The following is a 115,343-nucleotide window of genomic DNA, read 5'->3' as shown; positions in this document are numbered from 1 at the left end:
ATATTGGCGATCCAGCGTGATCTGTATAACAGAAATGGTGCAAACTCGACCCAAATTGGTGAAGGATATCTCCATTTTATTCCGGTAGGACTGCTTTTTTGCTTTCTTATCACAGTATTTGGCAGGTCGAGTGAAGGATGTATTAGCTTTGTATATTCAATCTCAAGGTGTGAAAACAAAAGGACTAAAGAAAGATAAGGTAAACATTGTGACATTGGGCTGTTCTAAAAACCTCGTGGACTCCGAGGTGATGCTTACGCAGCTTAAGGGCAATGAAATAGATGCAACCCACGAATCGCAAAAGGATGATTCGAACATTGTCATCATCAATACCTGTGGTTTTATAGATAATGCGAAGCAGGAGTCGATAGATACCATCTTACGATATGCGGATGCAAAAGAGGAGGGGCTCGTAGAGAAGGTTTATGTGACCGGATGTTTGTCTCAGCGTTACCGGGAAGATCTTATGCAGGAAATTCCCCAGGTGGATGCCTGGTTTGGTACGATGGAATTGCCACTATTACTTAAAAAATTCAATGCAGATTATAAAAAGGAATTACTGGGTGAGCGTGTAACGACAACAGATCGCCACTATGCGTATCTGAAGATCTCAGAAGGTTGTGATCGCCCCTGTAGTTTTTGTGCCATTCCATTGATGAGAGGAGGGCACGTATCTAAGCCAATGGATGAGATCATTGCTGAAGCGAGCAATTTGGTAAAAAATGGGACGAAGGAGCTTTTGCTGATTGCGCAGGACTCTACGTACTATGGGCTAGACCTATATGGCAAAAGGAATTTAGCAGAATTGCTGGATCGTCTGTCTGATGTTAATGGACTGGATTGGATCAGACTGCACTATGCGTTTCCTACTGGCTTTCCGGAAGATGTGCTCGATGTCATGGCTGCCAAACCAAATATTTGTAATTATCTGGATATTCCATTGCAGCATGCTTCGGACAATATGCTGAAGATCATGCGAAGAGGTACCACTCGAGCAAAGACTGAGGCCCTACTGGATAAAATCCGAACGAAAGTGCCGGGCATAGCAATAAGGACTACTATGATTGCAGGTCATGCCGGTGAAACTGAGGCAGACTTTGAAGAGATGATGGACTTCGTGGAAAAGTCTCGTTTCGAGCGATTGGGAGTATTTCCATACTCGCATGAAGAAAACACTCACGCATTCAAACTTGAAGATAATGTTCCTGAAGAGGTCAAAGAGGAGCGGGCGCAGCAAATTATGGAGCTGCAGGAAGGAATCTCGGAAGAGCTCAATCAGAATAAAATTGCCAAAAAATTGAAGGTTTTGATTGATCGAATGGAAGGTGGAAAATATATTGGCAGGTCGGAATTCGATTCACCTGAAGTAGATAATGAGGTAATCATTGAAACTGATGATCATTATTTACGTGTAGGTGACTTTGCTGAAGTGATCATTGAAGATGCGACGGCATTCGACCTATATGGAAAACCTGTGATACCGTCATGAAAGCTGAAAAAGTAACCTTTGAAGAAGCTGGTTGTTTTTCTCCATTATTTCTGGATTACATCAATAAAAAGGCTGAGTTAAAACCGTTTTACAATACTTTTCCTGACCCTAAAAAATTTGAGAAACTTATTGCCGACAGGCAGTTTCCCGAGGACAAGCGAGGAACGCTGGTAGAAGTTTTGTTAGACGAATATGGCCCGCTCCGTAAAACAGATGCAGTGGATTTTAATATTCACAGCCTAAGACATCCCAAGACCTTTACTGTTACCACCGGTCATCAGCTAAATATATTCACCGGTCCTCTTTATTTCATTTACAAGATTGTCTCGGTGATCAATACCTGTGTTAGGTTGAAAAAGGCCTATCCGGATTATCATTTTGTGCCTGTTTATTGGATGGCCACTGAGGATCATGACCTGGCAGAGATCAGCTATTTTCATCTTTTTGGAAAAAAATATAGTTGGAATACTGATCAGACCGGCCCTGTTGGTCGTATGAAACCACACACTTTGATTGATGTGATCCATGAACTGGATGACGAGGATGTGTCACTTTTTGAAAAGGCTTACCTGGATTACCATACACTGGCAGATGCGGTAAGACATTATGTAAATAAGCTTTTTGGGGATTATGGACTGGTAGTGGTAGATGGCGATAATGCCCAGCTAAAGGAAATGTTTGCCCCAACCATCAAAGAGGAGATTTTTGAGAATCATTCCAATCGGTTGGTTGAGGAGTCGTCTCAAAAGTTAAAGGATCTTGGATATACTGAACAGGCCTATTCCCGGGAGATCAACTTTTTTTACCTCGACGATAATTTCAGAGAGCGGATCGTTAAGGAGGGAGATCAGTTTAAGGTACTAAACACGGATTTGACTTTCACTGCGGATGAAATGGAAGATCTGATCGAGAGCGAACCGGAGAAATTCAGTCCGAATGTGATCTTACGTCCACTTTATCAGGAGACGATCCTTCCAAACCTTGCTTATGTAGGCGGACCGGCTGAAGTTAGTTACTGGTTGCAGCTTAAGACGGTTTTTGAACATTATGGTGTAGAATTCCCGGTGCTAATGCCAAGAAATTTTGCTTTACTCGTACCTAAGGCTACCCAGAAGAAAATTGAGAAATTGAAGTTGAAAGCTGCGAACCTTTTCAAAGATTCTCATAGCCTGAAAGAGATGATTCTTAACAGGGTTAGCTCAAATGGATTTGAGTTGAAAGAGGAAGAGCAGCAATTTGCGGTGCTATTTGAGAAAATTAAAGCTAAAGCAGAAGAAGTTGATAAATCATTGGGTGGATTTGTAGGGGCAGAAAGTGTGAAAACCTTTAAATCTCTGGAGACTATTGCGAAAAGGCTAAAGAAGGCTGAGGAGCAGAATAACAGCACAGCGATGAATCAAATAGACGCTATCAAGGACAAGCTCTTCCCTGAAGGAAACCTACAGGAACGCCACGACAATTTCTTAACCTTCTATCTCAATAACCCTGACTTCATTCAGGTGTTGCTTAATAAATTTGATCCTTTTAATTTCCATTTCCAGATCATAAGGGATATGTAAATGACGGATGCCAAGGCCAAAGTCAGAAAGGGAACACTTATTAACAGGCGTTTGCTGAGCACACAAGTTTGGGAAGAAAGATGCCTGCAAGTCGAGGCGCACCTTATTCGTTTTGTTCAGGAAAAGGGGATTCATTCCTGTCACATTTTCCTGCCAATAAAACGGAACAATGAATTTGATTCCTGGGACCTGGTCAGGAAACTGGATCAGTCAGGAGTAAAGGTCATGATCTCGGTTTCGGATTTCAGCAATCATACCATGGGGCATTATTACTATTCATCACGCGTGAATTTTGAAAGCAATGCCTTTGATATTCCTGAACCGGTTGATGCCTTGCCAGCAGATATTTCGACTGTTGAAATGGTGTTGATCCCATTATTAGCTGCAGATAAAAAAGGCCATCGGATTGGCTATGGTAAGGGGTTTTATGATCGTTTGTTGTCCGATATGCCCAAAAATGTGTTGAAAATGGGCGTAAACCTTGCCCCTTTGTTTGATGCGTTTAGTTTCGCGGAGGCACACGATGTGCGATTGGATTTTTGTGTAACACCCCAGGAAATTTATCAGTGTCATGATTGATATATTGATTATTGGAGCCGGACCTATTGGGCTGGCATGTGGAATTGAAGCCAAAAAGGTGGGGAAAAGTCATCTGATTATTGACAAGGGCTGTTTGGTGAATTCGATTTACCACTACCCCAAGAACATGACTTTCTTCTCTACTTCAGATCGTTTGGAGATTGGTGGTGTTCCTTTTATATCACATAACCCTAAACCTGTTAGAGCTGAAGCGCTGGAGTACTACCGGCGGGTAGCGTCATCATGGGATTTGAATGTAAATCTTTATGAATCAGTGAGTGAAGTTACACGTGAAGGGGATTTTCACCTGGTGAAAACCAGTAAAGGAACCTATCAGGCCAGAGCTATCATCATCGCCACGGGGTTTTACGATTTAGAGTTTCCACTCAATGTCCCGGGTGAAGACTTACCTAAAGTGAAACACTATTATGATGAACCTCACCCCTACTATGCGATGGATGTTGCCGTGGTCGGTGCTGCCAATTCTGCGGTGGATGTAGCGCTGGAGACTTACAGAAAGGGCGCTAAATCGGTTACTATGATTGTCCGTGAGGAAGAAATTAATCCGAGGGTAAAATATTGGGTCCGTCCGGATATCGAAAACCGAATCAAGGAGGGTGCCATAAAAGCCTATTTTCAGTCCCGGATCACAGAGATTCGTGAGCATCAGATTGAGGTGCAAACCCCTGAAAAGCTTATCACACTTGACAATGATTTTGTTTTGGCGATGACCGGCTATCAGCCCGACTTCTCATTTTTGAAAAAACTAGGGATCAAGATCGGCGATGATGAATTTAGAACCCCACAGTACGATCCTGAGACGATGGAAACCAATGTTCCGAATATTTTTTTGGCAGGAGTCATCTGCGGTGGATTGAAAACCAATATATGGTTTATAGAAAACTCGCGTGTGCATGCAGAGATGATTATGCAGCATCTGCAATCAGTTCTGGTTTAATTTACTGATGAATCAGGGCTTGATTAGAATGAAAATTTTTGTACAAAAAGCCAACCCTTCCTGATTTTTGACGTCTTTGATTTGGGTCATGAATTTTGAAGCTGAAACAATTCCGGCTAAAAAGAATTATTAAGCTCAAAATCCTGAAAGTTTATTCACCGTATGAAGAACCTTATTGCAGTAGCTCTACTTTTTATTGGCTTATCGTCATTTGCACAGGATAAATACACCCTAAGTGGGTATGTCAAAGATGCGTCCAATGGCGAAAGCCTGATTGGAGCAACTGTGCTGATCAAAGAATTAAAAACAGGTAATGTCACCAATTTTTATGGTTTCTATTCTATCACCATGGTGCCAGGTAAATATACGGTGACCTTTAGCTATGTGGGATATGAGTCTAAGGAAATAGCTGTAGACCTTTCAGCCAACAAGAGGTTAGACCTTGAAATGGAATTGGAGAGTGAGCAGCTGCAGGAAGTGGTCATCACCGGTCACGCTGAGAATGCCAACGTATCGGAGATGGAAATGAGCACCAATGAATTGGATATTAAAACCATCAATAAAATACCTGCTTTTCTTGGAGAAGTGGACGTCATCAAGAGTCTTCAGTTGTTGCCGGGGGTAACGACAGTAGGAGAAGGAGCCAGTGGTTTTAATGTGAGAGGAGGAAGCGTTGGACAGAACCTGGTGCTGTTGGATGAGGCACCTGTTTATAATTCTTCTCATATGTTCGGTTTCTTCTCGGTCTTTAACCCGGATGCGGTAAAAGATGTAAAACTTTATAAGGGTGGTACACCCGCAGAGTACGGTGGTCGGCTGTCCTCCATTCTGGATGTTCGGATGAAAGAAGGTAACAATAAGCGGTATGAAGTCAACGGCGGTGTTGGTACAATTTTCAGCCGGATGGCTGTAGAAGGACCGATAGTCAAAGACAAGGCATCATTTATTCTGGCTGGTCGAAGATCTTATATTGATGTGCTGGCGCGACCCTTTCTTAAAAATAATGACCTTGATGGGGTTGGTCTTTATTTTTACGACCTCACCTTTAAGTCTAACTACAACATTAACCCTAAAAATCGTATTTATCTGTCCGGGTACATCGGACGTGATGATTTCAACTTTGACGAGCGACAGGGCTTTGACTGGGGAAACAAAACGGTCACTTTTAGGTGGAACCATCTGTATTCCGACAAAATATTTTCTAATACCACCCTTTTCCTGAGCAACTATGATTATTCGTTTCAGGTGGGTGAGGATGACGATGATGAGTTCAGGTGGAAGTCCCGAATTCTCACCTACGACCTAAAAGAGCAGTTCACCTACTTTATCAATACCAGAAATGAGTTGTCATTTGGTGGTGAAGCTATTCTTTATCGATTCATCCCCGCGAATGTTTATGGTGCCAGTGATGGGGAGGGTCGTGATTTTAGCTTAGAGGAAAGAAAGAGCCTGGAGTATGCGGCCTATGTAGGTAATGAACAAAAGGTCACCGATGCATTCACTGTTGAATATGGTGCCCGGTTGTCCGGATTTTCTTATCTCGGTGATGGCACTGTTTATTACTATCAAGAAGGTGAACCTGGAAAAAGAAAGCCGTTGACCGGTATGTCACAGGCCGGAAATTTCGAGAACATTAAGACGTATTATAATCTGGAACCAAGGGCTTCCATGAAATATGAGTTTGACGAAAGCATGTCTGTTAAGGCTAGCTATCAAAAAATGACCCAGTACATTCATTTGGTTTCAAACACGGCCGCCACACTTCCCACAGATGTATGGACCCCAAGTACCAATAATTTAAAACCTCAGATTGGTCATCAGGTGGCCCTGGGTGTATTTAAAAATTTCTTCAACAATCAATTCGAAACCTCTGTTGAGGGCTACTATAAGCGCAATAAAAATCAGGTGGACTACATTGATGGAGCTGAATTATATATCAATAGTTTCCTGGAAGGTGATCTGCTTTCGGGACGTGGAAGGGCCTATGGATTGGAGTTTTTTGTAAAGAAACCTGCAGGTAGATGGAACGGTTGGATTAGTTATACCCTTGGACGAACGGAGCTTCAGGTAGATGGGGTAAATAGTAATAAGTGGTACCCAACACGGTACGACCAAACACATAATATGAAACTGACTGCCGCATATGATGTGTCCAAAAGGCTATCCATTTCTTCTAATTTCACTTATATCACCGGTACTCCTACAACGCTGCCCTCTTACCGATTTGAAATTCAAGGCATAACCATTCCGGGTGTAGAAGGAAGAAATAATAGCAGGATTCCTGATTATCATAGACTGGATGTATCGGCTAATCTCAAAATGAGATCGTACAAACCAAACGGCAAGAAAAAGAAGCTTGAGGATTATTGGGTGTTTACCGTCTATAACCTTTACGCTCGCGAGAACCCTTTTGCGATTTATTTTGGACAAGGGCAGGAACGACTGGATAATGGAGCACTAGCAGGTACTTCGGCTTATCAGACGGCTATATTGGGAACCATGGTTCCGGCAGTTTCTTACAATTTTAAATTCTGATGCCATGATTACGTTGAGAAATATACTGGTTTTGATATTGGCTGGATTAGGGATTTTAGCCTGCGAGAAGAAAATAGATGTAGATCTGGAGGAATCTGAGGCAATGTTGGTAGTAGATGCCTGGCTTACTAATCAATTCATGGAGCAAGAAATCACACTGGCTTTTACCAGGCATTATTTTGATGAGAGCCAGGCCCCTGAAGTTCTGGGAGCAGATGTGATCGTGGTTAATATTGATCAGGGAGATACATTATTGTTTGAGGATTTGGATGGAGATGGGAGCTATACATGGGATGCCCCAGGAGCAGGAAAGACACTGGGGAGTTTAGGAGATAATTTTTTGCTCAGCATTGATTTTGAAGGAGTTCATTATGAGGCCATGGCGGATCTCTCCGGTTCACCTTCAATTGATAGCATCACTTTTGAATACGAGCCAAAGGATGCCTTTATTAATGAAGATTATTATTACGGAGAGTTTTGGGCAAGGGATCTGGAGGGAGTTGGCGACACCTATTGGATAAAATCCTGGAAGAATGGCGTTTACCTAAATCAGCCCAATGAAATGAATTTGGCCTATGACGCTGCATTTTCCAGAGATGGTGCGGACGCTTTTGATGCGTTGTTTTTCATCCAGCCTATTCGAACGGCCATGAATCCGTTTGATGAGAAGGATGGAGAATTTTTACCGCCTTATAGTAAAACTGACACCGCTTATGTGGAGATACACTCGCTATCCGAGGAGGCGTGGTTCTTCCTGATGAGGGTCATGGAGGAAACCAATGTCAGTGGAGGATTCGGAGCCTTGTTTGCTACGCCGCTGGCTAATGTTCCTACGAATATTTCTTCTTCGAATCCTGAAGTGGGAGTTGTGGGTTTCTTTAATGTGGCTGATGTGACTTCAAAAGAAGAGATCGTGACAGATGCCACCATTCGAGACAACAATCCAGAATAGCTGCATATTTAAAGGAAGGGTTTAGCTTTTATGAGCTCTTACCATCTCCTTTTTTCCCATGGCTCCTGGCAGAATTTCAATTTCAAATCCCGCAGATTTTAAGTTCCTCTTGAATTGGCCTTGTGCACAATAGGTGGTGACGATACCCCCATTATTGAGCAGGGCATAACACTTTTGAAGGTTTTCTAGTGACCAAACTTCTGGTTGCTTGGATGGGGCGAAAGCATCAAAGAAAATCACATCAAAAAGAGTAGGGATATCAACTTGCTCAAGGGTGGTTTGGGACTTCATGAGCTGAAATTCCGGCAGAATTTGGGTTGCAGTTCCCCATTGGGCACTGTGGATGTCCAGGAAGATTTTCTTTCTTTCATCCTGACCTTCACCATAGTTCAACCTTTCATAGACTTCTTTTGGAACCGGAAATGGCTCAATGGTTTGATATTCAACCTTGATTTTTTTTGATCGGGACCAATTAGCAGCAAGTAGAGCGTTTAGACCGGTACCTAATCCTACTTCAAAGACACTCACAGTATTTTTCTGATATTTTTGAACAAAATAGTCCAGGCCCGCTTTTATAAAGACATAGTCCGACTCTCCCATAGCACCGTGAAAAGAATGGTAGGTCTCATTGAGGTCCTCCCGGTGTAAGCTGTGCGACCCATCGGCCGTTGAAATGATCTTAAGTGTAGGATTGGTCATGTATCCTGATTATTTTTAAGTTAATGTGGTGAAAAACCTACTTTATTCAATAATTTGGTAAAAGTCGTAGAGCAATGCTGAATACATTATCATGAGGTCATAAATTACTTTCAAAAATACTGATATGAAAAAAGTCATTAAACTTCTTCCCGCCCTGGTCTTATTGTTTGTTTTGGTTTCGTGTAAGGACGATGAGCCGGAGAAAAACCCGATGTTGGGAACGTGGGTTGTGGATTCATACATTTATACAAACTTGCCGGCAAGTTATAGCATCTGGGAAGAATATGAAGAGGTGTCCTACTACGGTGAAAGCTCCTATAAGTTAACATTTACAGAAACTGCTTATACACGGGATTTGGCTTTTATTGGTAGCCCGACCTATGGTAATTCAACTTTTACTGAGTCGGGAGAATGGTCTATGGCTGAGGGATATCTTACCCTTGATCCTACGGGTCAACCGATAGGTCTGGAGAACAGCTTTAAGATTATCTCTGCTACCGGAAGCGACTTGATCATGAGTTCAGAAGAGTCCACCTTTTTGTACAGTGATATTTATGCAGATACGGTCACTCAGGCTTACTTTGACTACCTGGATGATTTGTTAGATACAGCATCGGCAGCCTACGACACCGTTGAATACATTAATCAATTGAATACAGTTCTTAAACTGGTCAACTTTGAATTAGAACACGATTTTGATCTTCAAGCTGCGGCTCAATAATCATAAGAGGTATTACAAGCAGGATTGAGGAGTATGATAAATAAGTGTCTCGGTATTTTTCTGTTGTTATTTTTTACCCATACGTTGTTATGGGGGCAGGATAATGGAACTATATCAGGCACGGTGTTGGATGAATCCGGTGAACCATTGCCGGGGGTTACCATTCAAATTCTCAATACTACAACCGGTACAATCACTGACCTTGATGGAAATTTTTCACTTCAGGTAAAAAAGGGGGATCAGCTGAATGTGACAATGGTTGGTATGGAACCTCAGACCATCCCAGTCAACAATTTCAGCCGCATAAGTATATCATTAAAGGAGGCCTCCACCGAATTGGAAGAAGTGGTAGTGACGGGCTTCCAGGAAGTGGATCGTAAACTATTTACGGGAGCTTCTGAAAGTCTGAGCATGGAAGATATCAAGGTGGCAGGGGCCTCAGATGTCAGCAGGATGCTTGAGGGTCAGTCTGCCGGGGTTACGGTAGACAATGTATCCGGAACATTCGGAACAAGCCCAAAGATCAGGATAAGAGGAAATGCCTCCATTAATGGAAATAACCAGCCGCTCTTTGTGGTGGATGGGGTAATTCTGGAAGATCTTTCGAACGTCAACACGGATGATCTGATTTCCGGAAATGCCAATACGCTCACCAGCTCCTCCATTGCCAATTTGAACCCGGATGACATAGCGAGTTTTCAAATTTTGAAGGATGCCTCGGCCACTGCTATTTATGGTGCCAGAGCGGCTAATGGAGTAATTGTAATTACTACCAAAAGAGGCCGCAGTGGTGATTTGAGAGTGAGTTATACCGGTAATTTTTCCGCAAAGCTCAGGCCAACTTACAATCAGTTTGATTTACTCAATTCGGCAGAGGAAATGTCGGTTTACAGGGAACTGGTTGATAAGGGGGTATTGGATATCGGTACTTCTGTTCGGGCTCAAAATTATGGGGTGATGGGAAAGCATTTTGCTTTGATAGCCAACCATGAATTGGACTGGGGGCCTGGTGGTTCTCTGAACGAGGCCTTCCTTAATAAATATGAAAATGGCAATACCGACTGGTTTGATCTACTATTCAATGATATCGGATTACAGCAGCAACATTCTCTGAGTTTTACCGCAGGTAATGAAAAATCTAATAGCTATTACTCCATTGGTTACATGGATGATGAGGGTCAAACTATAGCAGATAATGTGCAAAGGATAACCGGGTCAGCGAGGAATACTTACTTTATTTCAGAGAATTTCACTTTTGGGCTAAAGCTAACAGCAAGTTATAGAGATCAGAAGGTTCCTGGGACACGGAATAGCGAGTTTGATCCTATTACGGGTAGGGTCAGCCGAAATTTTGACATTAATCCTTACAGCTATTCCCTTAATACGGCACGTTCTATTCGGCCTTATGAGGACGATGGCTCCTTAGAGTATTTTCGTCGTAACTTTACCGACTTCAATATCCTCGAAGAGTTGAAATTGAACTATATGGACATCACAGTATCAGATGTTTCGGCTCAAACTGATTTCGAGGTGAATCCAACTAAAGAGTTAAAAATCAAAGGAGTATTTCAGGCAAGATATGCCTCCACCAAACAGGATCATACGGTCCATGAAAATTCCAATCAGGCGGAGGCCTACAGAGCGGATGATACACAGTTCATTCAGGATGCCAATAATCTACTGTATCGAGATCCGGATAATCCGGGATTGAATCCGGTTATCGTCCTTCCTGAGGGCGGTTTCAAATATGTTGATCAAACAGATCTATTGAATTTCTTTTCAAGAATTAGCGTTCAGTGGAACAAAAATTTTGGTCCCAGTCATGAGGTGAATGTATTGGCGGGTCAGGAAATTAGGTATACGAATCGTTCTCAGCAGAGCGCGACAGGATTGGGTGTGGTCTACAGCAGTGGAGGTGTGGTGGTCACAGATCCCAATATCATTGAGTTTTTCAACCTTCAAAATATTGATTACTACTCCTTGTCGAGAGAACAAGATCGCTTTTTAGGATCTTTTGTCAATGGAGGATATGCTTATAAGTCAAAATACATTGCCAATTTCACGGTGCGTTATGATGGCTCAAACCAGCTTGGAAAGAGTAAGCAGGCACGCTATTTACCTACATGGAACGTTTCCGGAGCCTGGAATGTGACCAATGAATCCTGGGCCAATCTCCCTTTCCTTAATGAACTTAAGCTTAGAGCTACCTACGGGATATCCGGTAATCTTCCTCCAAATACGAGTGCCTTGTTGAATTTGAAATCGGATGTGACAATCCGACCAACAGATGTGGAGCCTTATTTGTACATCGAAGATTTGACTAACGAACAGCTGACGTGGGAGAAACTCCGTGAGTTTAACGTGGGATTAGACTATTCCATTTACAATGACAAGGTCTCAGGGTCCTTTAACTATTATATCCGTCAGGGTTTTGATTTGATTGGAACTGTCCAGACAAGCGGAATTGGTGGAGAGGCATTGAAGTTCGGAAACTTTGCGAACATGCAGATTGATGGGTATGAAGCATTTGTCACCACCCAAAACATGAAGACTAAGGACTTTACCTGGAGCACCAATTTTAATGCGGGATACACTGTTGATAAAATCACGAAGTTGGACTACGGGCCTTTAAGAGCTGAGGCTATTGGCCAGGGTGGAACAGCGTATTTAGGCAGGCCAAGAAGGAGTTTATTCTCGGCACGTTTTGCCGGGTTGAGCTCACAAGGGATACCCACATTTTATGATGAAAACGGGGAAATTGTAAAGCAATTTGATTTACAGGATCGAAGTGCCCTGGATCAAATCTTAAAGTATGAAGGACCAACCGAACCCAGGGGATCTGGAGGATTAACAAACAATTTCAGGTATAAGGACTTCACTTTTAGCTTTTTGCTGTCGTTCAAGTTTGATTATAAAATCAGGTTAAATGATGCTTACTATAGCAGCTATACCGATTTTGATGCGTTACCGGGCGAGTTGATCAACCGATGGGCGGTGCCCGGAGATGAATTAATAACTGATATTCCAGTCATACTGGATAAAGGAGCGGCGCAGGAGGACCCTGACAATAGTCTGGCCTATGCGCTGTATAATAAGAGCTCGGTACGGGTGGCAGATGGAGGCTATGTGAGATTAAGATCTGTCCAGGTTGGCTATAATGTTCCCAGAAGATTGACAACCAGGCTTGGGATATCCAATGCATCTATATCTGTCGTGGGGCAGAACCTGGCTTTACTATATTCTGATGATAAACTGAACGGACAGGATCCGGAGTTTTTTAGTTCTGGAGGTGTTGCGCTTCCACAGCCTAAAATGATTACCATGTCTTTAAATATTGGCTTTTGAAGATGAAAAGAAGGGTAATACATATCTTCAACAAAGTGGTGATTTTAGCAGGAGCTGTCCTGACATTATCTGCATGCGATAAGTATCTGGATGCGGTACCTGACAACAGGGTAGAACTAAATTCCCTCGACAAAGCTTCCCAATTGCTGACTAATGGGTACTCTATTGCGAGTCCGGCCTTTACCGACTGGATGACAGATGATGTGCAGTTTACCCAAAACACTACCAGATTCACATGGATGGATCAGCTATATCAGTGGGAGGAAGTCACCAATGCCGGTCCGGATCAACAAGATTCACCTGACTTTTTTTGGTATGAAACTTATAACGCCATTGCACATGCTAATGAGGTTTTGAAAGTTTTGGACGAATTACCGGTTGATTCCGAGGAGGAGATTGCTCAAAGAAATGCAATTGAAGCAGAGGCCAAACTTATTAGAGCCTATGGTCATTTCATGTTGGTCAATTTATTTGCGGAGGATTATGATAATTCCACTTCGAATACAGACCTGGGTGTACCGTATATTAAAACTCCTGAAACAACCTTTTATGCACAATATAGTCGGGCAAGGGTCTCCACAGTCTACGACCAAATTGAAGACGACCTTTTGGAGGGGCTTGAATTGATCAGTGATAATTTTTACGCCAATTCAGGCAAATATCATTTTACCAGGAATGCGGCATTGGCCTTCGCCTCCAGGTTTTATTTGTACCAGTTTGACCTTATTCGATGTATGGAATATTGTGATCAATTACTTGGTGCCAATCCGGAGAACTTTATTCGGGACATGACCTCAGATGAGTATCTCGGGGCAAAATCTTCGATCACTGCATACCCCCAGGTGTATACTTCTCCCGATGAACCTGCCAATCTGCTGCTGATGAGAAAGATTTCGCTGGTTCAGCGAACTGATTTTTCCTATGCGGCATCGGTTGATTTCTACAGAGCCCTATTTGCTGAAAATCCATTACCTGGCACTACAGATGAACGTGAGAATCCGGCCCTGGTAAAGGGACGTGATATCACAGGAAATACCAGTGTATTCCCATTGCGCTATCAGAGTCTTTTCGAGCGTAGTAGCCTAAATTCTAATGTTGGTACCCCATACCATATTGCTATTTCTTTACGAGGTGAGGAGGTGCTGTTCAATAGGATTGAATGTTACATTTACCAAAATCAGTTGGACGAGGCTATTAGTGATTTCAATACATTGTTTGCAAGACGATATAGTGGGGGTGATAGTACAACGGTGACCATGCAATCATTAAGAGATTTTATTGACCCGAATGGTTCCTTTGGAATGAATGACCAAAATATACTTTTCAATGTTTTGATACTTGAAAAGCGTAAGGAATTTCTTGCTCAGGGCATGCGATGGTTCGATGCGAAAAGATGGGGACTTTCGATGAGCCATGACCTTGAAAATGGCAGCATCATTACCATTGGGGAGGTTGAAAACGATCCTCAATGGCTATTACAAATACCTAATTCAGCTGTTGAGGTGGGGGGCCTGGAAAAAAATGAGAGGTAGCATGATAATAAGCCATGTGCTATATCAAAAGTATTTGAAGGGAGGCATGTTCATGTTGATGATGTTCATGTTGGCTTCGTGCTATGACAAGGAAACATTGAATGTCCCTCAGAAAGAGAATGAGGATTTGATTGCCAATGAACTGGATGAGTACATAGACCAGAATTTTGTTCAGAAATATGGCATGGCCGTACGGTACAGGTATGTAGATAGTTACTTGTCCCCTGGTCAAAGAGTGACTCCGGTTAAATTGGATGCGGTTCGTCCGATGCTTGATTTCATTGAGGAATATTGGGCTCAGCCTTTTTTAGAAGTGGAAAACGGGGCGGAATTTTTCTACGATCATGTTCCGGCTGAAGTTATTTTGTTTGGTGGCCTGATTTACCAGGGTGGTACCGTTCTATTGGGGGTGGCCGAGGCTGGTGCTCGTATCACGCTACTCAATGTTAACGATGTTGACCCCAATGATCAGGACTGGATATTATTCCAGTTGGGAACGATTTACCATGAGTTCGCGCACGTTGTCCATCAGAGGTATAAGCTTCCTACGGGGTTTGAAAATGTATCTCCGATAGGATACACGGGGCCAGGATCATGGTTTATTCTCACTGACGATGAGGCACTCGAAAGAGGATTTGTTTCACCATATGGTACAAGCTCAGTAAATGAGGATTTTGCAGAAATCGTGGCGTTTTATCTATTTGACCCTGAGTTTCATGAAAGATTTACGATCGATGAGGAATGTACTACGGTAGATTGTGAACGCAGGAATGAAGGGCGAGCGAAACTGAGACAAAAGCTGTCCCTTATCGCGGATCACTATGAAAAAGTAACCGGAATCAATCTGGAGGAACTCCGGGCCGCCACCCAGTCTAAAATTGTAGTGCCATGAGAAGGTGGTTAAAATATGGAACAGCGGGCATGGCCTTATTACTCTTATTAACTGGCTGTAATCAGGATGCAGATAACATCGGATCGGTAGAGGAAAGAAAAGCAATTGCAAAAACGGAACTGAAGAATAAATTGATTGAAGCCTCATCGGGGTGGCGGATCGATTATAAGCCAACTTCAGAAGCCGGGACATTTTTAATTATCCTGAATTTTTATGAGGATGGAACGGTACGAGTTCAGTCTGATGTACCGGCGAATGACGGTGAGTTTTACGATGACACCATTACCTATCGTATCGACAATGATTTGGGTACTGAATTGATTCTGGAGACTTATGGTGTGTTCCATTACTTATTCGAATTAAATCAGAACAGTTTTGGAGCTGAATTCGAATTTCTATACCAGGGAGAGACAGCCGGAAATTTGGTTTTTTCAAGTAAATCTGATGGCACTGAAGATAAAACAATACTCGTTTTCAGACCTGCTGCATCTACCGATGCGGGACTTATTTCGAAAGAAATAGTAGCGCAATTAGCTACTGGAGGCTACCGTTTGGGGGACCTTGCAGGCATAGGAGCGAATGCACTATATCAAATGTATTATCCGGACGACAATGTCTCCGTTTTTGCCAGTTTTGATCTGGGGAACAGACGTGCTAAAATTCATGGAGCGGCCATAGGTTATACGTTTGATGAGGTCAAAAATGCTTCTCTAAAAACCGAAATTCAGACGGTAACAGACATTTCATTTTTATCTGAACAATTGATTTTTGATCAACCTGTCAATTTTACCCTGTCAGGAAAACAATATACGATTAACAGCTTCAGTACCAACAATTTTCAGCAATTGGATACGGTGTATTGTATGGGGCAGGATGACAGTTATTCAACTTTTGATGCCTCATTCGACGGTTTAGGGAATGGGGAGCTCGTGAGCTCTATTTATTCTAATTATTCTACCTTTTTTGAGTCAACAGATAAACTTTACCAGATTTCTCCGTTTTTCATGTACGATGCCGCTGATAGTTCGCTGGCGGATACCATTAATAACAGCTTCGATAACATCATTGTCTTTTTGATGCTTTATGAATCATTCTTCAACTCCTATACCGGGACGGAACCTTTTACAGGTATGGGATGGGTTGGGTTGAACCCAAAAACCAATGATTTGGAATTTTATCTGAGAGAGATGAATGTATTGGAGAGATCGGGCAATTATGTATCCTTTGAGCTTACCGATGGCACTTACATTGATGTGGCCGATAGTTTGGATGAACGTGATGCCCTTTTTGCATTGACCGACTCCATCTTCGCGGGTGGAGTGATCTACGGATCAGAGGTATTGTCATTTGACGAGTTGTACGAAGTGTACAACCCGTGCAATGACTATAAGTTTTTCCTTTTTGAATAAGGGATTATTCGAAATGATAAAGTAGGATTAGCGTAGCTGTGAAAGCGGCTTTTGGGTTGTCTTTAATCTCCATTTTTGCTCCAAACTCAGCCTTCGTGATTCCTCTGAGGTTTGTAAGTTTATCAAGTTTCGCATGAAGTCTTAGTTCACTACCAACTGGTACCGGCGCACCAAATTTCAGGTTGTCTACTCCATAGTTGATCATCATTTTGAGGTTTTTCGCCTCCAGAATCTGACCCCATAGATAAGGAACGAGAGATAATGTCAGGTAACCATGGGCAATGGTAGTACCAAATGGGCCATTCTTGGCCTTTTCTTCATCACAGTGTATCCATTGATGATCTAAAGTCGCCTCGGCAAATTTATTGATTTGCTCTTGAGTAACCTTCAGGTATTCGGATACACCCATATCCTCACCTATGTATTTTTCAAATTCTTCGTAGCTACCTACAACGATCATTTACTTTTAATTTTGTTGAAAACCGCTCGAATTTAACTGAAATATTAATCAAGAGATAACATTATCCAACCGATTCGTAACATACGCCTTCAATTTATCTCGATCTTTAAAATTTTCCCATCTGCGCCTGTAGCTAACCCGTATCCTGAAGGGTGCATTTTTACGCACCAAAAATTTCCTGAATCCAGATTATTCCAGGACTGGCCCCAGTCATGACTGTAGTCTATGCCTTGCGGTCCGGTGGCGATAATGAACGGGTTGTCTTTCCACATAAGGAGATCACTTCCATAGAATGTTCCCTTTGTGATGGTTTGCCTCCCAGGTTCCCACGAGGAACCGCCGTTTTTGGTTATTGCAACGTTATTTAGGTATTCTGAAGGCTTTGATAAGTCTCCCCCGACCACCATTCCAATTTGCTCATTAAGCATACTTATGGAGAAGATCCCCGCCATCTCCCCTGTGGGCAGAGGGCCATCTTTGACCGCCCACGTCGATCCATAGTCATAGGTCGTGAGTATTCTGGAATTTCCTCCCGCTCCAGTGCCGATGAAGGCAATTCCACCGGGCAATGTACTAATGCAGGTTCCACTGGCTGCGAATCCACCTTCTCCCTTACCCGGTTTAGGTAGTGTTTTTGGGTTCATACGATTCCAATGTTCGCCGCCATCTGACGTTTTAAGGATAAACATCCTTTCCTGATAAGAATCTCCAAAGGCCAGGCCCACGGAGTCGTTGTCCCAAAACTCAATCGTATTTAAGAAGCCCTCTTCATCAGCCATAGCATAAGATTCGAGCCAGAGATTTTCATTCACAAAAAAGTGCATGATACGTGAAAGCTTACCCGTGCCCGCACTCATGAGCAGGACATGGTCTTCGCTAAATGCATGGAGGTCACGAAATTGTAGTGTATCTGATGGATGAGTAAACAAATCCCAGGATTCGCCGCCATCTGTTGTCCGGGCGAAAGTAGCCTTATGCCCACTGACCCATATGGTTTTGTTATCTACGTAAGATATGGCTTGTAAGAGCGCGTCAGTTGGTACGTCAACAGATGATTTTGTTATCACAGGAGGAGATGTGCTATTGCAGGACAGAAGGTAGGCAAAGAGTAATATTATGCTTGAAAGATGGAGTCTTTTGATCACCATTTTTTGGTTTTAATAAAGTCTACAGACTCGGTGATCAGCTCTCTTAAAATGTCAATATTGATATCACTTAGTTGGTTGATGTAAAGGCAGGAGACACCAGTCTTATACTTTCCTAGTTGGGCCATCAATGTATCATATTTTCCAAATCCGGCCATGATGTAGAGTACGAGTTTATGTTTTCTTGGAGAGAACCCAACCCAAAACCAATCACCCTCGCGACCAGAGGCATACTTGTAGTGATACGTACCAAACCCAACAATACTTGGACCCCACATCACCGGTTTTTTGCCTGTGATTTTTTTCATGAGCTGCAAAACAGCACGTGCGTCCTTCTTGCGTGTTTCATTAGGAACAGCATCTAAAAATTCTGTAACGCTCTGATTGTTAGGGGTGGTTTTCAAGTCAGACATATTTAAAATTAATGAAACTGTGGGAAACAAATTGCAGCGGTAACTTTGCCGAAATAAAAGGACGGGACATGTGGTTGATTCTTGCGATTGCTTCGGCAGTCTTTCTGGGGTTTTATGATATTTTCAAAAAGATTTCCCTTGACCGGAATGCGGTGATGCCCACTTTGTTTCTGTCTACTGTGGCCGCCTCTATCATCATGATAGGATTTGTGCTGTTATCAGAAATGGGAATAATTCCCCAGGATAGTCTGGCGTATGTTCCACATATCACTTCTGAGGAGCATTGGAAGATTATCTTAAAAACGGTCATCGTTCTTTCGAGTTGGATCTGTACCTACTTTGCATTGAAAAACCTCCCTTTGACGATTTTCGCTCCCATTCGGTCAACAGGCCCTTTGTGGACGACATTGGGTGCTTTTATTATTTTTTCGGAGCGCCTTACTCCTATGCAATTTGTAGGCGGAGGACTGATCTTTTTATTTTTCTACCTGTTCTCGACGGCCGGAAAACTTGAGGGAATTTCTTTTAGATCGAATCCTTATATATGGCTGATGGTTCTCGGAACTCTCATGGGCTCCATAAGCGCACTATACGATCGCTACCTTTTGAGAGATATGAATGTGATGGCCGTTGAAGCCTATTTCACATTCTATCAAACGATACTGTTGATTCCAATATTGGGACTGGTCTGGTATCCCCGTCGGGCTGCGTCTACACCGTTTCAATGGAGGTGGGCTATCCCTTTTATTGGACTGTTTCTTCTTATTGGAGACTATCTCTACTTTTATAGTATATCCTTGCCTGACTCTCTGATTTCCATCATTAGTCTGGTGCGTCGGTCCAACGTTTTGATTGTATTCCTTTTTGGCGCCATTTTGTTCAAAGAAGCAAATACCGGGCGCAAAGGACTTTACCTTATTGGTATTCTAGCCGGTCTTGCGCTTCTGGTTCTGGGCCGATAATTAATTCCCATTTGGATTGATCCATAGATGGCTGAGCCAATGCCAGTTTCCATCTTTGTCAGGAACAGTGATAGTATATAAAGTCCTTCTTCGGGAGGAGATATCTGATTTTGCCCGAATGGAAATTTGGTTGGTCTCCAGGCGTAAAAACTCGCAATCGCTTCCCTGAATAAAACATTGCAATTCATCTAGCCTCAGGTTTTCGGGGTCCAGGGTCAAAGTCAAAGTTGGAGTGGTTTGGTTAGGCGGAAGCATAAAGGAAGTAGGGTTTTCGAAATCAATGAATAAAGGGAGCATATCTGCCTTGGCAGCAAACTTGTCCGGAGCAGCATAATTTTCTGACATTGGAAATCTCGGACATCTGAACAGGTCCGTTTGCGTGGATATGACCCCTGAATTTTGGGCCACGGCCGCCTTAAAACCAGCGCGCCTGACGATGTCCTTCATTTTTGGATCGAACTCACCAAAAGGGTAAGCAAAGGTTACGGGAGTGATACCAAGGTTATTCTTGATGAGCTGCTGACTTTTTTCAATTTCCGACTGGAAGGTATTGTAACGTGAAAATTCTGATTCGTCGAGAAAGTACTTGTGGGAATGGGTATGATTTCCGATTTCAATTTTCTGTGCTGTGGCTGACCTAAGCTCTTCCCAGGTCATATAATCATCACCACCGACCGTTTCAGTATTGATATAAACTGTGGCAGGGAAGCCAAATTTTGAAAGTAGTGGTAGTGCGTTGTCGTAGAAGCTTTTATACCCATCGTCAATCGTGATCACTGCAGTTTTCTTTTTGGGACCGTCAGATTGTAAGTAATCTATCGCGTCAGCAAAGGACAGTACCTGGAATCCATTGTCCTTCAGGTAGCTGAGATGCGCCTTGAAGTCTTTCAATGAAACATTGGTGGATGGATATTGATCATCACCAAAACGGTGATAGACAAAGCAAACAATGGATTTCCCGTTTTCAGCTGACTGATCGGAAGCATTTGCCTCAGTCGTGTCAGAAGTAGTAGTACAACCATAAGAAAGTAAAAGGCAGATTAATGCTAATAAACTGCTTAAGCGTCTATTCATGTCAAGTGTTTTTACTCTGAAACAAAATAGGCCGGATCAATCTGTCGATTGTCGTACTGGTATAGATTATTTTGATCAATGATCTTTTGCAGCTGAGCTACATAGGCCTCTCTTTTCTCCGAATAATATTTAAGGTAGGGCAGTAAATCGGAGGCTTTCGAGGACTTGCTTGCAGCTACTCTTAGGTCGCTATACGCTCTGGAGCGACCTAATGTTTCAAAGTAGTCAGTGATCGACGCTGATATGTTTTTGTAAGTTCTGAGGTAGATACTTCTTTCACCTCGATCATATTTGGCCTCCATACGTGGTTCATTGTTGCTGTACGACCAAATTCCAAAGAGATTATTTCCTTCACGAAAGAAGCGGGAGGACCCCCATCCACTCTCTACCGCAGCTTGAGCCAAAACAAGGCTTGGAGGCAGTGCAATCATCCTTTGTTGCAAATCCTCAATATTGTTGGCATTGAATCGATCTAATTGAGTGAGATAGTAAGAAGAATCCTCATCATCCCATTGTTCTTTATTACTCAACTCATTGATTTTGTTTCTATCTGATTCCATTTCATGCTGGGCCACCAGGATGGCTGGAAGCACTGCGGCGATAAATTTATCCTTGGATTCATCAACCGTCAATTGAGCAAAAGAGGGAATGTTTTCGTACAGAACCGGCCTTACGTGAACAGAGTCAAGAGGAATAATCTCATCCGGACTCTTCACCACCAAACTTTCAGTTTTTAATATTGGCTCCCTGTCCTCGCAGTTTAATAAAAACAGCCCCAGGAGCGCAATAACTAACGTTTTTATCCGTTTCATAACGCCTTTTAAACTGTTTTCAGAAAAAATAGTTCCATAAAAATGTTTAGTACCCTAATCAAAGGGCACAGAAATAAAACCCTCTAACCACTTAGATCAAGGGACAATTCTTGATTGATTGACTGCATAAACACTAGTTGAAAACGCAGGCCTTCAGCAAAAAAATGTCTAAAATTCGGAGATTGTTTTTTCAATAATGTCGCAACACTCGTGTAGTTGATCTTCTGTCATTACGAGCGGAGGCGCGAATCGTATAATATTTCCATGGGTTGGTTTGGCGAGTAGCCCATTGTCTCTAAGCTTGATGCATAGGTCCCATGCGGTAGAGCTATCCTCTGTGTCATTGATGACAATGGCGTTAAGTAAACCTTTGCCCCGAATCAGCGAAACCAGTTCCGTTTTTTCAATGAACTTATTCATACGATCACGAAAGATGGCTCCAAGTTTGGCAGCGTTTTCCGTCAGGCCTTCATTTTTAATTACTTCCAATGCTGCAATAGCCACTTTGGCTCCAAGTGGATTGCCTCCGAAAGTTGAGCCATGAGTGCCTGGAGTAATGACTTCCATGATTTCATTATCTGCAAGTACAGCGGATACTGGGTATGCTCCTCCGGAAAGTGCTTTCCCCAAAATCAGAATATCCGGCTTTACCTCTTCATAATCAGCTGCCAGAAGTTTCCCTGTGCGACCGATACCCGTCTGTATCTCATCATCTATGAAAAGGATATTATTAGCCTTACAGATGTCACTTATTCCTTTGAGGAATCCATCGTCTGGAACATATACTCCTGCTTCTCCCTGGATCGGCTCGACCATTACACCTGCAACGTTTGGAAGCTGGCAGGCTTCTTTAAGTGCATTCAAATCATTATATGGGATGCGTACAAACCCTTCCGGGTAAGGCCCAAAGTTTTTGTAGGATACAGGATCACTGGAGAAAGAAACAATTGTAGTCGTTCGACCGTGGAAGTTGTGGTCGAATACGATGATTTTGGCTTTGTTTTCTTCGATACCCTTTTTTTCATAAGCCCACTTACGGCAGATTTTTATCGCTGTCTCCACTCCCTCGGCACCGGTATTCATTGGAAGGACCTTATCAAAACCGAAATATTCTGTCACATATTTTTCGAACTCACCTAACACGTCATTATAAAAGGCTCTGGAGGTCAACGTCAGTTTTTGCGCCTGATCTATCAGCGCCTGAATAATTTTCGGGTGACCATGGCCCTGATTTAATGCTGAATAGGCCGAAAGGAAGTCGTAGTATTTCTTACCCTCAACATCCCAAACGAATACACCTTCTCCTCTGTCCAAAACCACGGGCAGCGGGTGATAATTATGTGCTCCATATTCGTTCTCGAGATTGATAAACTCTTCAGATGATTTCGTCCCTTCGTAAACAGCCATATTTTCTTTTTTAGTGTTTTAACAAACCTGATCCTTTGAAGTTCAAAGGTAGTAAGTAGAATATAAGGACGAGTTTAAGTAATGAAAAGGTTGATAAACGGTAAATATCTGAGAATGAGAAAAAGAATTAGCCCTCCACTTGTTAATTAATTCATTATTACGATATTTGCAGTCCGTTTCAAAAAATCGGTGAAATCATGTCAAAAGTTTGCGATATATCAGGAAAGAGACCAAGAGTAGGAAACAACGTTTCTCACGCTAATAATAAAGTTAAAAGAAGATTTAACCCAAATCTTCAAACTAAGAAGTTCTACATTCCTGAAGAGGACAAATGGGTTACGTTGAAGGTATCTACTTCAACTTTGAGAACGATCAACAAAAACGGCATCTCAAACGTGCTTAAAAAAGCAAGAGCTAAGGGTACTTCAAGAGTATAATAAATAGATTTAGATTCGAAATAAAAGGAGCCTGATTCGCAAGAGTCAGGCTTTTTTTATTGCCGTTCGTAGAAATAAGCAGTGCTCGGAATTCTTGCTTTCATACCTTAGTGAGTTCAACTCAATCATATGATGAAACAAGCACTATTTTCGGTATTGACTGTCCTCTCCCTGGTATCTTACGGGCAGACAGAATTGTTTTCGAAATCGGGTGAATATACCCGTCAGGATTCCTTGAGAGGTTCGATTACTCCGGAGCGCCAATGGTGGGACCTTCAGTATTATGACCTGTATGTGGCTGTTGATATAGATAAAAAGTTCATCTCAGGGACTAATACAATCACTTACAAGGTGCTGGATAGCCCGGTTGCTATGCAAATTGATCTCCAGTCACCAATGAATATCGATAAGGTCGTTCAGGATGGGAAGGAACTTCAGGTGACTCATGAAGGGAATGCACATTTCATTAGCATGAGTACAGATCAAAAAGCTGGGGATGAGAAAAAGGTGACGATCTATTTTTCCGGAGTTCCACATGAGGCGATCAGAGCTCCATGGGATGGGGGCTGGAGCTGGGCCAAAGATGAAAATGGTCAACATTTTGTGGCCACCTCCAATCAGGGAATAGGGGCTAGTTTATGGTGGCCATGCAAGGATCACATGTACGATGAGCCCGATAACGGAATCACCCTGAGCATTAATGTTCCCAGGAAACTCGTGGCTGTTGGAAACGGAAGACTCAAAGAAGTCATCAAAAAGAAGAATAAGACCAGGACTTATGTCTGGAAGGTGGTCAATCCTATCAATAACTATGGGGTGAATGTGAACATTGGGGACTATGTCAACTTTTCTGAGAAGTATGAAGGAGAAAAGGGACCATTGGACATGGACTACTGGGTACTGAGCTATAACCTGAAGAAGGCTAAGGAGCATTTTGTGGATGCTCGCAGGACCATGGAGGCTTTCGAATATTGGTTTGGACCTTATCCATTTTATGAGGACAGCTATAAGTTGGTAGAAACGCCCTATCTCGGGATGGAGCACCAAAGCTCTGTCACCTATGGAAACGGTTACCAAAAAGGCTATAAAGGCAATGACCTGAGCTATACTGGCTGGGGTCTGAAGTGGGATTATATTATTATTCACGAATCGGGACATGAATGGTTTGCCAACAATATCACCTATAAGGATGTTGCTGATATGTGGGTGCATGAAGGCTTTACCATGTACTCTGAAAGCTTGTTCGTAGAGTACTTCTATGGCAAGGAAGCAGGGTCTGAATATACAAGGGGAGTTCGCATGTTCATTGACAATGAAGAACCGATTATTGGCGATTACGATGTAAATGCTGAAGGCTCTAAGGATATGTATAACAAAGGCAATAACCTGCTACACACCTTAAGGCAATGCGTCAATGATGATGAAAAGTGGCGATCCATCCTCCGCGGGCTCAATGAAGAATTTTATCATTCTGTGGTGACCAGTGAGCAGGTTGAAAATTACATAGCAGAAAAAGCTGGCCTGAATTTGGAAGCCTTTTTTGATCAATATTTGAGAGATTATAGGATTCCAGTGTTGGAATACAGAATTAATGGTCAACGTATGCTCGTGCGATGGACTAATTGCATTGATGGCTTTGATATGCCGGTGAAAATTTTTGTGGCAGATGAAGAGCAGTGGATAAACCCAACAAAGGAGCTTCAAATGGTGGAGCTACCGACAGAAGTAGAAGATATTGTTGTGGATAGCAACTTCTACATTTATAGTTCGAATTCCATGAAATAGAGAAAATAGTTTAGCATGAAGAATAGATTATTAATAGCATGTTTCCTGCTTGCATCCCTGGGGTTACTTGCACAGGATCTTCCGAAAGACTTTCTCACCTCAGACTTTCATAAGGAGAGGAGAGATGTTCTTAGAAAAAAAATGCCTGCTAATTCGGTAGCGGTATTTTTTGCCAATCCCGTACGAAATAGGGCCAATGATGTGGACTACGTCTATCATCAGGATCCAAACTTTTACTATTTGACAGGATACAAAGAGCCGCATGCAGTCCTTTTGATATTTAAGGAAAAACAATCTGCGCCTGCAGGGGGCCCATATAATGAAATTATTTTCATTCAACCCAGGGACGCGATGGCTGAAATGTGGACGGGACGAAGGCTTGGTGTAGAAGGAGTGAAGGAAAAGGTGGCTATCAATCAGGTTTTTAACAACACTGAATTTGAAGACTACAATCTTGATTTTTCAAAGTTTGACAAGGTACTATTCTATGACTTCTTCAATGATGTTAGAAACACCAAAGTAAAGGGAGACCTTTATGATTTGATTGCCTGGTTCAAGCAAAAGGTTAATTATCCCAACGAAACCGATTTGGAACTGGAGCCTCAGGTAAACAATCTCGACATGGAAGCCCTCGATCCAATCATGGATGATATGCGTGGAATAAAGACCAGCGAAGAGCTTGATTTGTTGAAAAAGGCCATTGATATTTCCTGTATTGCTCAGACGGAGGTAATGAAAGCTATGAAGCCTGGGATGTCGGAAATGGAAATCCAGGGGCTGCATGAATTCATTTTCAAGAAGTACCAGTCCGAATATGAAGGATATCCCTCAATTGTAGGAGCAGGTCACAATGGTTGTATCCTTCATTATATTGAAAATTATAAACCGCAGGTAGATAGTGATGAGATGATCCTTATGGATCTGGGAGCGGAATATCATGGCTATACTGCAGATGTTACCAGAACCATTCCGGTGGACGGAGAATTTTCAAAAGAAGAAAGGGCTATTTACGATTTGGTGTACAAGGCACAACAAGCCGCGATAGAGGCATGCAAACCGGGAATGAACCTAAGAAAGGATTTGGATACTGATATCGCAAGACGAATTATCAATGAGGGTCTGGTGGAATTGGGGATCATCAATGATGTCAATGAAAAGCATTTGTACTACCCTCATGGACTTGGTCATCATATAGGGCTGGATGTTCATGATAAAGGAAAGCGTGATGCCCTTCAGGAAAATATGGTTATTACTATTGAGCCCGGGATTTACATTCCAGAGGGATCAGATTGTGCTAAAAAATGGTGGGGAATTGCAGTGAGAATAGAAGATGATATCCTCATTACTAAGGATGGCTATGAATTACTTTCGGATAAAGCACCCCGTAAGAGCGATGAAATCGAGGCAATGATGAAACAACCGAGCATTTTTGATAATTTTAGTTTGCCAAGTTTGGGAACAGAATAAATTATTTTCTACATTTGCACTCCTTTTAAGTAAACGGGCAACAAAATGGCAAAGAAAGGTAATAGAGTACAGGTAATCCTAGAATGCACAGAGCATAAAGAAACTGGCATGCCTGGAACTTCAAGATATATCACTACCAAAAACAGGAAAAACACTACTGAGCGTATTGAGCTTAAGAAGTACAATCCTATTTTGAGAAAACACACTGTTCACAAAGAAATTAAATAACCATGGCTAAGAAAGTAGTTGCGACCCTAAAACAACCAGGTGGAGCCAAATTCGCCAAAGTGATTAGAGCGGTAAAATCTGAATCTGGCTCAATCTCTTTCAAAGAAGAAATGGTTCCTGAAGCACAGGTTAAAGACGTACTTGCTAAAAAGTAAGAACCGAAACAATATTTATTGTAATTTGAAAGTCCCTCTTTGAAGGGACTTTTTTGTTTTCATTCACCGAAATGCAATCGAAATGGGGTTAAAAAGTTTTTTCTCCAAGGAAAAAAAGGAATCTCTTGACAAGGGTCTGGAGAAGTCTAAAGAAAGCCTTTTCAGTAAACTGGGAAAAGCAGTGGTTGGAAAATCTACTGTTGATGATGAAGTACTGGACGAGCTTGAAGAAGTATTGGTGACCTCTGATGTAGGTGTGGAGACCACGGTGAAAATAATTGAGCGGATTGAGGAACGTGTTGCCAGGGATAAATACCTCAACACGAGCGAACTTAACTTGATTTTAAGAGAGGAAATTGCAGGATTACTTTCTGAGAACAATACCCAGGATCTTGTTGATTTTGACCTTCCGAAGGTGGACGGCCCATACGTTTTGCTGGTGGTAGGCGTAAATGGAGTTGGTAAAACCACCACCATAGGAAAATTAGCTGCGCAGTTAAAGGGACTAGGTAAAAATGTCGTGCTGGGTGCTGCTGATACCTTCAGAGCGGCGGCTGTAGATCAGCTGGTAATGTGGGGAGAAAGAGTAGGTGTGCCTGTAATACATAAGGGTATGAATACAGATCCTGCCTCTGTGGCTTTCGAAACGGCTAAATATGGTGTTGATAACGGGGCAGATGTGGTGATCATCGATACTGCGGGCAGGCTACATACTAAGGTTAACCTCATGAATGAGCTCACAAAAATTAAGAAGGTCATTCAAAAATTTATTCCGGAAGCTCCACATGAAGTTTTGTTAGTCTTAGATGGAAGTACCGGACAAAATGCCTTCATTCAGGCCAGGGAATTCACCAAGGCTACGGAAGTGACCTCGCTGGCGATCACCAAGTTGGATGGAACAGCCAAGGGCGGGGTAGTGATTGGTATTTCTGACCAGTTTAAGATTCCGGTAAAATATATTGGTGTTGGAGAGAAAGTCACAGACCTTCAGGTTTTCAACAAAATGGAGTTTGTGGATTCTTTCTTTAAGAAGAACTAACTACTCTTTATTAGCCGTACGGGACTTGATTGTGGCCAAAGTCTCAGGTTTTATTTTGATGTAGAAGGTGGCAAAATCGCGAATCACCTTTACCTCAGTGCAGTAACCATACTCATATTTGTAGATGTTTTCTCCATCGGGAGATCTTAGTCGATAGCGATGGTCGCCAAGATCCTCAAAGGTGAGATAGGTTCCAAAGTACTGCGAATAGCATCTTTTCTCTTCAATAGGCTCTTGATGATAAACTTTTGCCATGGATTCAAAAATGGCCGACTTCTCCCCCATAGCTGTAATTCCATCTATAAGTAGTTCGTAGGATCCATCTTCATTTTTTTGAATGGTCGTTTCTTTTTGCTTCATGTCATTCAGGGTGTTGTATCCCTGACCTGAAACCAGCATTCCTTTTTCGAAAGATTCGGTGAGAGAGTATACTACCCGAAATGAGAAAAGTACCTTAAACTCGACCTGGTTCAGTATTGAGTAAGTCTGAATTTGCCCGTTCCATTTTTCTAATACATCCAATGAACCGATGTGGTTGTCATTTCTGACAATGTCATAATGAAGGTTCTGAGCTGAAACATTTAGCCAGAGAATGACAGAGAATATGGTTAGAGAGCTTTTCAAAGGTTAGCAAATGCATGGAAGGCGATCATACACAATAATGACGTATAAAAATCGTGTTTTTATTATTAAAAAAGAAGGTAAGTATATGCAATAAGAATGTTTACAGATACCGAATTGATGCCTTTCTTAATCAGATGTGATAAAATTTCTTGGATTTATGCATTTACTAGCATCTTTGCAGCATTATTTGAAACTAAACGAATATCCATTGCGCTTTCTTTTTGTAATCTGCTTTACCGCTCTCCTTTCGTTTCAGCTATCAGCCCAAATCGAATTTTCAGAATCGAATTTCGTTGATTTGAGAATGTACATTGATACCAGCTCTTATAGCTGGGAGGAGGACCGGATCAGACACCGGGGTAAAGACTATCTTCCTTTTGAATACCAGGAGGAACAGGAAGTAGCGGAAGTATATCTGTACTTTGACCGTGGTGAGGGCATTCAGGAAATTGAGCTTATGCCATCATCTGATTTCGAAATACAGGACTCCATCTTCATCATTGATGATCATGCTACGATGAAGGTGAAATTTAGGGAGCTGACGAATGCCAACTTTCTAAAATTTTCCTTTAAGGTAAGAAAGAGAGATAGCGCGGTATCTTATGTCAATCTCCCGCTATTCCCATATACCTATACCTACGTCAAGTATTACGCTCCTGATGAGCAACTTTACATTGGTGAGGAAAAGGTGACCGAGATTACGACGAACAGGCCGGATAACATTGTGATTGATAATCGGTGGACGGAGCATCAACCGATCAACTATCAAATGCGAAAGGACGGAAGCAGGATTTTGTTAAACCTCGAGCCGACCCAACTGGGGACTCAGTCAATCCGAGTCCCTATCTCAGTAAAGAAGCCTTATGTGAAGGATGGCGTGGTAAGATATGATTTGCCGTCAATCGAGCAGTCCTTTTCTATCAAGACGGGCAGACTGGCCTTTTTGCAAATGGATGAGCAGGAGATCACTCCGAATGACGATAAAACGGAACCGGTGGTCATTCAAATGGAGTCCAGCAGGCTGCTTCTTATGGGTAAAACCTATCGGGTGGAAAACCAGGAAGAGCCGGGAGGAGCGCTGGTCGCTGAGCTATTCACTAAAAACCGACTCAATAATGACAAGGTGCTTTGTTTGCTCAGACCTTATGCGCATCATCGAAAATCAGATGGATACCTGTACGTCAAAGATGGGGATAGCCCAAGGTTCGTTACTAATGTAGATATCACCCCCAAGTCACAGATCAAAGACATCTATCTCCAAAGAGAGGGTGAGGACTGGGAAAAGTCCAATGTAGTGTACCCGGGTGAAAGCCTGAGTGTGCGTATTGAAGGAGTAGCACTCCATAAGTCCCAATTTAGTTTCCCGGGGATTGAGAATTTGCAGTTGGACTCGCTTATAAGAAATGAGAGCATCGCAGTTTTCAAGATCAAAGTTCCTATTGATATCTCAGCGACTAAAATCGAGATCTTTGATCGGTCGAATAACACAAATAAATACCTTGAGGTGAAGGAGTTCCAAAGACCACGGCCTTTTGATTTTATCAATTTGGAATTGGGACACGAGGAACATACGGTGAGTGAGGTAGATCGTCCCATATACTATGAGGGTAATCTGACAGATCTTGTGATTTCCTTTGATCGAAGTAAAATCGATCAGAACAGAGACATCAATGGTAAGCAGTATATAAATATCAAGGTCAAGGTTTCCAATAAGGATGGCAACCTGATCGAACTCTATGAAATTGATGAGGTGGTGGTCTGCCCTAATGAAAAGTCAATACGATCGGCTCATTATAAGGATCCTAATTGCGTGTCAAATGGCATCAATTTGAATAACTACCTTTCAAAGAAGACATACGACATGGATGAATGGTCGCGTATTGAATTGCAGATCAGCCATGTCAAGGATAAATACCAGGAAAAAACGGAGAGTAAAAAGATTCAGATCTACCTAAAGCGGAAATACAATTTTGATATAGATGTTTCATTTCCAGGGGGTCTCCTGATACTTAAAGCAAAGGAAAGGGACTTCTCTAATTTCTCTGGGGTAAGCTTTGCCATGATTGCGCAATTCAGTTTTTATCAGCCCGGAAAGATTGCCAAATACCAGCCTTACAAAGTTGGAGCGGGATTCATAGCGATTGATGCGTTTAATTTTTCCGAAAGTGCGTCCAATCGTGATGTAGGTTTGGTGGTGATCGGTTCGCTCTATCCATCATCTGGAGCTAATAGGAAGCTCACCTTCCCGCTTTATGCTGGTTTTGGATACCTGATGAAAGAGCGAAAATTTTTCTCGCTCATAGGTCCTGGGATCAGGGTACGGTTTTAATCTTACTTCTTTCCCCTATGATCACCCCGGAAATCACTACAATGGCACCGATGATTTGAATCAGTGTGAGGCGCTCGTCAAGAAACAGATAGGCTAGTCCCACAGTGGAAATGGGACCTAAACTTCCCATAATGGAAAAACTCCCTGCTCCAATAATTTTGATGGAGTAGGAGATTAAGAAGGATGGAATAACCGTGGCGAATATGGCCATTGCCAAACTAATCCAGTACACTTCTTGAGGCTGGTTAAGTACTATGCTGATATTGGTGGATATTGCATAATGGGCGATGACACAAATGCAAGAGATGATCATCGCGTAGGCCGTGAATCTGCTCGCCCCAAATTTGGGAATCAACCATCCGGATCCAACCAAATATCCTGCATAGGTGAGGGCGCTTAAAAAAATCAAAATTCCGCCCAGAACTACGTTAGCGCTTTGTCCCTCTGATAACTCAGATGAAAAAACGATGGCTACACCGATATAAGTCATGAAAATACCCATGGCCTGATTTCGGGTGATTTTCTTCTTCAAAAAGATGAAGGAAATGATAAATACCAGTGTCGGGTAAATGAAAAGGATCAGTCGCTCTAAACCGGCTTTGATGTATGTCAGGCCTTGAAAATCGAAATAACTGGCCAAATAATATCCTATGAATCCAAAACCTGCCAATGAAAGGTAGTCTGACCTTTTTAGCGAAGGCAACACAACGGGTTTCTGTATCGCGGAAATAACTAAATAGAATGGCAGAGCGAAAACCATTCTGAGCAGTAGAAGGGTAACGGCATCCGTATCAAATTGATACGCCATCTTGACCATTACCGCTTTGCTGGAAAACAGTAATATTCCAGCTATTCCAATGATAATGGCAAATCCCCTACTTTGAGATGCTTTCTGGCTCGGAAGCATTCTCGGTTGCAGTTTCCTGAAGACCCTCTTTGGAAGGAAAATATTTTTTCTGATAGATCAGGATAAAGGTAATACCCAGGAAAATGGCAGAATCGGCTACATTAAATACAGGCCATAGTGCCATATAATCTCCACCAAGAATTGGCACCCAATCGGCAATGCGCCCTTCCCAGATATCGATATAAAACATGTCAATCACCTGACCGTAAAACCATGGGGTCGGTGCATTATAGGCTGCATTATCAAGCCAAACACCATAGAAAATACTATCTATAAGATTACCAATAGCACCACCCAGGATCATGGCAATGCAGATCATGAGGCCCTTTGGAGATTTTTTTTCGTAAAGAGTATAGAGGTAATAACCGATAGCCACCATCGCAGCCAAACGAAACAATGACAGGATCATTTTACTATTGTCAAACGGCATTTCCATGCCGAAAGCCATCCCCGGGTTGGTAAGGTAGTGCAGCTTGAACCAGTCATCGAAAATTTTTATTTGACCCTTGGTGCCCATTTCCATGTTGAAATGAACAATCATTTTCACGGCCTGATCTAACAGGATCACGCCCGCACTGATCACATAAAAGACGAATAACTTCGGTTTTCTACTGTCCATTATTTTGCAATTTCTATACCTACCGTGATCTCCAACCCATCGATATCGAGCGCTGTTCCATCGGCTATCTTTTCTCCAAACTCTAATTTAAGGGCTTGGGTTTCCTTTTGAATATAGTTTTTAAATTCTTCTATTGAATTTTTAACCAATTCTTCCTGTGTAGAATAAATGACATTGATCTTATCCTGCACTTCCAGTCCCTTATCTTTTCTAAGATTTTGAAGCCTGTTGACTACATCACGACTAAGGCCCTCTTTCTTAAGCTCATCAGTAATGGTGATATCGAGCGCTACGGTGAGTCCTCCTTCACTGGCTACCAACCAGCCCGGAATATCCTCCGAAGTGATTTCTACATCTTCCAAAGAAAGGATAATACTTTCGCCATCGATAGTGAGCTCAAACGAACCGGATTTTTCGAATGCTTTGATTTGATCCTGATCCATCCCATTGATCTGAGGCGTGATCAATTTCATTTTAGCACCAAAAGTTTGACCCAGTTTTCGGAAGTTCGGCTTGATCTTTTTGACAAGAACGCCTGAATCTTCACCCACATATTCAATTTCTTTTACGTTGATCTCGGAAATGATCAGCTCTTCAACACTTGCGATACTTGCCTTGTCATCCGGGTTTAATACCGGAACAAGGATCTTCTGAAGCGGCTGTCTTACCTTGATCTTTTCCTTTTTCCTTAGTGAGTGCACGAGTGAAGAGATGTCCTGGGCAAGGTGCATGCTCTTACTCAATTTAGAATCAACCAGACTTTCATCCGCCTGTGGGAATTGTTTCAGGTGGACAGATAGTTCTCCTTCCTCTCCTGTCAGATTCTTATATAACCATTCTGCGTAGAATGGTGCAATTGGGCTCATCAATTGGGCCACAACAGATAAACATTCATAAAGCGTCTCATAAGCCGCCTGCTTGTCAGCATTGAGTTCACTCATCCAGAACCGTTTCCTTGACAAGCGCACATACCAGTTGGAAAGCTGGTCACCAACAAAGTCCTGAATAGCTCTAGCCGCCTGAGTAGGCTCATAGTTTTCGTAGAATGAGTCTACTTTTTGGATCAGGGTCTGAAGCTCTGAAAGTATCCAGCGGTCAAATCTTGGTCGATCATTCACAGGGATCAACTTATCCGGATCAATACGAAATCCATCCAGATTCACATAGAGTGAAAAGAAGGAATAGGTATTGGTCAGCGTTCCAAAAAATTTCCGCTGTACTTCTATCACACCATCCAGGTCAAACTTCAGGTTGTCCCATGGATTGGCATTGGAGATCATATACCATCTGGTAGCATCCGCACCGTAGGTATCTAAGGTCTCAAACGGGTTGATCGCATTACCCAGACGCTTCGACATCTTGTTGCCATTCTTGTCCAGTACGAGTCCATTGGCGATCACGTTTTTGAAGGCTACCTTATCATAAAGTAAGGTGGCAATGGCATGAAGGGTAAAAAACCAGCCTCTTGTTTGGTCTACACCTTCGGCTATAAAGTCTGCCGGATAATTGGCATCAAAAATATCCTGATTTTCAAATGGGTAATGCCATTGTGCATAAGGCATAGCTCCTGAGTCAAACCATACGTCGATCAGGTCTGGCTCGCGATACATCGGTTGTCCCGATTCACTCACCAGGATCACGTCATCCACGTATGGTCGGTGCAGGTCAAAATCATCTCCGATTTCATCCTTCATCAATCCAGCAGCGATAGCCTTTTTGACCTCTGTTTTTAATTCTTCAATACTGCCAATGCATTTTTCCTCTTTGCGGTCCTTGGTTACCCAAATCGGAAGTGGTGTACCCCAGAAACGAGAACGGCTGAGGTTCCAGTCTACCAGATTTTCCAGCCAGTTGCCAAATCTTCCTGATCCGGTAGAAGCCGGCTTCCAGTTGATCGTATTATTCAAAGCAACCAGTCGGTCCTTCAATGCAGTGGTTTTGATGAACCATGAGTCCAACGGGTAGTAAAGAACCGGCTTATCAGTTCTCCAGCAATGTGGGTAGCTGTGCTCGTATTTCTCTACTTTAAATGCTTTGTTCTCTTCTTTGAGTTGGATTGCGATAAGGACATCAGTAGGCTTAAAGTCAGCGACATTTCTATCCTCATCCTCGAAATATTCCTCTTTTACAAAGCAACCCGCATAATCGGTCACCTCATCAACAAATTTTCCTTGTTTGTTGACCAAAGGAGCGTCATATCCAAGTTCATCTTTCACTGTGATGGCAGAGATTCCCGCTACGTCAGCAACACGTTTATCATCCGCACCAAAGGTTGGTGCAATGTGAACGATACCTGTTCCATCTTCAGTGCTTACAAAGTCTCCCGGGATCACTTCGAACGCCTTTCCTTCAGGCCGCACGTAAGGCATCAGCTGTTCATATTGTAGACCAACAAGTTCTGAGCCTTTCAATTCCTTAACAACCTGCCACGGAATCAATTTATCTCCTTCTCTGTAGTCGTCAAGTGCAAGATCGGCTGACTTGTCGGAGAAATATTTTTTCAACAGATCCTTGGCAAGGATCACGTTGATTTTTTCGTAGGTATACTGGTTATAGGTACTTACCAATACGTAGGTGATGTTCTCACCGATAGCCAAAGCACTGTTCGAAGGTAGGGTCCATGGTGTGGTCGTCCAGGCCAGGAGGTGTACCTGATCAGCAACTCCTATCTGCGTGGCATTTTTAACTTTAAACTGTGCAACAACAGTGGTGTCCTTTACATCCTTATAAGTTCCCGGTTGATTGAGCTCGTGAGAACTTAATCCAGTACCTGCCGCTGGGGAGTATGGCTGGATGGTATAGCCTTTATATAGTAGGCCTTTATCATAAAGTTGCTTCAGCAAATACCAAAGCGACTCCATATAGTTCTTATCAAAGGTGATATAGGGATCATTAAGGTCTACCCAGTAGCCCATTTTCTGAGTCAGCAGGTCCCATTCGTCTTTGAACTTCATCACCGCTTCACGGCATTTCTGATTGTATTCAGCAACGGAGATGGTCTTGCCAATGTCATCCTTTTTGATGCCAAGCTCCTTCTCTACCTGTAGCTCTACCGGAAGGCCATGGGTGTCCCAACCACCCTTTCTTTTTACCTGAAATCCTTTGGTGGTCTTGTAGCGACAGAAGATGTCCTTCACGGCTCTGGCCATGACATGGTGAATGCCGGGAGTTCCATTTGCTGATGGAGGGCCTTCGTAGAATGTGAAGGTAGGTGCACCCTCACGCTCAGTGACGGACTTTTCAAACACCTTGTTTTCTTCCCAGAACGCTAACATTTGCGCTGCGATTTCCGGGTACTTTACCTGCTTGTATTCTGGATATTTCACCTTTTATCTGCTAGTTAACCTTTGAATTTATTTTGTTAGTTCCTCTTCGCCTTCTTTGAACTCAGGGAACTCTTCTATCAGTGGATGTTCCTTCTTATTGATTTTTCCTGTATCAAATTGAAGTAGCAATGCCGGCAGTACAATGAGATTTGCAAACATGGCTAATAGCAAAGTGATAGAAGTTAGCTTTCCTAATGCCACGGTTCCTCCGAATTCAGAGGCGGTGAAGATCACAAATCCGAAAAAGAGGATGATCGAAGTATAGATCATACTTGCTCCTGTTTCCCTCAAACTCTTACTAACTGCAATGGGGACAAAGAAATTATGAGCGAAAAGTTCCTGACGATATTTCGCCAAAAAGTGAATGGAGTCATCAACTGAGATACCAAATGCAATGCTGAATATCAATGCTGTACTTGGCTTTAAAGGAATGCCGAAGTATCCCATAATTCCTCCAGTAATTAGAAGCGGGATCATATTCGGAATCAATGAAATAATGATCATTCGTACATTTCTGAAAAGCATAGCCATGATCACTGCAATGATGCAGAATGCGAAGATCATGGAAGTGATAAGATTGTCAATGAGAAACTTATTGCCTTTGATAAACAAAGGAACAGTGCCTGTCACCTTTACGATCATGTCCGTATCCCCAAAAATCTCATCAATTTTTGGAGTGATCACTTCGTTGACCAGAGAATCCATTCTGATGGAACCTATATCAGGCATTTTAAGAGAGATGCGAAGCATCTGACCTGTAGAATCTACAAATGACTTGGCAATCCCCTCCTGATCGCCTTCCTCTTTCAGGTAGCGAAGAATGAAATTGCTTTCCCTGTTATTTGGGAGAGAGTAATAATTCGGGTTTTGCTTATAAAAAGATTGTCTTGCTGCCTTGATGAAGCTTACTACTGATACAGGCTGTGAGATCAAATCCATTGAGTCGAGAAACATTTCAAACTCGTTGACCTTTCTGAGGTTACTCATCCGCTGAACACCTCTTTTTTTCCCGGTATCAACGATTACCTCCAAAGGCATGACTCCACTAAACTGTGTTTCGAAGAAGGTAAGCTCTTTTTTCAGTGGGCTATCTTCCGGCAGGTCATCCACCATATACGAATTGGCCTTTACCTTGGAGATCCCATAGCCTGCTGCAATAACTAAAACAATCGTCAGAAGAAATACTAGTTTGCGATGCTTGTGAACCGCGACATCCAGAAAATTCAGCACACTCCCCAGAGCTTTAAACTCTAAGTGCTTCAAATGTCTTTGGCTTGGCGGCTTAAATAATGAGAACACCGATGGGATCATGATGGTACTCACCACGAAGGTGCACATGATGTTAAGACCCGCCACGATTCCAAATTCTTTAAGGATAGGAATGTCGGTAAACACCAACACAAAGAAACCAACCGCTGTAGTGAAATTGGTGATGAAGGTCACCACCCCAATATTTTGAATGATCTTCCCGAGTGCCTTCATTTGATCGCCGTGAGTGGAGTATTCATGGTGATACTTGTTGAGCATGTAGACACTATTGGGGATACCAATGACCACAATAATGGATGGGATCAGCCCAGTGAGCAGGGTGATTTTGTATTGTAGCAATGCAAGGGACCCCATGACCCAGACTACGATCACGCCTATTATGATTAGCGGAAAGAATACGGCCTTGGCAGATCGGAAAAAGAAGAACAGGATTATTCCGGTTACAATAACCGAGAAGACCAAAAACTTATTGAGCTCCTCCTTAATTTTTAGGGTATTCACGGCCCTTACATAAGGAAGCCCGGCATAATTTATTTCAATGCCAGTAATCTCAGAGAATTGCTTTCCGGCTCGTACCACATCATCGATCATGGTAAAGCGGTCCTCTGAATTCAGTACTTTCTTGTCAACTGTGACCAGTATGAGCGTTGCCCCATTTTCCTCGTTAAGTAACTGACCTGAATAGAACTTGAGGTCTTTTGCAATTCCCAAAAGGCTGTCAAGTGTTTCCTGATCTTCCGGTATTTCAGGGAAAAGAGGTTCCAGTTCGAAGCGCTTTTTTGCGTCATTCTTCTCCAGCATTCGCAAATTAGCCAGCCCTAATACGGACTTTATACCTTCTATACGTTCCAACTCATTGGTCAGGAAACGCATTTTTTTGAAATTATCCTGTTCGTAAAGAGCGCTATCCAGAATGCCGAGGGCAAGGATATTCCCATCCTCTCCAAAGGTCTCTTTAAATTCCTTGAAGACGATCTGATCAGGATCATTGTCAGGTACAATGTTGGCCATGTCATAAGACCAAAGGATGTTCTGTGACTGATAGGCCATAAATAGGGTAATAACCCCTAAAATCACCATCAGGGTGATCCTAAACTTAAGAATGATATTTGCTATGTGGGTCCACATTGGAAAATGAGGTGCAAAGGTAATTATTTTATTAAGTTACCGATGCGATTAAGTAATTGATATTAAGGGCTTTTATGCTTTAGAAATTGGGAGCGAAAAACCATGAATAATCTTGTACAATTTGATCGCATGACTATCGGTCAGGCTGGAGATAAAATCCATAATGATCAGCAATAGTTCATAAGTGGTCAGGCCTTCCTTTTGAATCTTTAGGCTAATGCTTTCCGGGAGTAATCTCAAAACGGTTTTTTGTCTGTTGGTGAGTTGATTAGGATTGAATTTTTGTTGATATGCGCCAAGGCAAAAGGCCTCCATCAGCTTTCCAATAATCTCAAAACCACCAGTTTCCCGCTCTAAGACTTGCTTCGCTCTGTAAATCTTCTTTACGGAAAGCGCAGAAATTTCTGAAAGGATCGCGGCGGATGGAATCAGGTCCGTCAGTGCCTGATCAAATTCACCTGAGAGCATTTGCTCTTCATTGGCAAGAAAAACATCAACCGATTCCTGTATCAGTTTACCGATGGTCATGGCACGGAGCAATCCCAGCTTTTCGTTTTGACCCGGGATCTTATTCAGCTTCTCTTCATTAAAGCTTTCACCGATGATCCTGGCAAGTAATCCTTTAGTCACTTCAAAATCGACAAGACCAAGTCGTGTGCCATCTTCCAGATCGATGATGCCATAACAAATATCATCTGCAGCTTCTACTAAAAATGCCAACGGATGTCTGACCCATGTCTCTTCATCCAATTTCCTAATCTGCATCGTTTCAGTCATCATCCGGAAGTAGGACAATTCGCTTCGATAGATGCCGTACTTCTTCTGACTCTTTCGTGAACTGTCCTTTTTTGCAAAAGAAGTTTTGGGATATTTTGTGAAGGCACCAAGGCTGGCATAGGTCAGTCTGAGTCCACCGTGGGCCTCGTCATTAAGAATACGAAAACCTTGGGCGTTTCCTTCAAATGAGATCAGATCCTGCCATTCTTTATCACTAACTAATTTCTGAAAAGCATTACCTTTTTCATTGTCCATAAAAAATGCGGAGATTGCTGTCTCTCCGGAGTGTCCAAACGGAGGATTGCCCAGGTCATGAGCCAGGCTGGCCGCTGCCACGATACCTCCAAAATCATGAAAAGTGTAGCCCACATCCTGAAGGTCGGAATACTTCGCAATGACTTTTTCTCCCACTGCTTTTCCCAATGATCGACCGACACTGGATACTTCAAGGCTATGTGTAAGTCGTGTATGAACAAAGTCGTCCTCCGGTAAGGGGAATACCTGTGTTTTGTCCTGAAGTCTACGGAATGGATGTGAAAAGATCAGTCGATCAAAATCCTGCTCAAACCTGCTGCGGGTTTCATGCGAAAGCTCTATGTCTGTTTTGTCTCCGAATCTTTTGGGTGAGAGAAGGTTGATCCAGTTCATCAATTGATTTTTGATTTGGAAGGGTGAAATTGGTTAGTTTTAACTACAAAGCCAATGCAAAAATAGAATTATGAGATCACACGAAATAGATTATCAGATTTTTGGAGATGATATGCAGATAGTGTCAGTTGAGCTGGATCCGGGTGAGACAGTGATTGCTGAGGCTGGTGCTATGAACTGGATGGATGAAGGTATTGGCTTCGAGGCCAAAATGGGAGATGGATCGCAGCCTGATAAGGGACTGTTTGGTAAGCTCCTAGATGCAGGGAAAAGAGCGATTACCGGAGAGTCCATTTTTCTAACACATTTTACAAATAATGGATCTGGTAAAAAAGAAGTAGCCTTTGCAGCTCCATACCCGGGAAAAATTGTTCCGCTGGATTTAAAGGTGTTTGGGGGAGAGATCTTGTGTCAGAAAGATGCATTTCTCTGCGCGGCTTTAGGAACTTCGGTTTCTATGGCATTCAATAAACGTCTTGGGGCTGGCTTCTTTGGTGGAGAGGGCTTTATCCTTCAGAAATTATCCGGTGATGGAAATGTGTTTATGCATGCTGGCGGTACAGTGATCAAAAAGGAGTTGAAGAATGAGAAGCTCTTAATTGACACTGGATGTATTGTCGCTTTTTCTACAAGCCTGGATTATGATATTCAGCGGGCTGGAAACCTGAAGTCTATGTTTTTCGGCGGTGAGGGTCTTTTTTTGGCGACACTTAGGGGTACCGGAACAGTTTATTTGCAAAGTCTTCCTTTCTCCAGACTGGCTGATCGTATTATTCAACACGCTCCTAAGATGGGAGGTTCTTCAAAAGGGGAAGGCTCGGTGTTAGGAGGTTTGGGAAGAATGTTGGATGGTGATTGATAGATCATTTTTCGGCTAAGCTCAGCAGGGGCTCATCATAGATCAATCAGATTGATTTCATCAAAAGTAACGGGTCTTGCTGTAATAACCTGCACATCGTGCGATACAGTGTTTCATTATATTCAGAAAACTCCATGGGTCTCTCGAAGAAGTTCTCAACTGCCACAGAGAAAAACTCAGCATGGTTAGTGCCACCGTATTCACGGAAAAAGTGCCCGGTACCATTATTGATTTTCTCCATTTCCTGACCAGCTAGGGCCTGCCACATGCGGATGTCATCATCGTCCATGAATCCAAACTCATCATTCATGATCACATTTTCGAGTTGGAGAGCATGCGCCATTTCATGCAAACCAAGGTTAACGCCTTCATTGATGGCATAGCCTTCCACAAAATATCTCCAGGAAAGGACGATGGTACCAAACCGGGGATTGACCTCGCCCTTATGAAAGCGTTGAGAAGTGGTACTGAAGAATTGATCAGGATAGACTATGACCCTTTCAAAATGTGACAATATCACATCATCAAAACCAAAGGTCAGCTGGATGGCCGATGCAGAGATCAAAATCTCCATCTGATCCGTGATCATTGGCATTTCTCTTGGGATGAACTCGGTAGTTTCCCGAAACCTTTTAACACGGTATTCGAATATTCGTCTTGACCGTGAAGGAAGCATGCGGTAAAACTCGAAGTTTTTGTTCAGCGTGTCTCGCTCCCTCCTGGAAAGTGGGTTGGACCAGCCCTGCGCAGAAAAATACTCCTGCATACGGTTTGAGCGAAGTGCTACAATAACCGCTACTGCTATCAATAAGACTAATGCCCAGATCAAAATCAGATGGATCTAAGGAGTTTTTTCAAGCTCACTTTGTCTTCCAATGTTGCGATCAGCTCATCCACAGAAACACGTTGCTGCTCCATAGAGTCACGCTCACGGATGGTGACGGTATTGTCTTCCAAAGTCTGGTGATCTACCGTCACACAGTAAGGGGTTCCGATCGCATCCTGTCTTCTGTAACGCTTACCGATGGCGTCTTTGGCATCATATTGTGCGTTGAAGTCCAACTTGACCGCGCTCATGATCTCTTCCGCCTTTTCAGGCAGACCATCTTTGTTCAGGAGCGGTAAGACTGCTACTTTTACTGGTGCCAGTACCGGAGGAATTTTCAAGACAGTCCTGCTACTGCCATCTTCCAATGTTTCTTCAGTGTAGGAAGAAGACATTACCGCAAGGAACATTCTATCCAGTCCGATGGAAGTTTCCAATACATACGGAGTGTAGCTTTCGTTGGTAGCCGTATCGAAGAATTTCAGCTTTTTACCTGAGAACTTCTCATGCGCACCAAGGTCAAAGTCTGTTCTGGAGTGAATACCTTCAAGCTCTTTGAAGCCCATCGGGAAGTTAAATTCAATATCGCATGCTGCGTTGGCATAGTGTGCCAGGTTCAGGTGGTCATGGAATCGGTAGTTGTCCTCTCCCAGCCCTAAAGCCTTGTGCCACTTGATTCTTTTTTGTTTCCAGTGCTCATACCAATCCATCTCCGTACCCGGCTTGATGAAGAATTGCATCTCCATCTGCTCAAACTCCCTCATACGGAAGATAAACTGACGCGCAATGATTTCGTTTCTGAAAGCTTTTCCAATTTGGGCGATCCCAAAAGGAGGCTTCATACGACTGGTTTTCTGTACGTTCAGGTAGTTGACGAAAATACCCTGGGCTGTTTCCGGACGCAGGTAGATTTTCTCTGCACCATCTGCTGTGGAACCCAGTTCTGTAGAGAACATCAGGTTAAACTGCCGAACGTCTGTCCAGTTTCTGCTACCGGAGATTGGGTCGGCAATTTCAAGGTCCACGATCAGTTGCTTCAATGCCGCCAGATCACCACCCTCAATCGCCGATTTCATGCGGTTCTCAATCTCCTCGATCTGACCTTTATATTTTAGCACGCGCTCGTTGGTGCTTACAAACTGTGCTTCATCAAAACTGTCACCAAATCTTTTGGCAGCCTTCTGAACCTCCTTGTCGATCTTGGCTTCGATCTTGGCCATTTGCTCTTCGATGAGCACATCTGCACGATACCTTTTTTTCGAATCTTTGTTGTCGATCAAAGGATCGTTAAAGGCATCTACGTGACCGGAAGCTTTCCAGGTGGTTGGGTGCATGAAAATCGCTGCATCGATACCCACGATGTTTTCGTTCATGCGCACCATGGCTTTCCACCAGTACTCTTTGATGTTATTCTTCAGTTCTACCCCATACGGACCATAATCGTAGGTCGCGCCCAGCCCGTCATAAATCTCGCTCGATGGGTAAATGAATCCGTACTCCTTACTGTGAGAAGCTATATTTTTTAATGTGATTTGGTCGTCAGAATTTGCCATAGCCGCAAAGATATAATTTCGAGCAAGTTTTTAAACACATATCTATCTATTGCAGATATATCCCTCTTTGAAAAAGGGGGTGGTCGAAGACCGGGGGATTTAGGAGAGAAAGGACATTGTTCTACTTCTCCTGACAGTCGGGCTGTTCGCGCTACATGCCTGCCTGCCGCAGGCAGGGTAGCTTGCTTCCATCCCGTCTAGTTGGCAGCGGCAGTTCCTACGAGACAGGAACCCGATTGATGGCTTGACTTCAAGTCATGCAATCAATGCTTAACCTTCCAAAAGTTTGGAACTTTTGGAGGGTTTTTCTATCGCCTTTGCTGGTATTCTGCTCTTTCATGCGCATGAGCCTTGACATCTTTCACCCTTACCCCTGACGATCGTCAGGTTTTTCCGACCCCGCAATGCTCAATTTTGAACTTGCCAAAATGGTGAATACTAATGATTGAGGAGGAAATCGCGGTAGATCAAAAGCAAGTCTGCGCTCATTGTGGCGATGACTGCAAGGAGGAACCTATTCTGTTTGAGGAGAAGGTTTTCTGCTGTCATGGCTGTCAGGCGGTATATGAGTTGCTTGAGTCCAGCGATCTAGTAGGTTATTACGACAACGATCAACTGAAGGCAAGTAAAATCCTCGATCGTGATATTGCCAACAGGAAGTTCCAGGCGCTTGATCTCCCTGAAGTTCAATCCAGTCTGTTCAGGTATCAGGATGAAGTGAAATCAGTGGTCAGATTCTATCTATCTGGCATCCATTGTAGCTCCTGTATCTATTTATTAGAGCATTTGCCAAAACTTAATCCTGCGGTACTACGAGCCGAAGTTAATTTCATTCGGAAAGAAGTCTCCCTGACTTTCAACCATCAGGAGATCACGCTTAAAGAGACTGCAGTCTTGCTGGCAAGTTTGGGATATCCCCCCACGATCAACCTGGATAGCGTTGATGGGCCAAGGAACAAGTCAAAACGCAGTTCCCTTGGAATGAAGATTGCGCTTGCTGGATTCTGCTTTGGTAATAGCATGTTGATCAGTCTTCCGGAGTACCTGGATACTGGTTTTCAACTGGATGAAAACTTGAAAATGTTATTCGGTTGGGTAAATATTATCATGGCCCTTCCGGTGGTTTTCTATGCGTCGCAGGATTATTTCAGCAGTAGCTGGAAGGGACTGAAACATGGATATTTAAATATTGATCTGCCTATTTCTCTTGGGATCATTACACTGTTTGCGCGAAGTATGTATGAAATTCTCTGGGCCGTCGGCCCGGGCTACGTGGATTCATTGACAGGATTGGTATTCTTTCTTTTGCTGGGTAAATGGTACCAGGGAAAAACCTACGAGGCACTGAGCTTTGACCGGGATTATACTTCCTATTTTCCAATTTCGGTTTTGAGATTAACCGACAGTGGGGAAGAAACTGTGATGTTGAAAAACCTGAAGGTGGGTGATCGCATCATCATACATAATCAGGAGCTGGTACCTGCGGACGGAGTGATTGAGGAGGGGGAAGCGAAATTGGACTATAGCTTCGTGACAGGAGAGTCCGATCCTACCTTGAAATATGCCGGAGATAAAATTTTTGCAGGTGGTAGACAGATTGGAGGACAACTGGTGGTGAAGTTGGAGAAGGCGGTCAACAACAGCGAACTCACCCAGATGTGGAACAATCAGCCATCAGAAAACGAAAGGGTTAATAATTATGACCAGCTAATCGATCGGGTGAGCAAGTACTTTACCATAGTCGTGGTGATGCTTGCGTTGGGCACCGGGGTCTATTGGCAAATTTCCGACCCGTCAAAGGTTTGGGATGCTGTAACCGCGGTGTTGATCGTAGCTTGTCCATGTGCCCTCGCACTGGCGTTACCATTTGCTTTTGGTCATGCCATGAGGATCTTAGGATCTCAGGGCATCTACCTTAAAAATGCCAATGTGGTAGAAGCCGTTTCTCATATCAGGGAGATCGTGTTTGATAAAACCGGTACCCTGACCAAAAACAACCCCCTTTCGTTGACTTTTAATGGTAAATCGTTGACCGAAGAAGAAAAATCACTGATCAAAACAGTCACATCCAACTCGGCACATCCTTTAAGCAAAATCATAACGGACCATTTCGATCGCTCAACCAAAAAACTCCCTATTTCAGCTTTTGAAGAAGAGATAGGTAAGGGGGTCATAGCCGAAGTGGAAGGCAATGCAATTCGGATCGGCTCAGCCGTATGGCTGGATGTTGAATCGATCCATTCCAGCAACAATGAAATCCGGGTTTATATTCAAATTAATGGGTGGAACAGGGGTTACTACGCTATCCAGGTCGAATACCGGGAAGGAGTATTTGAAGAACTAAAATTGCTGCGAGATCACTATAAGCTGCACCTGCTTTCTGGCGACAAAGAAACTGAGCAGCAAACCCTCAGTCCTTATTTTGACAGTTTGAATTTCAATCAGAAGCCTTTAGATAAGCATGAATATGTTCAAGGCTTGAGCCAGTCTGTGCTGATGATTGGTGACGGGCTGAACGATGCTGGTGCACTTAACGCTGCTGATGTGGGGTTCGCAGTTTGTGAAGACATCCACCAGTTTTCTCCGGCCTGCCACGCGATGGTTTCAGCAGATGCTGTCCCCAGTATTGGTAACGTACTGAAATTTTCAAAATCAGCGATGACTGTAGTGGTTATTGCCCTGACCATGGCATTTGTATACAATGTTATTGGTCTTTCCTTTGCAGTCTCAGGAAACCTCACCCCCATTATTTCTGCGATTTTAATGCCGGTGAGTTCTGTGACCGTGGTGGGCTTTATCACACTTGCTGTTAATTGGTTAGCCAGAAAAACTTTTTCTTAATCATAACTCTCCGTGTCTTCTGTTTTCTCCGTGGTGAGGAAAAATAAATACACCACGAAGACCACAGAGAATTGTCGTTGGACATCATTGACCTGACAAAAATCAGTTTATCCCTTGAAAACCCTCATCATTTAAGGTTGATAGTCCTCGTAATCTTGCTTTCTAATGAGTGTAATAATTATCATGATTGGAATTAGTTTCCTGGTTGCTGCAAGCTTCCTCGTTGCTTTCATTTGGGCGTCCCGTACCGGTCAGTTCGATGATGATTATACACCTTCAATTAGGATTCTGTTTGACGACGAAACAAAACAATCAACTAATGGAAACAACCTTAGTAGCAGCGAAAGAAGAAAGTAAGACTGGGCTGGATACCTTTTATTATGACAACTCCATTGTACGGATGTTTCTCATAGCGGCCACCATTTTTGGGGTGGTAGGTATGTCAGTAGGCCTGTTGGCTGCCTGTCAGTTCTTTTGGCCGGAACTAAACTTTGGCCTGCAATACACCACCTTTGGTCGTATCCGTCCACTCCATACCAATGCAGTGATTTTTGCATTTGTGGGGAACGGAATTTTTGCCGGAGTGTATTATTCACTTCAACGCCTTTGTAAGGCAAGAATGTTCAGCGATCTGCTGAGCAAAATCCACTTCTGGGGCTGGCAATTGATCATATTATCTGCTGCCATTACGCTCCCATTGGGATTGACTTCCGGTAAGGAATATGCTGAGCTTGAGTGGCCAATAGACATTGCTATTGCCTTGATCTGGGTGGTATTTGGGGTGAACATGTTCGGCACCATCCTCAAGAGAAGAGAAAGACATCTATATGTAGCTATTTGGTTTTTCATTGCCACATTCGTGACGGTGGCGATGCTGCATATCGTAAACTCATTTGAGCTACCTGTCAGTCTTTTCAAAAGTTATAGCTGGTACGCGGGTGTTCAGGATGCCTTGATCCAGTGGTGGTATGGTCACAACGCTGTGGCGTTCTTTTTGACTACACCATACCTCGGATTGATGTATTATTTCATTCCTAAGGCAGCCAACAGGCCGGTATACTCTTATCGTCTGTCTATTGTCCATTTCTGGGCCTTGATTTTCATCTATATATGGGCAGGACCACACCACCTGCTTTATAATTCATTACCTGACTGGGCTCAGTCTTTGGGTACGGTATTTTCTGTGATGTTGATTGCCCCATCATGGGGAGGAATGTTGAATGGGTTGCTTACCCTTAGAGGAGCCTGGGACAAAGTTCGCGAAGATCCTATCCTAAAATTTATGGTGGTAGCCGTGACCTGTTATGGTATGGCCACCTTCGAAGGACCAATGCTTTCGTTGAAAAACTTTAATGCGGTAGCACATTTTACAGACTGGATTGTGGCTCACGTACACGTAGGTGGTCTTGGCTGGAATGGGTTCATGACCTTCGCGATGTTGTATTACCTGATCCCAAGGTTGTATGGGGTAGAACTTCATTCTAAGAAATTGGCGAATACTCACTTCTGGATTGGAACGCTGGGAATCATTTTCTATGCGCTTCCGATGTACTGGGCTGGTTTTGTTCAAAGTTTGATGTGGAAGCAATTTGCTCCTGAAGGTACTTTGGTTTACAGCAACTTCCTTGAGACAGTTACTCAAATCATTCCAATGTATATGCTCAGAGCGTTGGGTGGAGCGCTTTACTTGTCCGGTGTATTTGTGATGATTTATAACCTGTGGAAAACTGCAGCAGCCGGAAGCTTCATAAAAGATACCAAAGCAGAAGCAGCACCTTTGATCAAAGAATATAAACCTGCAAAATCGGAGCATTGGCATAGAAGAATCTTCGAATGGAGACCAGTCAATCTGATGGTTTGGAGTTTGATTGCTGTAGGTATCGGTGGAGTGGCTGAGATCGTGCCAACCTTCCTGGTAAAATCCAATGTACCTACAATATCAAGTGTCGAGCCTTACACTCCGCTGGAATTGACAGGGCGTGACATTTATATCAGGGAAGGATGTTATACCTGCCACTCGCAGATGATCAGACCTTTCAGATCAGAAACCGAGCGTTATGGTGAATATGCCAAAGCAGGCGAGTTTGTTTATGATCACCCTTTCCAGTGGGGGTCTAAAAGAACCGGGCCAGACCTGCTCAGGGTCGGTGGAAAATACCCGCACAGCTGGCATTATTATCACATGCTCGACCCGACCAGCATGTCTCCAGGGTCAATTATGCCTCCATACCCATGGCTTTTTGAACAGGACTGGGATAAAGAACTGCTCCCTGGAAAGATAAGCGCGATGCAAACACTAGGAGTTCCATATGCTGATGGCTATGCTGATCAGGCCCTCGGTGATGCCGAAAAACAAGCGGCGAAGATCGTAGAGGACCTGTACAATCAAGGGGTGAAGGTGGTGCCTGAGAAGGAGATCGTAGCATTGATCGCCTACCTGCAGCGCATCGGTACAGACATTAGTAAAGTCGAAGTTTCTCAATGATCAAAAGAAGAAAGTCATGTTGAAATTCATCAAACATCATATGGAGACCATCACAGGGATTGAAATATATCCCCTGATCTCCTTTATCATATTTTTTGCCTTTTTCATAGGCCTGACCATATACGTGATTCGGGTGAGCAAGTCCCATATCAATTACGTGTCAAGACTTCCGTTGGACTCAAAAACTGACAATTATGAGTAAGCTTAAATACTTGTTTACAGCACAACTGGTGCTTTTTGTATCGTTTTTCGCCAATGCCCAGACGGCTGATGCGACAACATCTTTTTTTGAGACCTATCAACTGGAAATCGTATTGGGTCTGGCGGCCGTAGTTGCTGTGGTTGCCCTGCTATCCCTGATAGCAGTCCTCTATGCATTGAAAACCATGCTGACGCTGAAAACGCAGAAGCAAGCTCAATTAGACGGTGTGGAGCGAATTGGTTTTTGGAGAAAGTTCTGGAATAAAATGAATGATGCGGTTCCAATTGCCAAGGAACATGAGATTTTGACCGATCATACCTATGATGGGATCAAAGAGCTGGATAACAGGCTTCCTCCGTGGTGGTTGTACGGTTTTTATGTGTCGATCATCTTCTCGATCATTTATGTTCTCCATTTTCATGTTTTCAAGTCGGGCGACTTACAGGCTGCAGAATATGAAAAGGAAATGAAAACGGCAGAAGCCCAGGTAGAAGCCTATCTGGCATCGCTGGATAACCTGATCGACGAATCTAATGTTGAGTTTACCAAGGAGGCAGTTGATTTATCCGCAGGACAGGAGTTATTCAATGGAAAATGTGCTGCCTGTCATGGAATGAAAGGTGAAGGGGGCGTTGGACCAAATCTTACGGATAAATATTGGATTCACGGAGGTGATGTAAAAGCGATTTTCAAAACAATCAAATATGGAGTGCCGGCTAAAGGGATGATTTCCTGGAAAGCACAACTTTCACCAAAGGAAATGCAGCAGGTAGCTAGTTATATCTACACCCTTGAAGGAACGAATCCCCCAAATGCCAAGGAACCTCAGGGTGAGCTTTTCGAAAGGTCGGCAGACACTGAGGAGGACTCGGGTGAAGAAAGTTAATGGAAGCAAATCTTGATGAAATATATGTTGAAAAAGAGGCTGAAGAGTCTTATCGGGACCGAATCTCAACGGTAGATGAGGAAGGTAAGCGCATTTGGCTTTATCCAAAGAAGCCGAAGGGCAGGCTGACTAACTATAGACAGATTGTCAGCCTTGTCCTTTTGGCGGTTCTTTTTGGGAGTCCCTTTATCAAAGTCGATGGGGAACCCTTTCTTCTTTTCAATATCATTGAGCGGAAGTTCATCATTTTCGGTCAGGTGTTCTGGCCGCAGGATTTTTTTCTGGCGGTGATCGGCACTATCACCGCCGTGGTTTTCATCATACTCTTCACAGTAGTTTTTGGGAGGATATTTTGTGGGTGGATCTGTCCTCAGACCATATTCATGGAATGGGTTTTTCGAAGGATCGAATTCTGGATTGAAGGAGACTATATGGCTCAAAAGAAGCTGGATAAGACACCCTGGGATTTCGATAAAGTATTCAAAAAAACGCTAAAGCATACTATTTTCATTATGATCAGCCTGCTGATCATGCACACCTTCGTTGCCTATTTAGTGGGTGTGGAAGAAACGTGGAGTACGATCAAAGAAGGGCCATCTGAGGCACCGGCAAAATTCATTGCCATGGTGGTATTGGCAGGGCTGTTTTATGGGGTGTTTGGCAAATTGAGAGAGCAGGTCTGTACGACCATTTGCCCCTATGGACGCTTGCAGGGAGTGTTATTGGACCGAGAGAGTATTGTCGTGGCCTATGATCATGAACGTGGTGAGAAAAGAAGCAAGTTTAGAAAGGGCGAAGACAGAGATGCTGCGGGATTTGGCGATTGTATTGACTGCAAACAATGTGTCTATGTCTGTCCCACAGGAATAGACATCAGAAATGGAACCCAGTTAGAGTGTGTGAACTGTACGGCTTGTATTGATGCCTGTGATTCTATTATGGATCGGATCCATAGACCAAGAGGGCTGGTTAGATATGCTTCAGAGCAAAATATATCTGAGGGGAAGCCTTTTGTATTTACAGGGCGGATGAAGGCATATACTGCTGTCCTGCTGATTTTGATTGGGGTGATGATATCCTTATTGATTATTCGCTCAGATTTTGAAACGACCATACTCCGGACCCCGGGAATGATGTATCAGGAGAGAGAGGACGGTAGCATCAGTAACCTTTATCAGGTAAAAATGGTGAATAAGACCAACCACAAGATACCTGTGAGATTTGAGCTGCTGGATCCGAAGGGACAACTTCAAATGGTTGGAGAGGATATTAAGCTGGATGAACAGGGTATTGGAGAAGGAGCCTTTTTTGTGATCATTGATCCGGCTGACCTAAGTAAGATGAGTAGTGAAATTACAGTTGGGGTTTACTCGGAGGGTGAATTAATAGAAGAAGTTGAAACAAAATTTTTGGGCCCTGCCCTTTGATTTTAAAATTGAAAATTATGAAATGGAATTGGGGAACGGGAATCGTTGGGAGCTTTGCGCTCTTCTGTGGTTTTGTCATTTATGTGGTGGTTCAGTCCTTCCGTTTAGATGTAGATCTGGTATCTGATACCTACTACATGGAAGAGCTTAATTACCAGGAAAGAATAGATCATAAATCCAACCTTGCAGCAGCCGGCGTGGAGGTAACCACCGTGCAAACTGGGGAAGAATTGAATTTTGAATTTCCAAGGGAGTTTGAGGGTGCAGAAGGAGATATTCATTTTTATCATCCTTCAAGGGAGATTTTCGATCGACATTTCAAGATCGCCTTAAATGAGAGCAATGTACAGTTGATCAAAAAGTCGGATCTGGTAAAGGGCAGATACAAGGTCAAGCTCAATTGGAAGGCTGGGGATAAGTCTTATTTTCAGGAAACAGAGGTTTTTGTGAGATGATTTCTTCACTCGTCATCGGTTTTGTTGGAAGTGCGCACTGTGCAGGGATGTGTGGACCACTTAACCTGACCCTGGCGGGAAAATCATTTTGGAGCTTTACCAGCTACCATTTTGGAAGGACACTCTCATACGCTTTTGTTGGTGCCTCCTTCGGAATGATCAGTGAATCACTTTCATTTTTAGACCTGCAGCGTATTGGTGCATTGACAGGGGGGGTGTTGCTATTACTCATTTATGGAGTTCCGGCATTTCGTAGAAGATTGGAACAGTTCTACTACCATTCTTCATTTTTTAAGATGATGAAAGGGCATTTGTCTGGTTACTTTTCGGGACGCCTGAAGTGGATAGCCAGTGGGATGCTCAATGGTTTGTTGCCTTGTGGATTAGTCTATCTGGCGGGAGCTGGCGCATTACTGATCGGTAACTTCTGGTTGGCGATTGCCTACATGTCATTGTTCGCTTTGGGTACTTTGCCAGCCTTGATTATAGTATTTTTTACCGGGCATAAATTGAAGGGCTATGTTAGGGGCGTTGCAAGGTTTGTGACTCCTATAGGGTTATTGTCAGCCGGGGTTTTGATTTTCAGAGGCGTGCTGGTAGATATGCCTGAGGTCAATGAACTGGTTCGCACTCATCTGACCGGATTTATTACTGCCTGCGGTTTTTAATGAATTTTTTTAAAGATATCCACATTTTTGGCAGAAGTATTGGCTTAATCCTTTGCATGAAATTGAATTTAAATTACTTTTGCACGCTCAAATAGAAATTACTAACGATGATCATAGTCAACGTAAAAGAAAACGAGTCGATTGATAAGGCTTTGAAAAGGTTCAAAAAGAAGTTTGAAAAAACTGGTGTTCTTAGAGAACTAAGAGAAAGAACTGCTTTCACTAAACCTTCTATTAAAAGAAGAGCAGAAGTGATCAAAGCTAGCTACAAGCAGCACCTTCGCGAGCAGGAAAATAAGTAATCCTCAATAGCGGATTTCTATGATTTAATCATTAAGTTAGTATTCCCCTCGAATCGGGGAATACGTGCTTATGATTGATTCCTTCCTAAAGTACCTCCAATACGAAAAGCGATTCAGCAAGCATACTCTTAGTGCTTACGAGAGGGACTTAAATCAACTGCATTTTTACCTGAAAGACATCTATGAGGTTAATGACCTCAAGGAGGTGACCCATCCCATACTTCGAAGTTGGGTTGTTTCATTGATTGATTCGGGCATTGCTCCACAATCGGTCAATCGAAAATTAGCTACACTCAAGTCATTTTATAAGTTTCTCCAGGCAAGACATTACGTCACTCAAAATCCGGCGAGTCGGTTGAAGCCATTAAAAACGGAGAAGAAACTCCCCTCTTTCGTGCGGGAAGGTGAGATGACCATATTGCTTGATCAGCTGAAGTTCTCGGAAGATTTTTCCGGCTTCAGGGACAAGATGATTTTGGAGCTCTTATACGCTACCGGAATTCGATTATCAGAATTAATTAACCTGACAGACAAGCAAATCAATTTCTATCAGGGATCAATAAAAGTTTTAGGAAAAAGAAATAAGGAAAGGGTTATACCAATTGGTGATTCCTTCGTTAGAGTAATTAAAGAATACCTCGAGATCAGAAACCGTGATGTTGGTTCTGCCGAAGGGTATTTGTTAGTTACGGATTCAGGAGATCAGCTATACCCTATGCTAGTTTACAGAACGGTTAAAAAGTATCTGGAACAAGTTACTACCTTATCTAAAACAAGTCCTCATGTTCTGAGGCACACATTTGCGACACACCTGTTGGATAAAGGAGCGGACCTTAATGCAGTTAAGGATCTGCTTGGCCATACTAGCCTGGCTGCAACACAGGTTTATACTCATAATTCGATGGAGAAGCTGAAGTCAGCTTTTGACCAGGCTCATCCTAGAGCATAATATGTTTAATTTTTAAATTGTAAAAGTCATGAAATTACAAATGCATTCAATCCACTTCGACGCAGATCAAAAATTGGTAGACTTTATTCAAAGGAAAGCGGATAAGTTGGAGACTTTTTATGACAGGATTATTGATGGAGAGGTCATCATGAAGGTGGAGAGTGATAATTCACGAGAGAACAAACACCTTGAGATCAAATTGAATATTCCCGGCGGTCAACTTTTTGCTAAAGAGAAGGCAAAGTCTTTTGAAGCTGCTGCGGATGAAGCGGTAGAGGCCTTGAGAAGACAGTTGAAAAAACACAAAGAAAAGCTGTACGCTCATTAAAAGAGCTTTGACAATAACTGAAAAAGGGTGGCCAACTGGTCACCCTTTTTTGTTTTTAGGTTTTGTAATTGTGTGAAAATATTTTCATTTCAGCCTGATTATAATTTCGTTTTTTTGTCGGAAATTCGTGCGATTTTTATTGATAAGATGGATAAGAACGAATTAAACAAAAATTACAAGAAGGGCTTTGTGTTTCTTGCTGCTGCAGTAGCTTTCACAGTGGCCTATGTTGTCTTGTGGATGTAAGATTTCCATTAGGCTCTCCCAGGGAGAGCCTTGTAGTTATTCTTCAAACGCCCAGTCAATCTGGTTCTTCATATCCTTCACAACTATTCCCAGTTGTTTCAACTCAGCGCGAAGCGCATCCACCTTTTCATAATCTTTTGCCTCCTTCGCGGCTTTATATTCAGTAAGCACTACGTCTACCAGTTTTTCTCCTTTCAGGTCCAATTCAAGTCTGAGTCCGAGAACATCCTGAGTAAAGCCGAGAAAAGTGGTTTTCATCTGATCAAACACCTCTTTACCCAATTGGCCAAACTGAAGTTGCCCTGTCTGAAGGGAGTTGAATTTTTTCAGAAGGTTAAATAGGTGGCCTATGGTCAAGGCAGTATTAAAGTCATCGTTCATGGCATGATGACAGTTTTCGCAGATCTTTTTGATCTGGCTGATCTGCTTCTCATCAGGAGCCTCCTGAGTACCTTCGGGATATGCTACTTCCTGAACATAACGCAAGCCATTGGCTAATTTGGTATATCCTTTTTGCGCAGCATTTAGGGCTTCGTTGGAGAAATCAAGGGTGCTGGCGTAATGAGACTGAAGCATAAAAAACCGGATGGTCATCGGACTATAGCCACGGTCCAGCATTTCATGGTCTCCGGCTATCAGTTCCTTAGGTAAAAAGCTATTCCCTAATGATTTGCTCATTTTTGTGCCGTTTACAGTGAGCATATTGGTGTGTAGCCAGTATTTGGCTCCATCATTTCCATGTGTACCGGCATTCTGCGCTATTTCACATTCGTGATGAGGGAATTTGAGGTCCATTCCTCCACCATGAATATCGAATTGCTCTCCCAGATATTTCGTGCTCATTACAGAACATTCCAGGTGCCATCCGGGAAAGCCCACGCCCCATTTGGTTTTCCACCGCATGATATGCTCAGGTGAGGCGTTCTTCCACAAAGCAAAGTCCAATGGATTTCTTTTGTCTGATTGCCCATCGAGTTCGCGGGTCTGGCTGAGTAGGTCTTCCGTTTTTCTACCGCTCAGCTTGCCATATGAATATTCTTTATTGTATTTCTCAATATCAAAATACACGGAGCCATTTGACTCATAAGCATATCCCTTCTCCACCAACTCGTCAATCATTTGAAGCTGCTCTATCAGATGTCCTGTAGCTGTAGGCTCGATGTCCGGGTCAAGATTGTTGAATAGCTCCATTACCCGATGAAAGTCATTGGTGTATTTCTGCACCACTTCCATTGGCTCCAGGTTCTCCAATTTGGCCTTTTTGGAGATTTTATCCTCTTCACTGTTATCAAGCAGGTGTCCTACATCGGTGATGTTACGGACATAGCGCACCTTATAGCCTAAAAATTTTAGATAGCGATAAACCACATCAAAAGAAGTAAAAGTACGGACATTACCCAGGTGAACATCGCTGTATACCGTTGGCCCACAGACATACATGCCTACATGGGGAGAGTTAAGAGGTTCAAACACTTCCTTTTCTTTGGTCAGTGAATTGACCACACGCAGTTTACCGATCATACGCTAATACCTTAATTATGAATGTGTTCGGGACGTGAACCATTCGATAGTTTATATTATCTAATTTGAATTGAGTTTTTTTTCTCTTAGCTTTGCGTTACAAATATAGAATTAAGGTTCGAGGGGACGCAAGTCCCCTCTTTTATTATTCATATGGTTGATTCGAAGAAGTTGGAACGAGAGGTTGAAACGTATGTTTCAGACCTCATTTCTGAGGATCCATCGCTGTTTATTGTAGCGGTGAATCTAAAGGGAAATGAAGGCAATCAACGATTGGTTATTGCCCTCGATGGGGACAATGGTGTAAGTATTGATGCCTGCGTTTCTGTGAGTAGAAGGCTTGCTGTCATGTTGGAGGAGCGGGATTTAATAAGTGGAAAATATCATCTGGAGGTGACTTCAGTGGGTATCGATCAGCCGTTGGCATCCGAAAGACAATATCGCAAGAATATTGGTAGGTCGTTGAAGGTGAAGCTCGTGGATGGAAAGAAGATTGAGGGAGCGCTTACCGAAGTGACTGAAGGAGGCATCTCTTTAACAATTAAGGAAAAGAAAAAGGAGATATCTGAGGATATAAGTTTTGATCAAATAGATAGTGCAAAAGTTTTAGTTTCATTTAAGTGATATGGATAACGGGATTTTAATTGATTCGTTTGCAGACTTTGCAAGAGGCAAGAACATCGATCGCCCGACGATGATCAGGATCCTTGAGGACGTGTTTCGCACCATGATCCGCAAGAAGTATAAGGTGGATGATAACTTTGATATTATCATCAACACTGATAGTGGTGACCTTGAGATCTGGAGATTTAGAGAAATCGTAGATGATAACTCAGAGGATATCTGGGATCACGATAAAATAAGTCTGTCGGAGGCAAGAAAAATCGAGCCTGACTTTGAAATCGGTGAGGAGGTTTCTGAGGAGATCAAATTGATCGACTTTGGAAGAAGAGCGGTGATGACTGCAAGACAGACTTTGATCCAAAAGATCAAGGACCTTGAAAAGGATATCCTGTTTGATAAATACAAAGAATTAGTTGGAGAGATCATCGTTGGAGAGGTCTATCAAACTCTTAGCAGAGAGATTTTGTTGATTGATGGAGAGGGTAATGAGCTTCATCTACCGAAAAACGAACAAATCTCTAAGGATAGATATAGAAAGGGAGATTCTGTTAGAGCTATTGTCCACCGTGTGGAAATGGTTAACGGCAACCCTAAAATCATTCTGTCCAGAACATCTCCTACTTTCCTTGAAAGATTGTTTGAAAGTGAGGTTCCTGAAGTATATGATGGGCTGATCACGATCAAAAATGTTGTTCGTGAGCCAGGCGAAAGAGCTAAAGTTGCCGTGGAATCTTATGATGATCGTATCGATCCGGTAGGAGCATGTGTGGGTATGAAGGGGTCAAGAATTCACTCTATCGTGAGAGAGCTCCAAAATGAGAACATTGACGTAATCAACTTCACCGACAATCTGGAACTATACATTGCCCGGGCTTTGAGTCCTGCAAAGATCCAGAGTATGAAGATCAGCGAGGAAAAAGACAGAGTGTCTGTTTACTTAAAACCAGATCAGGTATCCCTTGCCATTGGTAAAGGAGGTCAGAATATCAAGTTGGCTTCAAGACTGGTTGGATTGGAAATAGATGTTTTCAGAGAATTGGGTGATTTTGAGGACGAAGACGTAGATATTGACGAATTTGCGGACGAAATCGAAGACTGGATCATCGATGAATTGAAAAGGATCGGTTTAGATACCGCGAAAAGTGTGTTGACACTTACGATGGAAGAACTGGTTCGAAGAACAGACCTTGAGGAGGAAACTATCAAGGATGTTCTGAAAATTTTTAAACAGGAATTTGAATAAGCGCTATTATATTTTATAACAGCTGAAGGAATTTATGGCAGAAGAAAAAACTCAACGGTTAAGCCAGGTCGCACGAAAATTGAATGTTGGGCGAGGGACTATTCTCGACTTTCTTTCGGAGAAGGGTTTTGAGGTAGACAGTAGCCCGAATTCTAAAATCACTCAAGAGCAGTTCACTCTTTTGGCAAGGGAATTTGCATCCTCTGCATTGGATAAAGAGGAAGCTTCTGGGTTGACCATTGGTTCGACTCATACGGATAATCTTGTCATTAAATCCGAAAATGCTCCGGAGCCTAAAGAAGAGTCTGAAGATGAGCAAATTCTGATCAAGGATAATAGTGCGCCTTCAGAGGAAGAAAAGATTACTTCCAAAACAAAGCTGGAAGGACCTAAGGTGGTTGGAAAAATTGATCTGGATCAGTTTTCTAAGAAACCAAAGCAGGCGGAGGAAAAGAAGGAAGAACCTGCACCTAAGGAAGAACCAAAAGTAAAGGCGGAGGAAGAAAAGGTTGAGGAGAAACCGGTAGAGAAGGTTGAAGAGAAACCGGTAGAGAAGGTTGAAGAGAAACCGGTAGAGAAGGTTGAAGAGAAACCTGTTGAGAAAGAGGTTGAAAAGGTAGAAGAGAAGAAGGAAGAACCTAAAAAAGAGGAACCTAAATTAGAAGAGAAGCCTCAACCTGAAAAAGAAGCGGAGCCTGAAAAGGAAAAACCTAAAGCTGATGAAAGCAAGAAGGTTATTGAAGCCAAGGCTGACTCTTTAAAAGGACTAACTGTTCTTGGCAAAATCGAATTGCCGCAGGAGAAAAAGCCGAAGCCAGTTGCGTCGTCTGATCAGGATAAGGATAGAAAGAAAAAGCGACCTAGAAAAAGGATCAACAGCGCCAGTCCGGATCGTAGCCCTGGAGGAGGAGATAATCGAGGAAGAGGAGACAATCGAGGTAGAGGTAATAAGGATAGTAGAAAGACAGAGGAGCTTTCTGACAAGGAAATCCAGGATAAGATCAAGGCAACGCTTGCCAAATTAAGTGGTGGAAAAGGGTCTGCATCAGGAAACAGATCAAAATACAGAAAAGATAAAAGATCGGCCAAGGCCGAAGCTGAGGAAGAAAGATTACAAGCTGAACACGCAGAATCAAAAATCCTTAAGGTTACGGAGTTTATTTCAGCAAGTGATTTAGCCTCGTTGATGGACGTTTCTGTGAACGATGTGATTTCTACCTGTATGTCTCTTGGGATGTTCGTTTCTATCAACCAGAGACTGGATGCTGAATCGATCACTGTTATTGCAGATGAATTTGATTATGAAGTCAACTTCACTACCGGGGATGATGAGACTGAGGTTGTGGAAGTTGAAGATGATGAAAGCACCCTGGAGGACAGAGCGCCGATTGTGACCATCATGGGTCACGTTGACCACGGTAAAACTTCCCTTCTTGACTTCATCAGAGATTCAAAAGTAACTGCTGGTGAGGCTGGAGGTATCACTCAGCACATCGGTGCGTATGATGTGATGACGGAGGCCGGTAAGAGAATAGCGTTCCTGGATACACCGGGTCACGAGGCCTTTACAGCGATGCGTGCTCGTGGTGCGAAAATCACGGATATTGCAATCATCGTGGTTGCGGCTGACGATGCGGTCATGCCACAAACTAAAGAGGCCATCAACCACGCTCAGGTGGCAGGTGTGCCTATCGTTATTGCAATTAACAAGGTGGATAAGCCGAACGCTAATCCTGATAAAATCAAAGAAGAGCTTTCCAATATCAACATACTTGTAGAGGATTGGGGTGGAAAATATCAGTGTCAGCACGTTTCCGCCAAGACCGGAGAAGGTATCGATGACCTTCTTGATAAGGTATTGTTGGAGGCAGAGTTGCTGGAACTTAAAGCCAATGCTAATAAAGCAGCGGTTGGTTCAGTAATCGAAGCAATGTTGGATAAAGGTCGCGGATATGTGACAACCATGATGGTTCAGTCAGGAACCATGAGAATTGGTGACGTCGTATTGGCAGGTCCTCATTATGGACGTGTGAAGGCCATGTTCGACCACAGAGGGAAGAAGATGAACGAGGTGGGGCCATCAACACCGGTACAGATGCTTGGTTTGAGTGGAGCTCCTCAGGCTGGTGACAAGTTTAATGTCATGGAGTCTGAAAGAGAAGCTCGTGAGATTGCAACTAAAAGAGAGCAGATTCTTCGAGAGCAGACGATCAGAACTAAGAAACATATCACACTTGATGAGATTGGTCGTCGATTAGCGATTGGAAGCTTTAAGGAACTTAACGTAATCGTTAAGGGTGACGTGGACGGATCTGTAGAAGCACTTTCCGACTCATTGTTGAAGTTGTCTACAGATGAAGTTCAGGTAAATATCATCCACAAAGCGGTGGGTCAAATTTCTGAATCGGATGTGTTGCTGGCTTCAGCATCAGATGCGGTAATCGTTGGATTCCAGGTGAGACCATCTGCACAAGCCCGTAGAACTGCGGAAAATGAAGAGATTGAAATCAGGCTATACTCAATTATCTATGATGCTATCAATGACGTGAAGGATGCGATGGAAGGTATGCTTGAGCCTACCTCAGAAGAAGTCATTACTGGTAATATCGAGGTAAGAGAAGTCTTTAAGATTTCTAAGATTGGTACAGTTGCAGGATGCTATGTTACAGAGGGTAATGTGAAGAGATCCAATCAGGTTAGATTGATTAGAGACGGTATTGTTGTTTATACAGGAGAGATCAACCAATTGAAGCGCTTTAAAGATGATGTGGCCGAAGTTAAAAATGGCTATGAATGTGGTGTGTCCATCAAAAACTTTAATGATATTAAAGTAGGAGACATTATTGAAGGTTTCGAAGAAAGAGAAGTAAAACGAACCCTGTAATAAAAGGGATCACTTAGATATTGAAAGCAGGCCAAAAGCCTGCTTTTTTTTATATTCTTGCATAGGAATATTTCCAAGATTAATAATGAGATCAAGTCTGGCGATGAAAAAGTACTTAATTGTAGTGGTCTGTTTCCTGAGCTTTTTGCAATCAAAGGGACAACTCGATGGCTATGAGTACTTTGCGTTTCCGGATGTAAGAGCCAATGATGTAATAAAAGGTATCTATAAGGACACTACAGGATATCTATGGCTGGCTACGGACCTGGGAGTGATTTCCTACAATGGGAAAAGGGCAAATGTCCATGTAAATGGGCTTCAAAACCTCTATGCAAAAAAATTTATTCAGTTACCTGATGGAGGCCTAATTGTCATTCATGATTCAGGAGTCCAAAGGATAATCAATTTGAGGGACTCCGTGATTTTTCAGCCTCTAAAATATTTTGGACTGGATCTCGAGGATCAAATTTTCTACACAAAATCCACCTTTGTTGATTCCAAAGAGGTATTGTGGTTTGGTGAGGGAAATGCGATAGTAAGGGTTGATGATCAGGGCCTTAATCGATATGTATTGGGTATCAATAACAATTATCATAGATCATTTTCATTTGCCGAAGATGCCTTTGGTCATATTTGGATGGTTTCATTCAATGGACAGTTTCTGGTTTGGAATGATACGAACCATAAACTGGACACCGTAAACCTGAAATTACCATTTGACAACGAGTTCACATCTATCACCGCGGTCCATGGGGATAAGCTACTGATAGGTAGTAATGAAGGCCCTATGATGCTAAAAGTCGATAGTGACAAACAAGTTCAGCTTCTGGAAGTATTCGAAGAACCGAAATATATCTCCACTGTTGAATCGGTTAAGGACATGGTAGTGATAGGGACATGGGATCGTGGATTGTATAGTCTTTTATTTGAAAAGGATCAACCAGCACTTGAGAAGTATGATGTGCTTGAATTCAATGATGTTGTAGATATTTTTTACAGTGAACAAGAAGACGAGATCTGGGTTGCAGGGGCAGAGGATATAGCGCTACTGAAGCAAAGACCAATTGTGGCGCTTGGAGAAACCGGGGTTTACAGGGTCGAATCATTTGATATCAATTCAAAGAGAGATGTGTTTTTTACCACTGGTGAAGAAATCTATCGGGAAGATTGTTGCACAGGCTCAAAGGAGTTATTGAAGGCAGTTGATGATGCGTTTTTTACTACTCTGTTTTTGAGGGGGCAAGAGCTTTGGTACGGAGATCACCTTGGAAGAGTTTCGAAGTTGAATCTATTAACCGGTACTGAGGAGATCATTTTTGAACCAGAAATTGACTTTAACATGGTCAATTTTATTATTGGGATAGGAGATGACCTTTGGGTGGCTAACACCTTGATAGATGCAGTAAAAATTGATTCTAAAGGGCAGGTAAAAGTTTACGAAGATTTTATTGTGAGTGTCTTCAGGGAGGCGCCCAATGGAGAAATTTTTGCCTCCGGAAATGGAAAGGATGGATTACTTTATTTCTACGATAGCAAAAAATCTGATGAATTTATTCCTGTAGACATTTCTCTCGATACTTATATATCTGAAAATATACGTGTAGAGGACATAGCATTTAGTGAAGGTCAAATTTATTTGGCTACCAATGAGGGAGTAATTACCCTTACACCAACAGGAGATAATTCTTACTCCGGAACCATCATTCAATTTGCTCCGGAAGCTGGGTCCCTTTCATGTAGGGCAATAGTTGCAATTGAAAGCACCTTATGGATAGGAACCAACAATGGATTGTATCGTTATGAAAACGGTCAAACCTTGCATTTTACACCTTCCTCTGGACTTCCATCGAAACTGATAAAACAACGAGGGTTTTCAATTGACCAAAGTATATTGACAATAGCAACCGCCAAAGGGATGGCCCAATTGGATATGAGTAAGATTAAGTCTGAATCTACTCATTCTCCCATTATAGAAAGCTTTTTGGTAAATGGTGTAAAACTATTAAATAGTTCAGGTCGATTTACCATCCCATACCAATCGAATATTGAAATAGGATACAGGTGCATCACCTTTACAGGCAATGAAATTCAGTATAAAACACGTGTTGTAGGGATCAATAAGGAATGGAGTGGATCTACACACAATGAAATATTGTCATTGGTTGGAATGTCCCAGGGAGATTACTATTTTCAGGTTCAGGCAAAAGTTGTGGGAGGATTATGGAGTGAACCAGCAAGTATTTCATTTAGGGTTCTAAGTCCATGGTACATGCGTTGGTGGTCATATATGTTGTTTTTTCTGCTGGCAGTAACTATTGTATGGTCTTCGATTAGGATCTATCATTACCACCTTATTAATCAAAAAAGGAAGCTGAAACGACTGATTGATCAGGCTACGGCCGAGATTGAAAAGCAAAAAAATGAAATAATCGTACAGCAGAAACACATCATTGGTCAGAAGGAGGAATTGCTTCAAAAAAGTGAGGCGGTTTACAAAGCTCAACAAGCACTCACCGACGCTGACCTGAAATATCTTCAATTAAAAGAAACACAGCTTCAGGACCAGATCGAGTATAGAAATAAGCAGATAACAACACATGCACTTAACATCATTCAAAAGAATGAGACGCTTCAGGCGCTGAAGCACCAGCTGGAAAAGCTGCTCAAAAAGGCTGAGGGTCCCGCTGCTGCTGATATAAGAAGGACCATTCGTCAGATAGATGAGAGCTTCAAGCTCGATAAGGATTGGGAAGATTTTAAGCTTTATTTCGAGCAAATATATACGGGTTTCTACGCGAAACTAAAGGCCAAATGCCCCGAGTTAACCGGTCAGGATTTACGTCATTGTGCGTTGATTCGATTAAATCTTAGTATACAGGAGTGCGCTTCGATTATGGGGATTTCACCTGAAAGTGTAAAAGTGTCTCGAACCCGAATCAGAAAGAAGATCAATATCGAAGGAAATCAGGGCCTCCCTGAGTTTATCTATTCGATTTAGCCCGCCAATACAACACCCTTTTCAGAAATTTTGAGTTAACAAACGGTTAGTTTGTGCTGAAATTTGCAAACGTTTTCAGGTAGTTAAGTAAAACTTTTGTTAACTATTTGTTAACCTCTAAAATAGCCTCTATTTAATTCAAACGCATTTTTTGGTTTTTTTCGAGCCAAAAAGGAAGCGTCCTTTCTACGGCCATTGTTAACTAAATGTCGAGTCAATCTTATCGATAAGAGGCATTGCCAAATCCATATTTGTTGGATGTGATTTGAGGTCATTATTAATAAATGATCAAAATAATCCGGAATCACTGAATTATTAACAACTAACCAAATCGTGATGATGCCCTTGAACCAATTATTGAAAAAACAGAAACCCGGCATTCAGTCTAATGCCATCGCATCGAGATGTATGACGAAGTCTACTACAAGTCATATGGTGACAACAATTCTGTAATGAAATTAAAGAAGAGAATTCTATGAAGACACACTACAAAACCTTAATGCTTTCGCATTTTGTGAAGCACAAAGTCAAATCGATTTTGACGCTATTTATGGTGCTCTTGACCGTGGCGGCAAGTGCACAGTCCAGAACGATCACTGGAAAAGTAACTGATGGTGAATCAGGAGAATCTTTACCTGGTGTTACGGTTCTTATTAAAGGAACTACAACGGGTGCAATTACCGATTTCGACGGTAACTATCAATTAGAAGCAGATGAAGACGCAGTTATCAGCTTTTCTTTTGTGGGTTACGAAGATCAGGAAATACCAGTAGGATCGCAAAGCGTGATCAATCCTGTAATGAGAATATCCATTTCGGAATTAGAGGAAATCGTTGTTGTGGGGTACGGTGAGCAGGATAAGGCTGACGTGACTGGTGTAATCGTGGCAGTTGATGCGAAGGATTTCAACAAAGGGGCCATTGTATCTCCGGAGGCACTCCTTTCCGGAAAAGTAGCCGGAGTACAGATTAAGCAAGGAACTGGTGAGCCCGGTGGCGGTATGTCCATCACAATTCGAGGAGGGTCAACTTTCGGAGCTCTAGGAGGAAATAATGCGCCATTATTTGTGGTAGATGGAGTTTTGGTACAGAATGCGAATCATAGTCCAGGAGGCTTTTCGGGAGGTCGAAACCCTCTTAATTTCCTTAACCCAAATGATATTGAAAACATCACTGTATTAAAGGATGCTTCAGCCGCTGCTATTTATGGGTCCAGAGGATCCAATGGTGTGGTGATTATCACAACTAAAAGTGGTTCAGCTCTCCAAAAACCGAAACTGGTTTATGATGGGTATTTCTCCATGGCTGAAATGGCTGGAGAGTATGATATGTTAACCGGAGATGAGTTGAGGAATCTCGTTCAAGCCAATGACCCATCATTGTTGGAAAGAATGGGTAATGCAAATACCAATTGGATGGATGAGGTTTTGCGTCCTGCTATGGGTCAAAATCACTATTTGAGCTTTACCTCTGGTATAGATAATGGCGGTGTAAGACTTTCATTAGGTTATCAGAACATTGAGGGAATTATTAAGAATTCAAATACAGAGCGTATTTCAGTTTCTTTCAAGTATGATCAAAGCTTTTACGATGATCAGATTAAGGTGAGTGCCAATGTTAATTCGGCGTTGACCAAAGATCGTTTTAATGATGGTATCATTGGGGGGGCTCAAACCTATGACCCAACACAACCAGTATATGATACCACGAATACTGAACTAGGCGGATTCTTCGAGTATCCTGTTATGGGTCAGGGGCCAAGTAACCCTGTTTCAAGTCTGTTACAATCGCAGGACTTTGGCGAGTATATGAGGAACTTAGGAAACTTTAAAATTGAGTATAAGCCTAAATTCCTTCCTGGGCTTAGTGCTTCGGCGAATTTAGGTGTAGATGCTTACAATGGAGATCGTAAGCGATACTTGCCTACTACCTTACGTTCTCAGGCAAGACAAGATACTCTGGCTGGTGAATTGAGGTTTGAAAACATGAGTAGGTTCAATCCGACATTCACAGGAATTCTGGGCTACGAAAAGGAGATTGAGTCGATCAAAAGTAAAATCAACGTACAGGTAGGTCATGAGGTACAGGACTTTAATTCAGATTATTATGGCTACCGTGCATATGGATTAACTACAGATGAATTTGACTTTTACAGTGCTCCTTATGCCAAGGAAGTAGAGCCAATTTCATCCAACCAGGAGAATAGACTTGTCTCTTACTTTGGAAGAATCAATTATTCTTTTGATGACAAGTACCTTTTGACTTTAAACCTACGAAGAGACGGTTCTTCGAAGTTTGGACCTGAAAATCAATTTGGATGGTTCCCATCAATGGCCCTTGGATGGAGATTGCTAGATGAGAATTTTATGGATTTCGCTACGGGTATCTTCTCCGACCTTAAAGTAAGGGTAGGTTATGGTGTGACTGGAAACCAGGAGATCGCAAATTATCAATATTTGGCTAGCTACAGTTTGAGTGCGCAAACTGCTATGGTTCAAATGGGTGATACCTATTACAATACATTGAGACCTAATGGTTATAACAGTTTCATTAAGTGGGAGGAGACCACGTCTACCAATATTGGGGTTGATTTTGGGGTATTACAAGGTAGGATTTCGGGATCTGTGGAGGTCTATCGTAAATCAACCAGCGATTTGTTAGCCTCTGTTTCGGTACCAGCATTGTCAAACCTGACTAACCGTTTGTTATCCAATTCTGCTTCTCTACAGAATCAGGGTATTGAGCTACAAGTGAATACAGTTGTTCTCGATAATAGAGATTGGAGCTGGAATGTGTCATTTAACGCTTCATACAATGAAAATAAGGTAACTGGCTACAGCAAAACAGAGCCTGACGATTTTGAAGGATATCCTGTTGGAGGCATTATGGGAGGTGTTGGGAATACCATCCAAATGTTGAGACTGGGTGAGGCAACCAGAAGCTTCTATGTTTATGAAACGATCAAAGGAGAAGATGGTAACCCTGTATATGGTGCAGATGAGTTTGGCAATCCAAGAGACCCAATGGAACTGTATGTGGATCAAAATGGAGACGGTCAAATATCAAGTGAAGATTTGATCATTTACAAAAAGCCAGATCCATCTGTCATTTTCGGTCTGACGTCATTCACAAGTTATAAGAATTTCGATCTGAATTTTACCTTAAGAGCGAATCTTGGCCAGCATATTTATAACAACATGGCTTCTGCCTATGGGTACATGGACAATGTGAGAGGTGTGGGTCCAAATGTGGTGAACCTTCATAAATCCGTGCTTCAAACTGGCTATGTAACTGAGCAGTATTATTCGGATGCCTACATCGAAGATGCTTCATTCCTTAGGGTTGACAATGTGACCTTAGGATATAACATCAACACCTTGCCAAATATGAAGGTTAGGTTCTATGGCACCTTGCAAAACCCGTTATTATTTACAAAATACACTGGTTTGGATCCGGAAGTATTTGGAGGGATAGATCGTAACCCATATCCAAAATCAAGGACAGCAGTTCTCGGGCTTAACGTGACTTTCTAAACCAAAAGATATTAGAAGAAATGAAGAATTTATTATTAATGATCATAATGGGTACAGCGGTCGTGATGACTTCTTGTACCGATGTTGAGGTGCTTCCTAGAACCACGTCAACAGAAAATAATATATTGGAGAATGAACTGGCATATAAGCAATTCCTAGCGAAGCTCTATGCCGGATATTCCACCTCGGGACAAAGTGGTCCTGCAGGTTCTGGTGACATCGGCGGTATAGATGAGGGGTTCTCTCAGTATTTGAGACAATACTGGCAACTACAGGAATTACCAACGGAAGAAGCGGTAATCAGTTGGTCCGATGGTACCTTATTTACCCTGAATTTACAGACTTGGGATGATCAAAATGAATTTGTAGCCGGACTGTACTACAGGATTTTCTATCAGGTTGGATTAGCCAATGAATTTCTGAGGGCTGCTTCAGACAGCAAGTTGGATGAGAGGGGTTTCACTGATGAACAGAAGGCTGAAGTGGCCACTTATAGAACTGAGGCGCGTTTTATTAGGGCTTTTAGTCTATGGCATGCCTTGGATATGTTTGGTAACGTTCCATTTGCAACAGAGGCGGATCCCGTTGGAACCATTCCTGGACAAGTAGATAGACAGTTTTTATTTGATTTTATCGAACAGGAGTTGAATGAAATAGAAAGTGAATTGCCTGATGCTGGTACCAATGAGTACGGAAGAGCGGATAAGGCTGCCTTGTGGACGCTTCAAGCCAAATTGTACCTTAACGCAGAAGTATATACTGGTGAAGCTCATTGGACAGAATGCATCACGGCTTGTAAGAAAGTCATTGAGTCTGGTGCCTTCGAAATTGAAAGTAACTACCAGTTGAATTTCATGGCCGATAATCACACTTCCAAGGAAATTATTTTTGCGGCTACCTTCGATGGTTTGTATACCAGAACATGGGGAGGAACGACCTACTTGGTTAACGCATCTATTGGTGGATCAATGACACCAACGGACTATGGGGTTACCGGCGGCTGGTGGGGTCTTAGAGCCACATCAGGTCTTGTAGATCTTTTTCCTGTAGGTGACAATAGAGCCTTGTTTTGGACTGACGGTCAGACTAAGGAAATTTCTGAGATTTCTGAGTTTACTAACGGTTATGCAGTCCCGAAATACGTGAACATAACATCTACTGGTGAAAACGGTTCTCATCAGACTCATCCAGATACAGATTTTCCATTCTTCCGCTTAGCTGATGTATACCTTATGTATGCCGAAGCAGTAGTCAGAGGAGGAACAGGAGGTGATGTTGCGACTGCTACAGGCTATGTAAATGAGCTTCGTGAAAGAGCATACGGAGATGCAAGCGGAAACATTTTGAGCGGTGAATTGACTGCCGATTTCATTTTGGACGAAAGAGGTCGGGAGCTGTACTGGGAAGGACATAGAAGAACCGATTTGATTCGATTTAAACAATTCACAGAAAATGGTATTTGGCCGTGGAAAGGTGGCGTTGCCGCAGGTGAAGAGACCTCGACGCATTTCAACCTTTATCCAATTCCTTCTACGGATCTACTGACCAATACGAAGTTGACTCAAAATGAAGGTTACTAAACCAACCCTATAACAAAACATATTAGAAATGAAAAAAATCAAAATATTTTCAATAATGTTGGCAATGGGGGCTGCGCTGTTCTCCTGCCAGCAGGACGAGCTCTCTCGTGGAGACATTAGTAAGTTGACGGATCTGGCCCCGGGTATTGAATTCAGTCCTGGCGAGGGTGCCACCGTGGCCAAGGCTAAAATGAAAGTGGAAGCTTTCTTTTATGATGCGGCTGCTTCTCCATTGGCCAAGGCAGAGATTTATCTTTTGGATGCAGATTCCGCAGTTGTGTTTTCGCAGACGAAAGACTTAACAGGAACTCTTGATTCTATGATCCTTGAGGGAAACGAAATCAATGTTACGAGTCTGACAGCAGGCGACTATACTTTTAAAGTGGTTGCTATCGATACTAAGGATCAGATTAATACAAAGACTATTTCCTTTATTCTGGCCGATCAGGAATTCCCATCTAACAATAGTGAAATGTACCTTGCTGGTGGTTTCAACGGATGGGGAGCAGATGCCCTTACGCTTGTCGATGACTACACCTGGGAAATTCAAAACGTAACCTTAGACGGTGGTTCTTGGAAGTTGAAAAACACCACAGATTGGAGTGACCAGGATTGGGGTGACGCTGATTGTGATGGAGTAGCAGAAAATGCAACCGGAGGAGGTCCAAATACAGACTGTGGTTTCTCTGGATTAGTGACAATTCGTTTCAACGATGCAACTTTACAATATGAAGTTATTCAGGCAGTTGTTTTAGAAGCCAACGTTACAGATTTGTATCTTTTAGGATCTTTCAATGGCTTTGAAGGAAGTGATTACCGATTCAATCAAACCGACAATAATCTTTGGGAGCTTGATGAAATTAGATTGAAGGGGGGAGATAGCTTTAAGTTCTCTGAAAGTCCGTATTTTATGGGTAACAACTATGGGGACAATGAGCCTGACAGCATTGCTGACGCATTTGGTTCTAACATTGTTCTACCTAATTCCGTTGAGGATGCCTACTACTCTGTAACATTCAATGACGAAACGCTTGAGTACTCAATTACATTTGTTAGATATCCATACCCAGACAATCTTTATCTAGTAGGTGGTGGAACAGTAGCTGGTTGGGATCCTGGCTCATCTATTCCTTTCATTAAAAAGGGTCTAGGCCAGTTTGAGATCTATTCTTATCTAACAGCGGGTGACGGATTCAAATTTCTGGAGATTCAGGATTGGGCTGGTGACTGGGGTGCTGATGGCTCCACTGGTAATCTGTTACAAGAGGGTGAGAGCAATGTAGATGTAGCTGGAGACGGATTTTATAGAATCAATGTAGATTTTGTTAGTGGAACATACACAGTTACAGCTTCAAACTGGGGTGTTATTGGGGATGCTACGCCAGGTGGCTGGGGTGCTGATACCGATATGGCACTTACTTCTACCACTAAAGGAAACTATACCTGGACCATTGATATTACCTTAGGTAACGGGTTTATCAAATTCCGTGAGAACGATGGCTGGGATGTTAACTATGGAGACTCTGGAGCAGACGGATCTCTTGATGCAGGAGGTTCAGACATTGCGGTTTCCGCCGGAACCTACACGGTAACTATGACTTTGGACCCGGTTAATGGTTATACCTATACCATTAACTGATAGGTTAAGTAGTAGTAGTAATTTTAATATAATGATGAAAAGCGGGACCTGAGTCCCGCTTTTCATCAAAATACTTCTCAAAAATGATTCGATTAGCAAATAGAATTTTATCATTATTATTCATACTGGTTTTTCAGTATGCCTATTCTCAAGAGGGCATTGTATCCATTAGCCCATCACAGGCTAGCCCTACGGATGAAATCACCATTACCTTTGATGCCTCGAAAGGAACTGCGGGACTTGTGGGAGCATCCAGCGTTTATATGCACTCCGGTGTCGTTAGTTCAGGACCCGATGGTACTGATTGGACCCTGGTGGTTGGCGATTGGGGTCAGGATAATGGTGTTGGTAAAATGTCGGCTGTTGCGGGTCAGACAGATAAATGGGAGATTACACTTACGCCTAAGAACTACTATTCCATTCCTGATGGCACCAATGCTTTTAGGCTATCCATGGTCTTTAGAAATGCGGATGGATCTGCTGAGGGTAAGGGAACACAGGGAACCTATAGTTTTGGTGAGATAAGTGCCGGAGGTGATATTTACGTTGACCTGGATATAGGCGCTTATATTGATATCCTTAAACCCTCATCAAGTACTGCTTTCGTAGAGACTGGAAGTTCTCTGCCAATAGAGGCGAAAGCTTCAGCTTCTGTGAGTAGTATGAAAGTTTTTGTTAATGACGTTGAGAAAGCCTCTGTATCCTCAGGAACGACTATTAGTTATAATCATCCAATTGTATCTTCAGGGTCAGTAGAGGTAAGAGTTGATGCCACAATCAATGGACTGGCGGTCTCATCGGCTCGTACGGTAGATGTGACTTTGCGTGCGTCAAATTCTGTAGCCGCATTACCAGCAGGAATCACTCAAGGAATTAATTATGGTGCAGATGACACCAAAGTAACCCTGGCATTAGAAGCACCAGGAAAAGAATTTGTTTATGCGGTAGGAGATTTCAATAACTGGGAGCTTTCTGATGCATACCTCATGAATGTTACTCCTGATGGAGAGCTTTTTTGGATTGAATTAACCGGATTGACACCGGGACAGCAGTACGTGTTTCAGTATTGGGTTGATGGAGTAGTTAAAGTCGGTGATCCATACGCTGAGTTGGTGGCTGATCCATGGAATGACCAATATATATCTGCTGAAGTATTTCCTAATATTCCTACCTATGATAAAACTGGCTATGGAGTGGCCAGTGTTTTCGAAACTGCTCAAACAGCTTATACCTGGGCAGCTAGCGAGGATAGCTGGGTGGCTCCAAGAAAAGATGAGCTGGTTGTCTATGAGCTATTAATAAGAGATTTTTTAGGATCAAGAAGTTATAATGACCTGATTGATACCATTGGGTATCTGAAAAACCTAGGTGTCAATGCGATCGAATTGATGCCTATAATGGAGTTTGAAGCTAATTCTAGCTGGGGATATAATCCATCCTATTACTTCGCCCCCGACAAATATTATGGGACGAAAGATGATTTAAAGAAATTTATTGAAACAGCCCATCAAAACGGAATGGCTGTGATCTTGGATATGGTATTGAATCATGCTTATCCTCAAAATTCCATGGTCAAAATGTATTGGGATGAGTCCAACAATACCGTCAGTGCGTCTAGCCCCTGGTTTAATCCAGTGGCGAAACACCCATTCAATGTTGGAATTGATTTTAACCATGAAAGTCAATACACGAAAAATTTTGTAGACAGCGTTAATCACTATTGGCTGGAAGAATATCATTTTGATGGTTACCGTTTTGATTTATCAAAGGGATTTACCCAAACGGATTATGGTAATGATGTTGGAGCATGGGGTCAATATGATCAGGGTCGGATAGACTTGTTAAAAAGAATGGCTACCGAAATATGGAGCCGCACTCCGGAAGCCTATGTGATTTTAGAACATTTTGCTGAAGGAAGTGAGGAAACGGTGTTGGCAGGCCATGGAATGTTACTTTGGAGAGGTAAAGGCCATGATTACGGAAATGCTTTGAAGGGAACTGGTGGAAACCTGTCCGGATCTAATGCAAAAACGCATGTGACCTATATGGAAAGTCACGATGAGGAGCGTATGGCCTATTATATGGAGACAGAAGGTCAATCTCTTGGTAACTATGATATTAGAAATGAACTCGCTGCATTGGAGAGATATAAAATGGGCGCCGCATTTCTATTGTTGCAAGCTGGTCCTAAAATGATCTGGCAATTCGGTGAGTTAGGTTATAATTTGAGTATCAATTATATCAATAGACTGGCAGAAAAGCCACTCCCTTGGGGTGACGGAAATCTTGGTCTTTATGAAGATGAAGCAAGACAGTACCTGTATCGCACCTTTGCGGCAATTTTGAAATTGAGGAATGATTATCCTGTCGTTATTCGAACCGCAATAATGACCAGTGATCTTGGTGGAAACTTAAAGAAGTTCACACTTGCTCACCCAACTATGGACGTATGTGTAATAGGAAACTTTGGTTTAGAGTCAGGAAACATTGATCCGGCCTTTACGAAGACTGGGGCGTGGTTCGATTATTTTTCAGGTGAGCAGGTTGATGTAGCCGATGTAAATGCAACCATCACTCTTAAACCAGGAGAATTTCATGTGTATACTTCGATCAAGGTTTCTGACGGATTTCCTGATTATGTCAAAGTATACGAAAACCCTGTCACCGTTAACCCAACGGCATTCTTTGCGGGCGATGAAATTACGATCACATTTGATGCCACCAAAGCGTCAGACCTGGGAACAGCAGGATTGGTTGGAGCAGAAAAAGTATACATGCATGCAGGCGCGGTGACTGATGGGTACGATTCAGAGAACCTGGTAAATATTGTCGGAAACTTGGCTGATGACAGTGTAGGAATCATGACTAAGGTGGATGGCCAGGTTGATAAATGGCAAATCACACTTACTCCGAGGGATTACTTCTCGGTGGCTGATGGCACCGATATGTTTAGGATCGGGATGTATTTCAGAGATGCGAGTAACACGAATTTGGGTTATGGATTTAGGGATGAAATGATTTTTCTGGATATTCAACCCGAGGGTGAGCTGATTACAATCACGCCATCTGAGTTTTCTGTCGATAATAAGATAACCATTACTTTCAATGCAGGATTGGGCAACAGAGGCTTGGTGGATGCAACAAAAATTTATATGCATTCCGGGGTGGTATTGACTCCTACGGGTAATGAATGGTCTAATGTAGTTGGTACTTGGGGTGCTGATGATGGAGTAGGTGAAATGACTAATATAGAAGGCACTAATCTGTGGGAAATTACCTTCACGCCGGCGGATTATTATAGCATTGCTAATGATGCGTATTGGATGTCAATTGTGTTTAGGGATGAAACTGGCAATGCAAAAGGATCAGGACCTGAAGGAGACATCACCGGGGGCTACATTGTGAGTGGAGGAGATATTTTTATGGAGATTCCTCTGAGAAAGGCCGTACCGCTAAGTCTGGATGACAATTCAAACTTGTCAATATACCCTAATCCGGCTTCTGATTGGGTGGTGATACCGCAAGCTGAAATATCTGAAGGCGTGAGTATTTATGACCAATCCGGCAGGGCTGTTTTACATGCTTTGGTGGGTCCCGATAAAAAGATTGATATAAGCTCCCTGAACCGTGGACTGTATATCCTAAGATTGGATGGTTCCAGTGTCAAACCATGCGTTCTCATCATTGGAAATTGAACCATTTATAGACAATCAAGATGAAAAAGATTTTTTTGGTCCTTTTAACAGCTATAACATCCCTGGGCAGTTTTGCCCAGGAAATTTCTACTTATTCCGTGGAGCCACCCTTTTGGTGGGCGGGAATGGCAAATGAAAATCTCCAATTAATGATCAAAGGGGAAAATATCGGCCTTTCTACCATAGAGGTGAAAGGAAAGGGTGTGAAGTTGGTAAAACAAACATCAGGTGACAGCCCCAATTATACTTTCATTGATCTGGTCCTTGAAGATGAAATCAAACCTCAAACAATAGATATAATTACTATCAATCAGCAAGGCAATAAGGAGAAAATTGCCTATGAATTGACGGCAAGAACCTCCCGAAAAATCAAAACGGTAGATAATGGAGACGCTGTTTATTTGATTACACCAGATCGATTTGCTAATGGTGATCCCGGTAATGATGATGTGGAAGGAATGCGTGAGGTAAGTCATCGGTCATTCAGAGGAGGACGTCATGGAGGAGACCTTAATGGTATTATCTCCAATTTAGATTATCTGGAAGAACTGGGTGTGACGGCATTGTGGATAAGTCCAATGTTAGAAAATGATATGCCTGAATATTCATACCATGGATATGCGATCACCGACTTTTATCTCACAGATCCCAGGTTTGGCTCCAATGAGCAGTACAAGTCACTTTCAGATAAGCTACATAGTAGGGATATGAAACTGGTTATGGACATGGTTTTCAATCACTGCGGTTTAAGTCATTCATGGATGGAAGACAAGCCATTTAAGGACTGGGTTCATGACTATGAGAGTAGCGGCGTTACCAATTATGCCATATCCGCCTACTCTGATCCGTATGCTGCAGCTTCTGATATTGAGAAAATGGAAAAAGGCTGGTTTGTTCCGTCTATGCCGGACCTCAATCATGATAATCCTTTCATGGCTACTTACCTGATTCAAAACAGTATTTGGTGGATTGAGTACGCCGGACTTGATGGCATCAGAATGGATACTCATCCCTACAACAAGCCGGAAGTAATGCAGCAATGGGCTGATCGCGTTTTGGAGGAGTACCCGGGGTTTTATTTGCTGGGAGAAACATGGGTGAATGATGTGTCATTGGAAGCCTATTGGTCAAAGCGCAGCAGTGAAAGTTCAGAGTTCAACTCAGGTCTTACCAGTATCACAGATTTCCCTGTATGCTTCTCGATTCATAAGGCTTTCGGTAAAGAGGGAGATGTTCGTCGGCTCTATGATGTGCTCAGCCAGGATTTTGTGTACGATGAGCCTTTCTCCAATACCATTTTTGCCGGCAATCATGATATGGACAGGCTCTATCATAATCTGGATCAAAGGTTAGACAAGTATAAACTGGCACTCACCTTCCTGCTAACAACCAGAGGGATACCACAGTTATATTATGGGGATGAGATTTTGATGGCCGGACATGGTCCTCACGGGATTATCAGAGAGGATTTTCCGGGAGGATGGGAAGGAGATAGCTTAAATGCTTTCAATGTGAGCGAATTATCAGGGGCACAAAAGGAGGCTTTCGAACATACACAGAAGCTCCTGAGGTTTAGAAAGAAAAGTGAAGCACTTCGAAATGGTGCGCTTAAGCATTTGATCCCAACGAATAATGTATACATCTACATGCGAAAAACAGATGAAGAATCGGTTTTGGTCATGATGAACAACAGCGAATCCGAAGCCACCATTCTGCCTGAATCAATTGAAGAGTTGATAGGTAGCGCTGGAAAAGGCACCGATATCATCAACGGAAACACAACAGATTTAAATAGAGAAATAATCATTAGTCCCAATAGTAGCGTGGTGCTACTGTTGGATCAAATCAATACCAGACAATAAACAGAGAAATGAAAAACTTAATATTAGCCGTTGCAATTTCAATCATTGCGCTTTCATGTAACCAAAAACTTAAGTCCGAGGATTTTATTGGGGCTTCACCCAATGGGACAGTTACTTTTAATTTCAGCCTTGATCAAAACGGAAGGCCCTATTACACTTCTTCATTCACTGGTTCAGCAGTGATTGATACCTCTTATTTAGGGTTTGAACTTGGTGATGGAATTTCCCTTAATGATGGCCTAAGCGTGTTATCATCTAGCAAATCTTCGTTTGATGAAACGTGGGAGCAACCCTGGGGCGAGCAGCGATTAATTCGCAATAATTATAACGAGACTCGAGTCGAACTGGCTAATGAACAAGGTGTTAAAGTGGCAGTCATTTTCAGAGCATTTGATAATGCCCTGGCATTTCGCTATGAGTTCCCTGAGCAGGAAGGGCTTAAGGATTTTAAGGTAGTGGATGAACTTACAGAATTCAATATGGCCAATGATCAGGATGCCTGGTGGATTCCCGCTTTTGGCGGCAATCGCTATGAGTATGAATATGCTAAAAATAAGATTAGCGAGCTGAATAAAATCCACACTCCTGTAACTATGGAGGGTAATACGTATGTGGCTATACACGAGGCTGATCTAACAAATTACTCAAGTATGGTATTGACTGGGAATGGAACCACCAAGCTCAAATGTGACCTTGTTCCTTACAGCACCACTGACCCTACAAAGGCTTACTTATCTGCACCATTTTCCACGCCGTGGAGAATGATATTAATGGGAAAATCAGCTGGTGATTTAATGACCAATTATACAGTGCTAAACCTTAACGAGCCTAATAAGTTGGGTGATGTATCGTGGGTTGAGCCAGGTAAGTATGTTGGTGTTTGGTGGGAGATGTTTGTAAACATTGGAACCTGGCATCAGGGGCCAAAGCATGCGGCGAATACTGACAATGTGAAGAAATACATTGATTTCGCTTCTGCGAATGGATTCAAAGGCGTGCTGGTTGAAGGATGGAACTATGGCTGGGATGGCAACTGGATGGGCGGTGGCACCAAATTTAATTTTACCAAGCCCTACCCGGATTATGATATCGATGAGCTAAGTAAGTATGCCGCTGACAAGGGTGTGTATATCATTGGTCATCATGAGACCGGTGCGGATATCGATAACTATGATGCACAATTGGACGACGCTTATAAATACCTGTCCGACTATGGATTGAAGACCGTTAAGACAGGATATGTTGAAAATGGGGACACATTACCAAATGGGCTTTATCATCATGGACAGGCCTTTGTTCAGCATTTTCAACGTGTTATTGAAACGGGAGCTAAACACAAGACGATGATCGTTGCTCATGAGCCGATTAAGGATACAGGAAAAAGAAGAACCTACCCGAACATGGTTTCGAGAGAAGGCGCCAGAGGTCAGGAATATAATGCGATGGGTGGAAACAGGGCTGACCATGTGACGATCTTGCCATTTACAAGATGTTTGGCAGCTCCCTTTGATTATACACCAGGTGTGTTTGATATCAAGGTGAAAACAAGACCTGGAGAGCAGGTTTGGAGTACCCTTACAAGAGAGTTGGCTTTGTATCTGGTGATCTACGCACCCATGGAAATGGCCAACGATTTACCAGAAAACTATGAAGGGCATCCGGCGCTACAGTTTATACGGGATGTACCTACCGACTGGGAAACAACAAAAGTGTTGAGTGGACAGATTGGAGATCACCTGGCGGTGGCGAGGCAAGAAAGAGGTACTGAAAACTGGTTTGTTGGAGCAATTACTGATGAGGAGGCTCGTACCACAACAATAAATTTTGATTTCCTTCCTGAAGGAACAACATACAAGGCGGTGATTTATAGAAATTCAGATGATGCCGATTACATAGACAACCCAACTGGCTATACAATAGAGGAGGTTACTGTTAACAGCACCTCTTCTATTGACTTTAATTTATGCAGAGCAGGCGGAGTGGCAATAAGCCTTTTTAAAGGATAAGTTTTTCGTATCATGATTGAGGGGTAAAGGCGGCCATATTGGTCGCCTTTTTTATTGAACATAAACGGAGTTTTTTATGGTAGTACTACAAGTTTTGTTCAGATTTGACGTCTAAATAACAGGACTAAACTAGAATCATGAAGAAGATAATTATCTACGTCTTAGTATTCGCTTTGGTGACATTAGTAGTTCTTCAGCTTTTCCCTGGAACCAAACCTGAGACGACGCTGGACAACCCTAATGATATTCACAAAGAAGTACTCATCGCACCCGAGGTGAGCAAAATACTGAGAAAGGCCTGTTATGATTGTCATTCTAATGAAACCGTCTATCCATGGTACGGAAATATTGCACCTGTTAGCTGGTTGGTCTATCATGATGTAGAAGAAGGACGTGAAGAGCTGAATTTCTCTGAATGGATCCCCTACTCTTTAAAAAAGAAGAATCATAAGCTCGAAGAGATAGCTGAGGAGGTAGAGGAAGGAAAGATGCCCCTACCTATATATGTCAGCATACACCCTGAAGCTGATCTTACCAGGGAGGAAAGGGAACTCCTGATCAATTGGGCGAAAAACCTGAAAGGCTCGGCAGAAGAATAAAAGTTTGAAAAAAGTTGAGGAATATAGAACCGATCTTAATAATTACCGTTAATTGCTTGTACATACAAATATGAAAGACGAAAAATCAATATTTTGTGAATGTTTATACTTTTCGGCCAACTCGCTTGCGCGTAATCTGACCAAATTGGCGGAGGAGGCGTTTGCACCAACCGGATTGGCTCCGTCTTATGCTTTTACACTCATGGTGGTTAACCGAAATCCGGGGGTAACTCCCTCAGAAATCGCCAGGGAAATGCATATGACACCTTCGACTATTACGCGGTTTCTGGATAAGCTGGAGAGCAAGGGGTACATCATAAGAGCGTCTGACGGTAAGAAGAGTTTAATTCAACCAACAGAAAAAAGTCTATCCAAAAATGAGGAGTTAAGCAGTGCTTGGACTCAGGTATTTGAGGGTTATAATAAGACATTGGGGGCGGAATTCTCGTACAGGCTGGCGACAGAGATTTATAATGCCAGCGAATCATTAAAATAAATTTTTTATAAACAATTAGTTGTACAAGCAATATGAAAAGAGTTGGAATATTAGGATCAGGTGGCGTTGGGAAAACGCTGGCTTCCGGATTTAAAAAACATGGATTTGAGGTTAAAATAGGAACCAGAGACGTTTCGAAATTGGAAGATTGGTCAGCACATGCTGGTGTTACAGTTGGGTCTTTTGAAGAGGTTGCTTCCTTTGGTGATATAGTAGTCCTTGCCGTAAAGGGTCATGCAGCTCAAGCAGTCCTTGAAATGGCAGGATCAGGAAACCTTTCTGGCAAAACGATCATTGACGCTACGAACCCGATTGATGACAAGGTAGCTCCAAATGGTGGTGTTTTGAGCTTTTTCACGAGAAAGGATAGCTCATTAATGGAGGAGCTGCAGCAGGCTTTTCCTGAGGCAAATTTTGTTAAGGCGTTTAACAGTGTCGGTGCGGCCTTGATGGTCGACCCAAAATTCAGTGAGGGTGTGCCGACCATGTTTATCGCAGGAGATGATGACGGTGCCAAGTCGGAAGTAAAGGAGATTTTGGAAAAATTTGGATGGGAATGGGAGGACATGGGTTCCGCGGTTGCTGCTCGTGCCATTGAGCCACTTTGTATTTTATGGTGTATTCCCGGATTTCTTGAAAATCGCTGGTCGCATGCATTTAAGTTGCTAAAGCAATAGTCGATTCAAGATCAAGCAAAATTTTTGTGGGGAGATTGTGTTCATCAGTGAACACCACTGGCAGAAATGTAGAATTGATTACATCTCTTTATTGTGTATGATTGCCTCCCCCTAAAAGTTAGGCTAGTCATGTGATGATTGCCTATAACGCTAATAGAAATCATGGCATGACTTCTTAAACAATTTCTTCCTACCTTTCATATAGGTCTTTGGCATTGAAGGGATATTCAACCTTAGGAGGAGATATAGAAAAAGGGATATCCCACAGGTTTCGGATTGATCCTATAGAAACCGGCTTGCTCTAAACGGCATTTAGAGGGGGGATTCACTTCTTTTCCAGATAGATGGGGAATACAAATGGAGGCTCCTGAGGATTTTCTCCATACACGAATGTATTTCTGGTTTGAAGTTTTTCGAGCAGCATTGGGTCCTTTTTGAAATCCATTACAGTAGAGTCTGCACGGTCATTGTATATCAATGTAAAGATTTCCGGCTCATACCAGGAGCCTTTCGATTTGATATCAAAACGATATACATCGTAAGCTAATTTAACTTCGAAATAATCTGAGAAATATAGCTCTGGATCTCTAAGAATGAGTACATTTAGCGTATCATATTTCCATAGAGCAGCTCTAAAAGTTGAAGGTTTGACAATATCATATTCTTGTATGTGATATACCGAATCATGTGCATCAAAGAAATCTTGTCCGCTTGCTTTGTCTATCAGCTGATAGAGATAAACAGGCTCAATAAAAATCCCGAATTCCGGTTCCGGTTCTTTACAGGACACTAGCACAACAAAAAGAGCGAGAAAAAATGACTTCTTCATCTTACGAATTTGTAGTTAAGACACAGATCAAATTTTGTTAGCCCGGTGGTAAGTAGGAACCGTCCCTGGACATTGGAAAAGATGTTAGCAACTAGTCCACCTCCAATGCCAAATGCCGATCGGTTTTGATAAACAAGGGTGTGATAATCTACCCCTGAGGGGAGATGGAATAGATATCCGGCGGAAAGAAAAATGATCGGGTATATTCTTGTTTCGTTATTTATATAAGCCTGGAGATATCCTTCAAGGCTGTAGTGATGAGTTCGTTGAGCAGTAGGGTAAGTGGAGTTGTAATGTCTATTAAGGTAATCAACATTGAAGCCGAAGTTGCACCCGGCTTCAATGTGATCAAAATCATAACCCATACGGAGATAATAAGCATTTATTCCTTCTAATTGTCTATAGAGAGCACTGGGATAAGAAGGGTTGGTCTGAGGTAATTTCACAATTTCATTACCAAACTCTGTGCCCAGACCTAAAACAAATTGAGCATTTACCTTTGCCGTTGCCGCCAAAAGAAGTCCAATAATGACAATACTTATCGTTCTCATTAGTTATGAAGTGTACCTATGTTCTGTATGATAGCCTCTGGGTGATAAATGGATGAATCAAAATACAAGTAGTTGTACGTGCCGGTATTAAACCCTCCAATATATTTTGAATTATGGTAGATGTAGACCCATTGCGATTGAGAACTTTTATGGATTGTAATTAAATCACCTACTTGATAGGGATCAGGATAAGTATATTTATATACTCCCTTTTCATATAAGAGAATTTTATCTCCATTGTACCAGCCTGAAACATAGCAGTTGTAATCTATCGTATTCCATGAAGGATCATTGGTGCTATTATGTGACATGCCAACCATGATATCGGTATTCATTGAAGCAACTTCAAATTCTAAAAAATGAATAAGTCTGTCTGCACTGGTTGCTCCAGCATTCCACCAATAGGAGGTGCCAGCGTTTTTTTAATGAAAGCTGATTGTCAATGTATGGTTGAGGGACTAAAACATCAACATTTGTAGTTCCTGCAAAATATGGCTCGTCCCACAAATTATAATAGTACCAAAAAAAATGAAACAGCAGAAATCTCATTTCCCCATTTTTCACACGAGATTTTGCAGCCCGGCTTAACCTTAATTTGGGATAAATCGCTATACCATCCAGAGTTAATAGCTGGCCCTAGCCTTTCAGGCAATTCAATATCCAGGACAGGCCCGGATCCTGCAGAATTTTTCCAAAATCGTGCCACCATCCTCCTAGTTGATGCATTCCAAACCCTCATTGAATTAGTCCTATTATTGAAGTTAATATTACCTAAATTTACTACGTATTCATTCCAGTTGTCAATTGTTGATTCTTTATAATTACCATTTGGATTAAGAATTTCTCGATAGTCTCCACCAAAATTTTTGTCATCATAAACTTTAATGCTTGAGAGATTTAAATCGGGTGCCCATGAATCACGTTTTGATTCGTTGTTGGTGTAAACTAAGGAATCAGACAAACTGGAGTATATACCATTACCTAACAATTGGACTTTTAAGTATTGTTCTGGTACATAATAAACGTGTTCGAATGATGAGGTAGTATCCATATTCTCGACTCGACTATTTTGATTAAGGTTAGGATCAATTGATTTGCGTTGAATTATTCTGGGAGATCCTTCCCTTCTTACACGATTTTGCATGAAAATCTTTGATTCCTCAGCACTTGGAAAAATGTAGATGGCGTTTCCTGTGGCCGGGATGAAGGTTGCTAGTGTCTCTTCGTACCTTTCATAGATAGAATCTAATTTTTGGTAATTATTTTTCGATTCCTCATCAGGAAATTGCACCGTTGAATCTTTGTCGTAATAATAGGAAACGACATAATTATGATTATTAAAAATGATATTCTCGGTATAGATTTTAGAATTAGTTTCGTTAGCAGGCAAAGAATTTGTCGATTTATCCAGGAAAGTTTCTTCCTGTTCACAGGAAATGCATAGAACGAGAACCACGCAGGAAATGGTGGCCTTAAAAAAAGTAATTGACTGGTTCATTTTATGAAGATTATTTGGTGAATAACTATTTGATTGAAAATAGAAGAAGATTAACAACATTTAACAAATAACGGATCATGCCTAAAATCTTGTTAAAGGGATATTTTAAGTACATTTAACAGTAATGTCCAAAAGAATCGTCATCACCGGATCCAATCGTGGAATCGGCTTTGAAATAGCCCGGCAATTAGCGGTATTGGGGCATGAAATTATTTTCACAGCTCGAAATACGTCTAAAGGCCTGGAGGCTGAAAAACAACTGGCTGATTACGATGTGCATTTTTTCCAACTTGATCTTGAAGAGCCGGAGAGCATTGAAACATTTGTACATGCCTTAGGACGCCACGCCGACCATGTCGACGTACTAATTAATAATGCAGCTATTTTGAAGGATTCGGATTATCACCTCCGGAATTTACCGATGGAAGTACTTGACAGGATGTTGCAAGTGAACCTGAAAGGACCAATTCTCCTCACTCAGTTACTCCTTCCCTATTTGCTAAAAAGCATTGACCCGAGGATAGTGAATCTATCATCAGGTATGGGGGCACTTTCCAGCATGGGGGGTGGCTATCCGGCTTATCGCATATCGAAAACTGCGCTTAATTCTTTTACAGCCATTTTGGCCTCAGAGCAGCCAAAAATAAAGGTGAATAGTGTTTGCCCGGGTTGGGTAAGAACGGATATGGGTGGAGCAAATGCTTCCCGATCTGTAGAAAGAGGAGCTGAAACTGCGGTTTGGCTGGCTACAGAGCCAGCCATCTCAACAGGTAAATTTTTTAGAGATAAGAGAGTTATAGACTGGTAGCTACGCTCTCTAGGTTGAAAGCTTCTTTCACTTTCTCAACGAAGTCCAGTTTTTCCCAGGTAAAGGTTTCGATTTCAAACGTCTTCGTTTCCCCTTCTCCATTGGTAAAGGTTCTACTGATTTTTTCTGAAGTCCTTCCCATATGACCGTATGCCGCCGCATCAGAGTACATTGGAGTTCTCAGTTTTAGGCGTGTTTCGATGCCATAAGGCGTCATGTCAAAGATTTCCAATACTTTTTTGGCAATCTCTCCATCGCTGACGTTCACATTAGAAGTGCCGTAAGTATTGATATACAGTCCCATTGGTTCTACCACTCCAATGGCATAAGACACCTGTACCAATACTTCTTTACATAAGCCTGCGGCTACCAGGTTTTTCGCAATGTGGCGCGTAGCATAGGCTGCAGAACGGTCTACTTTAGAAGGATCCTTACCGGAAAATGCCCCACCACCGTGTGCACCTTTACCTCCATAAGTATCTACGATGATCTTTCTTCCCGTTAGACCTGCATCTCCATGAGGTCCACCGATAACGAATTTACCGGTTGGGTTGATATGGTATTTGATATCATCATTGAAAAGATGCTGAAGTTCCGGCTTCAGATGAGACTTTACTCGTGGGATCAGGATGTTGATGATGTCCTCTTTGATTTTTGCGAGCATGGTCGCCTCTTCATCAAAGTCGTCATGCTGTGTAGATACTACGATCGTGTCGATTCGCACCGGTGTGTTATCATCCGTGTATTCGATCGTTACCTGGGCTTTGGCATCTGGCCTCAGGTAGGTGATTTCTTTCGATTCTCTTCTTAGAGCCGCTAGTTCGATCAGGATTTTGTGAGACAAATCCAATGCCAGTGGCATGTAATTGTCTGTTTCATCCGTGGCGTAACCGAACATCATTCCCTGGTCACCAGCGCCCTGAAGTTTTGGGTCTACTCTATCTACGCCCTGATTGATGTCGGGAGATTGCTCATGGATCGAGGATAAAATTCCACATGAATTTGCCTCGAACATGTATTCTGACTTATTGTATCCTATTTTTTTGATGACATCACGGGCAATTTGCTGCACATCGAGATAGGTTTTTGATTTAACCTCTCCGGCCAATACGACCTGTCCGGTAGTCACCAAAGTTTCACATGCGACTTTTGACTGAGGGTCAAATGCCAGGAAGTGATCAACCAAAGCATCTGATATTTGATCAGCGATTTTGTCAGGGTGACCTTCTGAAACAGATTCTGATGTAAATAAATAGGACATGTGTTGTTTTTATTTTGAGGCTGCAAATTTAGAGGTTTCAAGGAATAAACACCTCATTTTTAAGACATTTGACCGATACAAAATACGGTAGGTATTTTGTGAAGGTTGGGTTTTAGGCTTTTCCATTGTCCGATAGTCTTTGTTTTCACCAATTCGTTCGCTCCGAATACATCGGAAGCAATGTGCAGTAGGGTGTTATTACCAAGGTGCTGGAAAAGGTCATCTAATAAATGCATGTTACGAAAAGGGGTCTCCATGAACACCTGCGTGTATCCGGTTCTCTGGAGGTCTGTTTCAAGACTTTTGATTGCCTTGGCCCGATCATTTTTCTGAATAGGCAGGTATCCGTGGAAAGTAAATTGCTGTCCGTTGAAACCGGATGAAATCAATGCAGTTTGTATTGCAGAAGCCCCGGGAAGGGGAATGACCTGGATATCGTTACGATGGGCATAGGCTACGGCAAGACTTCCGGGGTCAGCCAGCCCGGGTAATCCAGCTTCTGAAATGATCCCTATATTTTTTCCTTCCAAAACAGGTTTAATCATCCTTGACAATTCCTGTGGAGAGGTCTTTTTGTCCAATAGTTCAAATTGCAGGGATGGGATGTCAATCCCAAGTTTCAGGCTGCTGATGAACCTTCTGGCTGTACGAACGTTTTCCACCAAAAACAGGCTGGTGTTTTTGATGACATCCTGTACCATGGGCGCGATGAAACTGGCATCGTTTTGCTCAGATAAGTAACTTGGAATAAGAAATACAGAACCTCTGTTAGCCATGGGAAAGTACATAATCTACATTGGAATTGCGCTGATCATCATTGGTGCAATCTCGCTATTTTTTGAGAAAAATGGCTTTTCAGGATTGCCTGGGGACATTGTGATCAAACGAGAAAATTTCACCTTTCATTTTCCGATCGTCACGTCCATACTTATCAGCCTGATTCTTTCGGTGATTTTTTATTTGATCAATAAACTAGGATAAAAAGCCGGAAACCATTTCATAGAGCTCTTTCGGTTTATCGGCATGTACCCAATGCCCTGCCCCATCTATTTTTTGGATCGATGCTTCAGGGAAATGGCTAAGTATGGTGTCGCTGTCTTCGTCTTTGATGTAATGAGAATTTGCTCCACCAATAAACAGGGTGGGGCCGTCAAATTTATCCGAAGCATCCAGAGCCCTTCCTACTTCTGAAGCATTAGCCTCCAATCCATCCAGATTGATTTTCCATTCAAAGCCATTATCCCCATTTCTTCCCAGGTTTTTCAGAATAAAGAGTCGAACACCTACCTCGTGAATCACCTTGCTTAGTTCTTCCTCTGCTTCCTTTCTGGAAGTTATTTTTGATAAATCAAGGGATCGATAGGCATTGAAAATATTTTCGTGATGGGGAGGATATTGCTTTGGACCTATATCTACCACGATCAATCGATCCACCAGTTCAGGATACTGTGCGGCAAAGCACATGGCGGTTTTCCCTCCCATGGAATGTCCTAGTATGCTGGCCTGACCAATGTTTTCATCATCGAATAGCTCTTTTAGGTCCTGTACCATTAGATCATAATTGAATTCATTGCTATGAGGGGATGCCCCATGATTCCTTTGATCAACAAGATAAACCTGATAGTTACCGGCAAATCCTTTGGCTAGTGTCTGCCAGTTGTCCGCAGATCCAAATAGGCCGTGTAAGATGATCAAAGGCTTTCCTTCTCCAAGAGTTCTGAAATTCAATTTCATCTGGTAATGTGTGTTAATAAAGTGCTAAATATGATTTGGACTGATAATGTAAGGGCCTACTGAAGTTTCCTCAGATACATCTGAATGGTATTTTCAAGGCCATAATAGATCGCATCGCAAATCAGGGCATGACCTATTGATACTTCATCCAGATAAGGAATTTGTTGTTTAAGGAATTGAAGATTGTGAAGATCAAGGTCATGGCCGGCATTCAGGCCCAAACCTATCTCCTGAGCCAGTTGTGCCGAGGTGATATAATCTGCCACCGCTTTTTGTTTATCCTCATGAAAATTTACTGCATAAGGTTCGGTGTAAAGCTCAATACGGTCTGCACCTACTTCTTTGGCCCCTTCGACCATTTTAGGATCGGGATCAACGAATATGGAAACCCGGGCACCATATTCCTTGAGTTCAGCAATCAGATCGGTTAATAAGGATTTTTTTTTAATGGTATCCCATCCGGCGCATGAGGTGAGGACATCGGGACCATCCGGAACCAGGGTGGCCTGATCGGGTCTTACTTTATCAATAATGCCTAAATACCTTTGGTCAGGGTAGCCTTCAATATTGAATTCTTTGGTGACCACTTCCTTCAGATCGAGGACATCCTGATAAGTAATGTGCCTTTCATCCGGCCTTGGATGGACGGTAATGCCCTGAGCACCGAATTTTTCACAGTCAATTGCACTCTTTACGACATTTGGATTGTTACCACCACGCGCATTCCTCAGAGTTGCAATTTTGTTGATGTTTACGCTAAGTTTGGTCATTGAAATAACACAATTTTCAAGGCAAATTTGTTCATAAAAAATAGAATATGAGTTTAAAAGCAAAAATTGAGGGGGAGATCAAGCAGGCGATGCTTAATAAAAATAAAGAAAGGCTGACGGCCCTTCGGTCGATCAAATCATCAATACTCCTGGCGGAAACGGAAAAGGGCGGCTCTGGTGACTTAAGCGAAGACACTGAATTGAAGCTTTTAATGAAAGCGGCAAAGCAGCGAAAGGATTCTATTGACGTATTTGAGGAGCAGGGAAGAGATGATCTGGCGCAAAAGGAGAAGGGAGAACTAGAGGTAATAGAGGAGTTTTTGCCAAAACAGATGTCTGAAGCAGAGGTGGAAGCTGCCGTGAAGCAGGTAATTGATGAAGTTGGAGCTGCAGGCCCACAGGATATGGGCAAGGTAATGGGTGCAGCGACTAAAAAACTGGCCGGACAGGCTGAAGGTAAAATGATTTCTATGTTGGCTAAAAAGCTATTGTCATAAGCAACTTGGAGTTTCTGGATATTTTCTTTTTGGTAGTCTTCCTTTTTGGTCTGATCAAAGGCTATCTAAAAGGTTTAATTGTCGAGGTATTTTCTTTTATCGGATTTTTCGTGGGCCTCTTCGTAGCGATCGAGCTGACCATCCCGGTAAGCAATCATTTTATGGGAGATGGCCAGTTTGCGCAACTGGTTTCCGTGGGAGTTTTTGTGATGCTATTCATATTGGTACTTCTGATCATGAACCTGGGGGCAAAAATTCTTAAGAAAGCCATTGATGTCACCTTTCTGGGATTATTCGACAATATTCTGGGAGCTTTGGCCGGCATGTTCAAGCTGGCCTTTATTTTGAGTGTATTTATTTGGGTATTTGATTCACTCGGGATCAGGCTGTCATCCGAGATGGCGGGCGACTCTTTTCTGTACCCTTTAGTTGAGATGATTGGACCGACTGTTTTCACGTGGGTCTCCGAAATTATCCCATTGATCAAAGATATGATGGATTCCCTCGAAAATTTTGGGGGTAATTCAGAGTCTGTGTATACCTTTTTGTAGATTTATCGAGAATGGAAATTAAAGAGAGAAATAAGTTTCAATATATAGATGAAGGTGAGGGCCCGATTCTCTTGCTGCTTCACGGTCTTTTCGGGGCGCTGAGCAATTGGGATAGTGTGGTTAAAAGATTTTCATCGGATTATCGGGTCATCATACCCTTGCTGCCGATTTACACTATGCCCATCAAAGAGGCCGGTTTGGATGCATTGAACAAGTTCGTTGAAGAGTTTGTTGATGAAATGGAATTAAGCAATCTTAACCTTATCGGCAACAGTTTAGGAGGACATGTGGGTTTGATTTTTACCTTGAAAAACCCGACCAAAGTGTCCAGCCTGATCCTTACCGGAAGTTCGGGGTTGTTTGAAAATGCCATGGGAGGATCTTTCCCAAAAAGGGGGAGCTATGAATACATTGAAGAGCGTGTGGCCTATACCTTTTATGATCCTAAAACGGCCACTAAGGAGTTGGTAGATGAGGTATTTGAAACGACCAAGAGTATTCCGAAGGCGTTGAGAATAGTAGCCATCGCTAAGTCGGCGCAGCGTAATAACATGGCCGAAGAAATTAAAGCGATACAGGTCCCAACATTATTGGTTTGGGGCTTAAATGATACGATCACTCCACCTTATGTAGCGCACGAGTTTGATCGACTGATTCCAAATACTACCTTGAGGTTTATTGATCATTGCTGTCATGCACCAATGATGGAGAGGCCTGAGGAGTTCAATGCTATAGTAGACGAGTTTTTAAAAGTATCCGTTTAAAAAATGATAGCCAGAGAGCTGATAAACTTTATGATTCCACCACTGAAGCCCACCGATGATATCGGTAAGGCTAAACTGTGGATGGATGAGCTGAGGCTCTCGCAGCTTCCGGTGGTCGCTGAGAACAGGTTTATGGGGATCATCACCGAAGAAATGTTATTCGATGATGCACTACGCTTTACAAATGTTGGAGAATATCCTCTAACAGGAGAAAATTGCCAGGTTTCAGAATTTAGCCATTATTATGATGTGCTTAAAATGGCAAGTGTGGAAGGGTTGCGGATTGTGGCGATCATTGATGATCTCGGTCATTATGTAGGGGTCATCTCTACGGAGGATGTTGTAGAGGCGTTTGCCAAGTCGAGCTCCGTTATTACACCCGGAGCTATATTGACGCTGAAGCTTAAGGCTATTGATTATTCTTTATCAGAAATCAGCAGGCTGGTAGAAGCAAACGATGCCAAGATTCTGGCCTCTTATATAAGTGAATATATTGACGATCCATCCAAAATATTATTAACGCTAAAACTCAATGTGGAAGACACCGGGCGTGTGGTGGCCTCTCTTGGAAACCATGGCTTTACCATTGAGTCGTCATTCAATACAGTGGCTGATGATGACCAGGACCGTGAGCGTCTGGATATTTTCCTTAAATACCTGAAAATCTAGCAATGAGGAATATCGCTATTCATGGAATAAACATCAGTGAAGAATCAATTCCCCTTGTAGACGCTCTGGTTAATAGGTTACTCAAAGAAAAAAGTGAGGTAGCCGTTTCAAAAAGGCTTAAAAGTCAGTCGCTGGATTGTCTGAGTTCCTTTCCAACTTTTGAAAAAGGAGATAATTTGAAAGGATTTGAAATGATACTCAGTCTGGGAGGAGATGGAACCTTATTGGATACATTGACCTATGTAGGGTCGGCAGAGGTACCAATTATGGGAATCAACCTGGGGCGACTCGGTTTTTTGGCCAGTATCTCTCAGGATGACCTGGATTCGGCACTTACAAACTATTTTAACGGGGAATTTGAGTTAGATAAGAGAACGTTGCTGGAGCTGAATTCGGATGTTCCCGGTTTTCAAAAAACCAATTTCGCCCTTAATGAATGTGCGATATTGAGAAAGGACTCATCTTCTATGATCGTGGTAAGATGTTATCTCAATAATGAATACCTGAATACCTATTGGGCAGATGGGCTCATGGTCTCTACGCCTACCGGTTCAACAGGATATTCTTTAAGCTGTGGGGGTCCGGTGATCATGCCACAGACTAAAAATTTCATCATTACCCCGGTCAGCCCTCATAATCTAAATGTCCGACCATTAATTGTGTCAGAGGATAGTGAATTGATTTTCGAAATCGAAACGCGGGATCAATCTTTTCTGGTTTCGATGGATTCGCGATCTGAGGCGATGAAGAGTGGGGCGATGATAACAGTGAGAAAGGCGCCGTTTTCTGCTAATTTGGTGAAAGTTAAGGGTATTTCGTTCCTCGACACCCTTCGTGGAAAGCTCACCTGGGGCCTTGACCGCAGAAATTAAATGTATTTATTATAGAAATGATGGTATTTTGATACTTTTGTTATCCACAGTTTACTAGCTAATGCGACTCCAACCTATTTTCGTTTATTCCTTATTGATCTTACTGATCTTTGGATCTTTGGATGCTGAGGCTCAAAGAAGGAGCAAGTACGGCAAGAGTAAAAACAAAAACAAAGCGATTACCCGATATCATGGGGGTATGGTAGGTGGCAGGTTTCGACCCTATGAGTTTGCCGGGCTGAATATCAATGCGCTGAATTACTATGGAGACCTTGCTCCACTCAGTCGAGCGGCCAGTACAGATGTGAGTTTTACACGTCCGGGTTTCGGGTTCAATTTTGGGTATAAATTCCAGTCACAGATGGCCGTTCGTGCAGGACTCAACTGGGGTAGACTGCAAGGGTCAGATTTTTCAGCAGATCCTGCGTTGGAAGTAAGCGGTGGGCGATATCAGCGGAACCTGAGTTTTCGAAACGACATTTACGAATTTCATCTTGGGCTTCAGATATATCTGTTTCCTAACTATGGTGGACCCAATGTAAGATTGCCATTCAATGCATACGTTTTTGCAGGAGGTGGTGTGTTTTATCATGACCCTAAGGGTCTGGTACCCGATTTTGATTATCAATCTGATCCAAATGGAAGCGTGGCAGCACCTCAGGCGGGTAACTGGGTAAGCTTAAGGAAACTGGGAACTGAGGGTCAAAACCTGGGAACAATAGATAAAAAACCATATAGTCCGATCCAGCTTTCGATCCCTTTTGGAATTGGTGCACGCTTACGTATACCAGATACACCATTTGACGTGGGATTGGAAATTGGCTATCGTTATTTGTTTACAGATTATGTCGACGACGTGAGCGGAACGTATGTCAAGTTGGATGAATTTGATGATCCTGTGGCAAGAATCATGTCAGCCAGGGGCGCTGAAGCTGTGGATGCCCTCTCCGGTGATCCCCGGGAAAATATTTCTGTAGGGCAGGGTACCGGAATGTCATATTATGTTGAAAGTAATGAAGGAGGAGGTGACACAACCGGACAAAATAGAGGTAATCCAAAAGATAATGACGCTTACATCGTTACTACACTGAAAGTAACATACATCTTGGGTACAAGAAAAAACCAGGGTGCTAAACATAGGTAGCGGTTGAAATCAATATTAATTTTTCTTTCCCTTCTGTTGTCTCTTCAATTAGAGGCACAATTTCTGGAGTTTGGTGGGTCCATTGGCGCATTTAACTACACCGGGGATTTAAACAGATTCCCGCGTCCTTCTCAGTCTAATCTGGCAGGATTTGGAGTTTTTCGAATGAATTTCTCACCGGTTCTTAGTCTCAAAATGGGATTGGGCTATGGGCATGTTTCCGGGGATGATGTGAATGGTGTGGATATCCTCAGCGAAGAAAGAGGACATAGCTTTAAGTATGGTGTCCTAGCGTATCATTCCGTTTTCGAATTTCATTTTCTGGATTATCGAAATGAGAAAAAGCCAAATGACTGGTCTCCTTACGCGTTTATGGGTGTGGGATTTATTAACCTGAATGATGTGGGCCCCACATATGAAGATTTCAACCATTTGCAGGCAACAATTCCTGCTGGTTTCGGCGTCAAATATCTGGTAGGGAAGCAATTTACCCTTGGGGCAGAAATTGGCTTACGCAAAACATTCTTTGATTACTTAGATGGGATTTCCGATGGAGACATTCTCATTAAAGACTATCAATTTGGAAATCCGAATGATGACGATTGGTTTTTTTACACAGGCATTACACTCACCTATGTTTTGTACAAAATTCCATGTCCCTTCCCGTATATCCCGAATCAATCTATCTTAATGAAAATCAGGGAGCACTAGCTGTTAAAAATTGTTTAAATATTCACAGTTGATAGAAAAAAAGCACAAATTTGTAGCCTTTTTGACTGTGATAGGCCTTGAGAAATGACCCAACAAATTAATCCCGACAAACTACCTAAACATATCGCCATTATTATGGATGGTAATGGGCGTTGGGCCAAAGGGAAAGGTGCTGCCCGGTTGTTTGGTCATCGGCACGCGATACAATCTGTAAAAGATGTTACTGAAGCGTGTGGTGAGCTGGGCGTAAAATACCTCACCCTTTATACTTTTTCAACAGAGAATTGGGGAAGGCCAAAGTTGGAAGTAGATGGGTTAATGAACCTGCTGGTAAGCACACTAAATGATCAATTGGACTCCTTGATGAGCAGGGATGTGAAACTTGATTTTATTGGAGATATTGGTTGCTTGCCCGATAAGGTTCATCGAAAACTACTTAAGGGAAAAGAAAAAACTAAAAATAATAAAGGACTTAATCTCATATTGGCGCTGAATTACAGTGGTCGCTGGGATATCAATCAAGCGGTAAAGGAAATCGCTTCAGATACCAGGGAAGGTAAGATAGATGTGGAGGACATCAATAATGACTTGATTAGCTCTTATTTATCTACAAAGAATATACCTGACCCTGAGTTATTGATTCGTACAAGCGGAGAAATGAGGATCAGTAATTTTCTGTTATGGGAAATGGCTTACACGGAGCTGTACTTTACTGAAGTGCTATGGCCGGATTTTGGAAAAGACTGCCTCTATAATGCGATTAACTCCTATCAACAAAGAGAAAGAAGGTTCGGAAAGACAAGCGAGCAGTTGAATATTAGCTAATATGGTAAGGAAAGTTTTTGTGCTGGTAATGGTTTTGCTTTGGTGTGAGGAAATGCTCGCACAAGTAGGGCTTAGTAGGAAATACGGAAATCAACAAGACACAAAAGGCTTGAGCATCAACTACTCCAGTCCTAAGGAGTATGAGATAGCAGATATTGAGGTTAAGGGAGTTGAATTTCTTGATAACAATGCGCTGATCTCGTTGTCTGGCCTGAGAGTAGGAGATAAAATAAAGATTCCTGGTGAGTCGATCTCTGCTGCGATCAAAAAGCTCTGGAAGCAAGGGATCATCGGTAATGTCTCTATTTATGCCAATAAGGTCGAAGAGGGCAAAATCTGGCTGACGATTGAGCTGACAGAACGACCAAGGCTGACAAGTTATGAGTTTGTGGGGATCAGCAAAAGCATGCAGGGCGAATTAAAAGATCAAATTGACCTGGTAAGAGGAAAAATTTTGACCGATGTTCTTATCAAGAATACCCAGCATGCGGTTTTCTCCTATATGGAGGGCAAAGGGTATTTAAATGCTGAGGTAAACATCTCCCAGGAAAAGGACACGTTGCTTTCTAACAGCGTGAAAATCATTATCGATGTTGAAAAGAATTCCAAGGTTAAGATCAAGGATATTAATTTCTATGGGGATGATCAATTTGCTTCCTCGAAGCTGAGAAGTAAACTGAAGAAAACGGGCCAAAGGCCAAGGTTTACAATTGTTAAGGACCTTTTTGAAAAGACCCTGTGGGTATTGAATCCGAAGAATTTCTTCCATTTTGCCAGTCATAGGGAAGAAGTGGATAAGGTAGCATTGATGGAGTACCTGGGCGAACATGTTTATGTGAACGTGTTCAAATCCTCCAAATATGTAAAATCTGATTATGAAGCTGATAAGGATCTCCTGATTGCCTTCTACAATTCTAAGGGTTATCGTGATGCGGAGATCGTTAAGGATAGCATTTATGCCATTAATGGCAAGCAGATCAATATAGACATGTATGTTGATCCGGGGGTTAAATACTACTTCAGAAATATCGATTGGACAGGAAACTACATTTATACGGATGAGCAGCTGTCTAAAGTTCTGGGAGTAAGATCCGGGGATGTCTATGACCTTGAATTGATCCAAAAGAAATTGAATTTCAACCCTAATGGTACCGATGTTAGTGCACTCTACATGGACGATGGCTATTTGTTCTTTAGTGTGACTCCTGTAGAGGTAGGTGTATATGGAGATTCTATTGATTTGGAGATGAGGATTTATGAGGGTGTGCAGGCGACTATCAATAAAGTAACTGTTTCGGGTAACGATAAAACCAATGATCACGTGGTGCTTAGAGAGCTAAGAACCTACCCTGGTCAGAAATTTAGTCGAGCTGACCTGATTAGAACTCAAAGAGAGCTTTCTCAGCTTGGATATTTTGATCCTGAAAAGGTGAACCCTGTTCCAAAACCAAATCCGGTTGATGAGACTGTGGATATAGAATGGCAACTTGCGGAAAGAGCGAACGATCAGGTTGAACTATCTGGTGGATGGGGAGGTTTCTATGGATTCGTTGGAACATTGGGAATCTCTTTCAATAACTTCTCAGTTAGAAATATTGCGGACTTTAGTAAATGGCGTCCATTACCTTCAGGTGATGGGCAGAAATTTTCAGTTCGTCTTCAGGCAAATGGCAAGCAGTACCAGAGCTACTCTGTCAGCTTTTCAGAGCCGTGGCTTGGCGGTAGAAAGCCAAATAATTTTGGAATTAGCTTTACGCAATCTGTTACCAGATCTATTAATTATTTTGCTACAAGTCCTACCGATCAGGGTAAACTTGGCCTGACGGGAGTGACGGTCTCATTGGGTAGACGTTTGACATGGCCGGATGACTTCTTCACGATCAGTAATTCACTCGGATACCTTCGTTACGATCGTACGGGTGTATATAATCAGGGTCAAACACGTGGAAGTTCCCACAGCTTTACTTTCAATACCACTATAGCCAGAAATAGTGCGGATAACCCGATGTACCCAAGAACTGGTTCGAATTTATCGTTGAGCGCATCGTTTACGCCACCGTATTCCCTATTGGGATCCAATATTGATTATAACGACCCAAATGCCAATGTCTACAAGTACCTTGAATACCATAAGTGGAACTTCGACATGTGGTATTACATGAAGTTGGTCGGAGACCTTGTGTTGGCTTCTAAAATGCACATTGGATACCTGGGTTCTTATTCTGACAAAGTGGGAGTTGGTCCTTATGAAAGATTTACCCTTGGAGGTAGTGGCTTGACCGGACAGAATTTCCTACTTGGAACGGATGTCATTGGGCTTAGAGGATATGAGGATAACAGTCTGAGACCGGTTGACAACAATGGTACACCGGAGACCACGGCGGATGATATCACCGGAGGAACGGTGTTTACGAAGTTTGCGATGGAATTAAGATATCCTGTCTCTCTCAACCCATCTGCGACCATTTATGGATTGACTTTCTTTGAAGGTGGTAACAACTGGAATGATTATTCGCAATTTAATCCATACGACATGTACAGATCTGTAGGTGTGGGCGTTAGAATATTTATGCCGGCATTTGGTCTGCTAGGGCTAGATTGGGCGTATGGACTTGATCCTGTTTTTGGTGGAAATACCATAAGCGGGCCTCAATTCCACTTTACCATTGGTCAACAGATACGATAGAACTATGAAAAAGCATGTGTTTCTTTCCCTTTTCAGCCTACTTTTTTTAAGTCAATTCACTTTTGGCCAGAAATTTGGTTATGTGGATACTGAGTATGTGCTGAACCAGATGACCGAATACAAAGAAGCACAGTCGGAGATTGATAAATTGGCGCAGGGATGGGAAGCTGAAATTCAGCAAATGCTCAAGGAAGTGGAAGAAAAGGAGGCCATCCTCCAGGCTGAAGAAGTCCTTCTAACTTCTGAGTTGAAAGAGGAAAGGCGTGCCGAGATTGATAGAAAGTGGAAAGAGGTGAAGGAATATCAAAAGCAGGTTTTTGGATTTGAAGGCCTTTACTTTTTGAAAAAGAAGGAATTAATTAAGCCGGTTCAGGACCAGGTATTTGAAGCGGTAGAAAAAGTAGCTAAAAATAATAGATTGCAAATAGTGTTCGATAAATCAGGGGCACTGGTGATGATTTATACAGACCCAATCCATGACTATACGGATTACGTACTCGAGGAACTGGGGCTGGTACAGACTAACGATGGTCAAAGTAACTAATTAAAGAAAGGATTAAATCAAACTATCAGATATGAAAGCGAAATCAATTATAATCATTGCATTAATAGTTAGTGCGTTTCAAGTGTCAGCGCAGCAGGCACTAAAAATCGGTTATACTAATGCCGATTACGTGTTGAGTTTATTGCCTGAGGCGAAGCAAATAGATGCTGAATTGAAAGCCTATGAGAAGCAACTTCAGAACCAAATTCAAGCGAAATATGGCAGTTACGAAAAGTTGGTAACGGAATATCAGCAAAATGTAGCCACTTATGATGAGCTGATAAGAGCTGACAAAGAGCAGGAAATTCAGCAACTTCAGCAGTCAATTCAAAAGTTCAGTCAGGATGCTGAGACATCTCTAATGAACAAGAGAAACACATTGCTAAAGCCAGTTTACGAGAAAATTGGTAATGCTATTGAGCAGGTGGCTAAGGAAAACAGCTACACACACATTTTCAGTGCAGGGACTCCTGGTTTTGATGTATTGCTTTACGCAAGAGAAGATGATGATGTGTCTGACCTTATCCTGAAAAAATTGGGAGTGACACCTCCTGCAAAATCAGAATAAAAGGATTACCATATATCTGTAAAGCCGTGGTTCTTAGGAATCACGGCTTTTTTATTGCAGAATAATTCCGGTGACCAATCCTACGATGATGACTACAGGCGTCGGAATCTTCGTAAAGAACAAGAGAAATGCCGTTCCAATCAAAAGGAGATAGTTTAGGGTGCTGGGCTCCATCGGTTCCAGAAGCAGGAAAGTGGCAGCGATGACCATCCCGGAACTTACCGCATTGATCCCCTCAAGTGACGCTCTTACGATCCGGTACTTTTTAAGGTCTTCCCAAAATCGAATGACAAAATAGATAAGGAACGTTCCGGGGAGGAAAACCCCTGCAGCAGCCATTAAAGCCCCGATGACTTGAAACAGGATGCTGGTATCACGCATGCTTACAGCACCTACATAGGCACTAAAGGAGAAAACAGGACCCGGTAAGGCCTGAACAAATCCATAACCTGACAAGAACTCTTCAGAGGTTAAGTATCTTTTGAATTCTACAAACTCAGTGTACAAGAGAGGCACCAGTACCTGGCCACCACCGAAAATCAGGCTACCGTTTCTATAGAAGTTTTCAAATAGTCTGATTGGAAGGTTCTTTGTTATTCCCCCTAAAATGGCTGCGAATAAAAAGACTGCCAGCCATAAGAAAAAATTGGCCCATTTGATTTTGATGGTGCCTTTTTCCTCCACGGGCTCATGCTTTTTGAATTTAAATGCGGTCACAAAACCGCCAATGAGGATCATAATAGGGAAAGCAAAGGGTGTCCTGAATAAATAGGCCCCCAAAATGGAAATGATCATCAGGAAAAAACCTGTTTTACTGCTAACTACGCTACTGGAAATGCGATAGGCTGAGTAAGCTACAATTCCCACGGCAATGGGTAGAATGAACTTTAAGAAGTCCAGGGAAATGTCCATTTCCTGGAAGAAAGTCATCATGATGCCAAGCGTTGTCATGATTGTCACGGCGGGAAGTGCCCAGACGAGCAAGGTCAAATAGGCCAATCCGGGTCCACCTATTTTAAATCCTATTGATGTAATGGTCTGAGTGGAGGTAGGTCCCGGCAGAATCTGACATAAGGCATAAAGTTCGATGAGATCTTGTTCGGTTAGATAGGCTCTTTTTTTTACTAACATATCCAGGAACATTCCCATGTGGGCTGTTGGGCCTCCGAAGGAGGTCAGGGACAAAATCAATACGTCCCTCAAAAAGATAATATATCTAACCCTGGTTACAGACATATTTACTTCAGTCCGATTTCTTTTAGTCTTTGATCTAAAAATTCTCCGGCGGTCATGTCTTCATACATTTTAGGGTTTTCCTCGTTCACACAGTTTTTCAGACAGGTGAGATCCATGGATGATATGGGGTGCATGAAAAATGGGATGCTGTACCTTGAAGTGCCCATTAATTCACGAGGAGGATTAACTACACGATGTATGGTTGATTTAAGCTTGTGGTTCGTGAGGCGATCCAACATGTCCCCTACGTTTACCACGATCTGGTTTGGCAAAGCCGTTATAGAAATCCATTCTCCATCTCTTCTGAGTACTTGCAACCCGTCTGCGCTGGCTCCCATCAGTAGTGTGATCAGGTTGATGTCTCCATGTTCGGCAGCGCGTACGGCATCCGGAGGAAGTTCGTCCGGGTTTTCGATAGGGAAATAATGTATTTGTCTGAGAATGCTGTTTCCCTTTTTGACCTTATCATCAAAGAAATATTCATCTAAACCTAAATGGATAGCAATAGCACGCAGCATATGGATACCCGCCGTTTCGAGGGTTTTAAATGCCTCCAGGGTATATTTTTGGAAATCAGGAACCTCTTTAGGCCAGATATTTTCCGGATATTCTTCCAGCTTGTTGTGATCCGGCTGACCTACATGAAAGAATTCTTTGAGGTCTCCGGTATTTCTACCTTTTGCTTTTTCCCTGCCCTTACTAATATATCCACGCTGTCCGGCTAGTTCCGGTACTTCATACTGCCTTTTCAAATCATCGTCCTGACTGAAAAAAGATTTTACTGCATCATAAAGCCTGGTAGTAGTGTAGTTCGACAGTCCATGGTTTTTGATTGCTACGAAACCAATGTTTTGATAGGCGTCTCCGAGGTCTTTTACAAATTTTGCTTTTAGTGCCGGGTCTTCGGAAGTAAAGTCGGCGAGGTCTAAGGAAGGTATTTCGGAGTACAGTATCTGATCCATAGTAATTGGTGTCTAGCCAAAAATAAGATCATTTTTCATACTATCCGAACACCTGATGGAGCACTTTAAGTGATTTTATTTCACCAACCTGGAGGTTATGATGATTGAAGTAGGAAAGCACAGTTTCTAATGCAGCGAGTCGTGTGGTGGCATTAGAAGCTATTGGGATTGATAAATCACTGTTGAGCATTTGGGTGATTAGTTCAATGGCTGCCCGGTCATTATGCACATTTTCTAGTTCCATGGAATTGACCAGCTCATCTCCATCACTTATCCCAAAGCCGAGATGTGGTATCATATTCAAAAGAAAATGGAGATGAAAGTGGTGGACGTTCGAGTCCAGGGCCTCCAAGGTTGCTATAGCATTGCAGAGAAATTCGAAAAGTCCTTTGTTTTCATCAGGTTCGTGCACGAGGATTTTTCCAAGCACTTCTGATAAGAATAGTGTAATTGTACTTTTTGATATGTTTTGATGGATCTGAAAGGTAGGTTGAAAGGTCTTCCATTCCGAAAGCCGCTGGATATCGCGGTTTGGGTTGACATATGCGATGAGGTCAAGCAAGGAAAAGGGCTGGAAAAACCCAATGCTTTTTTTTGATCTCGAGCTTCTAACGCCATTGACAATGTAGGAGTTCATGCCTGAATCCTCCGTAAATGCACGGACGATGATGCTTGATTCCTGGTACTTGATGTAGTTGATTACAATGCCTCTGGTTTTGACAATCATCAGCGTACAACGGCTATTTTTCCAATATGTGTCTCGGAACCCTCAGCATCAGAACTGAAGATCAGATAGATTCCTGTTCTTGCTTTGTTACCTCTATAATCCCTAAGATCCCATGATGCAGTTCCACCATTAGCATCGATTTCTGCAATGAGATTACCGTTGATGTCAGTGATTTTGATATTGGCATCAGTTACCAGTCCTGAGATGCCCACTAATCCATCATATTCCGGTCTTACGGGGTTCGGGAAAATGTTAACCGAACGATGAGTTTTTTGTCCTGCGGATGAGCTACTTCTATAGGAGACCAATCCCTGATCAGTGAGGATAAACATTTCGCCGTTGGCAGGATTATATTCCATCTGAAGGATATGGTTGGAAGGCAGAGGACTGTTATCTTCTGTAAAAAACTGTTCTTGCCTCGTAAGTGAATTGTTGAATACTGAAAGTCCGTCCTCACTACTTACCCAAATTCTTCTTCCCCCGTCAGTGGCTACAGCGTATACATTTTGTTGGTCATAGTACTCTCCTTCATTGAATATTAACGCGCTTCCATTTTGGAAAAACTCCTCAAATACGAAGGAGGCTGTTGGGAAATAGGATGCACCTGACGTGGTTGCTACCCATAATTCATCATCCTCATCTATTGCCAAACTATTTACTTCATTGCTTGCAAGCCCTTCGGATGTCGTTATGGATTTATACTTTGCATCTTCAGGATAGGCTGCGATTAATCCGCCAAGTTGATCGTAGATCCAAAGCACTTCAAAGTCGGAAATTGCTGAGTTGACCGGAAAAGAGGTGCCCAATTCGGCGGAGGTAAATTGTCTCCAGTCCAAATCCGCAGTATATTCTATTAGCGGGATGGTATTATCATAGGAAGTCACCCACAAAGAATTTCCGGCACTCAGGGAGCTAATGATCGGAATAGGGTATGTATTGCTGTTAGCCAAAATGGAATTGGATGAGTTGCGAATTACATTTTCATTCTGGAAGTAGAGCCCTTTTCCTGCTGAGGAGAATATGAGCTCACCCTGAAATTGTGCAACATCAGTAATGTTGTCAAACCCAACGATTTCGTAGGTGCTCCAGCTTCCGTTGCTAAAAATATCATATCCCATCCCATCGAAGGTTCCGGTAAATTCTTTAGCCTCTGGGCCGTAGAGGCCGTAGATTTGATTATCGATGAGTCTCATTCGTTGAATTTGATCACTCAAAGGTCCTCCCGGGAAAAGGCTTACTTCACCAATGTTGGATAACCCCCATTGTCCATCCGCAATCCAGATTTCATTTTTGAAGAGCATATCATTGGGTGACGCCAATGTTTGAAATGACTTTATTGGAGTAGCAATACCAGAAGAGATACTGATCAATTCGTTGGACAATAGAGCGTGTAAGGTTCCTTGAATATCCTGAATTGCAATGATGGGGTTTGATGACGACCAAATGACTACGGATGTGTCGCCCAAAATTTGAGAAATCGACGTGTCATTTTCGATCGTATAAATAGCGTTTCCCAAGGAACAAAGTCCTTTGAAGTTGCTGGCTTCATTGGTGTTCACTGATTGCCAGTTATTAAAATCAAGTAAGTTTTCAAGCAAGGAACCATGTTGAATTCCCAGAGAGGTAATGGCGTATAAACTGTCATTGTGGGTAGTAATTTCATAAACCGGAAGATCAGCGGCATCCGGACCTATGGATTGATAGTTGTCAATGATACCCATATCCCCTAATGAGATAACCAGAATACCGAAATTGGTCGCCGCCAGAATTTGATCTCCATAGGACGTCAAATCAAAAATGGTTTTTTGAGTGGTGTCGTTCAGGTCTTTCAGATCTCGTACTCCATGGATGCCATCATCATCTATGATATCAATGATACCCGATGCATAGCCCAGGGCAAGGGATTCACCTGTAGGGCTGTAGTGCATGGAGGTAATTCCTGCGCCTGACAACCCATCATTTTTGGTGATTTTTCGAAGGGACTGATCCGTCAGATCATAAGAGAAGAGTCCGTTTTCCGTGGCGGCAAACACTTTGTTCTCCGACGCCGTCAGGAGTCTTGCATTTCGATAACTGTGGTGAGATCTCCATTGACCAATCGGAATGTCCTGGGCATTGGAGATTAGTATAACACCAAGAAAACAAGCGCTAATGATCCAATTTTTCATAAAAACAATTTCGGCAAAGTGCTTCATAGATATCTTTCTCTCCTAGAACGACGGTTTTATTGGATTTAGTCCTTCGATAGGAGTAAGAAGCCAATTTTCCACACTCCATGCAGATCGCATGAACCTTAGTGATATATTCTGCGATGGACATGAGTTCATCCATCGGCTTAAAAGGTCTTCCTCGAAAATCCATATCCAGTCCAGCGATAATCACTCGTTTGCCTTCAAAGGCGAGCCTATTGACCACCTCAACAATGTCATGATCAAAGAACTGAGCTTCATCGATTCCCACCACATCACAATCAGTGGCCCGCAAAAGGATATCATTCGCGAATGCCACCGGAGTACTGCTAACCTCATTCTCGTTATGCGAAACTACCTTCTTCTTCGAATATCGTTTGTCGATGATGGGTTTGAAAATTTCTACATGCTGCTGTGCAATAATCGCTCGATTCAACCTCCTGATCAGTTCTTCTGTCTTTCCCGAAAACATAGACCCACAGATGACTTCTATCCATCCGGACTTTGCATTGAAATGACTGGCATTGGGTTCTAGGAACATATTGGTCTAGTCGGAATAATTGATTCCCGGGAATTTATTTCGATCCGGCACCCTGATTTTCAGGCTGGAAACATCTTTTGAAATGAGGCATTGGCAGGCTAGTCTTTCATTTTCAGGCAACTTTCCTAATCTCCTCCATTTTAGCTCGGCTTCGGTCTCATGGTTAAGCTGTTCTCCCCCATGCAGAATTTGTGCTGCGCATGTTGTGCACATGCCTCTTCCGCCACATGTGGACATCCAATCTGTCTCCGCACTCAAAATGTCCAGAAGTCTTTCTGTTTTCGTTTCACAATGAATAGCTTTACTATGCAGATTTTCAATAATTACCTCTGGCATTTCGTTAGTATTTTTACTTCATGCAAAAGAAACCAAACGAATCTTTTATTGATCAATATAGCCTCAGCTTTTCTCAAAAGGTAGCTGGGGATTTTTTTAAGGAGAAAGACCAGATTATTGGTCAGGAAATCCTTTCGGTGACCCCATCCAAGCAAATTAACTTCTTTGTCCTAAAAATCCTATTTGAGAAATGGCAGGAAGAAATGAAGCAAATGGAGAGTCCTTATTTTGATTTTAAGGATGCGGAGGTTAGAAAGGAACTCATCACATTTATGAATGTCCTGTCCAAGAAAATCAGCATGGGGCAGGAACATTTTCAGGGTTTGTTAAAGGAAAGTGTATCACAAACGCTCACACTGTTGGCTGACCCTTCAGCATTTCTTAAGGAAGAGTATAAGGGGAAAGAGAGCATCGTGCTTACCGAGAAGAATGCCAGAAATTTACTGAAATACCTCAAAGTGTTAAAGCAGGAAATCACCGATTTGTTTTCCGGGCATCTGGATGCGCCTGCTGAGCAAATGTTGGACGCGAGTGGTGATTACTTTGCTGAACAGGATTTGGCCGAAGTCTTGGAGTCAGAGTTGGGATTGATCGCGAGCGTTTTACCAGTCTCGTTTGAGGATCTTGTTGGCTCTGAGGAAGAGGTGAACGGACCGGTTTCAGAGGATGATGTGGATTTCGAAGGTAGTTTTTTCGAATCGGGGGAGCTTTCAGGTGAATCATTGGAGGATGAAGATGTAGCTGATTTTGAATCGTCCGAGGAAGAGGACTTAGAGGAGGATTTTGAAGAGGAGAAAGCACGAGCGTTTGAAGAGCAAGATGAGGATGAATCTGATTTGGATGATGAAGAGTCTGAAGAGCAGGACGAAATGGAAGTTTCTGATGAATCTGATATTGATGAAGATCAGGACGAAGCATTGGAAGATGATGTCAAACCTTTGAACGAGGCATTAGCAGAGGAACCCCCGAAAATTGTCAATCAGGCATATGAGAAGCAGGAGAAGGTAACGCTTGCAGAGAGCATGGAGCATTCCAAAGTGAGTAGCATTATGCAGGCCATCTCTGTGAATAATAAATTCATGTTTGTCAAAGAGTTATTCGATGATGAACGTGAGGTATTTGAGGAAGCGGTAGAAATGATCGAAGGGTGTTCATCTTTCGATGATGCCGTTGAGTTGTTGGTGCAGGATTATGCCAAAACCTACGAGTGGGACATGAACAGTGATGTCGTGAAAGAACTCCTCAAAGTAGTTTTTAGAAAGTTTAGATAAGCTACATCCTCTGAAGTACGTTCATCCTGTTGGCATCCAGCTTTAGAAAAATAAATAGCAGGATGGTAAAACCCCAGAGTGAAGAACCCCCATAACTAAAAAAAGGAAGTGGAATACCGATTACGGGAAACAGCCCGATGGTCATGGCTATGTTCACGGTGAAGTGGAAGAATAGTATGGACATAACACCATACCCATAGATTCGGGCGAATTTGGATTTTTGTCTTTCAGCCAGAAAAACCAGTCGCAGAAACAATGCGGTAAACAAGACAATAAGTAAGGTACTTCCTATCCATCCTTGCTCCTCTCCAATCGTACAGAAGATAAAATCGGTGGTTTGCTCTGGTACAAAATCGAACTTGGTCTGGGTACCTTCGAGATAGCCCTTTCCGCCGAATCCACCTGATCCAATCGCGATTTTGGACTGAGTAACATTCCAACCAATGCCTAGCGGATCCGCGTTAGGATTGATCAATGACATCACCCTTTTTTGTTGATGTGGCTTCAATACATCCGAAAGGATAAAGTCAACACTCTTGACAAAACCCCCGGCTATAACTGCTCCTATGAGGATAACCGCAATTTTTTTCGGATCCTTAGCCATTAACCCAATCAATAGGGCTGTGATCACGACAATAATAATAAACAGGACCACCTGATCGAGTAAAAGTGTCAGTAGGAAAAGTAACACTACTCCAATGGCAACCATCAAAATTACCGGATGCATCCCTTCTCTGAACATCACCAAAATCAGTCCTCCAAAAACCATGGCCGTACCGAGGTCTCCCTGGAGGACTATTAAGATGAGTGGTAACATAAGAAGCCCCACACCGATCGATTGTGACTTTAAGTTGTCAGATTTTCGGTTGGTTTTACTCAGGAAGCGGGCCAATACAAGAGCAGTTGCGAATTTGGTGAATTCTGAAGGTTGAAATTTGAAAGCGCCGAGCTCAAACCATGATTTGGATCCCGCTACTTCTTCACCGAAGATCAAAACAGCAATAAGGAAGAAGATCATGACTCCGTAAACTGCATATGAAATGGTGGAGTAGATCTTAAAGTCCAAAAGCATGATCAAAAGTACGAGGATGGCGCTGGTACCAATCCAGATCAATTGCCGCCCGGAGCTCATTTTCAAACTAAAGATTCCTTCAGCAATGTCGGGGTCATAATCAGCCGCATAGATATTCAGCCAACCTCCAATAATAAGAAGGATGTAAAAGCTGATGGACAGCCAATCCAGTTTATATATCAGCAGGTTATCCCTCATTATTCTTCTTAGATTCGCTGTTGGTGGCTGGTTTCACGCTTCCGGCACTCGTTGTATCTACCGTTGTTTTCTTTTTGACAGGTTTGAAGTCAGAAAAATCTCCTTTCAGAACGTACTCCTCAATCCAAGGCCGGGAGATCTCACCTTTCAGGTATTTTTCTATCACAAGCCCTGCTGTGGAAGCAGCTGCTCTTGCTCCCTGTCCGGCATTTTCAACATAGACTGCTACAGATATTTGCGGGTTGTCCTTTGGAGCAAATGCCATAAAACCTGAGTGATCCTCTCCATGTGGATTTTCAACCGTACTGGTCTTTCCACATACGATAATATCTGTAATTCGTGCTCTGAAACCAGTTCCCCTTAGCACTGTATTTTCCATTCCGCTGATAACCGGCTCAAAATATTCCGCATTGATATCGGTATGTTTTGCTGCATAGCCACGGGTTGGCTCGCCATCAATTTCTCGAACGATATGAGGTGTGTAGTAATATCCTCTATTTGCCAGGATAGCACTGAGGTTTGCCATTTGAATTGGAGTCACCTGAATTTCTCCCTGGCCAATACTTAAAGAGTAGATATTTGAAAATTTCCATCTATTGGTTCCGTAGACGCGATCGTAATAGGCTACCGTGGGCACATTGCCACTTTTTTCTCCGGGCAGATCCACTCCCAGCTCGCTTCCCAGCCCAAACTTTCGGACCTGATTGTTCCAGTTTTCCAAACCGATTCGAGAGTCAATGTAGACATTGGGGTTTTTGTCCTGTAACATCACTCTTCTAAAAATCTTATATAAAAAGGTGTTCGAGGAAAGTGCAATGGCACGGTCTACGTCATAGATGCCCTTGGGGGCGTGGTCACCCATAGGGCTGTAATCACACATGATTTTTTCATAAGGACCTAATACTCCTTCCTGCATGGCGATCAAAGTTTGCACCGTTTTAAACATCGAACCTGGAGGATACATAGCCTGGATTGGTCGATTGAAAAGTGGCTTGAGGCTATCTTCCTGAAGCATTAAATAGTTTTTGCCCAAATCCCTGCCGCTAAGTAGGTTCGGATTGTAAGAAGGTGCGGAAACGTAAGCCAGAATCTCTCCGGTTTTAGGGTCAAGTGCCACCACACTACCAACCTTTCCTTCCATTAGGATCTCCGCATATCGCTGCAATTCAGAATCAATTGTTAGGTGAATACTCTTTCCGGGAATGGAAGAAGAGTCCAGTTCTCCGTCTTTGAAGGCACCTTTTACAACACCCTGAACATTGACGATTTTGTAGCTCATGCCACGCTTACCTCTCAGGGCATTTTCGTATTCCAACTCAATCCCTTTGATGCCAGTGTAATCACCGGGATGGTAATATCCACTTGTGTCTCGGTCGAGCTGATAGCGGCTTATTTCCCGAACATAGCCAAGCGCATTGGCCAGTGTGTTCTCCGGATACTCCCTAACTGTTCTGGGAAGCGGGTATAGCCCCGGGATATTCACCAGCTCATCCTGAATACGTGCGAATTCATGATTTGGAATCTGGTCCTGCAGTTTTGAGGAAAGAATGGCTGAATACCTTCTGGCCTTTTGGTATTTCATCATGAAGGTCGCATGGTCCATGCCGATGAGTTGGCAGATCTTAGCTGAGTCAGCAAGATTCAGCTCTTTCGGGACAATCATGAGATCGTATACCGGCGTGTTGTACACGACCAGTTTTCCATTTCGGTCATATACCAATCCACGATAGGGATATTCTACTATTTTTTGGATGATGTTATTTTGAGCCGCCAGCTTATAATCGTCATTCACAATCTGAATAGAAAAAAGCCGGATGGTAAACACCATCGCAATGGCCAGAATCAGGACTTGTATGACGATACGTCTACTGCTCATTACTTTCTTTCTGTTGGAGCTAAAAGCAAGCTCAATGAAAACACGGTTATAAAAGTATAAGCGCTACTCAACAGGATTTTGTTCATTAAGATGACAAATTCTGTGAATCCATTGTTCTCAAGAACGAAAATAATGGTGTGATGCAGGGTGATCAATGGTAATAAGAACTTGACGCTGCCCCAGCCTTTGAGATCATTCCAACTCAGGTTAGGCTCCTCATCCTCACCGATTGCAAAAGAATACCAGTAATCTTTCACAAAGGTGATAAGAACCGTAGCAGCAGCGTGGATTCCCGGGGTATTACTAAAAACGTCGATTACCAGGCCGGATAAAAACCCGATAATCATCGTGAGGTTTCGGTTTAACCCTACCGGCAAGAAAAGAATGAATCCCAAATAGAAAAAACCAAAGGCCTTATCAAATAGAATAAACTTATTGATCAGGGGAATCTGTAAGATCAGAAAAACGAACAGATGAATGACTTGCCTTATGTAGTTTATTCTGATCATTCGTTCATCAGGGTTTGTGTTTCCAAACTGTCCTGCTCCACGGCCAGGTTGTTTTTGATGACATAGGCATAGTCCAAAGAAGTGAAGTCGACACCCAATTTTACCTTAGCCTGGTAAAAGGCATCTTTTTGGTCCAGCTCAAAGGAGGAAATGGTTCCAATAAAAATCCCTGAAGGGAAAACGGCATTGTATCCTGAGGTGACAATGCTATCCCCTTCGATCAATGGTATGTGACGCGGAATAAACTTCAGCTCTGCCTCGTAAGGTGAAGCTCCATCCCATTGCACGGTGCATAAAGTATTTGATCTTTTTATGCTACTTGAGATCATCAGATTTCGGTGCAAAAGGGAGATGCCGGTTGCGAAATTTTGTGATACGGACTTGATCCTTCCCACAACTCCGGAAGAGGATATGATGCCCATTCCCGGTTCTAATCCACTCCCGGATCCCGCATTAAGCGTGAAGTAATTTTGAGACCGCTGGAAGGTGTTACTGATGACTTTGGTCTGAATGTATTCAAACTGTTGAATGGAGTCCTTTTGAACATGCGTCGAGTCAAGGACTATCCGGGCTAATTCATTTCTTAGGAAAGTGTTTTCTTTCAGGAGCTGTTCATTAACTCTTGAAAGGCTTAAGTAATCTGAAGTATTGCTTGCCGCCAAGTTGATGTTGGCCGCTAAAAAATTACTTGAGTTTAAAAAAGAAGCATTGACCCGCTGATTATATGATATGATCAGCCATGCACAAACCGCTTCCAGTAAAAGAAAAAACCCAAAGGTTCTAAACCGATATAGGAAGTTGAGAAGGTTTCGCATCTAAGCCTTATGTCATTAAAACCGGCTTGTAAGCATTCAGATTTTTAAGCGCTGAGCCAGTTCCACGAACCACTGCTCTCAATGGATCCTCTGCAATATGGATTGGTAATTTGGTTTTCATAGCCAACCTCTTATCCAGTCCTCTTAATAAAGCACCACCACCGGTCAGGTAAATACCATTATCATAGATATCAGCAGAAAGCTCGGGAGGAGAAATTTCCAGGGCTTTGAGCACTGCTTCCTCTATTTTAGAAACCGACTTATCGATAGCGAAGGCAATTTCACTGTATGAAATCTTGATCACCTTCGGTATCCCTGTCATTAAATCACGACCTCTGATCTCAAAATCCTCCGGTCCGTCATCCAACTCTGTCAGCGCTGAGCCTACCTCTATTTTAACTCTTTCAGCCGTTCTTTCACCTATCAGAAGGTTGTGTTGTCTTCTCATGTAATCCAGGATGTCCTTGTTGAAAGAATCACCTGCTACACGGATTGACTGATCACACACAATACCACTCAAGGCGATTACCGCAATTTCAGTAGTACCACCCCCGATATCTACCACCATGGAACCAATCGGCTGCTCAATCTTGATGCCAATACCTATCGCCGCTGCAATGGGCTCATGGATCATATAAACTTCCTTCGCGCCCGCATGCTCCGCACTATCCCTTACGGCTCTTTTTTCTACTTCAGTAATACCGGACGGGATACAAATCACCATGCGGTGAGAAGAAGGAAAGAACTTGTTATTCGCAGACTCGATCATTTTGATCATACCACGGATCATGTGTTCCGCAGCATGGAAGTCAGCGATCACACCATCTTTCAGGGGACGAATAGTTTTGATATTCTCGTGGGTTTTTTCATGCATCTGCATGGCTTCCCTTCCGATAGCCAAGACCTTGTTATTGTTTTTATCTATGGCAATAATCGATGGTTCGTCTACCACGATTTTGTCCTTGCTGATGATAAGGGTATTAGCTGTACCCAAATCAATGGCTATGTCACTGTTAAAGAAATCGAAAAACCCCATGTGTTGCGCGCTAGTTTTTTAGGTGCGGAAAGTTACGAATATAGTGGTAATTGCAAATGTTTACTAGTGTTTGAAATGTCGTGTGCCTGTGAACACCATTGAAATGCCATGTTCATTGCAATAGTCAATAGAAAGCTGGTCTTTTACCGAACCCCCTGGTTGAATGACAGACTTGATTCCTGCCTTATCAGCGATTTCTACACAATCCGGGAATGGGAAGAAAGCATCTGATGCCATGGCAGCTCCATTCAGGTCAAAGCCAAATTTCTTTGCTTTTTCGATAGCTTGTTCCAAAGCATCCACCCTTGATGTTTGTCCTACACCGCTGGCGAACATCTGACCATCCTTAGCAAGGATAATGGTGTTCGACTTGGAATGCTTACAAACTTTGGAAGCAAAAAGAAGATTTTCAATTTCACTATCTGTAGGTGCCGTATTGGTGACAACCTTCAGTCCCTCTTTGCTGTCGGTTACTGAGTCAAAATCCTGAACAAGCGTACCGTTCAACATGCTTTTGTGGATCAAAGCACGGTCCCATGATTTTTTCTGAACAAGTAAGATGCGGTTTTTCTTGCCTTGAAGTATTTCAAGGGCGTCCGCAGTAAATCCGGGAGCAACCAATATTTCAAAGAACAGGCTGTTCATTTCTTCTGCCGCAGCTTTGTCTACCTCTTTGTTGGTGATAAGCACCCCGCCAAAGGCAGAGACAGTGTCAGCCGCGAAAGCCCTTTGGTAAGCTTCTTTTACATCACTACCGGTCGCAATACCGCATGCGTTATTGTGCTTCAGGATGGCAAATGCCGTCTCTCCCTGGAATTCAGCGATCAATTGAATGGCAGCTTCAATATCTACCAGGTTGTTATAAGAGATTTCTTTTCCGTGGATCTGATCAAAGTAAGGCGCTGACTCCTGGTAGAAAACTCCCTTTTGATGCGGATTTTCTCCATATCTCAAAACCTTTCCTTTTCCGGCACTTAGCTTGAAAGAAGGGACTTCATTCTCGCCATTCAGGTAGTTGAAGATGGCTGAGTCGTAATGAGATGAAGTATCAAACGCTCGGGTTGCAAACAGTTTTCTATCTGCAAGACTGGTTTCTCCATTTTTGGTTTCCAGTAAGTTGAGCAGGTCAGCATAGTAGTCTCTTGAGCTTACAATCACTACATCCTTGAAGTTCTTGGCTGCTCCTCTAATCAGTGCGATACCTCCAATGTCAATTTTTTCAATGATGTCTTCTTCACTGGCCCCGCTGGCTACCGTCTCTTCAAATGGGTAAAGGTCCACAATCACCAGGTCAATGGAAGGAACCTCAAACTCAGCCTTCTCTTTTTCATCACCTTCGTGACCTCTTCTGTGTAGGATACCACCAAATATTTTTGGGTGAAGTGTTTTAACGCGACCTCCAAAGATGGAAGGATAGTCTGTCACATTTTCAACAGGTGTTACATCTATGCCTTTATCTTCAATGAATTTCTGAGTACCTCCGGTAGAATAAATCTTCACTCCAAGGTCGTTGAGTTTTTCAACGATAGGGTCAAGACCGTCTTTGTAGAATACTGAGATTAGGGCCGATTTAATTTTTACTTCACTCATGGTTGTTACAAAAAGGTGAGGCCGGAATGGTTGATAGTCAATAAGTTCTGTGAGTTTGCCCGACCCCAATCAAACAAGCCGCAAAACTAAAAACTTATCTGCTTTTAAACCTTGTAATCGGAGATGTATTGTGCTATAACTGCCGGAAAATGTTCGTATTCCAGCTCATGAATTTTTGAAGCCACGGTTTCCGGGGTATCATTTGGGGTTACCGGGCATTTGGCCTGAAAAATATGTCGCCCCTCGTCGTAGTTTTCATTTACAAGGTGGATGGTGATGCCTGTTTCTTGTTCTCCATTTGCGACGACGGCCTCATGAACATGGCTACCATACATTCCTTTTCCGCCATATTTGGGTAATAATGCGGGGTGGATATTTATGATTTTATTCGGATAGGCTTTAATCAGATACTCAGGAACTTTCCATAGAAAGCCTGCCAGGACAATGAAATCGATCTTGAAGGCCGAGAGCTTATCTAAGAAATTTTCTGAACTGAACTCCTCTCGATTGAAAACAACAGCGGGTACCCCAAGTTTCTTGCTTCTTTCCAGAACAAAGGCATTAGGCTTATTGCAAAACACCACGCATGGCTTCAGCAGGGTCCCCTCAAATTCCTTGATGATCCTTTCGGCATTCGACCCGCTTCCTGAGGCAAAGATGGCTATGTTGATATCCATTAGATAGTTAAATGATGAGCATACTGATTAGGCCCGTAAAGATGATGAGATTTGTGAAATCAATCAGTCGGCTATAGTCCCTTTGTTTATCAGCTTTGAATAATCGGAAGCTGAACCATACGAAAATGGGAAATAATGCAAGAAAGTAGTAGCGCACTGGCCAGCTGTTTACCAGGATCAGAAAGGAGATGAGGGCAAATGATCCTCCGGCTATTACGATATAAATAAAAACTTTAGCGCCGCGGATACCCCAGACGAGGGGAATGGATTGAGCGCCAAAAGTAGCATCTCCCTTTACGTCTTCCATGTCTTTGATTACCTCTCTAATAAGGATGATGGTGGCTGCAAAAATGGAGTAAGCGAAAACCAGAGGGTCATTTCGGTCCAGGTAGATCAGAACTACGAGCAGTGAAAGCCCCGACAGCGCTGCGATGACCAGGTTGCCGACAACTGGGATCCTTCTCAGGGAGTTGGAATAATACCATAATAAGAAACCCGAAAGTAGGTGTACTATCCCGAGCGACATTTTGAGGTAAAATCCCAGCACAATACCACCTAAGGTGAGTGCCAAATGTGCCGCCATGGCCAGTCGTCGTCGAAGCCGGGTGCCTACGACCACCTCCTTTGGGCGGTTGATCATGTCAATTTTCTGGTCATAGTAGTCGTTTATAATGTAACCGCCTGCAGCGATGGCTAACGTACTCGTCACCATGAGAAAAAAGGATAGGGAATAAATGATCCCTGGCTTGTCCGTAAAATCTGAAACCAAAAGAAGAGCTGTTAGATACTGCGTACTCCCAATAATGAAGAGATTGGGTAGGCGACTAGCTAATAAAAATCCAACGAAATCGTATTTGAGTAGACGATTCAATGCTTGAGCTTTTGAGCGATTAAGTTACTCAAGAGATCGTACATCTGCTGAATTTTTGGCTGATCTTCCAGCATTTTAAGATGTGATTGAATAATTTCCTGATCCCCTCGGATCGCCGGTCCGGTCTGAGCGGCTTTCGGACTAAGTTCAAGTGCTTTTTCCGTGGTTTCCCTAATCAGGTGCTCCAGAACGAATAGGTCCAAACCAGCTAGCTTAAGTTGCTCCTCAGAGATCGCATAAAGCAAATTGGTAAAGTTGTTGGCTATGACTGCAGCGAGATGAAGTCTTAATCGCTTCTCGCTCGAAAGTGGGTTCACTTTTCGGGATATCCGGGAGACGATAGTTTGCAACCGTTGAAGGCTTGGTTCTGAATTTGTTTCAATGAAAAATTGTACTTCGGAATAATCTAACGTTTTGGATTTGGAAAAACTCTGAAGCGGGTAAAGAACCCCATGGTCTTTGATCCCCGATTCCTTTAACAGCTCCATCGGTTTTGAACCTGAGGTATGCACGACCAGTGTCCGTTCAGAAAATTGAAGCGCTCCCGATACAGAAGCAATGGCATCATCAGACACAGCCAGAATAACTAAATCCAAATTTTTGGGAGATGGCGCCTCCAGCGGAGAGATGATTGTCTGCTTACTTAAAAAGGGAATAAAGTCAGATAATTTTTCCGTGTTTCTTGCAGCCAAAAATATTGGTGGGCATCCAGACTTGTGAAAGGCTTTTGCGAGATGAAAAGCTAAATTTCCAGCGCCGATGATGCCTATTGACGGATTCATTCCATTCCCTTATCACGCATTTTTACAAACTCGGTGTAGCGACGATTCGTGGCCACACCAAATCCAATCACCAATAGTAAAGTACCCAGCCATAGGATATTGATCCACGGTTTTTCAACCGCCTCTATGATGATCCAGTCCTTCTGTGTAGTGCTCACCCCAAAAACAAAGCTGTTCTCCTCAGGTAAGATACTTTGCACCGTGATTTTGGAAGCGAGATCATTTACGACATATGGAATTCTGCCCGCCATTTTGTCTTTGATGATGTAGATGGGCTCGGCCTGGTAGGTCTTGTTTTCACCTTGGATCTCAATTAGGGTTTTAATAGCAAGGTCACCATCTTTCATCGCGACACCAGCTACCTCATCGAGGGGCTCCATGCTCACAAATTTGGCCACATAGTCATTGATGAAGAACGTCATTCCGGGCTCCGCCTTTACCTCCTTGACCTCACTCCAGTTGGTTTCTGATTCCGGATCGGGGAAGGTTCTGACATGGGTATAGAGATCGGCTGTTACTGTCCGATTAATATCTGGTGAATAAACCAGCATATCCATGGACTCATTCATCTGAAGTCGTGGAAACAACGTAAAGCTTGCGCCTGAATGCTTTTGGTATTCCACCTCGAAATAACTGTTTTCGGGGTTGAAAATGTCAATGGTATCTCCTGGCTGTAGCATTTCTCCGGTGCTCGTTTTCGTCTCACGGGCGATGATGATTTCCAAAGGAGAAATAGCCCCTTCAATGTCATTGAGATCAACGTAGCCGTAGTCTTTGCTAAGTTTTCTAATTCCCTTGTAAGTCAGGGAGTAATCGGCCATTTGGCGAGGCTCATTCAGGAAGAGCAACAGATTATTTTGGTTCACCTCATCCGGAAACTCTTTACTCCAGACCAAACCGGTGTTGTTCTTAGACAGGATTTTGGAATAGCCTGAGGAGAACAGAATTCCCAGCAGCATGAATGCCACACCAATGTGGGTGATGGCCCCCCCTGATAGTTTGATGTTTGATTTGGCAACAGAGAGGAAAATTTTGGTGTTGGCTACGACTGAATACACAGAGGCGGTGAGCAATAGGATATAACCGGCTACCTGTATTTTGAAGATGACTATGATTAAGGCCGATAAGATCAGCGCGATCATCACAGGGGTGCTGAGCTGTTTTTTGAGTTCGGCTCTGTCCATCTTTTTCCACCAGAAGAATTGCCCGGTACCGGAAAGCAGCGCAATGGCGACAGCAAAGTACAGTTGAAATTTGGTATAAAATTCTACCTGCTCAGCGGGTGGAGCCAGGTTGGAGTTGCCGCCAAAGAATTCAATGATCTCATTCCACACAGGGATAGAAGTTGGGATGATCACCTGAAAGGCCATCAGGCTTAAAGCAGTGGCTCCAATGAAAATCCAGAACTCTCGTGAGTAAGCGGACACCTCCTCTTTTGCTGAAGGGATGGAAGGCCAGATTCTGGCTGCCACCACTATTGAAAGGATGATGAAAACAAAAAGGTAGATCAGCAACTGACCGGAAAGACCCAGGTCGGTAAAGGAGTGGACCGAAGCATTGCCAAGAATACCACTTCTAGTCAGGAAGGTGGAATATACAATCAACACATAGGTGGTAATTACCAGAATGATGGATGCCTTGAGTGCCGTTTCATTCTTCTTAAAGGCGATCATCGTATGAATGGCTGCCACCATCACCAGCCAGGGTACATAAATGGCATTTTCCACAGGGTCCCAGTTCCAGTACCCTCCAAAGTTCAGGGTTTCATAAGCCCAATAGGCACCCATCAAAATTCCCAAACCAAGTACGGCTGCTGAGAATTGTGCCCAGGGTAGTGCGGGTCGTATCCATTCTTTGAACCTTCCTGTATAAAGTCCTGCCAGGCAATAGGCAAACGGAATAACTGTAGTAGCAAAACCCAGGAAAAGGGTCGGTGGGTGGATTACCATCCAATAATTCTGAAGTAGGGGGTTCAGCCCACGGCCATCTTCGGGGATAAAGTTGGGATCAATATCGAAGATAGGATCGCTTACTACATCTCTTAGTAACATAAATGGAGAGCTTCCGATCTTCCCTCCGAATATCACAACGCCCATGATCATAGATACCAGGAAAACCTGTGTAAATGAAAAGAACATCATCATCGGAGCCTTCCAGGTCTTGTTTGTTTGGATCAGGATTACACCCAGTATGGCATTCCAGAACATCCAAAGCAGGAAGGAGCCTTCCTGACCATTCCAAAAACTTGAAATCTGGTAGTAAATTGGAAGGTATTTCGAAGTATAGCTAAAGGCATAATGATACTCGAA

The 115,343-nt window shown here is 42.7% G+C and carries 98 protein-coding genes (1 of these 98 cut by a window edge); 58 read left to right on the top strand and 40 right to left on the bottom strand.

The window, feature by feature from the left end; translation table 11 throughout:
- The first annotated feature begins 169 nt into the window (after positions 1-169).
- The 6 genes from rimO (at position 170) to NXR94_RS01525 (ending at position 8,072) form a co-directional block, all read left to right on the top strand.
- Entirely contained in the window at positions 170-1,489 is a 1,320-nt protein-coding gene (gene rimO / locus NXR94_RS01550) for a 30S ribosomal protein S12 methylthiotransferase RimO (protein WP_258102801.1), read from the top strand.
- Positions 1,486-3,048: a bacillithiol biosynthesis cysteine-adding enzyme BshC gene (gene bshC / locus NXR94_RS01545; protein WP_258102800.1), complete on the top strand. Its 1,563-nt coding sequence runs from the start codon at positions 1,486-1,488 to the stop codon at positions 3,046-3,048. Before rimO ends, bshC begins: the two co-directional genes overlap by 4 nt.
- Positions 3,049-3,627 (top strand): 5-formyltetrahydrofolate cyclo-ligase, encoded by a 579-nt coding sequence (locus NXR94_RS01540; protein WP_258102799.1) that lies wholly within the window; start codon positions 3,049-3,051, stop codon positions 3,625-3,627.
- A complete protein-coding gene (locus NXR94_RS01535) occupies positions 3,620-4,585 on the top strand; it encodes a YpdA family putative bacillithiol disulfide reductase (RefSeq protein ID WP_258102798.1) in 966 nt (321 codons plus the stop codon). Before NXR94_RS01540 ends, NXR94_RS01535 begins: the two co-directional genes overlap by 8 nt.
- Positions 4,586-4,747: 162 nt before the next feature.
- Positions 4,748-7,120, top strand: a complete 2,373-nt coding sequence (locus NXR94_RS01530; RefSeq protein ID WP_258102797.1) for a TonB-dependent receptor — start codon at positions 4,748-4,750, stop codon at positions 7,118-7,120.
- A gap of 4 nt (positions 7,121-7,124) precedes the next feature.
- Positions 7,125-8,072 (top strand): DUF4249 domain-containing protein, encoded by a 948-nt coding sequence (locus tag NXR94_RS01525; protein WP_258102796.1) that lies wholly within the window; start codon positions 7,125-7,127, stop codon positions 8,070-8,072.
- A gap of 21 nt (positions 8,073-8,093) precedes the next feature.
- On the opposite strand, the gene mnmD is transcribed toward NXR94_RS01525, so the two are convergent.
- Positions 8,094-8,771 carry a tRNA (5-methylaminomethyl-2-thiouridine)(34)-methyltransferase MnmD gene (gene mnmD, locus NXR94_RS01520; RefSeq protein WP_258102795.1) on the bottom strand — a complete coding sequence of 226 codons (678 nt, stop codon included), beginning with the start codon at positions 8,769-8,771 and terminating at the stop codon, positions 8,094-8,096.
- A gap of 124 nt (positions 8,772-8,895) precedes the next feature.
- Here mnmD and NXR94_RS01515 point away from each other — a divergent pair, with 124 nt between their 5' ends.
- Genes NXR94_RS01515 through NXR94_RS01495 form a run of 5 tightly spaced genes read left to right on the top strand, consistent with a single transcriptional unit; the run spans position 8,896 to position 16,670 of the window.
- A complete protein-coding gene (locus NXR94_RS01515) occupies positions 8,896-9,492 on the top strand; it encodes a hypothetical protein (RefSeq protein WP_258102794.1) in 597 nt (198 codons plus the stop codon).
- A gap of 33 nt (positions 9,493-9,525) precedes the next feature.
- Positions 9,526-12,837 carry a SusC/RagA family TonB-linked outer membrane protein gene (locus NXR94_RS01510; protein WP_258102793.1) on the top strand — a complete coding sequence of 1,104 codons (3,312 nt, stop codon included), beginning with the start codon at positions 9,526-9,528 and terminating at the stop codon, positions 12,835-12,837.
- Between the two features lie 2 nt (positions 12,838-12,839).
- Complete coding sequence (locus NXR94_RS01505) at positions 12,840-14,369, top strand: RagB/SusD family nutrient uptake outer membrane protein (RefSeq protein ID WP_258102792.1); 1,530 nt, start codon at positions 12,840-12,842, stop codon at positions 14,367-14,369.
- A 1-nt stretch (position 14,370) separates the two neighbouring features.
- Positions 14,371-15,261, top strand: a complete 891-nt coding sequence (locus NXR94_RS01500) for a substrate import-associated zinc metallohydrolase lipoprotein (RefSeq protein WP_258102791.1) — start codon at positions 14,371-14,373, stop codon at positions 15,259-15,261.
- Complete coding sequence (locus tag NXR94_RS01495) at positions 15,258-16,670, top strand: DUF4302 domain-containing protein (RefSeq protein WP_258102790.1); 1,413 nt, start codon at positions 15,258-15,260, stop codon at positions 16,668-16,670. The genes NXR94_RS01500 and NXR94_RS01495 overlap by 4 nt, the downstream gene beginning before the upstream one ends.
- A gap of 4 nt (positions 16,671-16,674) precedes the next feature.
- Here the strand turns inward: NXR94_RS01495 and NXR94_RS01490 are convergent, their stop codons facing one another.
- The 3 genes from NXR94_RS01490 to NXR94_RS01480 form a co-directional block, all read right to left on the bottom strand.
- Positions 16,675-17,130: a MaoC family dehydratase gene (locus NXR94_RS01490; protein ID WP_258102789.1), complete on the bottom strand. Its 456-nt coding sequence runs from the start codon at positions 17,128-17,130 to the stop codon at positions 16,675-16,677.
- 89 nt (positions 17,131-17,219) lie between these two features.
- Positions 17,220-18,278, bottom strand: coding sequence for a hypothetical protein (locus NXR94_RS01485; protein WP_258102788.1), 1,059 nt, complete (start codon positions 18,276-18,278; stop codon positions 17,220-17,222).
- A complete protein-coding gene (locus tag NXR94_RS01480; protein WP_258102787.1) occupies positions 18,272-18,688 on the bottom strand; it encodes a DUF1801 domain-containing protein in 417 nt (138 codons plus the stop codon). The genes NXR94_RS01485 and NXR94_RS01480 overlap by 7 nt, the downstream gene beginning before the upstream one ends.
- 68 nt (positions 18,689-18,756) lie before the next feature.
- Between NXR94_RS01480 and NXR94_RS01475 the strand changes: the two genes are divergently transcribed.
- The gene (locus tag NXR94_RS01475; protein ID WP_258102786.1) at positions 18,757-19,650 is read left to right on the top strand and encodes a DMT family transporter; all 894 of its coding nucleotides are present in this window, start codon (positions 18,757-18,759) and stop codon (positions 19,648-19,650) included.
- Here the strand turns inward: NXR94_RS01475 and NXR94_RS01470 are convergent, their stop codons facing one another.
- From NXR94_RS01470 to rocD, 3 genes are all read right to left on the bottom strand, one after another.
- Positions 19,651-20,724 (bottom strand): polysaccharide deacetylase family protein, encoded by a 1,074-nt coding sequence (locus NXR94_RS01470; protein WP_258102785.1) that lies wholly within the window; start codon positions 20,722-20,724, stop codon positions 19,651-19,653.
- A gap of 11 nt (positions 20,725-20,735) precedes the next feature.
- Entirely contained in the window at positions 20,736-21,536 is an 801-nt protein-coding gene (locus NXR94_RS01465; RefSeq protein ID WP_258102784.1) for a glucosaminidase domain-containing protein, read from the bottom strand.
- Positions 21,537-21,704: 168 nt separating this feature from the next.
- Positions 21,705-22,943, bottom strand: a complete 1,239-nt coding sequence (rocD, locus tag NXR94_RS01460; protein WP_258102783.1) for an ornithine--oxo-acid transaminase — start codon at positions 22,941-22,943, stop codon at positions 21,705-21,707.
- A gap of 197 nt (positions 22,944-23,140) precedes the next feature.
- Here rocD and rpmB point away from each other — a divergent pair, with 197 nt between their 5' ends.
- From rpmB to ftsY, 6 genes are all read left to right on the top strand, one after another.
- Positions 23,141-23,380, top strand: a complete 240-nt coding sequence (gene rpmB, locus NXR94_RS01455; protein ID WP_258102782.1) for a 50S ribosomal protein L28 — start codon at positions 23,141-23,143, stop codon at positions 23,378-23,380.
- Positions 23,381-23,509: 129 nt separating this feature from the next.
- Positions 23,510-25,165 (top strand): M1 family metallopeptidase, encoded by a 1,656-nt coding sequence (locus tag NXR94_RS01450; RefSeq protein ID WP_258102781.1) that lies wholly within the window; start codon positions 23,510-23,512, stop codon positions 25,163-25,165.
- Between the two features lie 15 nt (positions 25,166-25,180).
- On the top strand, positions 25,181-26,632 hold the full coding sequence (locus NXR94_RS01445) for an aminopeptidase P N-terminal domain-containing protein (RefSeq protein WP_258102780.1): 1,452 nt from the start codon (positions 25,181-25,183) through the stop codon (positions 26,630-26,632).
- 45 nt (positions 26,633-26,677) lie between these two features.
- Complete coding sequence (gene rpmG / locus NXR94_RS01440) at positions 26,678-26,860, top strand: 50S ribosomal protein L33 (protein ID WP_258102779.1); 183 nt, start codon at positions 26,678-26,680, stop codon at positions 26,858-26,860.
- 2 nt (positions 26,861-26,862) lie between these two features.
- Complete coding sequence (locus NXR94_RS01435; RefSeq protein WP_258102778.1) at positions 26,863-27,015, top strand: DUF4295 domain-containing protein; 153 nt, start codon at positions 26,863-26,865, stop codon at positions 27,013-27,015.
- Positions 27,016-27,097: 82 nt separating this feature from the next.
- Positions 27,098-28,054 (top strand): signal recognition particle-docking protein FtsY, encoded by a 957-nt coding sequence (gene ftsY, locus NXR94_RS01430; protein WP_258102777.1) that lies wholly within the window; start codon positions 27,098-27,100, stop codon positions 28,052-28,054.
- Here ftsY and NXR94_RS01425 read toward each other — a convergent pair whose 3' ends face one another.
- Positions 28,055-28,678 carry a DUF6134 family protein gene (locus tag NXR94_RS01425; protein ID WP_258102776.1) on the bottom strand — a complete coding sequence of 208 codons (624 nt, stop codon included), beginning with the start codon at positions 28,676-28,678 and terminating at the stop codon, positions 28,055-28,057.
- Between the two features lie 157 nt (positions 28,679-28,835).
- Here NXR94_RS01425 and NXR94_RS01420 point away from each other — a divergent pair, with 157 nt between their 5' ends.
- Complete coding sequence (locus NXR94_RS01420; RefSeq protein WP_258102775.1) at positions 28,836-31,007, top strand: hypothetical protein; 2,172 nt, start codon at positions 28,836-28,838, stop codon at positions 31,005-31,007.
- On the opposite strand, the gene NXR94_RS01415 is transcribed toward NXR94_RS01420, so the two are convergent.
- The 5 genes from NXR94_RS01415 to NXR94_RS01395 all read right to left on the bottom strand — a co-directional run bounded on the left by NXR94_RS01415 (position 30,991) and on the right by NXR94_RS01395 (position 39,681).
- Positions 30,991-31,914 (bottom strand): DMT family transporter, encoded by a 924-nt coding sequence (locus tag NXR94_RS01415; protein WP_258102774.1) that lies wholly within the window; start codon positions 31,912-31,914, stop codon positions 30,991-30,993. The genes NXR94_RS01420 and NXR94_RS01415 overlap by 17 nt on opposite strands.
- Entirely contained in the window at positions 31,883-32,533 is a 651-nt protein-coding gene (locus NXR94_RS01410; RefSeq protein WP_258102773.1) for a lipoprotein signal peptidase, read from the bottom strand. Before NXR94_RS01410 ends, NXR94_RS01415 begins: the two co-directional genes overlap by 32 nt.
- Positions 32,533-35,859: an isoleucine--tRNA ligase gene (ileS, locus tag NXR94_RS01405; RefSeq protein ID WP_258102772.1), complete on the bottom strand. Its 3,327-nt coding sequence runs from the start codon at positions 35,857-35,859 to the stop codon at positions 32,533-32,535. The genes NXR94_RS01410 and ileS overlap by 1 nt, the downstream gene beginning before the upstream one ends.
- A 27-nt stretch (positions 35,860-35,886) precedes the next feature.
- On the bottom strand, positions 35,887-38,256 hold the full coding sequence (locus NXR94_RS01400; protein WP_258102771.1) for an RND family transporter: 2,370 nt from the start codon (positions 38,254-38,256) through the stop codon (positions 35,887-35,889).
- A gap of 72 nt (positions 38,257-38,328) precedes the next feature.
- Positions 38,329-39,681 (bottom strand): deoxyguanosinetriphosphate triphosphohydrolase, encoded by a 1,353-nt coding sequence (locus NXR94_RS01395; protein ID WP_258102770.1) that lies wholly within the window; start codon positions 39,679-39,681, stop codon positions 38,329-38,331.
- A gap of 70 nt (positions 39,682-39,751) precedes the next feature.
- Between NXR94_RS01395 and NXR94_RS01390 the strand changes: the two genes are divergently transcribed.
- Positions 39,752-40,540, top strand: a complete 789-nt coding sequence (locus tag NXR94_RS01390) for a TIGR00266 family protein (protein ID WP_258102769.1) — start codon at positions 39,752-39,754, stop codon at positions 40,538-40,540.
- A gap of 46 nt (positions 40,541-40,586) precedes the next feature.
- Here NXR94_RS01390 and NXR94_RS01385 read toward each other — a convergent pair whose 3' ends face one another.
- Both NXR94_RS01385 and NXR94_RS01380 read right to left on the bottom strand, forming a co-directional pair.
- Entirely contained in the window at positions 40,587-41,369 is a 783-nt protein-coding gene (locus tag NXR94_RS01385; RefSeq protein ID WP_258102768.1) for a zinc-dependent peptidase, read from the bottom strand.
- Positions 41,370-41,371: 2 nt separating this feature from the next.
- Positions 41,372-42,919: a glycine--tRNA ligase gene (locus NXR94_RS01380; RefSeq protein ID WP_258102767.1), complete on the bottom strand. Its 1,548-nt coding sequence runs from the start codon at positions 42,917-42,919 to the stop codon at positions 41,372-41,374.
- A gap of 441 nt (positions 42,920-43,360) precedes the next feature.
- On the opposite strand from NXR94_RS01380, the gene NXR94_RS01375 reads away from it, so the two are divergent.
- The 11 genes from NXR94_RS01375 to hpf all read left to right on the top strand — a co-directional run bounded on the left by NXR94_RS01375 (position 43,361) and on the right by hpf (position 53,462).
- The gene (locus NXR94_RS01375; protein ID WP_258102766.1) at positions 43,361-45,760 is read left to right on the top strand and encodes a heavy metal translocating P-type ATPase metal-binding domain-containing protein; all 2,400 of its coding nucleotides are present in this window, start codon (positions 43,361-43,363) and stop codon (positions 45,758-45,760) included.
- 165 nt (positions 45,761-45,925) lie between these two features.
- On the top strand, positions 45,926-46,117 hold the full coding sequence (gene ccoS / locus NXR94_RS01370; RefSeq protein ID WP_258102765.1) for a cbb3-type cytochrome oxidase assembly protein CcoS: 192 nt from the start codon (positions 45,926-45,928) through the stop codon (positions 46,115-46,117).
- Positions 46,080-48,245: a cytochrome-c oxidase, cbb3-type subunit I gene (gene ccoN / locus NXR94_RS01365; protein ID WP_258102764.1), complete on the top strand. Its 2,166-nt coding sequence runs from the start codon at positions 46,080-46,082 to the stop codon at positions 48,243-48,245. Before ccoS ends, ccoN begins: the two co-directional genes overlap by 38 nt.
- A 16-nt stretch (positions 48,246-48,261) precedes the next feature.
- Positions 48,262-48,447: a CcoQ/FixQ family Cbb3-type cytochrome c oxidase assembly chaperone gene (locus NXR94_RS01360; RefSeq protein WP_258102763.1), complete on the top strand. Its 186-nt coding sequence runs from the start codon at positions 48,262-48,264 to the stop codon at positions 48,445-48,447.
- A complete protein-coding gene (locus NXR94_RS01355) occupies positions 48,440-49,333 on the top strand; it encodes a cbb3-type cytochrome c oxidase N-terminal domain-containing protein (protein WP_258102762.1) in 894 nt (297 codons plus the stop codon). Before NXR94_RS01360 ends, NXR94_RS01355 begins: the two co-directional genes overlap by 8 nt.
- Positions 49,333-50,760 carry a cytochrome c oxidase accessory protein CcoG gene (gene ccoG, locus NXR94_RS01350; protein ID WP_258102761.1) on the top strand — a complete coding sequence of 476 codons (1,428 nt, stop codon included), beginning with the start codon at positions 49,333-49,335 and terminating at the stop codon, positions 50,758-50,760. The genes NXR94_RS01355 and ccoG overlap by 1 nt, the downstream gene beginning before the upstream one ends.
- Before the next feature lie 17 nt (positions 50,761-50,777).
- Positions 50,778-51,215 (top strand): FixH family protein, encoded by a 438-nt coding sequence (locus NXR94_RS01345; protein ID WP_258102760.1) that lies wholly within the window; start codon positions 50,778-50,780, stop codon positions 51,213-51,215.
- Positions 51,212-51,883, top strand: a complete 672-nt coding sequence (locus NXR94_RS01340; RefSeq protein ID WP_258102759.1) for a sulfite exporter TauE/SafE family protein — start codon at positions 51,212-51,214, stop codon at positions 51,881-51,883. Before NXR94_RS01345 ends, NXR94_RS01340 begins: the two co-directional genes overlap by 4 nt.
- A gap of 107 nt (positions 51,884-51,990) precedes the next feature.
- Positions 51,991-52,185 carry a 30S ribosomal protein S21 gene (gene rpsU, locus NXR94_RS01335; protein WP_258102758.1) on the top strand — a complete coding sequence of 65 codons (195 nt, stop codon included), beginning with the start codon at positions 51,991-51,993 and terminating at the stop codon, positions 52,183-52,185.
- A gap of 70 nt (positions 52,186-52,255) precedes the next feature.
- A complete protein-coding gene (locus NXR94_RS01330) occupies positions 52,256-53,134 on the top strand; it encodes a tyrosine-type recombinase/integrase (RefSeq protein WP_258102757.1) in 879 nt (292 codons plus the stop codon).
- Positions 53,135-53,162: 28 nt separating this feature from the next.
- Positions 53,163-53,462: a ribosome hibernation-promoting factor, HPF/YfiA family gene (gene hpf, locus NXR94_RS01325; protein ID WP_258102756.1), complete on the top strand. Its 300-nt coding sequence runs from the start codon at positions 53,163-53,165 to the stop codon at positions 53,460-53,462.
- A 282-nt stretch (positions 53,463-53,744) separates the two neighbouring features.
- Here the strand turns inward: hpf and cysS are convergent, their stop codons facing one another.
- Positions 53,745-55,229, bottom strand: coding sequence for a cysteine--tRNA ligase (gene cysS, locus NXR94_RS01320; protein ID WP_258102755.1), 1,485 nt, complete (start codon positions 55,227-55,229; stop codon positions 53,745-53,747).
- A 171-nt stretch (positions 55,230-55,400) separates the two neighbouring features.
- Between cysS and rimP the strand changes: the two genes are divergently transcribed.
- From rimP to NXR94_RS01255, 13 genes are all read left to right on the top strand, one after another.
- Positions 55,401-55,853 carry a ribosome maturation factor RimP gene (gene rimP / locus NXR94_RS01315; RefSeq protein ID WP_258102754.1) on the top strand — a complete coding sequence of 151 codons (453 nt, stop codon included), beginning with the start codon at positions 55,401-55,403 and terminating at the stop codon, positions 55,851-55,853.
- 1 nt (position 55,854) lies between these two features.
- Positions 55,855-57,096: a transcription termination factor NusA gene (nusA, locus tag NXR94_RS01310; RefSeq protein ID WP_258102753.1), complete on the top strand. Its 1,242-nt coding sequence runs from the start codon at positions 55,855-55,857 to the stop codon at positions 57,094-57,096.
- Between the two features lie 34 nt (positions 57,097-57,130).
- Positions 57,131-59,980 (top strand): translation initiation factor IF-2, encoded by a 2,850-nt coding sequence (infB, locus tag NXR94_RS01305; RefSeq protein ID WP_258102752.1) that lies wholly within the window; start codon positions 57,131-57,133, stop codon positions 59,978-59,980.
- A 103-nt stretch (positions 59,981-60,083) separates the two neighbouring features.
- Positions 60,084-62,978, top strand: a complete 2,895-nt coding sequence (locus NXR94_RS01300; protein WP_258102751.1) for a triple tyrosine motif-containing protein — start codon at positions 60,084-60,086, stop codon at positions 62,976-62,978.
- 475 nt (positions 62,979-63,453) lie between these two features.
- A complete protein-coding gene (locus tag NXR94_RS01295) occupies positions 63,454-66,510 on the top strand; it encodes a TonB-dependent receptor (RefSeq protein WP_258102750.1) in 3,057 nt (1,018 codons plus the stop codon).
- A gap of 20 nt (positions 66,511-66,530) precedes the next feature.
- Positions 66,531-68,090: a RagB/SusD family nutrient uptake outer membrane protein gene (locus NXR94_RS01290; RefSeq protein ID WP_258102749.1), complete on the top strand. Its 1,560-nt coding sequence runs from the start codon at positions 66,531-66,533 to the stop codon at positions 68,088-68,090.
- A 28-nt stretch (positions 68,091-68,118) separates the two neighbouring features.
- The gene (locus tag NXR94_RS01285; protein WP_258102748.1) at positions 68,119-69,729 is read left to right on the top strand and encodes a SusF/SusE family outer membrane protein; all 1,611 of its coding nucleotides are present in this window, start codon (positions 68,119-68,121) and stop codon (positions 69,727-69,729) included.
- 83 nt (positions 69,730-69,812) lie between these two features.
- Entirely contained in the window at positions 69,813-73,424 is a 3,612-nt protein-coding gene (locus tag NXR94_RS01280) for an alpha-amylase family glycosyl hydrolase (protein WP_258102747.1), read from the top strand.
- Between the two features lie 20 nt (positions 73,425-73,444).
- Positions 73,445-75,286 (top strand): glycoside hydrolase family 13 protein, encoded by a 1,842-nt coding sequence (locus NXR94_RS01275; RefSeq protein WP_258102746.1) that lies wholly within the window; start codon positions 73,445-73,447, stop codon positions 75,284-75,286.
- 8 nt (positions 75,287-75,294) lie between these two features.
- Positions 75,295-77,292: a glycoside hydrolase family 97 protein gene (locus NXR94_RS01270; protein WP_258102745.1), complete on the top strand. Its 1,998-nt coding sequence runs from the start codon at positions 75,295-75,297 to the stop codon at positions 77,290-77,292.
- 137 nt (positions 77,293-77,429) lie between these two features.
- Positions 77,430-77,891, top strand: a complete 462-nt coding sequence (locus tag NXR94_RS01265) for a heme-binding domain-containing protein (protein WP_258102744.1) — start codon at positions 77,430-77,432, stop codon at positions 77,889-77,891.
- 70 nt (positions 77,892-77,961) lie between these two features.
- Entirely contained in the window at positions 77,962-78,387 is a 426-nt protein-coding gene (locus tag NXR94_RS01260; protein ID WP_258102743.1) for a MarR family winged helix-turn-helix transcriptional regulator, read from the top strand.
- A 32-nt stretch (positions 78,388-78,419) separates the two neighbouring features.
- Complete coding sequence (locus NXR94_RS01255; protein ID WP_258102742.1) at positions 78,420-79,064, top strand: NADPH-dependent F420 reductase; 645 nt, start codon at positions 78,420-78,422, stop codon at positions 79,062-79,064.
- Positions 79,065-79,389: 325 nt separating this feature from the next.
- Here NXR94_RS01255 and NXR94_RS01250 read toward each other — a convergent pair whose 3' ends face one another.
- The 4 genes from NXR94_RS01250 to NXR94_RS01235 all read right to left on the bottom strand — a co-directional run bounded on the left by NXR94_RS01250 (position 79,390) and on the right by NXR94_RS01235 (position 81,735).
- Entirely contained in the window at positions 79,390-79,893 is a 504-nt protein-coding gene (locus NXR94_RS01250; RefSeq protein WP_258102740.1) for a hypothetical protein, read from the bottom strand.
- A complete protein-coding gene (locus NXR94_RS01245; RefSeq protein ID WP_258102739.1) occupies positions 79,890-80,444 on the bottom strand; it encodes a hypothetical protein in 555 nt (184 codons plus the stop codon). The genes NXR94_RS01250 and NXR94_RS01245 overlap by 4 nt, the downstream gene beginning before the upstream one ends.
- Entirely contained in the window at positions 80,444-80,779 is a 336-nt protein-coding gene (locus NXR94_RS01240) for a hypothetical protein (protein WP_258102738.1), read from the bottom strand. The genes NXR94_RS01245 and NXR94_RS01240 overlap by 1 nt, the downstream gene beginning before the upstream one ends.
- 173 nt (positions 80,780-80,952) lie before the next feature.
- A complete protein-coding gene (locus NXR94_RS01235; RefSeq protein ID WP_258102737.1) occupies positions 80,953-81,735 on the bottom strand; it encodes a hypothetical protein in 783 nt (260 codons plus the stop codon).
- A 331-nt stretch (positions 81,736-82,066) separates the two neighbouring features.
- Here NXR94_RS01235 and NXR94_RS01230 point away from each other — a divergent pair, with 331 nt between their 5' ends.
- Positions 82,067-82,750: an SDR family NAD(P)-dependent oxidoreductase gene (locus NXR94_RS01230; protein ID WP_258102736.1), complete on the top strand. Its 684-nt coding sequence runs from the start codon at positions 82,067-82,069 to the stop codon at positions 82,748-82,750.
- On the opposite strand, the gene metK is transcribed toward NXR94_RS01230, so the two are convergent.
- The gene (metK, locus tag NXR94_RS01225) at positions 82,737-84,011 is read right to left on the bottom strand and encodes a methionine adenosyltransferase (RefSeq protein ID WP_258102735.1); all 1,275 of its coding nucleotides are present in this window, start codon (positions 84,009-84,011) and stop codon (positions 82,737-82,739) included. The genes NXR94_RS01230 and metK overlap by 14 nt on opposite strands.
- A 59-nt stretch (positions 84,012-84,070) precedes the next feature.
- A complete protein-coding gene (locus NXR94_RS01220; RefSeq protein ID WP_258102734.1) occupies positions 84,071-84,787 on the bottom strand; it encodes an SAM-dependent methyltransferase in 717 nt (238 codons plus the stop codon).
- Between NXR94_RS01220 and NXR94_RS01215 the strand changes: the two genes are divergently transcribed.
- Positions 84,786-84,992: a DUF2905 domain-containing protein gene (locus NXR94_RS01215; RefSeq protein ID WP_258102733.1), complete on the top strand. Its 207-nt coding sequence runs from the start codon at positions 84,786-84,788 to the stop codon at positions 84,990-84,992. The two genes, NXR94_RS01220 and NXR94_RS01215, sit on opposite strands and share 2 nt — an antisense overlap.
- Here NXR94_RS01215 and NXR94_RS01210 read toward each other — a convergent pair.
- Together NXR94_RS01210 and NXR94_RS01205 are read right to left on the bottom strand one after the other, a co-directional pair.
- Positions 84,984-85,745 (bottom strand): alpha/beta fold hydrolase, encoded by a 762-nt coding sequence (locus NXR94_RS01210; protein ID WP_258102732.1) that lies wholly within the window; start codon positions 85,743-85,745, stop codon positions 84,984-84,986. The two genes, NXR94_RS01215 and NXR94_RS01210, sit on opposite strands and share 9 nt — an antisense overlap.
- A gap of 56 nt (positions 85,746-85,801) precedes the next feature.
- Positions 85,802-86,515, bottom strand: a complete 714-nt coding sequence (locus tag NXR94_RS01205; RefSeq protein ID WP_258102731.1) for a pyridoxine 5'-phosphate synthase — start codon at positions 86,513-86,515, stop codon at positions 85,802-85,804.
- A gap of 47 nt (positions 86,516-86,562) precedes the next feature.
- Between NXR94_RS01205 and NXR94_RS01200 the strand changes: the two genes are divergently transcribed.
- The 11 genes from NXR94_RS01200 (at position 86,563) to NXR94_RS01150 (ending at position 96,346) form a co-directional block, all read left to right on the top strand.
- Entirely contained in the window at positions 86,563-87,012 is a 450-nt protein-coding gene (locus NXR94_RS01200) for a GatB/YqeY domain-containing protein (RefSeq protein WP_258102730.1), read from the top strand.
- Positions 87,013-87,017: 5 nt separating this feature from the next.
- Positions 87,018-87,563 (top strand): CvpA family protein, encoded by a 546-nt coding sequence (locus NXR94_RS01195; protein WP_258102729.1) that lies wholly within the window; start codon positions 87,018-87,020, stop codon positions 87,561-87,563.
- A gap of 11 nt (positions 87,564-87,574) precedes the next feature.
- Positions 87,575-88,327, top strand: coding sequence for an alpha/beta fold hydrolase (locus NXR94_RS01190; RefSeq protein ID WP_258102728.1), 753 nt, complete (start codon positions 87,575-87,577; stop codon positions 88,325-88,327).
- Positions 88,328-88,357: 30 nt separating this feature from the next.
- Positions 88,358-88,996, top strand: a complete 639-nt coding sequence (locus tag NXR94_RS01185) for a CBS domain-containing protein (protein ID WP_258102727.1) — start codon at positions 88,358-88,360, stop codon at positions 88,994-88,996.
- Positions 88,997-88,998: 2 nt separating this feature from the next.
- Positions 88,999-89,868, top strand: a complete 870-nt coding sequence (locus tag NXR94_RS01180; RefSeq protein ID WP_258102726.1) for an NAD kinase — start codon at positions 88,999-89,001, stop codon at positions 89,866-89,868.
- Positions 89,869-89,929: 61 nt separating this feature from the next.
- Positions 89,930-91,012, top strand: coding sequence for a DUF6089 family protein (locus tag NXR94_RS01175; RefSeq protein ID WP_258102725.1), 1,083 nt, complete (start codon positions 89,930-89,932; stop codon positions 91,010-91,012).
- A 3-nt stretch (positions 91,013-91,015) separates the two neighbouring features.
- A complete protein-coding gene (locus NXR94_RS01170) occupies positions 91,016-91,723 on the top strand; it encodes a porin family protein (protein ID WP_258102724.1) in 708 nt (235 codons plus the stop codon).
- A gap of 84 nt (positions 91,724-91,807) precedes the next feature.
- A complete protein-coding gene (locus tag NXR94_RS01165; RefSeq protein WP_258102723.1) occupies positions 91,808-92,548 on the top strand; it encodes an isoprenyl transferase in 741 nt (246 codons plus the stop codon).
- Between the two features lies 1 nt (position 92,549).
- Positions 92,550-95,234, top strand: coding sequence for an outer membrane protein assembly factor (locus NXR94_RS01160; protein WP_258102722.1), 2,685 nt, complete (start codon positions 92,550-92,552; stop codon positions 95,232-95,234).
- Between the two features lie 4 nt (positions 95,235-95,238).
- A complete protein-coding gene (locus NXR94_RS01155) occupies positions 95,239-95,778 on the top strand; it encodes an OmpH family outer membrane protein (RefSeq protein ID WP_258102721.1) in 540 nt (179 codons plus the stop codon).
- A gap of 31 nt (positions 95,779-95,809) precedes the next feature.
- Positions 95,810-96,346: an OmpH family outer membrane protein gene (locus NXR94_RS01150; RefSeq protein ID WP_258102720.1), complete on the top strand. Its 537-nt coding sequence runs from the start codon at positions 95,810-95,812 to the stop codon at positions 96,344-96,346.
- A 51-nt stretch (positions 96,347-96,397) separates the two neighbouring features.
- On the opposite strand, the gene chrA is transcribed toward NXR94_RS01150, so the two are convergent.
- The 6 genes from chrA to NXR94_RS01120 are packed head-to-tail and all read right to left on the bottom strand — an operon-like array spanning position 96,398 to position 102,337.
- The gene (chrA, locus tag NXR94_RS01145; RefSeq protein ID WP_258102719.1) at positions 96,398-97,582 is read right to left on the bottom strand and encodes a chromate efflux transporter; all 1,185 of its coding nucleotides are present in this window, start codon (positions 97,580-97,582) and stop codon (positions 96,398-96,400) included.
- Positions 97,583-97,584: 2 nt separating this feature from the next.
- Entirely contained in the window at positions 97,585-98,544 is a 960-nt protein-coding gene (locus NXR94_RS01140; RefSeq protein WP_258102718.1) for an isopenicillin N synthase family oxygenase, read from the bottom strand.
- Positions 98,545-98,584: 40 nt separating this feature from the next.
- Complete coding sequence (gene recO / locus NXR94_RS01135) at positions 98,585-99,271, bottom strand: DNA repair protein RecO (protein ID WP_258102717.1); 687 nt, start codon at positions 99,269-99,271, stop codon at positions 98,585-98,587.
- On the bottom strand, positions 99,271-101,439 hold the full coding sequence (locus NXR94_RS01130) for a two-component regulator propeller domain-containing protein (protein WP_258102716.1): 2,169 nt from the start codon (positions 101,437-101,439) through the stop codon (positions 99,271-99,273). The genes recO and NXR94_RS01130 overlap by 1 nt, the downstream gene beginning before the upstream one ends.
- Complete coding sequence (locus NXR94_RS01125) at positions 101,420-102,001, bottom strand: thymidine kinase (RefSeq protein ID WP_258102715.1); 582 nt, start codon at positions 101,999-102,001, stop codon at positions 101,420-101,422. Before NXR94_RS01125 ends, NXR94_RS01130 begins: the two co-directional genes overlap by 20 nt.
- Positions 102,002-102,007: 6 nt before the next feature.
- A complete protein-coding gene (locus NXR94_RS01120) occupies positions 102,008-102,337 on the bottom strand; it encodes a (2Fe-2S)-binding protein (RefSeq protein ID WP_258102714.1) in 330 nt (109 codons plus the stop codon).
- 20 nt (positions 102,338-102,357) lie between these two features.
- Here NXR94_RS01120 and NXR94_RS01115 point away from each other — a divergent pair, with 20 nt between their 5' ends.
- Entirely contained in the window at positions 102,358-103,608 is a 1,251-nt protein-coding gene (locus tag NXR94_RS01115; protein WP_258102713.1) for a hypothetical protein, read from the top strand.
- A gap of 1 nt (position 103,609) precedes the next feature.
- Here the strand turns inward: NXR94_RS01115 and rodA are convergent, their stop codons facing one another.
- The 10 genes from rodA to ccsA form a co-directional block, all read right to left on the bottom strand.
- The gene (gene rodA / locus NXR94_RS01110) at positions 103,610-104,878 is read right to left on the bottom strand and encodes a rod shape-determining protein RodA (RefSeq protein WP_258102712.1); all 1,269 of its coding nucleotides are present in this window, start codon (positions 104,876-104,878) and stop codon (positions 103,610-103,612) included.
- Positions 104,868-106,754, bottom strand: a complete 1,887-nt coding sequence (locus NXR94_RS01105; protein WP_258102711.1) for a penicillin-binding protein 2 — start codon at positions 106,752-106,754, stop codon at positions 104,868-104,870. The genes rodA and NXR94_RS01105 overlap by 11 nt, the downstream gene beginning before the upstream one ends.
- Positions 106,754-107,263, bottom strand: coding sequence for a rod shape-determining protein MreD (gene mreD / locus NXR94_RS01100; protein ID WP_258102710.1), 510 nt, complete (start codon positions 107,261-107,263; stop codon positions 106,754-106,756). Before mreD ends, NXR94_RS01105 begins: the two co-directional genes overlap by 1 nt.
- Entirely contained in the window at positions 107,260-108,078 is an 819-nt protein-coding gene (mreC, locus tag NXR94_RS01095; protein WP_258102709.1) for a rod shape-determining protein MreC, read from the bottom strand. Before mreC ends, mreD begins: the two co-directional genes overlap by 4 nt.
- 7 nt (positions 108,079-108,085) lie before the next feature.
- Positions 108,086-109,114, bottom strand: a complete 1,029-nt coding sequence (locus NXR94_RS01090) for a rod shape-determining protein (RefSeq protein WP_258102708.1) — start codon at positions 109,112-109,114, stop codon at positions 108,086-108,088.
- A 63-nt stretch (positions 109,115-109,177) separates the two neighbouring features.
- Positions 109,178-110,704 (bottom strand): bifunctional phosphoribosylaminoimidazolecarboxamide formyltransferase/IMP cyclohydrolase, encoded by a 1,527-nt coding sequence (gene purH, locus NXR94_RS01085; protein WP_258102707.1) that lies wholly within the window; start codon positions 110,702-110,704, stop codon positions 109,178-109,180.
- Positions 110,705-110,808: 104 nt separating this feature from the next.
- Positions 110,809-111,381 carry a phosphoribosylglycinamide formyltransferase gene (locus NXR94_RS01080; RefSeq protein WP_258102706.1) on the bottom strand — a complete coding sequence of 191 codons (573 nt, stop codon included), beginning with the start codon at positions 111,379-111,381 and terminating at the stop codon, positions 110,809-110,811.
- A gap of 7 nt (positions 111,382-111,388) precedes the next feature.
- Positions 111,389-112,252: a geranylgeranylglycerol-phosphate geranylgeranyltransferase gene (locus NXR94_RS01075; RefSeq protein WP_258102705.1), complete on the bottom strand. Its 864-nt coding sequence runs from the start codon at positions 112,250-112,252 to the stop codon at positions 111,389-111,391.
- A complete protein-coding gene (locus NXR94_RS01070) occupies positions 112,249-113,034 on the bottom strand; it encodes a Rossmann-like and DUF2520 domain-containing protein (RefSeq protein WP_258102704.1) in 786 nt (261 codons plus the stop codon). Before NXR94_RS01070 ends, NXR94_RS01075 begins: the two co-directional genes overlap by 4 nt.
- Positions 113,031-115,343, bottom strand: partial view of a cytochrome c biogenesis protein CcsA gene (gene ccsA, locus NXR94_RS01065; RefSeq protein ID WP_258102703.1) — the 3' portion only. 207 nt of this gene lie beyond the right edge of the window; 2,313 of the gene's 2,520 nt are visible here — the last part of the coding sequence; the start codon falls outside the window, past its right edge; the stop codon is at positions 113,031-113,033. Before ccsA ends, NXR94_RS01070 begins: the two co-directional genes overlap by 4 nt.

This window comes from Marinoscillum sp. MHG1-6 (genome assembly GCF_024714475.1).
GTDB lineage: Bacteria > Bacteroidota > Bacteroidia > Cytophagales > Cyclobacteriaceae > JAMZMI01.
The sequence above is the reverse complement of the archived record's forward strand: the minus strand, read 5'-3'. Positions and strand labels throughout refer to the sequence as shown.

What these genes read in the sequence shown, in the direction of transcription:
- NXR94_RS01290 (WP_258102749.1), top strand. Translation starts at nt 66,531, where the DNA reads ATGAAGAATTTATTATTAATGATCATAATGGGTACAGCGGTCGTGATG.
- rodA (WP_258102712.1), bottom strand. Translation starts at nt 104,878, where the DNA reads ATGAGGGATAACCTGCTGATATATAAACTGGATTGGCTGTCCATCAGC.
- NXR94_RS01360 (WP_258102763.1), top strand. Translation starts at nt 48,262, where the DNA reads ATGTTGAAATTCATCAAACATCATATGGAGACCATCACAGGGATTGAA.
- mreC (WP_258102709.1), bottom strand. Translation starts at nt 108,078, where the DNA reads ATGCGAAACCTTCTCAACTTCCTATATCGGTTTAGAACCTTTGGGTTT.
- NXR94_RS01345 (WP_258102760.1), top strand. Translation starts at nt 50,778, where the DNA reads ATGAAATGGAATTGGGGAACGGGAATCGTTGGGAGCTTTGCGCTCTTC.
- NXR94_RS01420 (WP_258102775.1), top strand. Translation starts at nt 28,836, where the DNA reads ATGCATTTACTAGCATCTTTGCAGCATTATTTGAAACTAAACGAATAT.
- NXR94_RS01175 (WP_258102725.1), top strand. Translation starts at nt 89,930, where the DNA reads ATGCGACTCCAACCTATTTTCGTTTATTCCTTATTGATCTTACTGATC.
- mreD (WP_258102710.1), bottom strand. Translation starts at nt 107,263, where the DNA reads ATGATCAGAATAAACTACATAAGGCAAGTCATTCATCTGTTCGTTTTT.
- NXR94_RS01530 (WP_258102797.1), top strand. Translation starts at nt 4,748, where the DNA reads ATGAAGAACCTTATTGCAGTAGCTCTACTTTTTATTGGCTTATCGTCA.
- NXR94_RS01105 (WP_258102711.1), bottom strand. Translation starts at nt 106,754, where the DNA reads ATGAGCAGTAGACGTATCGTCATACAAGTCCTGATTCTGGCCATTGCG.
- NXR94_RS01280 (WP_258102747.1), top strand. Translation starts at nt 69,813, where the DNA reads ATGATTCGATTAGCAAATAGAATTTTATCATTATTATTCATACTGGTT.
- NXR94_RS01245 (WP_258102739.1), bottom strand. Translation starts at nt 80,444, where the DNA reads ATGAGAACGATAAGTATTGTCATTATTGGACTTCTTTTGGCGGCAACG.
- NXR94_RS01250 (WP_258102740.1), bottom strand. Translation starts at nt 79,893, where the DNA reads ATGAAGAAGTCATTTTTTCTCGCTCTTTTTGTTGTGCTAGTGTCCTGT.
- NXR94_RS01215 (WP_258102733.1), top strand. Translation starts at nt 84,786, where the DNA reads ATGGGAAAGTACATAATCTACATTGGAATTGCGCTGATCATCATTGGT.
- NXR94_RS01295 (WP_258102750.1), top strand. Translation starts at nt 63,454, where the DNA reads ATGAAGACACACTACAAAACCTTAATGCTTTCGCATTTTGTGAAGCAC.
- NXR94_RS01490 (WP_258102789.1), bottom strand. Translation starts at nt 17,130, where the DNA reads ATGATCGTTGTAGGTAGCTACGAAGAATTTGAAAAATACATAGGTGAG.
- NXR94_RS01230 (WP_258102736.1), top strand. Translation starts at nt 82,067, where the DNA reads ATGTCCAAAAGAATCGTCATCACCGGATCCAATCGTGGAATCGGCTTT.
- rpsU (WP_258102758.1), top strand. Translation starts at nt 51,991, where the DNA reads ATGATCATAGTCAACGTAAAAGAAAACGAGTCGATTGATAAGGCTTTG.
- NXR94_RS01485 (WP_258102788.1), bottom strand. Translation starts at nt 18,278, where the DNA reads ATGGTGATCAAAAGACTCCATCTTTCAAGCATAATATTACTCTTTGCC.
- NXR94_RS01270 (WP_258102745.1), top strand. Translation starts at nt 75,295, where the DNA reads ATGAAAAACTTAATATTAGCCGTTGCAATTTCAATCATTGCGCTTTCA.
- NXR94_RS01535 (WP_258102798.1), top strand. Translation starts at nt 3,620, where the DNA reads ATGATTGATATATTGATTATTGGAGCCGGACCTATTGGGCTGGCATGT.
- NXR94_RS01300 (WP_258102751.1), top strand. Translation starts at nt 60,084, where the DNA reads ATGAAAAAGTACTTAATTGTAGTGGTCTGTTTCCTGAGCTTTTTGCAA.
- NXR94_RS01525 (WP_258102796.1), top strand. Translation starts at nt 7,125, where the DNA reads ATGATTACGTTGAGAAATATACTGGTTTTGATATTGGCTGGATTAGGG.
- NXR94_RS01380 (WP_258102767.1), bottom strand. Translation starts at nt 42,919, where the DNA reads ATGGCAAATTCTGACGACCAAATCACATTAAAAAATATAGCTTCTCAC.
- NXR94_RS01505 (WP_258102792.1), top strand. Translation starts at nt 12,840, where the DNA reads ATGAAAAGAAGGGTAATACATATCTTCAACAAAGTGGTGATTTTAGCA.
- NXR94_RS01285 (WP_258102748.1), top strand. Translation starts at nt 68,119, where the DNA reads ATGAAAAAAATCAAAATATTTTCAATAATGTTGGCAATGGGGGCTGCG.
- NXR94_RS01510 (WP_258102793.1), top strand. Translation starts at nt 9,526, where the DNA reads ATGATAAATAAGTGTCTCGGTATTTTTCTGTTGTTATTTTTTACCCAT.
- NXR94_RS01540 (WP_258102799.1), top strand. Translation starts at nt 3,049, where the DNA reads ATGACGGATGCCAAGGCCAAAGTCAGAAAGGGAACACTTATTAACAGG.
- rocD (WP_258102783.1), bottom strand. Translation starts at nt 22,943, where the DNA reads ATGGCTGTTTACGAAGGGACGAAATCATCTGAAGAGTTTATCAATCTC.
- NXR94_RS01465 (WP_258102784.1), bottom strand. Translation starts at nt 21,536, where the DNA reads ATGAAACGGATAAAAACGTTAGTTATTGCGCTCCTGGGGCTGTTTTTA.
- NXR94_RS01470 (WP_258102785.1), bottom strand. Translation starts at nt 20,724, where the DNA reads ATGAATAGACGCTTAAGCAGTTTATTAGCATTAATCTGCCTTTTACTT.
- NXR94_RS01445 (WP_258102780.1), top strand. Translation starts at nt 25,181, where the DNA reads ATGAAGAATAGATTATTAATAGCATGTTTCCTGCTTGCATCCCTGGGG.
- NXR94_RS01500 (WP_258102791.1), top strand. Translation starts at nt 14,371, where the DNA reads ATGATAATAAGCCATGTGCTATATCAAAAGTATTTGAAGGGAGGCATG.
- NXR94_RS01210 (WP_258102732.1), bottom strand. Translation starts at nt 85,745, where the DNA reads ATGAAATTGAATTTCAGAACTCTTGGAGAAGGAAAGCCTTTGATCATC.
- NXR94_RS01080 (WP_258102706.1), bottom strand. Translation starts at nt 111,381, where the DNA reads ATGGATATCAACATAGCCATCTTTGCCTCAGGAAGCGGGTCGAATGCC.
- NXR94_RS01275 (WP_258102746.1), top strand. Translation starts at nt 73,445, where the DNA reads ATGAAAAAGATTTTTTTGGTCCTTTTAACAGCTATAACATCCCTGGGC.
- ftsY (WP_258102777.1), top strand. Translation starts at nt 27,098, where the DNA reads ATGGGGTTAAAAAGTTTTTTCTCCAAGGAAAAAAAGGAATCTCTTGAC.
- NXR94_RS01165 (WP_258102723.1), top strand. Translation starts at nt 91,808, where the DNA reads ATGACCCAACAAATTAATCCCGACAAACTACCTAAACATATCGCCATT.
- NXR94_RS01400 (WP_258102771.1), bottom strand. Translation starts at nt 38,256, where the DNA reads ATGTGGACCCACATAGCAAATATCATTCTTAAGTTTAGGATCACCCTG.
- NXR94_RS01160 (WP_258102722.1), top strand. Translation starts at nt 92,550, where the DNA reads ATGGTAAGGAAAGTTTTTGTGCTGGTAATGGTTTTGCTTTGGTGTGAG.
- NXR94_RS01260 (WP_258102743.1), top strand. Translation starts at nt 77,962, where the DNA reads ATGAAAGACGAAAAATCAATATTTTGTGAATGTTTATACTTTTCGGCC.
- chrA (WP_258102719.1), bottom strand. Translation starts at nt 97,582, where the DNA reads ATGTCTGTAACCAGGGTTAGATATATTATCTTTTTGAGGGACGTATTG.
- NXR94_RS01220 (WP_258102734.1), bottom strand. Translation starts at nt 84,787, where the DNA reads ATGGCTAACAGAGGTTCTGTATTTCTTATTCCAAGTTACTTATCTGAG.
- NXR94_RS01410 (WP_258102773.1), bottom strand. Translation starts at nt 32,533, where the DNA reads ATGGACAGTAGAAAACCGAAGTTATTCGTCTTTTATGTGATCAGTGCG.
- ccoG (WP_258102761.1), top strand. Translation starts at nt 49,333, where the DNA reads ATGGAAGCAAATCTTGATGAAATATATGTTGAAAAAGAGGCTGAAGAG.
- rpmG (WP_258102779.1), top strand. Translation starts at nt 26,678, where the DNA reads ATGGCAAAGAAAGGTAATAGAGTACAGGTAATCCTAGAATGCACAGAG.
- NXR94_RS01450 (WP_258102781.1), top strand. Translation starts at nt 23,510, where the DNA reads ATGATGAAACAAGCACTATTTTCGGTATTGACTGTCCTCTCCCTGGTA.
- cysS (WP_258102755.1), bottom strand. Translation starts at nt 55,229, where the DNA reads ATGATCGGTAAACTGCGTGTGGTCAATTCACTGACCAAAGAAAAGGAA.
- NXR94_RS01375 (WP_258102766.1), top strand. Translation starts at nt 43,361, where the DNA reads ATGATTGAGGAGGAAATCGCGGTAGATCAAAAGCAAGTCTGCGCTCAT.
- purH (WP_258102707.1), bottom strand. Translation starts at nt 110,704, where the DNA reads ATGAGTGAAGTAAAAATTAAATCGGCCCTAATCTCAGTATTCTACAAA.
- NXR94_RS01390 (WP_258102769.1), top strand. Translation starts at nt 39,752, where the DNA reads ATGAGATCACACGAAATAGATTATCAGATTTTTGGAGATGATATGCAG.
- NXR94_RS01185 (WP_258102727.1), top strand. Translation starts at nt 88,358, where the DNA reads ATGATTCCACCACTGAAGCCCACCGATGATATCGGTAAGGCTAAACTG.
- NXR94_RS01130 (WP_258102716.1), bottom strand. Translation starts at nt 101,439, where the DNA reads ATGAAAAATTGGATCATTAGCGCTTGTTTTCTTGGTGTTATACTAATC.
- ccoN (WP_258102764.1), top strand. Translation starts at nt 46,080, where the DNA reads ATGGAAACAACCTTAGTAGCAGCGAAAGAAGAAAGTAAGACTGGGCTG.
- hpf (WP_258102756.1), top strand. Translation starts at nt 53,163, where the DNA reads ATGAAATTACAAATGCATTCAATCCACTTCGACGCAGATCAAAAATTG.
- rpmB (WP_258102782.1), top strand. Translation starts at nt 23,141, where the DNA reads ATGTCAAAAGTTTGCGATATATCAGGAAAGAGACCAAGAGTAGGAAAC.
- metK (WP_258102735.1), bottom strand. Translation starts at nt 84,011, where the DNA reads ATGTCCTATTTATTTACATCAGAATCTGTTTCAGAAGGTCACCCTGAC.
- NXR94_RS01475 (WP_258102786.1), top strand. Translation starts at nt 18,757, where the DNA reads ATGTGGTTGATTCTTGCGATTGCTTCGGCAGTCTTTCTGGGGTTTTAT.
- NXR94_RS01205 (WP_258102731.1), bottom strand. Translation starts at nt 86,515, where the DNA reads ATGACCAAACTTAGCGTAAACATCAACAAAATTGCAACTCTGAGGAAT.
- recO (WP_258102717.1), bottom strand. Translation starts at nt 99,271, where the DNA reads ATGATTGTCAAAACCAGAGGCATTGTAATCAACTACATCAAGTACCAG.
- infB (WP_258102752.1), top strand. Translation starts at nt 57,131, where the DNA reads ATGGCAGAAGAAAAAACTCAACGGTTAAGCCAGGTCGCACGAAAATTG.
- NXR94_RS01140 (WP_258102718.1), bottom strand. Translation starts at nt 98,544, where the DNA reads ATGGATCAGATACTGTACTCCGAAATACCTTCCTTAGACCTCGCCGAC.
- NXR94_RS01330 (WP_258102757.1), top strand. Translation starts at nt 52,256, where the DNA reads ATGATTGATTCCTTCCTAAAGTACCTCCAATACGAAAAGCGATTCAGC.
- mnmD (WP_258102795.1), bottom strand. Translation starts at nt 8,771, where the DNA reads ATGACCAATCCTACACTTAAGATCATTTCAACGGCCGATGGGTCGCAC.
- NXR94_RS01070 (WP_258102704.1), bottom strand. Translation starts at nt 113,034, where the DNA reads ATGAATCCGTCAATAGGCATCATCGGCGCTGGAAATTTAGCTTTTCAT.
- bshC (WP_258102800.1), top strand. Translation starts at nt 1,486, where the DNA reads ATGAAAGCTGAAAAAGTAACCTTTGAAGAAGCTGGTTGTTTTTCTCCA.
- NXR94_RS01150 (WP_258102720.1), top strand. Translation starts at nt 95,810, where the DNA reads ATGAAAGCGAAATCAATTATAATCATTGCATTAATAGTTAGTGCGTTT.
- ccoS (WP_258102765.1), top strand. Translation starts at nt 45,926, where the DNA reads ATGAGTGTAATAATTATCATGATTGGAATTAGTTTCCTGGTTGCTGCA.
- nusA (WP_258102753.1), top strand. Translation starts at nt 55,855, where the DNA reads ATGGATAACGGGATTTTAATTGATTCGTTTGCAGACTTTGCAAGAGGC.
- NXR94_RS01125 (WP_258102715.1), bottom strand. Translation starts at nt 102,001, where the DNA reads ATGTTCCTAGAACCCAATGCCAGTCATTTCAATGCAAAGTCCGGATGG.
- NXR94_RS01155 (WP_258102721.1), top strand. Translation starts at nt 95,239, where the DNA reads ATGAAAAAGCATGTGTTTCTTTCCCTTTTCAGCCTACTTTTTTTAAGT.
- NXR94_RS01240 (WP_258102738.1), bottom strand. Translation starts at nt 80,779, where the DNA reads ATGAATACCGATATCATGGTTGGCATGTCACATAATAGCACCAATGAT.
- NXR94_RS01395 (WP_258102770.1), bottom strand. Translation starts at nt 39,681, where the DNA reads ATGAACTGGATCAACCTTCTCTCACCCAAAAGATTCGGAGACAAAACA.
- NXR94_RS01200 (WP_258102730.1), top strand. Translation starts at nt 86,563, where the DNA reads ATGAGTTTAAAAGCAAAAATTGAGGGGGAGATCAAGCAGGCGATGCTT.
- NXR94_RS01480 (WP_258102787.1), bottom strand. Translation starts at nt 18,688, where the DNA reads ATGTCTGACTTGAAAACCACCCCTAACAATCAGAGCGTTACAGAATTT.
- NXR94_RS01090 (WP_258102708.1), bottom strand. Translation starts at nt 109,114, where the DNA reads ATGGGGTTTTTCGATTTCTTTAACAGTGACATAGCCATTGATTTGGGT.
- NXR94_RS01415 (WP_258102774.1), bottom strand. Translation starts at nt 31,914, where the DNA reads ATGCTTCCGAGCCAGAAAGCATCTCAAAGTAGGGGATTTGCCATTATC.
- NXR94_RS01340 (WP_258102759.1), top strand. Translation starts at nt 51,212, where the DNA reads ATGATTTCTTCACTCGTCATCGGTTTTGTTGGAAGTGCGCACTGTGCA.
- NXR94_RS01190 (WP_258102728.1), top strand. Translation starts at nt 87,575, where the DNA reads ATGGAAATTAAAGAGAGAAATAAGTTTCAATATATAGATGAAGGTGAG.
- NXR94_RS01515 (WP_258102794.1), top strand. Translation starts at nt 8,896, where the DNA reads ATGAAAAAAGTCATTAAACTTCTTCCCGCCCTGGTCTTATTGTTTGTT.
- NXR94_RS01120 (WP_258102714.1), bottom strand. Translation starts at nt 102,337, where the DNA reads ATGCCAGAGGTAATTATTGAAAATCTGCATAGTAAAGCTATTCATTGT.
- NXR94_RS01495 (WP_258102790.1), top strand. Translation starts at nt 15,258, where the DNA reads ATGAGAAGGTGGTTAAAATATGGAACAGCGGGCATGGCCTTATTACTC.
- NXR94_RS01355 (WP_258102762.1), top strand. Translation starts at nt 48,440, where the DNA reads ATGAGTAAGCTTAAATACTTGTTTACAGCACAACTGGTGCTTTTTGTA.
- NXR94_RS01435 (WP_258102778.1), top strand. Translation starts at nt 26,863, where the DNA reads ATGGCTAAGAAAGTAGTTGCGACCCTAAAACAACCAGGTGGAGCCAAA.
- NXR94_RS01265 (WP_258102744.1), top strand. Translation starts at nt 77,430, where the DNA reads ATGAAGAAGATAATTATCTACGTCTTAGTATTCGCTTTGGTGACATTA.
- NXR94_RS01255 (WP_258102742.1), top strand. Translation starts at nt 78,420, where the DNA reads ATGAAAAGAGTTGGAATATTAGGATCAGGTGGCGTTGGGAAAACGCTG.
- NXR94_RS01115 (WP_258102713.1), top strand. Translation starts at nt 102,358, where the DNA reads ATGCAAAAGAAACCAAACGAATCTTTTATTGATCAATATAGCCTCAGC.
- NXR94_RS01180 (WP_258102726.1), top strand. Translation starts at nt 88,999, where the DNA reads ATGAGGAATATCGCTATTCATGGAATAAACATCAGTGAAGAATCAATT.